Source organism: Bifidobacterium pseudolongum subsp. globosum, assembly GCF_004155535.1.
Taxonomy (GTDB): domain Bacteria; phylum Actinomycetota; class Actinomycetes; order Actinomycetales; family Bifidobacteriaceae; genus Bifidobacterium; species Bifidobacterium pseudolongum_C.
In genome coordinates this window covers 1-115,343 of sequence record NZ_RYUH01000004.1, presented here as the reverse complement: position 1 = coordinate 115,343, position 115,343 = coordinate 1, and the positions used below count along the sequence as shown (strand labels likewise).

The following is a 115,343-nucleotide window of genomic DNA, read 5'->3' as shown; positions in this document are numbered from 1 at the left end:
GGACCACCGCGAATTCCGCGGTGGCCGCCCCCTCGTCGTGCGCCCGGAGCCAGCGTCCAAGACGTTGCGCCATGTGCCGCACGGCACCGGCGCCGTTGGTGCCGCGCATCGCTAGGCGACACTCAGCGCCTTCTTGACGATGTTCGTCAAGAGCGTCTTGATGGTGTCTGATTTGAGCAATGCCACGAGTATGGCTGCAAAGCCGGTGGCCGCCACAAGCACCACAGCGTATTCGGCCGTGGCGGCGCCTTCCTCCGGCTCGGCGGCCAACGTGCGCCAGCGTGCGTCGAGCATGACGGCCGCGCGCTGCGCACGGGCCGCCCAATCCCCGACCCCGCCGACGAAGCTGTGGCGGGTTGCGAAGCCATCTCCATTGATGGCGGTGAGTTCGTTCATGATGCACTCCATTCCTCAAGGTGTTCTGTATTCGGTTGTATGGCGCCCCTGTTGCGGGGCGTGGGTCCACTGTGCGCCATGTGCGTCTGCGCGTCCAGCCCGACGGGGGCATGTGGTCGGACGGTCAGTTATCCACATTCCTTCAGCCCTGCACAAACGACATGATCGTCGGCACCACGGCGATGCACAGGAACGCCGGCAGAAAACATAGGCCCATCGGCAGCAGCAGCCGCACCGAAAGCGTGGAAGCCGCGCGCTCGATGCGCATGCGCTCGAGTGAGTCCAATTGTTCGGCGGCGGCGCGCAACCGCGGCACGGCCGCCGAGCCGTCTAGCCACGGCGAGCGCAGCGCGTCGTCGAGCGTGTGCAGCACGGCGGCCAGGCCGCGCGTGCCCGGCTCGTCCACGAGCGCGCTTGCCACACTCCAGGCGTCGTCCCACGGCACGCCCCGCTCGAGTGCACCGGCCACGGCGGCGAGAGCGTTGGCGCACGCGGGGCCGCAGCAGGTGCCCACGGTGCGCAGTGCGGCGGGAATCGATGCGCCTTGCTCAAGCGCCGCGATGACGAGCGCGATCACCAAGGTGCCCGAAGGCTCCCAGTCGTCATCACGGGGCGCGCCGGCGCGCACGTCCTGCAGCCGCACGGGCGGCGCGGGCAGCCACCATACGGCCGCCGCCGCGCAGCACGCGGCCACCACCATCCATGCCGGCCCCGTCAGCGCGATCATGGCGGTGCGCCGATCATCGCGAGCATCAGCCGATGCATCCACGTGGCGCCCACGGCATAGCAGACGGAGCCGAGCAGCAGGCAGCACACCCCCTGCACCGAACCGAACAGCACGCCGAGGGGATGCGCGCCGAGCAATTCACCCAACGCCACCGTGACGGCCGGAAGCCCCATGAGCATGCGCACCGTGGAGCGCGGCACGGCGAACGCGTTGCGCTTGAGGTCTTCGCGCAGCCGCAGACGCGCGTATGATTCACGCACCGCGTCGAAACAGCGCGCGGCCGGGCAACCGAGCCGGCGACTCACCCCATATGCCGCGCATATGCCGTGTGCGGCGGCGCGAATCTGCGCATCGGTCTCCTCCGCGAGCCTGTGCGCCTGCAGCAACACTGCTATTGCCTCGGCGTCGCAGTCGCCGTTGGCGTCCGTCACCGCTGCGTGCGCCACGAGCCCGTGCGGCAGTTCGCTGCACGGACTGGTCAGCGGCGAGGCGCGGGCACGGACGTGCAGTTGCGGCACCTCGAATTGACGGCACAGCGCCTCGAGCACGCCGGCACCGCCCTGCAACGAGGCGACGACGCCCGCGAGCGCCACGCTCACCCCCTGATTGCCCGAATCAGCGCGCGCTTCGTCGGCGCGCACACCCGGCGCATCGTGCGCATCCCGCAGCCGCGCGTGCGGCGCACGCATGCACAGCCATACAGCGGCGCCCACGCACAGCGCCGCCCACCACGCCAACCGGTTCATGCCCCGCCTCCAGCCCCGCGCGTCTTCCACTGCGCGACGAAATCACTCCACGCCTCACCGGCCACCGCATTGCCCGTGCCACTCCACTGCGCCACCACGCGCCCGCGCAGGCGGCCGTCCACGCATTGCACCATGCCGATCTGCGCGATGCGCCGGCATTGCGAGCCCCGTTCCAAGTGCAGCAGCACGTCGAACGCGCCGTCCGCCAGCATCGCCGTCGCGCGCGGTTCGAGCCCCGCAAGCAGACCCAAGGCGATGAGCCGGCCCGGCACACGCGCCACCGAATCCGCGTGCACCGTGGTGAACGACCCCCGGTGCCCCGAATTCAACGCCCGCAACAGATCAGCTACCTCTTCGCCGCGGCATTCACCGACCACCACACGGTCGGGCCGCATGCGCAGCGTCGCCTTGACAAGGTCGGGCAGCCCCACCGCGCCCTTGCCTTCGACGTTCGCCGCGCGCGCCACAAGCGACACCGTGTGCGCGTGCGGCACGGCGTGCAGTTCGCGCACCTCCTCGACCGTGACGATGCGCTCCTGGGGCGCACAACAGGCCAGCAGCGCCTTGAGCAGCGTCGTCTTGCCCACGCCGGTGCCGCCGGTGATGAGCACATTCGCGCGGCCCTGCACCAACAGCCGCAACAACGGCACCCACGGCGCGGGGCACATGCCCAACCGCGCCAGCACTTCCAAGTCGGGCGACACGCGGTCGGGGAAGCGGATCGAAATCGACGCGCCATGCGGCACAATCGGCGCGACGACCGCGTGCACGCGCGTGCCGTCCGGGGCGCTCGCGTCGGCGATCGGGCGTGATTCGTCGAGCCGGCAGCCCAGTTGGGCGCACAGCCGCACGGCGAAATCGCGCAGCACATGCGGGTCGTGCAACGGGATCGCGGTGTGCGCAAGCTGCATGCCGCGCCCGCAGTCGATCCACACCGTGCCGTCGCACGTCACCACCACATCGGTCACGGTGCCGTCGCGCGCGAACCGCTCGAGCGGGCCGAGCTGCAACGCCGTCGCAGACTGTGGCGCGGTTTGCTGCGCGAGTGTTGGCGCGGACCGCTGCGCGCCCGACCGCACAGCTGCTTGTGTGGATTCCTGTGCTCCCGCCGGCACCATATGCCAGCCATGTTCGGGTGTCATCGCGCCCGTGCGCTGTACCGCCGTGCGCGCCACTGCTGTATGTCCCATCGCCATCATCCACCTTTCGCACGCCTCAGTCACGCCGGCCGTCGAGCGCGCAGGCATGCTCCGCGATCGACGTCAGCTCATCGATGACCGCGCGGTTCCTGCGTGGCACCGCGCGCACGCCAATCCCTTCCAGCACGTCGCCGCACAGATGCCCGTCCGCGCGCAGCGTGCCAAGCACATCGCGCCCCAGATACGACGTGGCATCGTCGGGCATGACCATGCCGCGCTCGCGTATCGTGCCGCGCGGCTCGACGCCCACGACCGCCACGATCTGCCCCGGCACCGCCGCCATCGGGCGTACTTCCTGCCCAATGCCGGGTGGGGTGTGGCGCTGCTCCACACTGTTCAGACCGACCTGCTCCAGCCATTCGATGTGCATCTGCGCGCGGGCGAGCCCCAGCACCGAAAGTTCGACGAACACAATGTGCGAGGCCTCCACAAGCGTGGCGACCTGTTCGATCATCTCGCCGCGGCCGGCGTCCACGACAACCGCATCGTCTTCCTGCGCGAGCGCCTGCACCGCCGCCTGCACTTCCCACCAGTCCGGCGCCTCGCCCTGCCACGGATTGTGCGAAAGGACGGACACGCCCTTCCACTTCGGCAGCTTGCGCTGCAACGCGGGGCCGTTGAGCTGGCCGAGCGGCGCGTGCACGTCGTGCCACCGCACCCCGCGCTCATGCTCCAAGCCGAGCATCACGTCGAGGCCACCGCCGGCCACACGCAGGTCGGCATCGACGAGCGCAGTGGACGCATGGCGCTTGGCGAGCTGCTGCGCCAGGATCGCCGCCGTGAGCGTGGTGCCGATGCCGCCGCTCGCGGACGTGCATGTGATGACGTTGCGTCCGGCGACCGTCACGCACTCGCGCTCGGGCGCCGGATCGGCGAGCGCCTCATGCGCCGGCGCGACCGGCGCCCAGCGCACGCCCACACCCGAGCGGGATGCGGCGCGCGCGGGCTCCTGTTGGTGCGGCACGTAGAACCGCTGCGGTTCGAGCGTCGTGCGGCGACTGCCGGGCGATTGCGCGGTATCGCGGTGTGCGAACGGTGTCTGGATGTTGCCCAAGGGCATTACTGCTGTATTCATGGTTCGATTGAACGGCATGCGCGCAGTGCGGGCCAAACTGTGCTGGCCTATGTGGTCGGACGGTCGACTATCCACACTTATCCACATTGTCAGTTGTGTCATCGGCACCACCGACAATGTCGCCCACCGCCAGCTGTCTCATCTACACCATCGTTTGCCGTGCCGACGCGATCATGTGCGCCGCAGTGCGAACCCAGGGTGCCAACTGTGCCCCTTGTATCGCTACGGGTAGTGCTTCTTTTGCTACGGGTAGTGCTTTCCCAGATCGCCCCTCCCTACAAACCCCCATTTTCCAACGTTTGTAGCTGGGAATCAGGCGCGGAAGCACTACCCGTAGCACAAAGAACACTACCCGTAGCAGAGAAGGGGCTCTCCTGAGCGAATGCAGTGGTATAAGCACGTCGGATTGGTATAAGCACATCGGATTCGCCGTGCACGGCAGTGGAATGGTCATGGGTGTCGATGGTCAGACACCAACAGCCATATAGGTCACGATCGGCAACAGTTGGCGTCTAGCCCCTAGACACCAACAGCCATATAGATCACGATCGGCGACCGTTGGTGTCTAGCCCCAGACACCAACGGTCGCGCACAGCAACGCAGACAGCAGTTCGTGGCGGAGCATAGACACCAACAGTCATACGAGGTGGGACACCTATTGACTACCTTATTTCATTCGCATTATTTTACCGCTCAAGCACAAAAAAGGGAAGGCCCACGCTATTGTGGGCCTTCCCTACAAGTCCAACTGCGCAGAATCTCTGCACAACCTCATCGTTGCAACGGTAAGTCTTTCCAATACCCGCTCAACGTAATAATCTTGCTGATCATATACTTTTTGTGGGTCTGCTATTCAGTTGTTCTTGTACTTGCAATTATGCTCGCTATTCGCCATTCCGCAACTCGATTCAGCCAATGTTCACTAATTCTCCATTTTGTTCACTCAACTACCTAAACGCACATCGCAATGTGCCATTTTGCGCGCAGAACCTGCCCAAAATGTTCATTCAAACACGTTATGCGGCACTGCACGGCGTGTCGTACATACTGTTCCCGCCGCCGCACCAGATCACCCATCATGACATTCGGCTGGAGCCCACAGACAAACGCCATGATGCTGACACAATCCTCTGCACGGAGCAAAGAACCCTCACGATTGCACGATGCCCGCGCGAGATTCGCCCCCCCGAGCCCAGTCTCATAACCGATACAGTCGAATAAAACGCATACCATGAGCAGACAACAAGCCTTACACCGCCCTTACCCCATCAATAAAGAATCAACAAAGAGAAGAGAGCAGGAATGGGAAGATTCATCACGCCGATGGACAGCTCGCATCTGGATGAATCCGCGCGGTTTGTCGAAGACGTGTTCACGGATTCAGAGGGAAGGGAATCCGCGCATACCGTCCGACAGCTCGTTCTTGAAATTCGACGCAAACGGTTCTATCTGCCAGAACTGGAACTCATGATGCTGGACGAACTCGGCGGCATCATAGGCTATGCCATGTTCTCGAGGTTCCACCTGGAAGGGAAATATGAAGATGAACTGTTGCTGCTGGCGCCTGTCGCAGTAAAGACCGATCGCCAAAGACAGCATGTTTCCAAAGACATCATCGAATTCGGGTTCCGTAGGGCCGCGGAAATGGGCTTCAAAGCCGTTATCGTGGAGGGCGATCCGCGCAACTACAAGGCGCGGGGCTTCCGCACTTCCCATGACCTGGGAATCGTCGCAGGCAACACCGTTGCCCTGCCTTCCCCGGAATGCCTCATGGTGAAGGAACTGGCCGAAGGCGCATTGTGCCACATCAGCGGCGTTGTGGAGTATGCAGATTACCAGTACCTGACCTGAGCACAATGCCAGCCCACCGCCCCCTATACAACACCGCGGAACTTGAATAAAAAGCAAAGTTTTCGCCGTTTTCAGTGATTTTTCGGATTCAAGGCCCTAAAGTAGTGTGCATGACACAGATTTTTGACGCACCATCAAAGGCGATACTGCGCAGCCAGATTGCCGAGCACATCGCAGAGACCGACAAATCCGACAAGCGCGAGGCGCTCAATGGAGAGCAGCCGCTGCCGAAGGACCGCTTCTTCGACCGTGAGCTGAGCTGGCTCAAGTTCAACAAGCGTGTGCTCGAACTGGCGCAGGACGAAGACATCCCGATCATCGAGCGTGCCACGTTCGCCGCGATTTTCGCGAGCAACCTCGACGAGTTCTTCATGGTCCGCGTGGCCGGCCTCAAGCGCCGCATCGACACCGGTATCGCCGTCACGAGCCCGTCGGGCCTGAGCCCGCGCCAGCAGATGCGCGCGATCAGCGAGCAGGCCCACCGCCTGCAGGACGAGCACGCGCACTACGTGGTGGACCACATCCTGCCCGACCTGGCGAAGGAGAACATCAAGCTGTTGGGCTGGGACAAGCTGACGATCGCCGAGCAGGAGCGCCTCTCGAAGTACTTCCGCCAGCAGGTGTTCCCCGTGCTCACCCCGCTCGCCGTGGACCCCGCGCACCCCTTCCCGTACATCTCGGGCAACTCGATCAACCTGGCCGTACTCGTGGAGAACCCGGCTTCGGGCAAATCGCACTTCGCGCGCGTGAAGATCCCCGACAACATCAACCGCCTCGTGCCGGTCGACGACATGACCGAAGACGAGGCCGACGAGGTGCGCTACGGCTTCATCACGATGGAGAACCTCATCATCGCGCATCTGGAGTCGCTGTTCCCGGGCATGATCATCAAGGAGGCGCGCTCGTTCCGCGTGACGCGCAACGAGGACATCGAGGTCGAGGAGGACGACGCCGAGAACCTGCTCAACGCGATCGAGAAGGAGCTGCTGCGCCGCCGCTTCGGGCCGCCGATCCGCCTGGAGATCTCCGACGAGACCTCGCCGTTCCTCTCCCAGCTGCTCGCCGACCAGATGGGCGTGACGCCGGACGAGGTCTACCGCCTGCCCGCCCCGCTCGACGCGACCGTGCTGTTCGAGCTCGGCGGCATCGACCGGCCGGACCTCAAGTTCCGCCCGTTCGTACCGACGACAAACCGTCAGATCGCTCAAGTGGAGACGAGCCGCGCGCAGGACATCTTCGCGGCGATCCGCGAGCGCGACATCCTGCTGCACCACCCCTATGACTCGTTCTCCACCTCGGTGCAGGCGTTCCTCGCGCAGGCCGCGGCCGATCCGAAGGTGCTCGCGATCAAGCAGACGCTCTACCGCACGTCGAGCAATTCGCCGATCATCGACGCGCTCATCGACGCCGCGCACGCGGGCAAGCAGGTGCTCGCGCTCGTCGAGCTCAAGGCGCGCTTCGACGAGGACGCGAACATCGCGTGGGCGCGCAAGCTCGAGCGCGCGGGCGTGCACGTGGTCTACGGCATCGTGGGCCTCAAGACGCACTGCAAGCTCTCGCTCGTGGTGCGCCAAGAGGCGGACGGCCTCAAGCGCTACTGCCATGTGGGCACCGGCAATTACAACCCGAAGACCGCGCGCCAGTACACCGACCTCGGCCTGCTCACGTGCGACCCCGTGGTGGGCCAGGACATGACGCGCCTGTTCAATCAGCTGAGCGGCTACGCGCCGAAGTCGAGCTTCCACCGCCTGCTCGTCGCGCCGCGCACGGTCCGCTCCGGGCTGATTCAGCGCATCCGCCGCGAGGAGGACGCCGCACGCGCCGGCAAGGAAGCGTGGATCAAGATCAAGGTGAACTCGATCGTCGACGAGAAGACGATCGACGCGCTGTACCGCGCGAGCCAGGCCGGCGTGAAGATCGACATCGTCGAGCGCGGCATCTGCTCGCTCAAGCCGGGCGTGCCGGGCCTGTCCGAGAACATCCGCGTGCGCTCGATCCTCGGCCGGTTCCTTGAGCACAGCCGCATCTACGCGTTCGCGAATTCCGACGGCCCGCAGATCGGCGAAGGCCCGATCGCCGGCCCGGAGGTGTGGATTGGTTCCGCCGACCTGATGCACCGCAACCTCGACCGCCGCGTGGAGGCGCTTGTGCGCATCACCGCGCCCGAGCAGATCGACGAACTGATCAAGTACATCGACCTGCAGATGGCCGACACCACGTCGTCGTGGCACATGGAGCCCGACGGCACGTATGTGCGCCACTCGAAGGACGAGGAGGGCCGCCCGCTCGTGGACAGCCAGGAGTACCTGATCCGCAAACACCAGCGCAGGCCCAACCCGCACCGCTGATCCCACACCTCGCCGGGGCCGTCCGCACGCACGCGGGCGGCCCCGCGCGCATTCCCCGCACAAGCTCCTACAATGGGGAACCATGAGCAAACGCAGAATCGTCGAAGCGGCAGGTGGCATCCTTTATCGCACGCGTGAAGGCGCGCCGGATGGCGACATCGAAGTGTGCGTGGTGCACCGGCCCAAATACGACGATTGGAGTTGGCCGAAAGGCAAACTGGAACTCAACGAATCCCACCGCCATGCGGCCGTGCGCGAAATCGGCGAGGAGACCGGTTGCCATGTGGCGCTCGGCCCGTTCCTGGGCGAGGTGGAATACCCGCTCGCCGACGAAGGCCGCAAAAAACGCCATGCTGGCGCGCAAGGCAACCGCAACGGCAACACCGACACGCAGACCAAGCATGTAGTCTATTGGATGGCCACGGTGATCAGTGACACGCGGGCGCGCCGCATGGCCACCGCGTTCGGCCCCGTGCACCGCGCCGACGTGGGCGAGATCAGCGACATGCGTTGGCTCACGATCGCCGAGGCGCGCAAGCAACTCACCCATTCGACCGACAAAGACGTGCTCGCGTGGTTCGTGGACCGCCTGCAGGAGAACGCCCACCACGCGCGCGCCATCCTGCTCGTACGGCACGCCAAGGCCGAGCCGCGCAAACTGTGGAAAGGCACCGACCCCGCGCGCCCGATCACGCCGAAAGGCGCGGCGGCCGCCTACGCGCTCGACCGCGAACTCGCCTGCTACGCCCCCGCCAGACTCACCACATCCCCTTGGATTCGCTGCCAGCAAACCATGCAGATGCTCGCATGGCAGACTGGATTACCCGTGGAGCTCATCCCCGAGCTGACCGAAGACGCGTTCGCCGCCGATCCGGCCGCCGCGTGGGCCGCGTTCCGCGAGCAGATCGACCGTGCGCTCACCGGCGGCGCGACGACGGCGATCTGCATGCATCGCCCCGTCATCGGCGGCGTCTTCGAGCAGCTGCGCCCGCTGTGCTCGTGCAAATCCCTGACCAAACGGCTCATCGCCAAATCCCCGTACATGCCCACCGGCACCGCGCTCGCGCTGTTTGTGACGGGCGGCCCAGGGACTCCCCGCATCATCGACATCCAGAAAGTGGCACCGATTGTCTACTAACACACCGCAGTTCGGCAACGGCTCCGTGATCGCGAGCCGTACCTCGTTCACGCATACCGGGTCCCCGCGCCCGGCACGGCCCGGCCAGCTCGACCAGGCCATCGCCGAGAACATCGCGGGCGGCGTGGATCCAGAGCAACTGAGCGAAATGGGCCACGCCACGGCCTGGGCGTTGCTCAGCCACGTGCACAGGACCGACGACCCCGCCGTCGTCGAACGTACGCTCACACTCGTGGACCACGAAGGCGTGGACGTGATCGCGGAGCTATGGAGCCACGCCGAGCCCGATTCGCTACCGGGAGTGCTGTGGCGCCTGTACCTGCTGCGCACGTGGATGCGTCGCCAGCGCGACGCGATCGCGCGGCTGTGGCGCCTTGGCGAGCCGATCGCCACGTCCGCGAGCGCGATCGCCGGCGTCGACGCCGCACCGACCGAGGACGACATCGCGCGCACGGCGGATTCGATCCTCACCGGCGCGTTCCGTGGTGACTTCGCCGTGGCGCTCGAACGCGCCTCCACGTTCGTCGACGTCGTGGTGCTCGGCCTGCGCGTCGAGGCGAAGCGCATGACCGCGCGCGCCGCGGCGATGGCCGACGTCGACTCCCCCGTCGTCGGCACCACGGAAGAGATCCACACGCTGCGCGGGCAGGCGGCGCGCCTGCTGCACACCGCGGCGAATCTGCAGACGACCGCGAAGGACCTGCGTGCCGGCGCGCACCTGTGGCGCCGCGGCCAGCTGGAATAGCGGCGCGCGCTACACCGGCATGGTGGCCACGCGCGCGCAAGTCATGTACAATGTAAGACGCGTCGGGCCGTGCATAGCCCCGGGCTCCATTTTTTGCCGCTGCGAGCGGCCTTTGCGCCGACATGGCGCTTTCGCGGTCCGACGTTCTTTCCTAATCCTCGCCTTTCTCACTTCATCCGTTCCTGTGCGCGGGGCGCGTCACGCGATGTGCAGCTCCTCGTCGATGAAGCGCATGTATGGCTTCACATTCACCTCGTCACGATGGGCATGGTACCAGTCGTACGATTCGCGCAATCCTTCTTCAAGCGGCGTTAGCTCGGGCATGAGCTCGCATTGCGCGCGCACATCGAGCTCGTACTGGTAGTCGTAAAACGGAAAGAAGCTACGCTGTGGCACGTTGCGCACCGACACGCAGCGCAGTGGGTGGCCAGCCGCGCGGTAACACGCACCGACCCATTCGCGTACACTGACCGACTCGGGATTGCCCACATTGAACACATGCTGTTGCGGGCGCTGTGTGATGACCAGATCGATGAACCGACACAGGTCGCGCACATGGAAGAATTGCAGATGCATATCGCCGTCGCCAGGCAGGCAGAACGCGCGGTCGGCATCGGCGCAATCGAATACGAATGCCTCGCGGTACACGTTGTTCATCGGCCCGTACAGATACGGCGGCCGAATGATGTACGCGTTTGCAACCTGCTCGAGCAATGCGCGCTCCGCGGCGACTTTGCCATCGCTGTACGGGCCCCACACCTCGTGTGTCGAGCCCAACCCGAGACGGCCGTTCTCTACGAACGGCTGTAGGTTCGCCTTCGGATACACCGCGCTTGAACTGATCATCACGTATGCGTCAAACGTAGCCGATTCAAGTGCCCCCACCAGATCATCGATATCCTGTGCGTTGTATGCGGTCACGTCGATGACCGCGTCAAAACGCTCGCCGGACAGCGAGCTCCCCAACGCATGCCGGTCCGCCTCGATGATCGTGACGTTCTCCAACTGTTCCTTGGTATTGCGATTCAGGACCACGACGTCGTCGCCACGCGCGCCGAAATACGACGCGAAGTACTTGCTCACGAACACCGTTCCCCCCGTCACCAGAATCCTGCGTGCCACTTCGCCCCTTTCCTCCTCTGGATCCGAACCAAGGAACGAGCCTAGCAACGGGCCGCGGCCGGGAGCCGCCCCCTCCCACGATATGGAATTGCGTACATGATTGACCATTCGATTAAATCGATTTACCCGAGCGATTGGAAGGCACGAAAACGGGGATACGCGCAAGCCCCCTCGCGTTCCCGTGCCCCATCACAAAGCCATCGCCGCCGGAAAACCCGGCGGCGATGGCGAGATGTCAACGTTGCAGCCACTTGATGATGCGGCTGCGGCATCGGGCGGATGCCTTACTTGCTGCTTGCCCGCATGACGAAGAACGAGACGACGGCGACCACGATGATCGCCCCGATAAGCGAAGGAATGATGGCCATGCCCGCGAGCTGCGGCCCCCAATCGCCAAGCAGTGCCTCGCCGACGGCCGAGCCGACGAGTCCCGCGATGATGTTGCTGATCCAGCCCATTGCGCCGCTGCGGTTCGTGATGGCGCCTGCGATGGCGCCGATGATCGCTCCGACGATCAATACCCATATCCAATGCATGATTCTGTTCCTTCCAGAAAAGTCGCATATTGCCGATGGTGCAATTCTACGGGCCTTAGCCATGCCCCACCGACCATTTGCGCCCACAGGGCAGGAGTTGCGGCGGACTGCGCAATCCGCAGGCTTTTCGCATATCAATGTGCTATGCGGCCGCGCCCATGTGCGTCAACCGCTGAACAGCACGTGCCGCTTGACGCGCGGACTATGCTAGGAGATATGGAACTCCAAGTACTCAATCACCCGCTGGTCGAGCACAAGCTCACCGTACTGCGAGACAAAAACACCCCTTCCTCCACTTTCCGCGAGCTCGTCTCCGAGCTCGTGACGCTCGAAGCCTACGAGGCCACCCGCAACCTTGAGGTCGTGGACAAACCTATTGAGACGCCCGTGGCCCCCATGGTGGGCAAGACGATTGCCAAGCCGCGCCCGATCATCGTGCCGGTGCTGCGCGCCGGACTGGGCATGCTCGACGGCATGACCCGCATGATGCCGAGCGCGGAGGTCGGATTCCTGGGCATGAAGCGCGACGAAGAGCACCCTACCCAGCAGATCACCTACGCGAACCGCCTGCCCGACGACCTTTCGGGCCGCCAGTGCTTCCTGATCGACCCGATGCTCGCCACCGGCGGCACGCTTGTGGCCGCCACCCACTACCTGGCCGAGAAGGGCGCCAAGGACGTCACCGCGATCTGCATCATCGCCGCGCCCGAGGGCATCAAGTTCGTCGAGGAGAACATCGACCCGAGCATCACGTTCCGCGTCGTCGTCTGCGGCGTGGACGAAGGCCTCAACGACAAGAGCTACATCGTGCCGGGTCTGGGAGATGCCGGCGACCGCCTGTACGGCGTCATCGACTGACACACGCATCTTGGTGCACAGATCGGCTTTTCGCTGTTTGTGCCACTGTTTTCGCCGTTTTGGTCATGAATCCAGCCAAAAAATGACGAAAACAGCGAAAAGCCTGACGATAACGGCGAAAACAGTGGCACAAACAGCGAAAAGTCCCCAATGCAAAAGCGGGCCGTGGTGGTGAACACCGCGGCCCGCTCGCATTATGCGCGCATCAGTCTACAGCTGCATGTTCGCTGCCGGCAGTTCGCCCGGCACGAACGCCTCGAAGATGTAGCGGTCGAAGTACGGCATGCTCTGGCTCAGTTCGGCCGAGCTGCGCACGGTCCACGCCACGGCGAGCGCGCCCATCTTGCGCGTAAAGGCGAGCAGCTTGCTGCTGCCGTTGCGGTAGTCGTACGCCACAAAATCAGGGCGCGACATCCAGTTGAACGCGAGCTTGCCTGCGGCCCATGTCACGGCGTCGGCGCCGCCGAAGCGCACGTCTTCGGCGAGCTGGCCGCGGCACACGTCCGGATGGTTCGTCTTGTACCAGTTCATGGCGGCGGGGCTGAACGACTCCACCACATACAGGCCGCGGTACGCCTCGAGCAGATCCGCCGCGCGCGTCATGAATTCCTCGTCGCGCGTGCCCCACGAACGCGGGTTTTCGAATTTGAATTCGACGATGATCGGCACGCGGCCGTCCACCACGCGCAGCACGTCGCTGAGCAGCGGCACATGCTGGTAGTAGCCCTTCGGCGCGGTGGCCGGCGTGGTGACGGCGGACGGGTCATCGGCGCTCGCCCCCGGCATCAGCGGCGACTCATAGGCGCCCGGTGCGGCCGTGGGGAACAGCGGGATACGCACGAGCTCGTCGTACGTCAGGTCGGCCACGCGGCGCGGGTCTCCCGCAACGCGCAGCAGGTCGGGGTCGTGCAGCACCACGATCTGGTTGTCGAGCGTCATCTGCACGTCGAGTTCGATGCCGTAGCCGGCGGTCGCGGCGGCGGCGAACGCGGCGAGCGAATTCTCCGGCGCGATCGGGCCCGGCTCGTTTGGCGTGCCGTAGCCCGCCTGCATCGCCATGCGGCGGGCGAGCGCGATGTATTCGCCGCTTTCACCCGCGTACTGCTGGCTCAAGCCTGAGCCGGCATCGTGCAGGCCGCGGTGCGCGTATGGGATCTGCGGCAGCGTGGGCACGTAGTTCTTGCGCTTGTTGCCGAACGTGCGCGGCGCCATCGCCCACAATCCGGCACCTGCGGCGAGCGCCCCGCCGATCAGGATTTTCTGTACGGTCTTGGCCATGTTTCCTCCTTGGGAGTTCCACTACCCGAGCCTACTGCACGCCCGTGCCGTTGCTGTCAGCGAACGTGCGTCATTTGCGGGCGCGGCGCTTGGCTTGGCGCTTCTTCGAGTAGATGTCGAACACGATCCACATCGAGAGCACGAAGGCGGCCACGTAGCCCAGGAACCCCACGACCGGGATGCCAAAGATGATCGGTTTCATGCCGGCGTAATACACGATCGACGACCCGATGAACAGGCCGACGACGATGAGTGCCATCGTCAGGCGGTTGACCATGTCGGAAAGCTGGCGCATCGGCTCTTCCGACGAGACGAGCTCGAGGTTCATGCGCAGTTCGCCGCGCGTGAGCATGTGGAGCGCGGTGTTGGCCTCGCTCATCGATTTGAGCGCGCCATGCAGCGCCTCGTGGCCTTCCACGGCGAGCGTCTTGAGCTCGTCGGTCACCGCTTCCACGTTCGTCTTCGAGGCCGCGATGTGCTTCGAGATGATCTGGATCATGTTGACGTTCGGTATGAACTTGTCGAGCAGCCCTTCGAGCGTCACGAGCGCACGACCCACCGTGGTGACCGAACTGGGGATCTCGATGCCGTGGCGGCGCGCCATCTGTGTCAGCTGTGCCAAGAATGCGGCCAGGTCGAGGTCCGCCAGGTCCACGGTGCCGAATTCGTCGATGATGCCGTCCAGGTCGGCGAGCAACGACGGGTAGTCGGTGTGGTTGATCTCGGTGCCGGCGAAGCGCAGCAGCGCGTCGGCGAGTCCCGCCGAATCCTGCTTGGCCACCGCGAACAGCATCTGTTTGAGCGCCGCGCGCGTCGACACGTTGAGCCGGCCGGTCATGCCGAGGTCGAGCAGCACGATCTTGCCGCCGCGGATCTCGATGTTGCCCGGGTGCGGGTCGGCGTGGAAGAAGCCGGCGTCCAGGATCTGCGACGCGTAGTTGTCCACGAGCTTCGTGCCGATCTCCTTGAGCGAATAGCCGTCGTCGAGCAGTTCGCGCGTGTGCGCGATCGGAATGCCCTCGATGTATTCCATGACGACCACATGCTCGGTGCACAGGTCCACGTACGGCGTGGGGCAGTCCATGTAGGCATAGTGCTCGCAGAAGCGTTTGAATTCGCACAGGTTGCGCGCCTCGTTGAGGAAGTTCGTCTCTTCGTCGAAGGTGTCCCACAGCTCTTCCACCACGCCCTGGAAGTCCACCACCTGCGCGTTGTGCATGATCTTGGTGGCGCCGCGTGCGAGCGAACGCATGATCGACACGTCTTCGGCCATCGTCTCGCGCACGCCGGGCCGCTGCACCTTGACGGCCACGTCTTCGCCCGTGAGCAGCGTGGCGCGGTGCACCTGCGCGAGCGAGGCGGAACCGAGCGGCGTCGAATCGATCGTCGCGAAGATCTCGTTCACCGGCCGCTGGTATTCGTTTTCGAGCGTCTCGAGCACGATCGAATACGGCATGGGGTCGGCGTCGGCGCGCAGTTTCGCCAGTTCGTCGCAGAACGGCTGCGGCAGGATCTCGGAGCGCATCGAGAGGATCTGCCCCACTTTGACGAACGTGGGGCCGAGTGCCTCGAACATGAGGCGCATCTTGACCGGTGTGAGGCCTTTGAGCGCGTCGAACTGCACGGCGATCTTGCCGATCTGGTGCAGGCGCTTGACCTTGCTGCGGCGCGTCAGGTGGTATTCGCTCGAGAACGACTTCTTGCGCGCGCCGAACAGCCCGATCGTCTCGTCTTCGGCGTGCCGGTTGAGCGGCACATCCTCGGGCAGCGGCTGGCGGCGCGCCGGACCGCTGTGCTGCTGCTCACCCCGCCGCTCGTCGTCCTCCAATTGCAGGATCCGCTCCGCCTCGCGCGCCTCGGCCTGCGCGCGCAGCTGGGCGTCGCGCTCCCCGGCCGCATCGGGCGCGTCGGACGCCGCCTCTTGGTCCTGCAACGCGTCGTCAAGCGCGATGATCCGCGTGGTCTCACGGTCTTCGCGCGCGCGGCGTTCGCGCGCGGCATGCGCGGCCTGCTCATCCGCGCTGCGGCGCGCACGCGCGGCCTCCCGCTCGTCGCGGCGCAGTTCGCGCGCCTCGCTGCGGTCATCTGGATTGTGTTCGTTCATAGGCAAACCAAAACGCCGCCCGGATCATACCGGCTCGGGCGGCGCGTGTCATCGGGAGCTTGTGCACGTCATCGCACGCTCATCGGGGATTGGCTGCGGCGCGGGCCGCACAGAGCGCCGCGCCGGGACGGCTCACTTCGCGGAGCCGGCGTTCGCAGGGTCGACCGGGGTGCTGTCGGCGGGTGCTTCGGCGTCGGCCTCGTCATCGGGTTCGACGACGGACTTGACGGTCTGCTGCACCTGGTCCTTGATGCCGGCGGCGGCGTCACGCACGGTCTGCGTGGCTTCCTGCGCCTGCTCCTTGAGGCTTGCCGACTTTTCGTTGGCCTTGTGCGCGAGCTCGCTGTTGAGCTTCTTGCCCTGCTCGACGGTCAGTTCGCCGCGGGCCACCAGATTGTTGACGATCTCCTGGCCCTTCTCCGCGGTCGCGGCGAGCGCGCCGACGCCCGCGAGGAAGATCTTCCGCAGGCCTTCGCCGAAGTCAGGCATGTTAGTGTTGTTGGAAGTGTTGTTGTCGGTCATGATACCTCCCGGGTTCAAACGACTGTCATTGCCCACTCTACACGCTCACCACCGGCCGCCCGCGCACCGCGGCGCGGTTTCAGCGTGGGCGTACCTTGGCCACCGCCCGGGCGTGTTCGGCGAGCGCGTCGAGCCTCGCGAGCTCGTCGCGCATGTCGGCGTTCTGCTCGGGAGCGAACGTGCCGTAGCGGCGTTCGGCGGCCGCACGAATCAGGAAGTCGCTGATCGCGGGGTTCTTCGGCAGCAGCGACCCATGCATGTAGGTGCCGATCACATGGTTCACCACGGCGCCTTCGGTGTGGTCCTCGCCGTTGTTGCCGCAGCCGTCGGCGTCCACATGCCCTAGCGGCTGCACATGTTCGCGCAGGAACGTCTGCCCCGAATGGTTCTCGTAGCCCACGATGGTGCCGAATTGTTCGCTCGATTCGGTGAGGTTGCCGATCATGCGCACATCACGCCCCACCGTGTACGCGCCGATGATCGAGATGCCTTCGAGCTTCGAGCCGTCCACCGTCTCGAAGTATTCGCCGAACAGCTGGTAGAGGCCGCAGATCATGAGCATCGGCACGCCGTCCTGCGCGAGCGAGCGCAGCAGGTCGGCGCGGCGGAACAGGTCCTCGATGATCTTGCGCTGGCCGTTGTCCTGGCCGCCACCGCCCAGGATGATGTCGGCATGGTCGGGCCACGGGTCGTTCTGGTTGATGGCGTGGATGCGCGGCTCATAGCCGTAGAGCGCGAGCCGGCGCTCCACGGTGAGCACGTTGCCCGAATCACCGTAGATGTTCATGTCTTTGGGGTAGAGCGAGACAATGTCGATTTGCCGTGCCATCACGCACTCCTTTACTTGCCCACGCCGGCGTCCGCAACGTCGGCCATCGTGCCCAGGATCGAACGCACGGCGAGCATTGCCGTGTACGTGCAGTAGATGTGTTTGCGCGTGCCCGGGTCGATGCCCACGAACGCGCGCACCGCCTGCTCGAGGTCGGTGTTGACGCCGCGCGCCGCCACGCCGTCGTATTCGAGCCGCAGCGCCATGTCCCACGCGCGCACGCCCGACACGGCGTCGACGCCGGTGGCGTGCAGGCTCGTGAAATCGACGTCCCACAGCCAGCTCATGTCGCGGCCGTCGGCGTATTCGTCGTTGATGCAGATCATTGTGTTACAGCCGGCCGGCGGGAACGAGGCGAGCGCCAGCCGGAACCCCATCGGGTTCTTCACCAGCAGCAGTTCGACCGGCGAACCCTGCACGTCGATCACCTCGCCGCGTCCGAACGCCGGCGTGACCTGCGCGAGCGCGTCCACGAGCGCGTCGGTCGGGGCGCCGGCGAAGCGCTGGGCGCGCATCACGAAGCCGTCGCGGCGCTTGGCGGGCAGGCGCGCGGCGCGCTCGCGAATCGCCTGCGGGTTGCGTACGTTAGCCTGCACCGCGCGCACCACGGCGAGCGCGGCCGCCGCGTTATACAGGTTGTAGACGCCTTCGAGGCGCACCTCGGAGTCGTATTCCGTGCCGTCGATGAGCAGTTGCGCACGGTGGTCGCCCACGCCGGTGAGCATCACGTCGGCCACGGTACCCGCGGTCGGTTCGGCGGGCGCGGACGCCGGTGCGGCGTCACGCTCGAAGGTCGTGGCCATGTCGTCGTCGGTTGGGAAGAACCGGCGCAGGGCCTGCGAAAGGCCGAAGTGCACAGTGCGCGCACCGCTTGGCACGACCTGCGCGAGCGCGGCGATGCGCGGGTCCTCGCGGTTGAGCACCACCGTGCCGGTCGTGGCGGCGGCGACGCGCGACAGCAGGCGCGCGGTGTTGTCGATCTCGCCGAAGCGGTCGAGCTGGTCGCGCATCACGTTGAGCAGCAGCGCGTAGTCGGGGCGCACCTGCTCCACGAAATGCACGGCGTAGGCCTCGTCGAGTTCGAGCACGGCGATGTCGGCGTCGAGCGCGCCGCCCGCCGAGACCTCCTGCAACAGCGCGGAGACGACGCCGCGCGTGAAGTTGGAGCCGGTAGGATTCGTGAACACACGCAATCCCAACGATTCGAGCATCATCGAGACCATGCGCGTGGTGGTCGTCTTGCCGTTGGTGCCCGAGACAAGCACCACACCGAGCGGCAGCTGCGCGAGCGTGCGGCGCAGGAAGCCGGGATCCACGCGTTCCACGACCTTGCCGGGGAACGCGCTGCCCCCATGGTGCGTGATGCGCGAAGCCCAGCGCACGCCTTTGCCGATCGTGGGCGTAGCGAAGGCGTACCAGGGCGCGCGCGGCGCCGGTGTGCCGGTGGGTGCTTGCGTCATGTCAGACCCCCTGTTGCATATTCTGGGCCATGTCGCTGAAGCGCGAGTACTGGCCCTGGAACCCGAGTTGGAACGTTGCGGTGGGGCCGTTGCGGTGCTTCGCCATGATGATGTCCGCCTCGCCCGGCCTGTCATCTTTATCATAGGCGTCGGGGCGGTGCACCAGGAAGATCACGTCGGCGTCCTGCTCGATCGAGCCGGATTCGCGCAGGTCGGAGATCTGCGGCTTGCGGTCGTTGCGCATCTCGGAATTGCGGTTGAGCTGGCTCAACGCCACGACCGGCAGTTCGAGCTCTTTCGCGAGCAGCTTGAGCGCGCGCGAGAACTCGGAGACCTCCTGCTGGCGGCTTTCCACCTGCTTGCCCGAGCTCATGAGCTGCAGATAGTCGATCACCACGAGCTTGAGGCCCTGCGTCTGCTTGAGGCGGCGGCACTTGGCGCGGATCTCCATGAGGCTCATGTTCGGCGAATCGTCGATGTACAGCGGGGCGCTCTCGAGCTTGCCATAGAAGTCATTGAGCACGTTCCAGCGGCCGGGGTCGATGTCGTCGGGGTTGCGCATCGCGGCGAGCGGGATGTTCGTCTCTGCGGCGATGATGCGCTGCGCGAGCTCGATACGGCTCATCTCGAGGCTGAAGATCACGGTGGGCTCGTGATGCTTGAGCGCGGCCGAACGCGCGAAGTCCACGCCGAGCGTCGATTTGCCCATCGCGGGGCGGCCGGCCACCACCACCATCTGGCCGGGCTGCAGGCCCTTCGTCATCGCGTCGATCTCGCGGAAGCCGGTGGGGATGCCGGCTTCGATCTCGCCTTTCTGGATGCGGTCGATCTGATCGAGCGCCGTGTTCACGGCGTCGCGCAGCGGCACGTAGTCCTGATGCACCTTGCCTTCGCCCATCTCGTAGGCCTCGGCCTGCGCCAGGTTGATCACGTCCTGTGCCTGCGCGCCGCCGGCGTTGTAGCCGAGCTGCGTGATCTTGGTGCCGGTGGCGATCACGCGGCGCAGCAGCGCGCGCTGGTGCACGATTTCGGCGTAATACAGGGCGTTCGCGGCCGTCGGTACTTCGGATGCCAGGTCGTGCAGATAGTTCACGCCACCGATTTTCTGCAGGTCGCCGTGTTCGTCGAGCTTCGTGGCCACCGTCACGCTGTCCACGGGGTCGCCGGCGCTGAACATGGCCAGGATCGTCTCGTAGATCGTCTGGTGGTTCGGTTGGTAGAAGTCCTCGGGGTCGAGCGCCTGCGAGATCTCGCCGATCGCGTCCTTGCTCACGAGCATGCCGCCCAACGCGGCGCGCTCGGCGTCGTCGTCGTGCGGGGGCACGCGGTCGAACAGCGAGGCGTCGTTCATGTCGGTTTTCTGGAATCCTTCAGCCATAGCTCACGAGTATATCCACGGAACCGCACGGACGGAACCGCACGCCCCGCCCCCTCCCCGCTACGGGTAGTGCTCCATCTGCTACGGGTAGTGCTCGTTCAGTGCACCCCTGTCCATAAACCGCCATTTTCCAGCGCATATACTTGAAACCGGGCCGTGGAAGCACTGTAATGTGTCGAGACATAGTTGACGTATGTCTCGACACATGCTTTACATGTGGCCGGCGTGGCGGTTGATGTGTTGCCGGCGCTTGGTCGTCGTGTTGGTGGTTTTCCGCTGGTAGTGGTTGTTGGTGTCGAATGGCCGCTCGTGGATGATCTCGCCGGTCCCGGTGTCGATGACGGTCGCGTTGCCGTCGATGACCATGGTCTCCACTTGGATGCCGGCGTATTGGTTGCCGATGTAGAGCTGCCATGATCTGCCTAGGCAGTGGTAGTTGACCGTGCCGTTGCGGGTCACGGTGGAGCGTTCGGGGGCGGTGTTCAATCCCGGGTCGTGCATGGGGGCGCGCCGCGCCGTCGACCGGCGGGCGTGCCTGTTTTCCCTGAGCCTGCGGTTGACGTCGCATTCGCTCCGGGCCGTGGCCGCGGCCTGTGGGTCGGGGCCGGCCTTGTCGCGCGCCCGGTACGCCTCGATGGGGCTGATGCCGCGAAGCGAGGAGTGGCGTCGCCGGTTGTAGGCGTGGACGAACTCGTCGAGCTGGTCCTGCAGCCCGGCGAGGTCGCGGGCGCGGGGCCGGGCGTGGAGCCATTGCTTGAGGGTGCGGTGCCAGCGTTCGATCTTGCCCTGCGTGGTGGGGTGGCCGGGCCTGCCGTTCTTCTGGCGCACGCCGTGCTCGGCCAGGACGCGTTCGAACGCGCCCGGCCCCTTGGCGCCCACGATGAGCCTGCTGGTGTAGACGCCGCCGTTGTCGGTGAGCGTCGAGGCGGGGGTGCCGTGCCCGGCGCAGCATTCGAGGAACGTGCGCGCCACGAGCTCGCCGGTCACCGAGCCCGTGACGCGCGACAGGAGCACCATGCGCGAATGGTCGTCGAGCCAGGTGATGATCTGCGCGTCCGTGCCGTCGGCCAGCGGCCAGTGCGTGAAATCCGACTGCCACGTCTCGTTGGGCAGCTCGGCCTCGAACCTGACGTACGAGCTGCGCGGCCGTTTCCTGGGCTCGGCCTCGACCAGACCCATGTCCTGGAGGATGCGGTGGATCGTGGAGACGGACGGGGCGCGGCCCATCCGCTCCGCGAGCACGCCGTGGATGCTGCGCGCCCCGCAGTCCCAGCCCCCGGCGAGCAGGCGTTCGCGCACCTGCGCGATCAGGGCGCGCACCTCGCCGCTGGTGCGGTTGTGCACGCTGCGCGGCCTGCGCGAACGCGGCAGCAGTCCCGGCTCGCCCTGCTCGCCATGGCGCGCGCGCAGCCTGTGGATCCATTGGCGCGTCACGCCGTAGCGCTTCGCGACGCGCGTGACCGGTTCTCCGGCCCCGAGCGCGCGCATCATCGCCATGTTGCGGTCGAACACGCTGCGATCCCGGGCCGTGAGCAGATGACGCAGCACACACCCGTCCCGTACCCTCGGGTCGTCATGGCCACGGGACGGATCGGCTGGATTGATGTTGTTATGTTCCATGCAACCAACAACAAGACACCGGCGTCAACCATGCGCTGACAACACGTAAACCGCTACGCTGACAACACGTAAACTATGCGCTGACACAAGACAGGGCCGTGGAAGCACTACCCGTAGCAGATGGAGCACTACCCGTAGCTGAAGAGGGCGGCGAGGAGGGGGAGTCGGCGCACTTGGTGAGGGCCGCCGCGTTTCCCCCGTAGCATGACCCGCCTTCCACCAGCGTGGCGCGCCTACAATCGGAAGCCAGATTGATGGGAGGCCCCTATGGCAAGTATCGAAGCGATCACGCAGGAGATCATGGCCGACCCGGCCAACCGCGCCTACACCGAGCGCGACATCCCGCCGCTGTTCAGCGCGCCGACGACCGCGCGCATCAACATCGTGGGGCAGGCGCCGGGCGTGCGCGCGCAGGAGACGCGGCTGTTCTGGAACGACCCGAGCGGCGACCGCCTGCGCGAATGGATGGGCGTGGACCGCGACACGTTCTACCATTCGGGCATGTTCGCGATCCTGCCGATGGACTTCTATTTTCCGGGCAAGGGCAAATCGGGCGATCTGGCGCCACGGCGCGGGTTCGCCGAGAAGTGGCATCCGCGCATCCTGGCCGACCTGCCCCACATCCAATTGACGATCCTCGTGGGCCAGTACGCCACGCACCACTACCTGCACCTCAAGTCGTCGGTCAAACTCACTGACATCGTCGAGGATTACCGCAGCTATCTGCCCGAGTTCTTCCCGATCGTGCACCCTTCGCCGCGCAACGGCATCTGGCTCGGCGCGCACCCGTGGTTCGAGCGCGATGTGGTGCCCGCGCTGCAGCAACGGGTGCACAGCATCCTGCAGTGAGCGGTGGCGGGGGCGTAAGGACGCCGTGCATCAGGCGTTCCCCTACCGCCGGGCTCGCAATGCTCCCGATTCGCTGTTCCCGTCACTGTTTTCGCCGTTTTCGTCACTTTTTTGCTGGATTCATGACAAAAACAGCGAAAACAGTGACGGGAACGGCGAAAACAGCGGCGCTAGATGCCAGTCCAGCAGGCCACTGCATTTTGGCGGTGGGCAGAAAACCACGGTGATTCCACCCTGTGGATGAGGTTATCCACAAAATCGTGATTTATCCACATTCTGGGGATAACCATGTGGATTGCCGCTGATTTTATCCACATTCGGTGGATAAGTCTGTGGATGGCGTGGGGATACGGATGCATGGCCGCCGCTCCCCACCTTCCTGATTTGCCATACAGGCACATCTCTGCTACACCACCCACACCACTCACATGTGGTATTGCGCCACCGAGGCCATCGTCGTCACCAATTGGGCGCGCCACCGGCTCCACCCCACCTTGCCCGAGATCTGCTCTTCGGCTGTGGCACCCAACGAGCACATGTCGGCGCGCGTCAGGTCGAACAGCATGTCGAGCAGCGCCGGGTCGTGCTCCACGCGCCGCGCGAGCTCGCCGCCCGCCTCGGGGTCGTTCGGGTTGCGTGAGCTCGCGAACTCCGAAAGCGTCAGGTGTTCGCGTACAAGCAACGTGGCCCAATGCACGATCTGCTGGTCGAATCCCATGCGCGTGAGCACCGCGCGCGCATGCCGCGCCCCTTCGCAGGCGTGGTCGGCGACGCCCGGCCGTTTGCCGATGTCGTGCAGGATCCCCGCCAGCAAGAGCGCCGAGTACTGGTCGCTCGTGTAGTGCTCCGCGGTACGCGGCGCCACGCCGGCCGCCAGAAAATCGGGGCGCGTGTAGGTGAGCTGCGCCGTCACTTCGAGCATGTGCCGGTCGATGGTGAAGCGGTGCGCGGCGGATGCGCTCGGCCGGTTGCGGATCGCCTCCCATTCGGGCATCCAGCGGCTGGGGATCCCCACCACATCGAGCTCCTCCCATGTGCGCGCCAGTTGGCTGCCTGTGGCGAGCAGGCGCACGAACAGCGCGCGCGTCTCGTCCGTCCACTCCGTGTAGCTGATTGGCGCACGACGCAGATTGAGCAATGTGGACGTGTTGATCGAAAGGCCGCGTTCGGCCGCCGCGACCGCCGCGCGCAGCGGCAGCGCGCCGTCGGCCTGCACGTCGGCGCCCGGCGCCAGCACCACTTCGTGCTCGTGTTCGGCCACGCCCGCCGCGAGCACGTCGAAGGTCGGCGCCTCGCGTTTGCCGCCGGCGCGCGGATGGCGGATCTGGAAGAACGAGAAGCGCGGTTTGTCGTGCACGAGCGTGCGTTCGGCACGCGCGGCCGTGGCGTCGAGCGAGAACGCGACGGTGCGCCCGAGCCGCGCGAGCAATGTCTGCAGGTCGTCGATCGACTTCGCCTCGCGCGCGCCACTCGGCAATGTGGGGTCCGCGAGCCCGAGCATCGCGGCGACCGGCGCCTGATAGGGCGCGAGCAGCAGGTTCGTGTCTTTGCCGGCGGCCATGTGGATGCAATCGCGCACGTCGAGCAGATGCTCCACACTGGCGTCATACCGGCCGTGCGGGCGGTCCGCAAGCCACGACGCGGCGAGCGCGCCCAGCAGCACGGTGTCGCGCAGGCCGCCGCGGGACTCCTTGATGTCGGGCTGGTTCACATACGGCATCTGCCCGAACCGGTCGAGCCTCACGCGTGCGGAGTCGAGCAGCTCGGGCAGACGTTTGCGCGCGGCCTTGCGCCAGCGCTCCAGAATGGCGGTGGAGGTGCGCGTCACGAGCTCGGCGTCGCCGGCGACGGCGCGCACGTCGAGCCAGCCCATCGCCGCGGGCAGGTCGTGGTCGGTCACCGCTTCGCACTCCGCCACGGTGCGCACCGAATAATCCAGGTCGATCCCTGCATCCCAGATCGGGTACCACAGCTTGTTCGCGAGTTCGGCGAGCCGCGCATGGTCCAACGCGCGGCCGTCGCTGATCAGCACGAGGTCGAGGTCGGACGCCGGTCCGATCTGCCCGCGGGCGAGCGAGCCGACGGCGGCGAGCGCCACGCCGCGGCCCGGCACATCGAACGGCACGGCGCGCACGGCCTCGCTCCACAGCCGCGCGAGCGCGTCCATCGCGAGCGCGGTGCGCGCGGCGCGTTTGGCGGCCCCGTCGCGCAGCACGCCGTCCGCGTCGGGCGCGCTCAGTTCGAGCATGCGTGTTTTGAGGTCGCTGACTGCGCTGGGCATGATGGTCCTTTCCACGGTGTGCGAGTATGGAAAATCCCCGCGAGCTTGGAGCGCCACGCGGGGATTGTGGTTGCGCGCGGACGGGCGGAAGGGTTCAGGGACCGCACGCCCGCGCATGTCTGGGATGGCGGTCAGATGGCCGCGGAGCCGGTCTCGCCGGTGCGCACGCGGGCGACCATGTCGAGCGGCGCGACCCACACCTTGCCGTCGCCGATCGTGCCGGAGCCGGCGGATTTGATGATGACGTCGACGAGCGTTTCCGCATCGGCGTCGTCGCACAGCACTTCCACACGGATCTTGGGGATCAGGTCCACCGTGTATTCGGCGCCGCGGTAGATCTCGGTGTGGCCGCGCTGGCGGCCGTAGCCGTTGGCTTCCGAAACGGTCAGGCCGTGCACGCCGGCGGCCGCGAGGGCCTCCTTGACGTCGTCGAGCTTATGGGGCTGGATGATGGCGGTAATCAGTTTCATTTCAGTTCATCTCCCTGATGACGGAGCTGGCGGTGCCAGCGAAATCGTATGCACGTTCGCCCTGGTCGGCCAGATCGATGCCGCTGACTTCCTGCGCGGTAGTGACGCGCCAGCCGACGGTCTTCTCAAGCGCGAAGGCGATGATGGTGGTGATGACCGCGGAGAACGCGATGGCGATGACCGCGATGATGATCTGCACCACGAGCTGGCGCCAGTCGCCGCCGCAGAACAGGCCGGTGTCCTGCATGAAGAAGCCGAGGGCCACGGTGCCGATGAGGCCGCCCACACCGTGCACGCCCACCACGTCGAGCGAATCGTCGTAGCCGAGCTTGTACTTGAGCGAGCAGGCGAGGCACGTGCAGATGCCGGCGATCGCGCCGAGCACGATGGACCACAGCGGGGAGACGACATCGGCGGCCGGGGTGATCGCGACAAGGCCGGCGACGATGCCCGAAGCGGCGCCGATCGCGGTGTAGTGGCCGGTGCGGATCTTCTCGGTGAAGCCCCAGGCGAGCATTGCGGCGCCCGCGGCGAGCGAGGTGGAGACCCAGGCGTAGCCGGCGACGCCGTTCGCGGCGAACGCGGAGCCGGCGTTGAAGCCGAACCAGCCGAACCACAGCAGGAATGCGCCGAGCATGACGAACGGCACGTTGTGCGGGCGCATCGGCTCAGTGCCGAAGCCCTTGCGCTTGCCGATGATCAGGACGATGATCAGCGCGGCGACTGCGGCGTTGATATGGACGACGGTGCCGCCTGCGAAGTCGTGTGCGGCGGCGCCGATGGCCTGCGAGATCGCGCCATCCGCGGAGAGGATGCCGCCGTTCCACACCATGTGGGCCATGGGGGCGTAGTCGAAGGTGATCCACAGCGCCACGAAGATCATCCACGTGCTGTACTTGACGCGTTCGGCGATGGCGCCGCAGATAAGGGCCACGGTGATCATGGCGAACGCGGCCTGGAACGCCACATCCACACTTGCCGGGTAATTGTTGCTGTTCACGCCGACCGACGTGAACACGCCGTCCTGCGCCACCATCGTGTCGCGCAGCAGGAACCCTGTGGCAGGATCACCGAACACACCACCGATCGAATTGCCGGCGTATGCGATCGACCATCCCCACAGGCCCCAGATGATCATCGTGACGGACAGCGCGGCGGCTTCCATCATCAACATGTTGAGCACGGCCTTTGCACGGACCATGCCGCCGTAGAAAAGCGCCACACCTGGCGTCATCAGGAACACAAGACACGCAGAGGTCAAGATCCACGCGGTATTGCCGGAATCAAGCTGTCCCATACGGCCACCTCCCTATTATGTAGTCTTTCTTTCATTTCGCCCCTGCGGGCGACTCTCCAATGATGCAGCCCCCTGCGGGGCTCACATGCGTTATGGAACGCCCCGCGGATTTTGAACAAGTTACGGCGCATTACGAATGTGTAACCTGTTATACTTGTGCACCATGAAGATCTGATGAATCGCCATCCATCCATGTGCGCGTGCCGGCACCGCGGCCGGCACGATATTGTCATGCGCCGGATGGCGGTTCCTTGTTCCATGTCTGCGGCAACGACCAATCACCATCGCAATGGAAACGGAAGATCATCATGGCCACACGTCTCATCATCGTGGAAGGACTGCCCGGCACGGGCAAAAGCACGATCGCCAGCCTCATCGCGCGCGAACTGCGCGAGCGCGGACACACCGTGGTCTGCGTGGACGAAGGCGACCCGAACCACCCCGCGGACCTGCCCGATTACGACATTTTCCACGACTTCGCCGACGAACGCACGCATATCCTCGCACGCTGGAGGTCGTTCGTGGAGCACGCGGATCCGCATACCATCTATGTATTCAATTGCCTGCTGTTGCAGAATCCGATGTGCGAAACAATGATGCGGTTCGATATGGATGAAGCCGCATCACGCGCCTACATCGGGCAGATCGCACACATCATCCGCCCGCTGCACCCACTTGTCGTCTATCTGGACCGCCCCGACGTGCGGGCCACGGTCGACGCGGTCTTGGCCGAGCGTGGGGAAGGATGGCTCAACGCGGTGATCGACTACCACACATGCCAAGGCTATGGCGCACACCTTGCCCTTCACGGGTATGACGGCTACATCGCATGCCTTGCAGAGCGCAAACGCCGGGAAATGCGTATTCTCGAATCGCTGGATGTGGAGTCGTTCGTTGTGGGTCAGCATCTGACGGCGGAGGAATTCGGCACATTGTTCGCCTCTGCCGGATGGGCGGCGCCGGACCGCAATCAGATGGACACGGCCTTGCGTCATCGCACAGCCACGTTCGTGGTGCGGATCCACGGCAGGCCCATCGCGTGCCTTGGCCTCATCGGCGATCAAGCCATGCACTGGCTTGTGGCGGAGTTCATCGTGCGCCCGGAGTGGCAACACCGCCTCATCGGACAATGCCTGTACCGCTACGCCGAACAATATATGCTGAGCCTGGCGCGCCCAGGCTGGACATTGTGCATTGACGTACGCTCATCACCGCAGGCCATCGCATTCTATGAGAGGTGCGGGTTCACGCCGATGCCCTCGAATGGGAAGGGCCCTGGGCTGGAAAAACTGCTGTCCCGATAACGCGGTGGCGGTGTGGGTGGTCTTGGGCAGCGATTGTACCCAAGCCATCCACACCGCCACAGATGCAAGTGAATGGATTCGCGGTCAGCCGAGGATCCCGTCGACGAACGATTCGGGGTCGAACGGGGCCAGATCGTCGGGGCCTTCGCCCACGCCCACGAGCTTGACCGGCACGCCGAGTTCCTTCTGCACGGAAATCACGATGCCGCCCTTCGCGGAACCGTCGAGCTTCGTCAACACGACACCGGTGATGCCGATCGCCTCGGCGAACACCTTCGCCTGCGCCATGCCGTTCTGGCCGGTCGTGGCGTCGAGCACGAGCAGCACTTCGTCGACGGGCAGGTTCTTTTCGGTCACGCGGCGGATCTTGCCGAGCTCGTCCATCAGGTTCGCCTTGTTCTGCAGGCGGCCGGCGGTGTCGATGATCAGCACGTCCGCGCCGTCCTCCTTCGCCTTCGCGGCGGCTTCGAACGCGACCGAGGCCGGGTCGGCGCCCTCTTTGTCGGAGCGCACCACAGGCACGTCCACTTTCGCGCCCCACGTCTCGAGCTGGTCGGCGGCGGCGGCGCGGAATGTGTCGGCGGCGCCCAGCATCACGGTCTTGTCTTCCGAGACGAACAGGCGGGCGAGCTTGCCGGCGGTCGTGGTCTTGCCGGTGCCGTTCACACCGACCATGATGATGACGCTCGGCTTCTTGGTGCCCGGCTTCTCCGCCTCAAGGCTGCGGTCCACGTCGGTGCCCACAAGGGCGAGCAGTTCGCCGCGCAGCGCCTCACGCAACTGCGTGGGGTCGGTCTCGCCGGTCACGCGCGCGTCGGTGCGCAGTTGCTCCACAAGCTGTTCGGAAGCCTCGGCGCCCACATCGGCGAGCAGCAGCGTGTCTTCCACATCCTCCCAGTCGGTCTCCGACAGGTGGTCCTTCGCCAGGATGTTGAACAGCGCCTTGCCGAAGGGGTTGCTTGACTTCGACAGGCGTTCGCGCAGGCGCTGCAGGCGGCCCTTCTTGCCTTCCGGCTTCTCGACCGGAGGCACCGGTTCCTCGACGACGCCGGTCTCCTCGACCATCTCGGTCTCTTCAACCGGCGGCGCAAGCGCGTCCGTCGTCTGTTCGGCCAGGTCCTGCTTGGTCTCGGCCGGTTCGGGCACCGTGGGCTTCTGCGCCGCGCGTTCCGCGGCCAGACGCTCGTCGGCCTTCGCCTTCGCGGCCTCTTGTGATTGCTGTATGTTCTTCTTACGTGAGCGGTCCATCCAGATGCCGCCCACAATGAGCAGCACCGCGATGACCACAACGGCAATGATGCCGTACACCATGTTGGTATCCATGCCTCCCAGCCTAGACCATTGCGCGCACACCGCCATGGGGCCACCCGGGCGAGAGGGTGTGGAAGACTGGTGGGCATGGCCAATGCTTCGAGAATGTCTTCATACCAGCGGCGCGAACAGCTCATCCGCGTCGGGCGCGCGCTCTTCGCCGCCAAGGGCTTCGAGTCGGTCAGCGTCGAGGAGATCGCCGCGACCGCCAAAGTGAGCAAACCGATCGTCTACGAGCATTTCGGCGGCAAGGAGGGCCTGTATGCCGTGGTCGTCGACCGCGAGATGCGCGCGCTCAACGACATGCTCCTCGGCGCGCTGCGCGCCGACGACGTGCACCCGCGCCAGATCGTGGAGCGCACGACGCTCGCGCTGCTCACCTATATAGAGGAGAACGCCGAAGGATTCCAGGTGCTCGCGCGCGATTCGCCCACGACCGACCCGACGAGCTCGTTCTCGTCGCTGCTCGGCGACGTCTCCACGCGCGTGGGGCAGATCCTCGAGGAGTGGTTCAAACGGCAGAAACTGCCCGCGAAGAACGCGCCGTACTATGCGCAGATGCTCGTGGGCATGACCGTATATACAGGCCAGTATTGGGCCGACCGGCGCAAATTGAGCAAAGAGCAGCTCGCCGCGCTGATCGTGAACCTGGCGTGGAACGGCCTGAGCCGCATGGAAGCCAAGCCGGCCCTGCGGTTCGAAGGCGGCAAGGCCGGCAAGGCGCCCGCCCCCGAACCCGAACCGAGCGAGGAGCCCGCTACTTCGTCCAGTGATCAGACATCTTGAACGCGTTGTGCATCAGGTTGCTCGCCGTGTAGAGCACCTCGTTGAGCAGACGCTGCGTGCGCCCCTGCAGCCATTGCGCCATCTGGTTGTTCGCCTCGCCGAGCGCGAGCCGCACCGCCGCCATGCGCTCCGCGCCGTTGTCGCCTTCGAGCGCGTCGGCGTCGTCGGCGATCGACGCGTCGGTGTGCTTGATGAGCGCGTGGCCGTAGGTCTGCACGTCTTCGATGTACTGTTCGATCAGGTTCATCGTGCCGAACCAGTGCGCGTCGGCGATCACCGCGATGATGCGGTTCGTCCAGTACAGCGAATCGGTTGACGCGTCCACGCCCGGCGTATCGCGCAGGTACGCGGGCGTGTCCACGACGTTCGCATAGAACGGCGCCGGCGCGGTGAACGCGCCGCAGCCGTACGAGATCCACATGACCGACCGGTACGCCTGGGCGGCGTACGGGCGGATCTGCATGCACACCATGTGCCCCGTGCGGTTGATGCCGATCGGGCGGTAGGCGTGGCGTGTCACCGCCGTGCCCGTGGTGCCGTATGGATCGTACGGTGTGCCGTCGAAATGCGAGCCCAGCAGGAACGCCACGTCTTCGATTGTGATCTTGCGCTCCGGCTCACGGCACCACGGCATGTCCTGCGAGGCGGGCGTGTAGCGGGCCTGCGGCGAATCCCAGTCCTCGCTGGGATTGAGGTGGCGCTGCATGTACCACGCGCGCGGCGTGTTGTAGATCGCGTCCTTCGGCGTGGCCGTGCCGAACGCCGAGCGCGGGTCGAAGTGCGCGGGGCTGCCTTCGAAACTCGTCATGTCGCGGTCGAGGTGGTTCCCTTCGATGAATTCGCGCAGGTCGGCGCTGCACATGTTGTTGCGGCGCTCGCTGAACGCGTCGTCCAGGTCGAGCGAGTCGATGCCCAGCTGGTTGGGGATCGCCACGTAACAGTCGTCGGGCACACGGCGCGCGATCCAGTGGTGGCCGCCGATCGTCTCGACGTACCAGATTTCGTTGACGTCGCTGATGATGATGCCGTTCGACTCGTACGTGCCGACTTCCTCAAGCAGGCTGCCGAGGCGCTCCACGCCTTCGCGCGCGGTCGTGACATACGGCAGCACGATCGTGATGATGTCCTCTTCGCCGAACCCGCCCGGCGTCTCCTCCACATACCCCGGCTCACCCGGTTCGCCGGTGGCCGGCTTGAGCGCCACGAGCGGATCGGCCGCGAGCACGCGCGGATTGACGGCGATCGTCTCGGTGGCGCTCATCGCCACATTGTGTTCGTTGACGCCGGCCTCCGCGAGCACGCCGCGGTTCGGCACCACATTCGGCACGATGCTGTAGAGGCAGGGGTCGCCGGGCAGGTCGAGCTCCATGTGGCTGATCACGCTGCGGTAATGGCGCGGCTGGTCGGCCGGCGCCACGGCCACGAAATGCTTGGGGTCATAGGTGCCGCTGCCCGAATCGTCGTTGCGGGCGATGATGGTGGATCCGTCGTAACTGGCTGATTTGCCGACTAACAATGTGGTGCAAGACATAGGCACTACGTTAGCGCACCGGTCGCGGCGCCGGCGGCTGCCCGTACCCGATTTTGCGTTTTCGTGTGGTGGTTGTAGAATAGCGGGTTGTTGCCCCTCTAGCTCAACGGTTAGAGCAGCGTCCTTTTAAGTCGTGGGTTCAGGGTTCGAATCCCTGGGGGGGCACCGCCAAAGGCCCCGAACCGTTGCAATCACAGCGATTCAGGGCCTCACTCATATCACCACACATACGCATGACCGCACTGTTTGGGTGCACTTTGTGCGCACATTCAGCGATAAAAGCCCTATAGGCTCTCCAGCTCTCCCCACGCATCCCACTTTCCGCTGCATCCCGACCCTGAGAGGGAAAAGCCCGGTACAATACAGGAAAAGCCTAGGACTGACCTCCTAGAAAATCCCAAAGAATACCGCACCCCGCTTCTGGATGGCTGTCGGTGTCTAGTGGGCAGACGCATGCGGCTGCCATTTGTGCTTTGGGCGTCCGTCCGTGTCTAGAGGCCAGCTATATGCAGCCGTCTTCGGCTTCTTGGGTGGTCGTCTGTGTCTAGTGGCTAGACAGGAGCGGTCACCACCCATGCTTTGGATGACCGTCAGTGTCTAGAATCCAGCCGTGGGCGGCCACGGCGATGACGAAAACGGCGAATATATTGCCAATATGATCATCATCCCCGCCCAACACAGCATCCCTTTCCGCTACGGGTAGCGTCTCCTTACGTTACGGGTAGTGCACCCGCAGCCAGCCGCCAGATACAATCGTTGGAAAATGACGGTTCATAGGCGCAGCGACACCGAAAATACACTGCCCGTAGCAAAAAGCACACTACCCGTAAGGAAGGGGACACTACCCGTAGCGAAGGGGCACTGCCTGTAGCAAAATGGGCACTACCCGTAGCGAAATGGCGCACTCGTCAGGGACAATCGAGGATGGTCCGCCCCTCTGGCCAACGACGGTCATGGTGCCTGATGCCCCAAACGACTCAATTGTGGGGATTGTGTGTGCCCAGCGGGTTTTCAGTGATTCCGAAGTCGGTTCCATACACCTCTTCAGCCATGTCCAAACCTCAGCCGGTGTACTTAGGGGTACCGACGCGGGACATATACGTCGCCCGCAGTCTATCCGAAGGAACGAAAACCCTAAAGCTGGAGGATTCACCATGAACAACACCACGCACGACGACACTCCCGCCACCAACGCCGACCAGACCTCGGTGATGGCGGACGCACAGGAGACCGAGCGCATCACCGCGGCCACCGCCCCGCAGCAGCCTTCCATCTTCCCGATGCAGGCAACGCAGGGCATGCATCAGGGCGGCACCGGCACCTCGGCGGCACCCAGTGCCAGCCCCATGATGCACCACACCGGCACCGGCGTTCCGACCGGCCCCACTCCGCCGGTCGCCGCCATGCCGATGCCAGACGGCTCCCCCGCCGCACCGATGCACATCCGCGAGCACCTGAGCAACAAGATGATCGGCCTCGTCGTGGGCGTCAGCCTCGCCTGTGGTCTCGCCGCCGGCGTCGCGGGCACGGCGATCACGAACGCGATCAACGGCCACGGCGACCCGGGGCATTCGCGCATCGGCGCCCCGTATGCCTCATCCGAACTCGAGGAGACTCCGGACTTCGAGCAGATGCCCGACATGCAGCAGGGCGGCGAAACTGGCCGTTCGCGCAGCCGCCGCATGCCCATGCAGCAGCAGGGTCCGCAGGATCAGCAGGATGAGAACAGCTCCGACTCCAACAGCAAGTCGGGCGAATCCGATTCGGGCAAGTCGTCCACGGAGTCGAGCGATTGGCTCATGGAGTTCTTCGAGATTGCCTGACACCCGCCAATCAACTCAATCCAGTGCGATGATCCGGTCGCACCAATGGGCGGCGAGCTCGTCGTCGTGCGTGATGACGAGCACCGCGACCCCGCGGTCGGCGAGCGCGCGCAGCAGCGCGCCGACCTGCATCATATGCGCACGGTCGAGCCCGCTCGTCGGCTCGTCGAGCACCACGAACCGCTTGCACCCCATCAGCGCCACGGCGATCGCGAGCCGCTGTTTTTGCCCGCCGGAAAGGCTCATCGGGTGCCGGTCCGCCACGTCGAACAGGTCGAGTTCGGCCAGCAGCGCGTCGCATTGTGCGCGCGCGGCGGCGAGCTCATGTTCGCCGCCGCCGCGCTGCACGGTTTCGAGCATGACTTCGGCGCGCACGCTTTCGGCGAAGAGCTGGTAGTGCACGTCTTGCATCACCAGCGCCGCGGCGTGCGAGAGCGCCGACGTGTGCGCCGGTTCGCCGTCGAGTTCGATTGTGCCGGCGAGCGGCGCCTGCAGTCCGCACAGCGTGCGCGCGAAGGTGCTTTTGCCGGCGCCGTTATGCCCCATGATTCCCACGATCTGCCCGCCGTAGACATCGACGTCCGGAATGCGCCGACTGAATACCGCGCCACGCCCGCGCCGAAGCATCCCGCGCTTACGGTAGCCCACCTCGAGCCCGCGCGTGCTGAGCACCGGCGCGCCTCCCGCCGGGCACTCCAGGTGCGAGATGGCGGCGATCCGCGCGCGGTCCTCGCTCACATCGAGCACGCGCAATCCCCACGCCTCGCGCCGTGCGGCCGGCAGCGCCTCGAATTCGCGCGCGGTGTAGGTGCCGAGCAGTTCGCCGCCACCGAACACGCAGTAGCGGTCCACGAGGTCAGTGCACCACGCCAGCCGATGTTCGGCGATCACGATCGCCACGCCGTCCGCTTTCAGCGCGGCGATCATGCCGTGCAGGCGCGCCATCGACGCGGTGTCGAGGTTGCTCGTCGGCTCGTCGAGCACCATCACCGCCGGTTCGAGCACAGCCGCGGACGCCACGGCGAGCCGCTGCTGCTGGCCGCCGGACAGGTCGACGATGGCGCGGTCGAGCAGGTCGTCGATGCCGAAGCGCGCCGCCACCTGCCGCACGCGTTCGCGGATCCGCGGCGCCGGCATGCCGGCGTTCTCGCACGGGAATGCTAGCTCGTCGGTCGAACGGGCATGGAAATACTGGGTTTTGGGGTTCTGGAACACGCTGCCCACCACGCGCGCATATGACTCGAGCGGCGCACGGCCGGCCTCAAGGCCGCCGGTGCACGCGTGCCCGGTGAGCGTGCCGGTGAAATGTCCTGGCGCGAGCCCATTGATCAGGCGCGTGACGGTGGTTTTGCCGCAGCCGCTGGGCCCGACGAGCATCACGAGTTCACCCGCGCGCACGTGCAGCGTCACGTTGCGCAGGGCGGCGCCTTCGCCGCTGTATGCAAACGTGCAGTCGCGCACTTCGCACAATGCCGTACCGTCCACTCCCCCGTCCTTCCTCAACCGGTGACCGCGGCAACCGCGAGCGGCGCCAGACTCAGCGCCACGGCGAGCCAATCCACCGCGTGCATGCGCAGTTCGACCATGCTCGTCGGCTCGCCGGGCGCGCCCAGCCCACGCGCCAGACCCGCCACCGTCAGGTCGCGCGCCACGTTCGCCGCGTTCATCAACAGCGGCACCAATATGTATTCGAGCGAGCGCAGCGGCCTGCGCGCCAACGCCATGCCACCGCCGGTGAATCCGCGCAGGCGCAGGCTTTGGCGGATGAGCCGGTAATCATGGCGGATTGTGGGGAAGAACCGCATCACCACCACCACGGGGATCACGAGCGCGTCGGGCGCGCGCATGCGGCGCATCGCACACACCATGTCTCCCGGGCGTGTGGTGGCGAACATGGCCATGCCGGCGGTCAGGCACGGCATCATCATGCATACGCCCGCCGCCGTGGCGCCGGCGATGTGCAGCCAAGGCAGGCGGTCCACACCGAGCGCGCTCGCCCATCCCACCGCGCACAGCACGCCATAGACGGCGAGCATGCGCGCGCCGGCGGCCGCTTTGCCGCCGAACAGCAGCGGCAGCGAGAACAGCACGACCGCGAGCGATTGCGCGGCGGGGCCGGTGTGCAGGAACATGAGCACATTGGCCACGGCGAGCATGGCGAGTTTGGCGCGCGGGTCGAGGCGCAGCGAGCCGGTGTGGGCGCGGGCCGCGCGCACCGCGGTTTGCGTCATTGCGCGACCCCGGCCTTGGCGAAGTGGCGGCGCATCAGCGTGAGGCCGAAGATGCCGCCCGCGAGCGCGCCGATGACGATCGCGAGCATCGCGCCGGCAAACGTGGCCATGTTGACGTGGTCGAACAGGCTCGCGATATAGGCGGAATCCTTGCCTTTGCGCTCAAGGCTCGCGATGTAGGCGTCTTTCATGAGCCACACCGGCAGGATCGGGCCGGCGCACCCGAACGAGAACAGCACGTAGCCGCCGAGGAGCGCCGCCTTGTTGCGGTAGGCGCCGAGGCGCGCCACGAGGTCGCCGAGCAGTGGGAACACGATGCCGGTGACGAGCGATGTGGCGAAGTGCCCGGAGACGAACAGGAACAATCCCAGCACCACACCCATCGTGGTGATCGCGCCGAATGCGCGCACGCGCGCGTTGAGCAGCATGAACACGGGTCCTGCGAGCAGCGCGGCGAAGGCGGGCAGCAGCAGGTTGCCGGCCACGCCGAAGATGATGTTGCTGACGAGCGCGCACAGCGCCACAATCATGAAATACAGTGCGGAGAACACGCCGATGTTGATGTAGTCGGGCACGGCGAGGCGGCGTTTGGTGTCTTGCACGGTGGGCAGTGCGGACTGCTGGGTCATGCGTTGCGCTCCGTTTCGGTGGGGCAGCCCGGCGCGTGCTTGCTTGGTTTTGCGCGCCGCGAAAAGACCGTCATGCGGAAGACTGGCGTCTGCATGATGGACATGCGCTGCGTTGGTACGTGAATGATTCACAATCTATTGGCCGCAGATGCGCAAAACAAGAGTTTTGCGCAAAGAATCCCCATTAATTCCACAATGCGGACTGCGCTGTGGGAATCTGCGCCGTCGCAAAGGCCGGCATTGGCACCGGCGCGCACACGCTTTCGGCATAACGCTACATTACCCGTAGCGCTACGTAGAGCGTATCGTTTATGATTGCTCTACGGCACCATCCACCGCCCGGCAGAAGAGGAGACCCATGCGCAACATATGGTTTATTCTCAAGCGCGACCTCAAGCGTCTGCTGCGCGTGCCGACGGCGTGGGTCATCATCTTCGGCCTCACCTTCATCCCCGCGCTCTACGCATGGTTCAACATCGCCGGATTCTGGGACCCGTACGGCAACACCTCCGGCATCCGCGTGGCCGTGGCCAACGAAGACACAGGCACCGACAGCGCGCTGCTCGGCAAGATGAACCTGGGCGACCAGATCGTGGGCACCCTCAAGAAGAACCACCAGCTCGGATGGCAATTCATGACCAAAGCTGAGGCCATGGAGTGCGTCGAATCGGCGCACTGCTACGCCGCCATCGTGATCCCCGGCGACTTCAGCGAATCCATGGCCAACGTGCTCACCAGTTCCGGCACACGCCCGCAGATCGACTATTACGTCAACGAGAAGGCGAACGCCGTGGCCCCCAAGATCACCGGCGTCGGCGCCACAACCGTGGACCGACAGGTCAACAGCACCTTCGTCTCCACCGCCAGCAGCGTAATCAGCGGCATCGTCAACACAACCAACACGTCGATTAGCGACCAGGCAGACAGCTCCGTGAAGCAGGCGCTCGCGCAGATCACCAAAACCAAAGACAACCTGGGCAAGACGCGCACCATGATCGCCGACCTGCGCACCACGCTTTCCGGCACCAAAGCGAAAACAGACGAAGCCAGCAAGGCGCTCGACGGCGTCACCACCGCCGCCAACTCCGCCGGCACCGGACTGGCCACCGCCTCCAGCCTGCTCACGAAAACACAATCCGGGCTCAACGGCTTCACCGCAAGCGCCTCCGACCAGCTCGACAAAGGCAGCAGCCTGTTCCTGCAGGCGAGCGGCCAGGCCACAACCGACGCCACGCGCATCACCAACGGCATCCTCACCGCCAACGGCGCCGCCGGCACCGCGCTCAACAGCATGACGAGCGTCAACAACGACGTGGCGCAGATCATCGACGACCTCAAGAACCTGCCAGACAACCCGCTCACTGAAGACATCAGCCAGATCATCGACGCCTTGGCGAGCGAAAACCAGAAAACGGCGGCCACGCTCACCGCACTCACCCAGCTCAACGACTCCACGAAAACCGCGGCCACCAGCGCGCAAAGCACGATCGACCAGTTCTCGCAGACCAGCACAACCACGCTGAACGCGATCAGCGGCGCGCGCAACACGCTCAGCTCGAGCGCGCTGCCGCAGCTCAACGCCGGCCTCAGCGCGCTCGCCGGCACGAGCGGCACGCTCTCCGGCGGCCTGAGCGGCGAGAACGCGCTCGTCGACCAAAGCAAGATCGTGCTCGCCCAACTCGCGAGCATCTGCACCGACGCCGCCGATTCGATCAAAAGCACCGACGCGCTGCTGGGCACGTTCATCGGCAAACTCGACACCGTGGGCACCGACTTGGGCTCGCTCGCCAACGTGAACGTGCTCGACGAGCTCACCGGCAGCGGCGGCTCGCTCGACGCCCAGCGCATCGCGAACTTCATGCTGTCGCCGACCGTGCTCAAGACGCACACGCTCTACCCCGTGCACACCTACGGATCGGCGATGGCACCGCTGTTCACGAGCCTCGCGCTATGGGTGGGCGCGTTCATGCTCATGGTGCTCATCAAGCTCGAGGTGGACGACGAAGACCTCGAGGGCCGGCATGTCACAACGAACCAGACATACATGGCGCGCTGGCTGCTACTCGCACTGATCGCCGGGCTACAGGGGCTCGTGTGCTCTATCGGCGACCTCGTGATCGGCGTGCAGACCGTCAACGCGCCACTGTTCGTGTTCACCGCATGGTTCACCTCGCTCGTCTACGTGTCGATCGCATACGCGCTCTCCGCCACGTTCATGCACGTGGGCAAGGCGCTCGTCGTGGCCATGGTTATGCTGCAGATCCCCGGCGCCTCCGGCCTCTACCCGATCGAGATGATGCCACGCTTCTACCGCGCACTCTACCCGCTCTTCCCATTCACGTATTCGATCGACGCGTTCCGCGAGACGATCGGCGGATTCTACGACGGCCATTGGGTGAAGGTGATGCTCACGCTGCTGCTGTTCGCGGCCATATCGTTCGCGATCGGGCTGGGGCTGCGCCCGCTCATGTCGAACTTCAACCACCTGTTCGCGCGCGAAATCGAGGAATCGGACATGATTGTGGGCGAGCAGGTGTACACGCCGGTGCACCGCTTCAACCTCTCGCTCGCGATCCGCGTACTCGCCGACCAGGCCGGCTACCGCAGGCAAGTCGAGGAGCGCGCCCACAGATTCGCGCGCATCTACCCCAAGCTCATGCGCGGCGCGCTCGTGGCCGGGTTCGTGGTGCCGATCGCGCTGTTCGTCACGTTCTCGTTCACCGACGGCACCAAGCTCGTCGCGCTCGCCACATGGATCATCTGGATCCTGCTGATCATCACGTTCCTCATGGTCGTCGAGTCGATCCGCGACAGCCTGCGCCAGCAAGCCGAACTCGGCACGCTCAGCGAACAGTCGCTACGCGAACTGATCCTGCACCAGGGCTTGCTCAACGGCGGCCGCAAGCACCACGAAGGGAAGCACGCATCATGAGCATGATCGGCAAGATCTTCGTCAGCGACGTCAAACACATCACCAGCAACATCGTCTCGATCATCATCGTGATCGGCCTGACCGTGATCCCCGGCCTGTTCACCTGGTTCAACGTGGCCGCCTGCTGGGACCCCTTCGCCAACACCCGCAACCTGCAGTTCGCCATCGCGAACGAAGACGACGGGTACAAAGGCGACCTGCTGCCCGTGCGCGTCGACATCGGCAGCCAGGTGATCAACACACTGCGCGCCAATTCGCAGCTCGACTGGACCTTCACCAAAACCGCGCAGGACGCGATCGAAGGCACCAAATCCGGCAAATACTACGCGGCCGTGGTCATCCCCAAGGGCTTCAGCAAAACGATGATGACGTTCTTCACGAACGACGCGCAGCATGCCACGCTCGACTACTACAACAACGAGAAACTCAACGCGCTCGCCCCCAAGGTCACCGGGCAGGGCGCCGACGAAATCTCCGCGCAGATCAACGAGATGTTCGCCAAAACACTCACGAGCACCGCGCTCGACATCGCCTCGTCACTCATCGATTCGCTCAGCAAACCCGAAGCGCAAAGCCGGCTGAAGGATTTCAACGCGAACATCGGCGACTTGGCGAGCACACTCAACGAAAGCGCCACCACCTTGCGCGCGTACGGCGGCCTGACCGATTCCGCGCAGACCCTGCTCAGCAGTTCGCAGCAGCTCATCGGGCAGGCCGGCGACACCGCACAAGACGCCGCGGGCAAGATGGGCGACGCCAAAAAAGCGGTGAGTGACCTGACCGGCGCGCTCGACACCTCCGTGGCGGCGGTCGGCGACGCGCTCGACGCCAGTTCGAGCAGCCTCAAGGCGCTTTCCGGGCGCGTCGACACACTGTTCAGCAGCGTGGACGGCCAAGCCAACGCCGCCGTGGCCGCGATCAAGGACCAGTCCGGCAACATCGCAGCGGAAAGCAAGGCCTACGCCACCACGCGCGACCGCCTGCAGGCGCTCCTCGACGGTTCTTCATTGCCAGAGAACGGCGTGCTGCGCCGGCAGATCCAGTCGTTCATCAACCGGCTCGACGCCGTCGCGAAGACACTGGCGAACCTGGCGAGCACGCTCGATGCGGCCGCCGCCGACATCACCGACCATGTGGACGTCAACGGCGATACGCGCGCGTCGATCAAAGACCTCGCCGCGCAGGCCGGGGCTGCGATCAGCGGCATCAGCGGCGACTTCGACTCGACGATCAAGCCTGACCTCGCGCAGATGAACAGCTCGTTCACCAGCGCGGCGCAGCAGATCAACACGAGCGTGGGCACAGCGAAGGACGCGCTCGGCGACCTCGACAGCGCGGGCGAGAGTGCGAAAACACAGCTGACGAGCGTGCGCACACTGATCGACGATTCCGCGACCGACCTCGAAAACGCCAGCAAGAAACTCGCCGACTTCAACGGGCAGCTCAACAAGGCGCTGACCACCGGAGACATGGGGATGGTCAAGCAGGTGCTCAGCGGCAATTCCGCCACGCTCGCCACCACGCTTTCCGCGCCTGTGGAGCTGAAGACGAAGCGGCTGTTCCCGGTTGAGAACTTCGGCGCGGCGCTGACGCCGTTCTACACGTTCCTGCCGCTGTGGGTGGGCGCGCTGCTGCTTGTGGTCACACTCAAAACGAGTCTTTCGGCCAAGCGCCGCAAGGAACTGGGTGATCCGAAACCGTGGCAGGAGTTCCTGGGCCATTACGGCGTGTTCGCGTGCATCGCGCTCCTGCAGAGCACGTTCTCGTGCGCCGGCACGCTGCTGTTCCTGCGCGTGCAGTCGGTGCGCCCCATGCTGTTCATGCTCGCCGGCTGGTTCAGCTCGCTCGTGTATTCGTTCTTCACGTACACGCTCGTGGCGAGCTTCAGCAATGTGGGCAAGGCGATCGGCGTGCTCTTCCTGGTCATGCAGATCTCCGGTTCCGACGCGGCGTACCCGCTCGCGATCCTGCCGAAGTTCGTGGGTGACCTCAGCCCGTTCCTGCCGGTCACCTATTCGGTCACGGCGTTGCGCGGCGCGATAGCCGGCATCTACGAAAACGACTATTGGATCGCCATGGGCAAACTCGCGCTGTTCCTGGTGCCGATGCTGCTCATCGGACTGCTGCTGCGGCCAAGCCTGGGCAGATTCAACGCGTGGTACAGCGCCAAGGTAGAAAGCACGAAACTGGTCGGTTGACCGCGGCGAGGGGAGCGGATGGTGAAAGAGACAAAAGAGCGGCAGCGCGAACGCACCGACAGCAAGATCATGCGCGCCACGCTCGAGATCATGATCGCCCAAGGCATTGGCGCGGTCAACATCGAGTCCGTGGCACGGCGGTCGGGCGTGGCGAAGACCACGATCTACCGCCGGTATGCCAACACCGACGACCTGATCCGGCATCTCACGCTCAGCGTGGCGCCGTCGTTGGATTTCTCCGCGCTCGAGCCGTCACGCGAATCATTGTGCACTGTGCTGCGGCGCATCATCGACTGTTTCGACGAGGAGTTCGAGCTCAAGGCGATCGGCGTCGTGCTGTCGTCGGAAAACACCCATCTGCGCAGCATCGCACAGGGGGTGATCGAGCCGGCGGCGGAACGGTTCTACGATTTCCTGCGCCGGGGCATGGCCAGTGGCGCGTTCCGCGGCGGCCTCGACGCGCCGTTCCTGTTCCAGACCGTGCTCGGGTCCATGCTCGCATGCAAGGCGCTCAGCGCCTCATCCCCGGACTCGCACGCCGATTGGGCAGACAATATGGCGGCGCTGCTGTGGGCGTCGATTCGGCCCACGCAATAATTCACAGAATACTTTCAGGCTTCTCTACCGTTCTCTCAAGACAGCCGTGGTTATATTGAAGACATCAGCCGAACAGCTGACATAACTGAAACCTTCTTTCTTCTCTTTCCTCTCTCAAGAGACCCGGCCACTTCCCCCGGCCGGGTCTCTTTCGTTATGCAGCCAAACGGTTGGAGTCAGTATGTGCGGCCCTCACCGCCACGCTCCTGAACGCCATATGCTCCCTTATGATGGACGTCCCTGTCTGAGCTCAGACACAGACTACCGCCGATTGCGCCCTACATAGCTGTTGGTGTCTAAGCTCAGTCACGGAAGGTCGCCACAGCTGCCCAAGATGGACGTTGGTGTCTGAGGTCACCCATAAACGTCCATCAATCGCGTCCTACACAGCTGTTGGTGTCTGGCCATCGACACCAACAGCCGTGGCAGTGACCTAAACAGCGAATGCAACATGGGAATCCCCCTTCCGCTACGGATAAGTGCCTCCCCCTCCAGCCACCGACCCTCTCCTACTACGGGTAACGGAAGGAGCGGCGGCAACTTTTCTGCCAGAGCCACCACCGCTCCTTATCGATGTCAATAATCAGTTGTCGGCATCAGTTTATTCGTCAAGCGGTGCGGTCTGATTCAATCCCCACTCCTGCAACGTATTGCTGATAAGGTCAATCAGCTGCTCATCACGTTCCAGAATGTCGTCAACGCTCCATTCGGTATGTTGTTCGGCAATGCGTCGCGTAGCTGCGATGGCGCTCTTCTCGTATTCCCTCCTCTTCCTCGAGAAGAAACCGTTGCTCGCTTGAATGTTGAGCTTCTTCTCCAAAGCGGTCTTATTGCCTAGATGCTCAATACGTTCGCGGACCTCAGCATCGGCAAGCTCTGGGAAATTGGTGTTTTCCCATTTTTGGGGGAAGATATGCTCAATTTCCCACTTTTCAGGAATCAGCTCATGCTGGTCCGAATCCAGATAGGCCACAAGCTTGAGCAGCAGACGCACCAAGCGGAAATGCGGAGTGGGGAGCTCTTCCCGGAGCCGCTGAACATTCACCCTCTTGAAGTTGAAGCTCGGCGTCGGCGAATTGTTGATTTCTACATCGAGATTCATCACGGCTTGTTTGATGGCGTTTACCGTCGGGGTCAATGCGTATACGCCTACAAGTTCCGCGGTGAGACGATGCAGAAAATCAAGGAATTCTGATTCGAAATCAGGGTCATTTCGGTACTTGGTGTAATACATGAGGGTCGGATATTTCCAGTAATCATTCGGATACTCGCTCAAAATATCCAGCATCTGCAGAACGTCCTCATTCTGGGACCATGATTCACCGTCAATCGGCTCCTGCAAATTGACCACTTGCCACAGATTCAGAATCTCACGCAGGGCTTTCAAACTGGTCCCATTGTGGAGTTTGTCGAAATTGTTCGCCCCATAGTATGTACGCGCCGCGCTTGCGGTCGTTTTGCGGTCATTGTCCTTGGCGCGAAGCAGAAACATGTTGTGCACGAACAGAGTCTGCATATCCACTCCGACCCGCTTGGCGTCATCTTCGAGCTCTTTCCATGCGTCAATGAATCCCTTGCTGTCCGAGAACTCCTCGCTGCCAGAACCGGCAAATTTATACATCTGCGATTTGAAAATATCCGCATCCGACAGCGGCAAGCCACGATCATTCAACGTGTTGAAGATCCTCAGGGCAGTATCCTGAGAATCAGCGTCAATTGGCAGCACAATGACGTTCTGCAGCAGATTGACAACAAAGTTGAGGAACAGCAACGGCTTTTCTTGGCTGAACTCATCCAGTCGTTTTACAATCAGGTTGTAATTTTTGGCGTAGTTGTCATCGGCGCCTGGTGGGATCGACCCAGTTTCAAGAATCACGCCAAGCGTCTTGCTTCCTTCTTCGCTGATGGCCTGTGAATAGATGAGCGGCTGGTCACGGGACGGCACACCGGTAAGCGTTGGGGTAACCCAGAGCAGAGGGGTGATCATCTGCATCAAATTCTTGTCACGCCCCTGCGGGTCGTCCATATTCTCCAGTTTTTTGTACAGAGCACGCAGCAGCAGGAAAAGCGTGGTCAACCGCTGCTGACCGTCAATGACCTCACGTTCTTTGCCATTCCTGTAGGTAACGATGCTGCCAAGGAAATATTCAGAATCCGGATTGTCGGGATCCTCAATGGAATCTGTATACTCCATCAGATCGTCAAGCAATGTATCGACCTGATCGGCAGTCCAGGCATAAGGTCGCTGGTACTCCGGAATGAGGAATTTTCCAGTGGTTCCCCCAGAAAGCAAATCTCGAATGCTTTGCTTTGAAACATTGATGCTGGTTTCAGTAGCAGCCATTGTACCTTCCTTCCCCTGTGTGTTGTGCACCTTGTAGGAGCTCGTCATCGAGCGCCATTTCACAACGTTGACAACAATAGCATGAATTGGAATAACCGCAAAAGCACTACCCGTAACAAGAGAGATGCGGCGGGTTACACAACAACGCCTTCTGCACCTACGCCCTGCGGCGGCAATAGGGTACGCCGCAGCACGGGCACTGACAGCAGCGTCAGGTACGCGATCGAAAACAGGCAGCCGGCGAGCACGTCGCTCGCATAATGCACACCGAGATACACGCGCGTGAACATGATGGCCGGCACGATCGCACCCAACGCCACGATAAGCGTCCAAACAGCCGCGGTATGGCGCCGGTAGCGGTACAGCAGATAGATAAGGAACCCGTAGAAGGCGGTGGCTGCCATCGCATGCCCGGAGGGGAAGCTGAATCCGCGCTCCACGACCAAGTGCTGCACCGACGGACGCGGGCGTTGCACAATCGCCTTGATGACCTCGTTCAGCGCGGCCTCCACCGCCAGATTGAGCGCGATCGCCACGCCGATGCGCGCATGGTGGCGCACAGCCAGCACGATGAGCAGCACCACGGCGATTACAATGAGGCCCACCGCGCTCGCGAGCTGCGTGAACGCGCGGATCACGGGCGTGAGCCCCGGGTTGATCATGTGCGTGTGGATCCAGCCGTAGATGGCGGTGTCCATGGGCAGGATGTGGTACGTGTGCACGGCCACGCCGAGCGCGACGGCGCCGGCGAGGCACAGCACACCGAGGATCTGCCAGCCGAATCGTGAAAAGAAAGCATGCATAAGCGCCCACTGTACGCGCGGCGCGGCATGTCTGCGGGCAATGGGCATAATGGCGCACAGAGAGAGTCGAACATCAGTTCGATTGATTGACAAGGAGTGGATGATCCCATGCGTACGTGGAGGCGGTTCTACAGGCGGCACCGCATAGCGGTCACGGCGGCGGTGCTCGGGGTGGCGGCCCTTGCGCTGGTGGGCCGGGTGCCCCTGATGCCCGACGCCGACGCACTGTTCACACCTGTCAGTGGGGTGAGCACGCTCGTGGCGAGCCCGGTCGCCGGCGGTGCGCTGCTGTTCCGGCAGCGATCGCGCAAGGCGATCCGCTGGTATGCGCTCGCGATGCTTGTGGGAGCCACGGCGCCAATGCTGTATGGCTACTTCCACAACATCCTGCCGGATAGGCCGATGCCATCGACGGTGGGCGATGTGGTGGCCACGCTCTCCTCTTTCGCTCCGGCACTGCTGTTCGTGGGCGGGGCGCTGCTGGGTTATTGGCTCGCCCGCCGCCGTTGGTAGGGCAAAAGAAATGAGGCCCGGCCGAAGGGGTTCAAAAGCCGGGCCTCATAGAGAGGGAAGAAGAAGAGAAGATATTCAGTTTTCCACCAACCTTGCGGCCGGTGATTACATGGTACCCACCCCACTCTTGGCGTTCCTGTAAAACAACCTCAAAATCCTCTGTGAATCCGCGCGCCATGTTTCAGGCCCCATACACAACTGCATGCTCAATGCGAGTAAACCCTCCTTACGGGTTTTCACCCTTCCATTGCATAGAGCCCAGCTGGCTACCTTTCTGGATGCCGCACAAATCGACATTGGATCGCCTCAATCATATTTGCTTACGACGCGCATCAGTCACTATCTGCGAATGCTGATGCCATCGTAATGCACCCCGAATGCAGCGGCCACATAGCCCGGCACCGCGGTGCACGTGGCACATGCCACCGTAAGCCATGCAGGCGCGTCAATCGCGGATGTGGTCACAGTCAGCACATACGCCACCACACCCATCACCATGCATGCCACATACACCACTGTGCGCGCATGCATATGCGCCCTCGTTCCAAGGATGGGACTGGTAGCCGGTCGGCGCGTCATCTGCGTACTGCGCCACCCACAGACCGCAGTCATGCCGGCTTGCCACCGGAGCGACGGATGCCATAGCCGACTGCTGCACGTACACCAGAGGATGCACACCGGTTAGCCGGACATACCTAGACAGGAACCTATCCAGATACGCCGTATCACCCCATGCCGTATTGTCAGCAGCCTCCCAGTCCACAGCGGGCAGACCGTGATGCAGATAGCCGACCGTGTTCATTGCGAAGAACCGAGCCTCGGCTTCAGCACCGACTCCACGAATGTAGTGCATGTAGCCAAACAGTTTGCTGAGCGCAATGCATCGCTGGATCTTCGCGTCCGCACCCGTCCATACGCCACGCACGATCCCGTTGCCGGTGAACTCACCCGCACCCCACGTGGCCTGCACCACAAGGAAATCAAATGGTACCCGGTCAGGATCGAAATCCGCCTTCCAATTACTGATATCGATTCCCTGAATAATTTGTTCCTTTCATATTCATTCATATTCATGTCTTATCGCCGAGTAACGACCACGAATGCCTCCTGAGTAGTCGCATGTTATACTACTTCCAATTGATGAGCAGCAACCATGGGAGTAGATGATGGGTATGCGCCTCATCCACAACATTCATTTCCGAGATAAGTTAAAGCGCCTTCGCGCCGATCAATGGATTACGGGCATTCGGAAAGCACTTTGGTGGCTGGGATTGGGCACTCAAGCGGGATGCATCTATCTGGCATTGGCCCACGGCGATTGGCTGGGGAGAGCAAAGCAAACAACTTGGGCAGCTTTCACCGCAGTATTGATTGCAGGAATAGCGAGCTGGTTTCTATGTGCTATTGTGCGAATAATCGGCGTGTGGTTTCCAACGTCCGTCGATACCCGACAGAGTAATATAACTGATAAATCCAGTCAAATATTAGCCACCGTTGTTACCGTCCTTACTCTACCTGCGTCTTTTCTGCTCCTGCTCATGTCTTTAATCACCGTCTTGTAATATTCCATATGAAAGAGTCCAGCATCCGACCTCTATTGCTATCAGATACGGCGCAAAGCATATGAACACACTCAGCCCTCGGAATGGTAAGCAGCCGACGAACAACACAATCCGCCAAGTAGTTCGTATACTATTCCCTCAGCGCCTCCTACGCCAGCCCACGCCTATATTCTCCTGGATTTTTGGCGTATTGCTGTTATTAGATATACCGGTGCTACTTATCACAGGGCTCACTACTCTCACACTTGCCGAAGAAGCTGCGCCAGACGCTACCCCTGAGTGCCTTTTCTCCAATCTGTGCCCGGCAACCCCACAACAACGGTTACGGGACAACGCCATATTATATGGATCACTTGCGCTATGGTTCTTTTTCGTGCTGATCATACATCTCGCAGTAATCACCCTCATGGATGACGCATTGTCGCCAAAACGCCGCAAGGTAACTCTCTACACCATCAGTCCTTTCATCCCTCTTACATTGCTGGAAGTAGGGTACCTGCTGAATCAATGGATACATAATGCCTATGTCGCGGCGGCCTACTGCACATCAGTACTGGTTGCTGCACTATGGCCCGCTTATGTGTCCGTGCGCGTACGATGCCACCCGTACGCGCACAAAGGCATATCCTAACTTCATCCTCTTCGCCAATTAAGAGCAGCGGGGCGAACGAGGATATCGCTTTCTAAAACAAGAGCATTCCCACATGGACACTTATTACTTATCAGATGGGATTACCAATAAAAGCAGCATAGGCTTGCGCCAAAAGCCTCGCCTCAGGATCCGTTGGCATCCTATCCACATGAGCTGCACGGCAGAGGAGCTCCGTCGTAATCGGAAAATTGGTATCCCCAATATCGATAGCAACTACTGCTATACATTTATACATTCCCTTCTTTGCGCGTCTACCGAGCAATCAAGCTCAACCAGTAGGCAGCACTTGATGTTGCATCTTATGCGATATCCTCACAGCGGATGACGGATGCGAAAGAGACCATTGAACAGTCCCCTTTCGCATTCGCCATCCGTCATCCCATATTCCGACGCGCACATGTTTATCCCGTAGACAATGGGCGTACTATTGAAATCCAATAGTGGAATGTCATGACAAGGTAGGGGGCGACATGGCTGACGATTCTTCCGAACACACCAACAAACAACACGACGACAATCTCGATTTTTTCGACACCGGATTCACCAGTGAAGAAGCGGCGCCCACCGCACCTTCCCCACACCACCGCCGCAACATCGCGCTCGCCGTCATCGCGGCAGTGCTCGCCATCGCGGGGTTGCTCGCGGCGGTCACCATCCCGATCGTCAACGCGTCTCATCGCCGCCAGCAGGAGGAACATGCCGCAGCGCTCGCCGACTGCGAGTCCGCGCAACGCGAGTTCGGCACACTCAACACCACATACACGACGACGCTGTCGAACGCTTCCAAGCTCGCGCAAGGCGACGGCAAAACAATCAGCGAAGAGCACGCCACCGCGCTCGCAAGCAAGATCGAGCACATCGACGACACGCACGCCGTGTCTGCGCTCACGAAATCATCCTGCGAAACCACCCAAAGCACCAGCGGCCTCAATGAGCTCGCCCGCAGATTCGGCGCCGCGAGCACGAGCATGGTCAACCGCATGCGCGACGTGCAGACCGACGCCGACACGCTGCGCCGGCTCGTGGACGGCGCGCGCAACTCGGACCGGCGCGGCGAACTGCAAAAACAGCTCACTGTTGCGAAAGCCGCATACGAGCGTTCGGCGAACAAGGCGAGCGAGCATCTGCGCGGCGAGCTGAACGCGCAGATAGCCACCGCGAGCGCAATGCTCGAGCCGGGCTCCGCCGCCACGAATCCGCAGATCAACGACGCGCTCGGCGCACTCACCACCGCCACGGACGCGGTGGTCAACGCCATGCCGCTCGACTGCGAATTCGCCGCGTGCGTTGCGCTCACCTTCGACGACGGCCCGCACAAGCAGGTGACACCGCAGCTGCTGGCGGCGCTCCAGCAGTCGGATGCGCCGGCCACGTTCTTCGTGCAAGGTCAGTTCGTCTCCGGCAGCAACACACAGCTGCTCGCGACCATGGCCGCGCAGGGCAACGACGTCGGTTCGATGAGCTGGCGGCACAAGCAGCTGCATACACTCTCCCCCAGCGAACTCGGCAAGTGGTTCGCCGACACCGACGAGGTCATCGTGAGCGCCGGCGTGGTCAAGCCGACTTTGTTCCGGCCACCGGACGGCGCGTGGAGCGAAGCCGTGGCCGAAGCCGCGCGCGGCAACGGGCAATCGGTGATTCTGTGGAATGTGGATTCACACGACTGGGATCCCAAGACGAGTGCCGCGGACATCGCGCGCAATGTGCTCAATGGCGCGTCTTCCGGCGCGATCGTCGCATTGCATGACGGCAATGAGCGCACAGTGGAGGCGATTCCGCAGATCGTGAACGGACTGCGCGAGCGCGGATTCACACTTGTCACGGTCTCCCAGCTGCTGTCCGGCGAGCTCTCCCCGGGCACCGTGTTCTATGCGCGCGGCGACACCGCGCCCGCCAGCGCCGAACTCACGCAGTGATATGGGTATACATATTACCGAACTGCGCAAGCGCGGCAGAAGCTCGCGCCTCCGTGTGGCGACCGCGCTGATCTCACTTTGTTTGCTGTGTCTGGGTGCATGCGGCACGGAGACTGCCAGCAATCAAATCGCAAACGATGCGTGGAGCAGTGACGCCTCGACGCAACGATCGGCGTCATCGCTATCGGCCAGCATCCAATCCTTCCTGGAAGAGCCAATGGGAGACGCACAGCGCACTGCACTTGAACGGGCTTTGGACCATGACGGCAAAGTGAGCCGTACTGACTACATGGCCGCATGGAGCAACTATCGGCAGTGCATGGTGGATAAGGGCTACGACGCACCACCATTGCATATGGTGAACGGACTGGTCGTCGAATTGATGCACTTTGATTTCTCCGGCATGAGCGATCAGCAGCAAATGAAATTCCATCAGGACCAAAGTGCCTGTCTGGAACAGGAATCGCTTTATGTGGCAAGCGTCTATAGCGATTCCATCGTCAATCCGGAACTGTACGTGGATCTTGACGTGGCCATGGTCGATTGCCTGCGCCGGCATGATCTGGTACCTGTCGAATATACGGTGGCGCAATACCGCAAAGAAAGCAAACAATTCACAGACATGACCTTCGACGGTGAGAACCTCACCCAACAGCAGTCATATGAGCGGCGCCGCAAAGCGTATAGCTTTGATTTCAGTGACTCGCAGGTGCGTACATGCGTCGCCGGAGTGAACGCAAGCGCGATTGCCGACGAGTTGGAACCTTGGAAACCACTCTGATGATGAGATATGACCGTGATTCGCGTTGCCTCGTCACGATTTTTATGCTCTTCTGCATGTTGTGTGCAGGCGGCTGCGGCGCGGAATCGGCAAATAAGCAGCCCTCAGATGATGCATGGCTTTCGGGCGAATCGGGGGAACGGTCGGCGTCGTCGTTGCAGGCGAGCATCCAATCGGTGATGGACGAACCCATGGAGGATTCCCAGCGCGCCATGCTCAAGCGAGCGCTCAACCATGGCGGCAAGGTCAGCCATGCGGACTATCTGTCTGCCTGGAACAGTTACAAGCAATGCATGGTGCATAAAGGCTATACTGAACCGCCATTGCAGACGGTGAATGGCGTCGTGGTCAGCCTCGTACACTTCAATTTCTCTGGCGTCAGCGAAGAACAGCAGATGAAGTTCCACCATGATTTCGGTGCGTGCTTCGACCGCAATGTGATGTATGTGGAAAGCTCCTATCGTGACGACGTGGCGAATCCCGAACTGTACCGCGATCTCGACGTGGCGATGGTGGATTGCCTGCGCCGACATGAGCTTGTTCCTGTGGAATACACGGTCGCCCAGTACCGGAAGGAGTCAGATGCGTTCACGAATATGACTTTCGACGGCGAGCAGCTCACCCAACAGCAGGCATATGCCCGCCGGCGCAAGGCATACAGTTTCGATTTCGGCAATCCACAGGTGCGTACGTGCGTGGTGGGAATCAATCCGAATGCCATCGCCGACGAGATCGAAGAGTGGAAGCCGCTTGGCTGACATCCATAGTTTGCCACTGCTGTAGGCCAGCGGGACTCCACCTAACTCCGCTTAGGGGTGCCGCAGGTTTGTGCACATTGGATTTTGGCGAGCAAATGGGCAGTGGCCTCCTGCTGCGTCTGCTGCCTCAGGCGATGCAGTCTCACTGCGATGAACACCATGGCGGATTCTTTGCGCTTTTCTGCTTCGACGTGCACTCGTAATCGTTTGTTCCATGGGATATGCGGCAAAGTCAACGCCGCCGTATTTCCAGTGTGCATCAGCATAACCGAGGCATGTGCATTGTCAATAGTGGCCGACAGTTCGTAGAAATCCGGATGCGACTGCCGTATACGTTCATAAATCGCGTCGATGAGCCAACAGAGCATGCGCATATCATGTTCGCGCAGCACACCGGCTCCTTCTCCCCCCAGTGACAAGAGCCGACCGCCCGTCGATTCCCTGTTCAGACATCTGCTCATCGTGTGCATCAAGCATCGTACGAATGGATTGATGTTGCGCCTTCTCTTCATCGCTTTCCCCATATTCCGCCAGCAAAAGATCGACGATTCCCTTCACGTTATCCTCGGCATTATGAGTCTCCGCATGGATGCATCGGTTACGTTCTTTCCACATGGGATCAGCGATTGCAGACGCTATATCTGCTTCGACTTCGCATTGCTGCAGTAGCAGCTCCGCTGTCGTGAGCGAACCGGAGACCGCATCATGGAGATCCATGGCCATGGCGCGAATGCCGCTGCGCATTGCCTGCATCATCTGTTGTTGCCGATACGCACGTTCCACAAGATGACGCGCGATACTTCCTATAAGTGCGGCAACGGCAAACAATGCGATGAAGAGCACAACCGTAGAGGTATCTGATTGCGCATAGGAGCTGAATATGAGCCATATCCACTGGTATGCGCTCAATACAACAAGCGTGAGTCCTGCGCATATGTCGTTTGTCCAGTATGCGAGCAGTCCAAGCGCAGCAAGCTGTGCGTTCATGCCATAGTCACTGTATTGGGGGAATGCACAATCCCCTATCATCGAAAGCACCAAGATGAGCACAAGTGGGATCCAAGAGGGCTGTACCCAGTATGAGAGCCAAAACAGGGCAATCTGTACGGCGACAAGTACCACAAGCAACGGTGAGCGCTCAGGCAGCATCATTGTATGCCATGCCAATACGGCAGTGACGATTACGATGATGCACAGCGGACCGGCACCGCGGCGATTTCTGGAGTGCTGATCGGACCACGGCTTCAATCGAGGTTGAACATGTGCTGGAATCTTGTCCACTGCACCACCGCCTCCTGAATCGTCGTCACATTGAGCCTGGTAAGAATGTTATGCTTGTGCTTGCGCACGGTGGACGGGGCACAATGGAGTTGCTGCGCGATTCCGTTGGAGTCATAGCCGTCTGCAGCCAATTCAAGCACTTTGGCTTGTGTATCGGTGAGCACGCGCATAACTGAGTGACTCTTGCTGATACGCGCCACCGCCATTGCAGGCGATTCATACCCCGCACAAGGTTTGCCCTGCTGCAGATCTCGCAACGCTGCGACGGTTTGCGCAATGTTCGACTTTGGCAACAAACCTTGCATTCCAGCAGCAACAGCCGCATTATGATAATGATTCAGAGGCAATGACGTGATGCCAAGTATCGGCAGCATGCTGCCGGCGCGACGCAACCGCCATGCAATCGCCGGACCATCCACATCCCCCAGGTGCATATCGGTCAACAGTATGTCGATTGACCGCCGATGCTGCGAACAGTATTGGGTGGCATCCGTGCCGTTGGCGAAGGTTTCGACGATACGCAAATCCGGCATCGCTCGTGTGAGCAGGTATTCAAGTGGCTTGCGGGCAAGAACATCGTTTTCCACCAAGACAATGCGAATTCCGACACCGGCCGGCACACCCTTCGTTTGCTCTGTACCCATGTGTCATCCTGCCCCTTCCATACGTCAAATCATACCGATACCCGCATCCCCATGATTTGCATCTGTTCATAATCCACAGGAAATCAAGAAAATAGTACGAATATGCTTGTGCAACATCAATTATTTGGAATGTGTATACGCGCAGTGTGTATAGAAGCTTGCAACGACGCCAGTGGGAAGCCATGATGAATATGTGCACAACGATGCGCACTGATATTTGTTCGGGGTGGGAGGAGAAGAGTTCCATGTACAAGAAGCCTCGGGGATTAATGCGCATATGTGCGCTTGCCTTCGCCGTACTGGCGGTCGGTACATTCTCCGCATGCGGCGGGGGCAACCCAGACGCGACAAAAGAAGCATCCACTGCATCATCATCCATTGAGGGAATGGCGGAAAAGGTGGCTCCTTCCATCACCGCCAGAATCGAATTCCTACTTGACTCATCCACAGAGATGTCGGAGCAGCAGCAGGATATCCTGCGTCGCGCGCTGGACCATGACGGCGTCATCCCGCGAAGCGACTACGACGCCGCATGGAACCGCTACCAAGACTGCGTGGTGGCGAAAGGATACACCAAACCCGTAGTCGAGGAATTCGTTGATGGACTACGATCACCACTGTGGCATGCGACGTCGGAGGGCTGGTCTGAGGAGCAGCACGAGAAATTCATCGAGGACAACGGGAATTGCAAACAGTTGGAATACCTGTATGTCGATGAGATCTACCGCGCCAACCTAGGTAACCCGAACCAATACACCGACATGGACACCGCTGTCGTGGACTGCCTGCGCCGCAAGAACCTGGTCAGCAACCAATACACCCTCACACAATTCAAACAGGAAGACGCGCAATACAACGACGTGGCCACCAAGAACTTCACCACCGACCGATACGACGAGCGAGGCGAAGCCGCCTCGAAATTCAGCTTCGACCTCAACGACCCCGCCACCGTCACCTGCTTCATCGCCAACGGCAAGGACTACTACTTCAGGGAAGACACCTCACCCATCTGGAGCCCACTGAACACACCAACCCCATAACCACACAACACACCACACAGGAACGCGGCGTGCGGATCCAGAATCTCGCACGCCGCGCTCCTGCTGCAATCCACTACTGCGCCAGAGAGAACTGCGCGTTGTAGATGTCGGCGTAGAAGCCGCCGCGTTCAAGCAGCTCGTCATGTGTGCCGCGCTCCACGATGTCGCCGTCCTTCATGACGAGGATTATGTCGGCGTCCCGGATCGTGGAGAGGCGGTGCGCGATGACGAAACTCGTGCGCCCTTCGGTGAGCTTGTCCATCGCCGTCTGGATGAGTTCCTCGGTGCGCGTATCGACCGAACTCGTCGCCTCGTCGAGGATCAGGATCGGCGAATCCTGCACCATCGCGCGCGCGATCGTCAGCAGCTGCTTCTGCCCCTGCGACAGCGTCGCCGATTCGTCGAGCACGGTGTCGTAGCCTTCGGGCAGCGACATGATGTAGCGGTGCAATCCCACGGCCTTGCACGCCGCAACGACCTGCTCGTCGCTCACTCCTTCCTTCGCGTAGACGATGTTCTCGCGCACAGTGCCTTGGAACACCCACGTGTCCTGCAGCACCATCGAGAACTGGTCATGCACGTTCCAGCGCGGCACGTCCTTGGTGTCGATGCCGTCAATCGAAATCTTGCCGCCGTTGATCTCATAGAACCGCATCAGCAGGTTGACCATCGTCGTCTTGCCCGCGCCCGTCGGCCCGACGATCGCGACCTTCTGCCCCGGCTGCACGTCCGCGGAGAAATCATGGATGATCATGCGGTCGGCGTCATACCCGAACCTGACGTGCTCGAAACTCACGCGCCCCTCGACCGGCGTGATCTCGCCGTTATCGCCCATGCCGAGCAGTGGCTGCTTGGACGATTCGTCGGTGAGCTCCGGTTCGTTGAGGAACGTGAACACGCGCTCGGCGCCGGCCGCGCAGCGCTGCAGGTTCTGGAACGCCTGCGCGAACTGCGAAAGCGGCTGCGTGAAGAAGCGGATGTACAGCATGAACGCCACGATGACGCCGAATTCGATGCGCCCGCTCATCGCGAGCCACGCGCCGACGACGCACACGACGACATACCCGAGATTGCCTACGAGGTTCATCATCGGCATCATCAGGCCGGAAAGGAACTGGCTCTTCCACCCGGACTCGTAGAGGTCGTTGTTGTAGCGTTCGAACCGGCGGATCGCGTCGGCCTCGCCACCGAACGCCTTGACGACCATGTGCCCGCTGTACATCTCCTCGACGTGGCCGTTGACGTCACCGAGCGCCGCCTGCTGCTTGACAAAGTACCGCTGCGAGAACTTCATGACGACAAGCATCAGCACCATGCCCACGAGGCTCGCCACGATCGCGCACAACGCAAGCAGCCAGTTGTTCGCGAACATCATGATCAGCGCGCCGAAGAACAGCGTGACCGAGGTGATGAGCGAACCGAGCGACTGTCCGAGCGTCTGCCCCACGGCGTCCACGTCGTTCGTGATGCGGCTCATCACGTCGCCGTTGCTGTGCTCGTCGAAGTATTTGAGTGGCAGTTTGTTCATCTTCACGTCGATCGCAGCGCGCAGGCGTTGCGCCGTGCGCTGCGTGACAGTCGCCATCATCCAGCTCTGCACATACGAGCACAGCGCGTACGCCACATACAGCGCCACGAGCGTCCAGCCGATGCGCGTGACGGCGGCCATGTCGATGGCCCCCAGCACCGGCTTGCCGTTGATCATCGCGGGCAGACCCTTGGTGATCTCGTCGGTCATGTCGCCCAGATAATCCGGGCCGATGATCTGGCAGACAGTCCCGGCGACGCCCAGCACGAGCGCGACGATGATCGCCGGGATGTACTTGCGGCTGAACCGCATCAGGTCCTTGAGCGCGCCGCCAAGGTCATCCGCTGTTTCGGTGGGCGCGCCACCGCGCGGGCCGTGCGGCCCCATTCCTCCTGGCATAATTCATGTCCTTCCATACAAACGTCTGGTGTTTCGCACTGCGCGCTCACGCGCTGAGTTCCTCTTCGCTCAGCTGCGATTGCGCGATCTGCCGGTACACATCGCACGATTCGAGCAGTTCGCGGTGCGTGCCTTTGCCGACGAGCCTGCCGTCGTCGAGCACGAGGATGCAGTCCGCGTCCATGATCGTGCCGACGCGCTGCGCGACGATGATCTTCGTCGCGTTTTTCGCATACTCCTTGAGCGCGTCGCGCACCACGCGGTCGGTCTTGAAATCGAGCGCGGAGAATGAATCATCGAAAATGAGGATCTCCGGGTTGCGGTAGACGGCGCGCGCGATCGACAGGCGCTGCCGCTGGCCGCCTGAGACATTCGTGCCGCCCTGCGCGATCGCCGCATCGAAGGCCCCGTGCATCTTCTCGACGAACTCGGTCGCCTGCGCCACGTCGCACGCCTGCTCGACGCGGTTCTCCTCCTGCGCGGTGAGCGCACGGTTCTCGTCCGCCTTGAGCATCTCGCGCTCCGCCTTGCGGCCGCTCGCGCGCGACGCGTCGAGCATCGGCACGTCCTCCGGCTCGCCGGGGCGGTCGCCGTAACTGACGTTCGACTTGACCGTGCCTTTGAACAGGAACGACTGCTGCGGCACATAGCCGATCTTGTCGCGCAGGGCCTTGAGGTCGTAGTCGCGCACGTCCACGCCGTCGACGAGCACGGCGCCGGCGCTCGCGTCGTAGAAGCGCGGCACGAGGTTGATCAGTGACGATTTGCCCGAACCGGTCGACCCGATGATCGCCACGGTGTCGCCTTGGTCCGCCGTGAAACTGATGCCTTCGAGCATCGCCTCGCGCGAATCGGGGTAGGTGAAGCTCACATCGCGGAATTCGATGCGGCCGGCGAGCTCGAGGTCATCGCGGTAGTCGGCGGCGTCGGCGGCGGTGATCACGCCCTCCTGCTTCGCCTCGGCCACGGTGAGGCCGCGGCTGCGCGTGCCGGACGTGACGAGCGGTTCGGTGTTGATCACTTCCATCACACGGTGCGCGGAGACGTCGGCGCGCGGCCACAGCACAAAGACCATGCTCATCAGCAGGAAGCTCATGATCACCTGCACGGCGTAGCTCGAAAAGACGATCATGTTCGAAAACAGCGTGAGCTTCTCCGCGGCGCCGGCGTCTTCGATCAAGTAGGCGCCGATCCAGTAGATCGCAAGCGAAAGCCCGTTCATGATCGTGCTCATCAGCGGCATCATGACGCTCATCGCGCGGTTCGTGAACAGCTGCGTGTTCGTCAGCGCGGCGTTCGCGTCTTCGAACTTCGACTCTTGGTAATCCTGGGCGTTGTAGGCGCGCACCACGCGCATGCCGGTGAGGTTCTCGCGCGCCACGAGGTTGATGTCGTCGGTCAGGCGCTGCATCGCCTTGAACTTGGGCATCACGAGCGCCATGAGGATGCCGACTGCGCACAGCAGCACCACGACGGCGATGCCCGTGGTGAGCGTCCATTCGAATCCTTCGCCCGCGATCTTGCACACGGCCCACACGGCCATGATCGGCGATTTGATGAGCATCTGCAGGCCCATCGTGATGAACATCTGGATCTGCGTCACGTCGTTCGTGGAGCGCGTGATGAGGCTTGCCGTGGAGAAGCGGTGCATCTCGGACGGGCCGAATGATTCGACTTTGCGGAACTCGAGCGAGCGCAGGCGCTGGCCGAACGACGCGGCCACGCGCGCGGCGAAGTAGCCGGTGATGACGGCGCAGACGAGCGAGCCGAACGAGACGAGCAGCATCTTGCCGCCGGAGATCCAGATGTCGCGCATCTGGCTGCCCGGCGTCTCCACGAGCCGCGTGATCTCGGACATGTAGCTGGGCAGTTCGAGGTCGAAGTACACCTGCCCGACGATGGTGACGAGCGAGATGAGCAACTGCCCTATCTCCGTTTTGGAGAGGTATTTCATGATTCGTAGCATCAATGTTCCTTATGCGGTAGGACTGTGGTGAGGATGACGGGGTGGCTGGTTCAATCGTCGGCGGAGCCGTGAGTCCCGGCGGCGAATAGCGGGTGTCGCGACGGATCCATCGCGCACGCGCCGCCTTCGCGCGCCATCTCGAGCATCCGTTCATGCAGCCTGTGGCTGCGTGAGAAAGCCGCACGCACCTGCTCTTCGGTAGGCGCCGGCGCGTCCGGCTCGCAGATCGACAGATAGGTCATGAATTCGGAAAGCAGCGCAGTGAAATCGCGAGTCCGCGTTTCGCCCATCTGTGTGAAGACCCATGCGAGCCTGTCGATGAGCTCGTCGCCGTGTTCACGGAACACACGCCTTCCTTCGTCGGACAATGCGACAACGACGCTGCGGCGGTCGTCGGGGGCGGCGGTGCGCACAACCCAGCCTTTCCTGTCGAGACCGGACAGGATCGTGGAAATGCGACCGGATGTGGCGCCCATCGCCTCGGCGAGCTGGGAAGGCGTACGTGGACCTTGGAATGCAAGCTCGCGCAGCACGAACATCTCACCCTGCGCACCGCGTTCGAATGAGCGTGTCGCCTTCGAGCGTGACGCCCACATGGCGAACATCACCTCATGCACCGCTTCCAGCCGATAATCCATCATCACCCCCTATGACACGGAGCCCAATTTGTCTTGCACTGTAAATTACTTACAGTGCAAGACAAATTCTTGGCAAGCCAAATGGCTGTGCGCGGCTATCCCCTAGCCACGCACGACCATCACCATGCCTACACACGGCCGTACGCAGCTACCGACTAGCCACATACAACCGTCATTGTGCCCGAACATGGCAGTAGGCAGCTACCCACTAGCTACGCACAGCCGTCACTGCGTCAACATACGGCTGTAGGCAGCTACCCACTAGCCATATACAGCCGCAATCAGTGCAGCGCCTCGCGCAAACCGCGACTGCTATAGCGGTCGTGCAGCAGGCAATAGCCGCCGAACACTACAAGCCATGCGAGGCCCGCAACCGCCGGGCCGCGCGTGTCCGGACCGATGAACAGCGTGCCGTACACGAACACGAAAAACGCGATGGTGAGCGGATTGAGCACGCGGTACGCCGGCATGAGGAAGCCCTCGCGCATGAACTGGGGCGAATTGCGGTAGCGGTAGTGCGCCACCATCGTGAGGATGTAGATGAAGATGAACACCGCAGAAGCCGCCGAGGAGAACAACACAAACGCCCCGGAGACGCCTGGCAGCGCGGAAAGCGCCGGCGAGAGGAGCACGAGCGCGCCTGAGACGATGATCGCGCGCGCCGGCACCTTCGTTTTCGACACGACGCCCAGCTTGCCCAACACCGGCGAGTGGGATTCCTCGCCAATCTGGAACAAATGGCGCCCCGCGGAATAGAGCAGCGAGTTGAGCGACGACGCCGCAGCGGTGAGCACCACAAAGAACACGACGGCCGCGGCCCAATGCAGGCCCGCGAACTCGAACACCATGATGAACGGCGACGAGAACTGGTTCCCGCCGTCATCGGACATGAAGTTGCGCCACGGCACGATCGCCATGATCGCGAGCAGCGCGCCCACATAGAACACGAGCACACGCATGATGATGCCGTTGATCGCCTTCGGCAGCACCTTGCGTGGGTTCTTTGTCTCGGAGACGGTCACGCCCACGAATTCAATCATCGTGTACGAGAAGAAGACCATCTGGAAGCTCATGAGTAACTGCGTCCAGCCGTTCGGCGCGAGCGAGAAGCCGTCGAAGATATGCGACAGCGAGGCCTGCCCCGCTGGGTACACGTGGTCGGAGCCAGGCAGCGTCGTGGCACCGTATCTATAGCCGGCCACCACCATGATGATCGAGGTGACGATGAGCGCGAGGATCAGGAAGATCTTGATCATCGAGAACCAGAACTCGGTTTCACCGAACAGCTTCACCGCGATCAGATTCACACTCACCAACGCAACGAGGAACAACAGCTCGATGAGCCATTGCCATGACTTCAGGTCGAATCCGAGCGTGGCGAAGAACGTCACACAGTACTGCCCCACCGCGGAAAGCTCGGTCATGCCGGTCAGGATCAGCACGAGCCAATACGTCCACAGCGCGAATTTGCCCGCACCGTTGCCCAAGTACATGCGGATGAAGTTGATGAACGTGTGCTGGCTCGGGTCGCGGTACATCAGTTCGCCGATCGCGCGCATCATGAGGAACATGAAGCCGCCCACCAAGATGTAGACGAGCACGATGTTCGGGCCGTCGAGCGCGATCGACTTGCCCGAGCCCAGGAACAGGCCGGTGCCGATCGCGCCACCGATCGCGATGAACTGCACGTGCCGGTTCGTCAGGCCGCGCTCCATCGCATTGCTCTCGTCGAGCGTCTCAAGGGAGGCGTTCACTTCCGCCTCACGCGTTGGTGTAGAGGTGTGTGGTGTGTGTTGTACGTCTGCCATAATATGACCGACTGTAACAGCCGACCATTGCGATTCATTTCACTATATGAGTATTTTTGTTCATATTGTCTAGTTAGCAACCGCCGCTATTCCACCGCCTTGAGCGAGCCCACCGGGTCGATCCGGTCGAGTACGGGATTGACGAACAGCCGCACAAGAAACGCAAACGCGAGCGTCGCGACAACGGTGATGGCATAGCTCCACCACGCGATGTGCACTTCGAAATACAATCCGGGCATATTGAGCACGCCGGTGAGCAGCCCCGCGACCCAACGGCCCAATGGCAAGCCGATGATGACGCCCATCACCGTGAGCGTCATCATCTCGCGGTTCACATAATGGTGTACCTCGTTGTCATAGAACCCGAGCACCTTGAGTGTGGCCATTTCGCGCATGCGTTCGGACACGTTCGTGTGCGCGAGCGTGAACAGCACGACGAGCGCAAGGCTTCCCGCGAGCAGCACGATCAGTCCTACGACCGCGCCCATCAGATTGAACTTGAAATGTTCAGCCTGGTAGGCGGTCGAGCTGGCGGTCAGCACAATCGCATCGTCTTCGAGCTGGTCCACATACTTGATCTGCTCGTCACTGCCGCCCTTGAGCTTCGCGTAAACGGCGTTCCATGTGATCGCCGGCTGTTCGTTCGCCGCCTCCCCGAGCCGGGCCGCCGGGAAGAGCCGGTGGTAGAGGTCTTCGGAAATGAAGGTCTCCGCACCGATGAGACTGCGCGTGACGGCCGCGACCTTGACGCGGTGCGGCTGCGTGCCCTCACCGCGCAGATCTACCTCGTCCCCGGCTTTCACATCAAGCGATTGCGCGGCCGACTGCGTGACGATGATGCCGCCGTCGCCGAGCGCGACCGGCTGCGTATGGCCACCGCCGTGCACCCAGCCAAAGATTGAACTACTGCGGGCCGGCTCCAGCCGGAACATCGTATTGAGCTCGCCCAGCTGTGTCTGCGGAATGATCGTCAGTTGCACGGACGTGCTGCTGCCTTCGCCGTTCGTGATCTCGCCGCTTTCGATGCGCGTCTCCATGATGGCGGTCGCCTTGCCGTCCTGCACGAGTTTGCTGCGCAGTTCGTCTTCATCGCCGTCGGCCGCCATCGCGAACATGTCGTACTGATCGACGCCGCGGTACTGGTTCGGGCCGAGCGCCGCCACCGTGTCGTTGATCGCGAGGCCGCACAAGATGAGCGCGGCGCAGCCGGCCACACCGCCGACGGTCATGATGAGGCGCGATTTGAAGCGGAAGATGTTGCGCGCCGTCACTTTGTTGAGGAAGCTCATGCGCTTCCACACCGGGCGGATGTGTTCAAGCAGGATGCGCGACCCCGCCTTCGGCGCTTTGGGCCGCATGAGTGTGGCCGGCATCTGCCGCATGTCGCGAATCGACGCGAACAACGCCGCCCCGAGCACACCGACGACAAAGAGCAGGATGCCCAGAGACCCGTAGAGCCAGTCGTATTCCAGCGTGAGGTCGGGAATCGCGTACAGGCCGCGGATCACCACAAGCAGGAACGCCGGAATCCCCAGGAATCCTATGAGCAACCCCAACCCACCGCCGATGAGGCACGCGAGCAACGCGAAGAGCGCGTACCGCAACGTGATCGTCACACGCCCATACCCCAAGCCCAGATATGTGCCGATGAGCCCACGGTCCTCTTCGACGAGGCGGCTCATCGTCGTCAGACTCATCATGACGGCCACAACGAGGAACACGATCGGGAACGCGTTGCCAAGCGATTGGATCGAGCTGATGTCTGATTTGAGCGAACTGAAGCCGCTCAACGCCGTGCGCGACTGCACATACCAGCGCGGCGCGATGTCATCGACCGTCTGCTGCTCCTTCGCGAACCGGGCATCGATCTCCTGTTTCTTTGTATTGAGCTGCTGTTGCGCCTCCTTGAGCTGCGCGTCGGCCTGCGCCCATTGGCGTTGCGCGCTTGCAAGCGGTTCGGGCATCGCCATTCCGACGGGCACTTGCGCGGCCTGCGCGTCGAGTGCCTTGAGCTGCTCGTCGAGTTGGCTGCGCTGTGCATCGAGCTGTGCCTGCGCAGTCTGGATGTCGGCGTACGCCTGTTCCTTCGCGCGCGTCAGTTCGTCCTGCGCACGCTTCTGCAACGCGTCACGCCGCGCCTCCTCACGCTTCGTCTGCACGTCGCGTTCAATGCGCGAAACCGTCGACGACACGAGCGAGTCGTAATCGTCGCTGAACGCGTCTTTGTTCTGTGTATCTGCGAGCCGCATGACGACCGCACCATACACGTCCCCGTCCGCGCCGAAGGTCTTTTCAAGCGAACCCGGCGCGACGTAGCACGTGTAGTCGTTCGCGACCACCGAACGGAATGCGGATCCCGAATACCCTTCCGGATTCGACAGATCGGATGGGTCAGTCACGATGCCGACAATCGTGAGCGCGTGCGTGCCGTCGCGCTCATCACCGCCGGACGCAGCGGTCACATCGATCGTGTCCCCGATACGGTGGTGCGTATCGTGCGCGAACTGTTCGGTCACGGCGACCTCGCCCGGTGCGTCGGGAAGACGCCCCTCACGCACATACGGCACGTCGATTGCATCTTTCGCGCCGTCCGCGGGTTCGCGGAGCGTCGCGTTGAGACGATGGCCGTCCTCGCCATCGATCGTCACACGCTCGATATGCACACCGACGGCATCGTCGACGCCATCAATGCCACGCAACGCATCGACATCGTCATCGGTCAACCCCATCGTCGACACGACCTCCACATCGTGCAGCCCCTGCTGCTCGTAGAACCGGTTCGCGGCGAGGAACGTGTCGCGGCAGCCCGCGTAGATGCCGGTGAGCACGGCCACGCCGAGCATCGAGATGATCATGATCGAAAGGAACGGCTTCCACGCGCGCAGCCACGACCTCCACGTGTCCAACAGGAACGCCGAACCCAGCGCCTTGTGCCTTGTCATGTCAGCCACCTCACCATTCGATGTCGCTGATCGGCGTCGGGTGTTCGTTGATCTCCTGGCTGATGACCTTGCCGGAACGGAAGCGGATGATCTTGTGCGCCATCGGCGCAAGCGCGGAGTTGTGCGTGATGATCAGTACGGTCATATGCTCGTCGTGGCAGATGTCCTGCAGCAGCTGCAGCACCTCCTTGCCCGTCTCGTAGTCGAGCGCGCCGGTCGGCTCGTCGCACAGCAGCAGTTTCGGTTTCTTCGCCACCGCGCGCGCGATTGAGACGCGCTGCTGCTCGCCACCGGACAGCTGCGCGGGGAAATTGTCGAGCCGGTCTCCCAAGCCCACTTTGTCGAGCGTCTGCTCAGGGTCGAAATGGTCCGCGCAGATCTGCGACGCGAGTTCGACGTTCTCGAGCGCCGTGAGATTGGGGATCAGATTGTAGAACTGGAAGACGAAGCCGATGTCGTTGCGGCGGTAGGTGATCAGGTCGTGGTGGTTGAGGTCGGTGATGTCACGGCCGCCCACCACCACGGTGCCGCTCGTCGCGGTGTCCATGCCGCCCAGAATGTTGAGCGCGGTCGTCTTGCCCGCGCCGGACTGGCCCAGGATCACGCTCAGCTCGCCTTCGTCAGCGGTGAAGCTCGCGCCGTCGAGCGCGCGGATCGCGGAATCTCCCGCCGGATATTCCTTGACCACGTCATTGAATTCGATGTATACCATCGCCCCGCTCCTTCCGCACCGTTGCACAACCCAGTATCGTCGAGTTTCAGCGGCGAAACGCCGATTTTTCCGCAATACGCCACGGTCGGGAACGCGCAGACGCGCCTGCCGTCTGCCGCACGCCGCACAAATCACAAATACCGGCCGTATTTGCGATTTGTGCGGCGACATCTCCGGCGAATCCGCACACACATCATCTCGAATGTCATATCGTGATTGACCATGTGCGAATATATGCGCAAAAACGGTTCTCCTGTGCACTTTTGCGCGCTTTACGCAGGCTCGGAAAAATCCTCACACCGCCTCTGGCGCACAAATCGAAAATAGGGTCGGCATAATCGATTTGTGCGGCACAGAATGACGAAAACAGCGAATACAAGCAGGCGGTGCAAGCACGTCAGCCGTACCACGGGCGCACTCAGCGCCCCGCCCGCTGCGTGAGCGCATACGCGGCGAACAGCACAGCAAGCCAGATCACGCCAGCGACGAGCGCGATGCGGTAGCTCGGCGAGAAACACATCAGTACGGCCACGAGCGCGAGGAACGCGATGATCACGTACGGCATCCAGCGCCAGCCCGGCAGTTTGAACTGGATCTTCGCGAGCGCCTCGTCGCCGCGCAGGCCGCGCAGTTCGCCCGGCCCGTCGCCCGCCGCCACACGCTTGCGGAACAGCATCTCGGTGATCATGATCATCGTCCAGTTGATGATCGCGGCAATCGTCGCGATCGACATCAGGTAGTTGAACGCGAACTGCGGCCACAGGAACACCACAATCACCGCGACCACGGTGACGGCGGCGCTCGTGAGCACGGCGGCCACCGGCACACCGCGCTTGTTCACACGGCCCAGATACGCCGGCGCATTGCCCTGGCGCGCGAGCGAGAACAGCATGCGCGAGTTCGAGTACAGCGCGGAATTGTAGACGCTCATGACAGCCGTGAGGCACACGAAGTTGAGGATGCCGGCGGCCACCGGCACTCCGACCGAGTCGAAGATCTGCACGAAGGGGCTCATCTTGCCGTCGATGCGGTCCCACGGAACGACGGCCATGATGATGCCGAGCGCGGCCACATAGAACACGAGGATGCGCCAGATGATGCCGTTCGTGGCCTTCGGGATCGTCCTGCGCGGGTCTTCCACTTCGCCCGCCGTGACGCCGATGAGTTCGGTGCCGCCGAAGCTGAACATGACCACGACGAGCGCCATGAGCAGGCCGGTCCAGTGCCCGTCTGACGTGCGGGAGAGCGCGCCGTGCGGGAAGAATCCGCCGTCCACGGTGAACCAGTTGGCGAACGACGCGCGCACACCGGAATCGGTCGGCAGGTTCGCGACGATTACGGCGATGCCGCCCGCGATCATCGCGATGACAGCCACGATCTTGATCAGTGCGAACCAGAATTCGAATTCACCGAATTCACTCACGCCGAACAGATTGAGGATCGTGATGAGCACGAGGAAGAACGCGGCCGACGCCCACTGCGGAATGTTCGGGAACCAGTAGTTCACGAACGACCCGACCACGGCGAGCTCGACCATCGAGACGAGCACATAGTTGAACCAGTAGTTCCACCCCGAGATGAACCCGGCGCGCTTCGACCAGTACCGCGACGCGTAGTAGCTGAACGCGCCCGCCTTGGGGTCCTCGACGCTCATCTCGCTCAGCGCGCGCACGATCATGAAGATCGCGGCTCCGCCGATGAGATATGCCAGCAGAATTGACGGCCCGGCGAGCGCGATCGACTCGCTCGAGCCGTAGAACAGGCCCGTGCCGATCGCGCCGCCGAGCGCGATGAGCTGGATATGCCTGTTTTTCAATGATTTGCGCAGCTGTTGCTGCTCGCTCACTTCGGGTGTGGAGGCCATGGTCGTCCTTTTGCATCGCAATGACGCGGACCTGCATGACCCGCGGCATAAGAATGGAGCCGTACGTGCGCACGGCCGCCGTTCATTCTATGAACATGTTGTTACGGTTAGGCGCGCAGCGGATATCCCCGCGGCACGCGCATGGATCATGGCAAAAAAGGTCGAGGATTCCCCGAGTCCAGCGGGTTGAATGGGACATGTCGAAAGGAGATGACGCATGAAGGACGAACGGACGGCGGCGGTCCAGCGGATGCAGGACCACATCGAGCGACATCTGTACGAGCGGATCACGATGGCGGATCTGGCGAGCGCGGCGCTGTTCTCACCGTGGTACTCATACCGCCTGTTTCGCGAGCTGACCGGCCTCACGCCGGCTGCGTACGCGCGGCGGCTGCGGCTGAGCCGTTCGGCGGTGGAGCTCAAACGCGGCGACCGCACGATCACCGACGTGGCATTCGCGTACGGATTCGGCAGTGTGGACGGATATGTGCGCGCGTTCTTCCGCGAATTCGGCCGCACGCCGGGCGATTTCGCGCGCTCCCCCACGCCCATCATGCTGTTCCATCCTTACGGCGTCCAACATCAGCAACCACGAAAGGAACCGATCGACATGGACACCATGCAGTATGTATGCGTTACGCCCATCCACAAGCCGCGCCGCAAGGCAATCATCAAACGCGGCAGAACCGCAGCCGATTACTGGGCCTACTGCGAGGAGGTGGGCTGCGACGTCTGGGGTACCCTGCTGAGCATGGACTCGCTGTGCGGCGAGCCGGTCTGCCTGTGGCTGCCGACGGCGTACCGCACACCCGGAACATCCACCTATGTGCAGGGCGTCGAAGTGGGCATCTATTACGACGGGCCCGTCCCCGAGGGATTCGACGTCATCGAACTGCCCGAGGCGGACTATCTCATGTTCCAGGGCCAGCCGTTCGCCGAACGGGACTTCGGGCAGGCCATCCAGTTCGTACAGGGCGCGGCGGACCGGTACGATCCGGCCGTCCTCGGCTACGAGTGGAGCACGCGATCACCGCGCATCCAGCTCGAACCCAAGGGTGAGCGCGGGTATATCGAATTCCGCCCCGTGCGCGCGAAGTAAACGGCGGGGTGGTCAATCCCACTCCGCGCGCAGTGCAACCGGCGCGCCGCCCATCATGGAGATTTCGCAAGCATATGGGCGGCGCGTTGTCCACACGCGCATCTGCAGCGTAGAATTCGACTGTTCCCACCCCTATATTTACTTTGTGCATAGAAGAAGAAAGTCATGACATCCACTTGGCGTACCCTTGCCGCCTCGCTGTCCGCGGGCGCGCTGCTTCTCACCGTCTTCGGCTGCTCGTCAGTCGATTCCACCTCCAGCCCCAGCGCGCAGCCTTCCACAACGAGTTCACCTTCTGTCACCACCACGCCGGAGCCGTCGCAGACCGCGGAAGAGCAGCAGTCCACCACGGACATGATCGGACAGGCGCCGGAGGGTGCGCAGGACAACGCGCTCACTGTGCTCAACACACTTGAGGTGAAGGGCCGCGCACCGAAGACCGGGTACAGCCGCGACCAGTTCGGCGCGGCGTGGGCCGATGTGGACCGCAACGGTTGCGACACACGCAACGACATCCTCAACCGCGACCTGACCGGCAAGACATACAAGGCGAACACGCACGACTGCGTTGTGGCGAGCGGCGTGCTGCAGGACCCCTACACCGGCACACGCATCGACTTCGTGCGTGGCCAAGACACGAGCACCGCCGTGCAGATCGACCATGTGGTGGCGCTTTCCGACGCATGGCAGAAGGGTGCGCAACAACTCACCGAAGACGAGCGCAGGAGTCTGGCGAACGATCCATACAACCTGCTCGCGGTGGACGGGCCCTCGAACCAGCGCAAATCGGACGGAGATGCGGCCACATGGCTCCCCGCGAACACCGGATTCCGTTGCGAGTACGTGGCACGGCAGATCGGCGTCAAGCAGAAGTACCGCCTGTGGGTCACACAGGCCGAACATGACGCGATGGCGAATGTGCTCGCCACCTGCCCCGCGCAGACCATCCCCACGGACGGAGGTGTGGCCACAACCGTGCAGCCCGAACAGCAGCCGGCGCAGACGGTGGAACCGCAGCCGACCCAGGAAGCGCCGGAACCGCAACCCACGCAGGAAGCACAGCCCGCCCCGCAGCCTGTGCAGCAGGATACGACCGTGTATTACAAGAACTGCGCCGCCGTGCGCGCCGCCGGCAAGGCCCCGCTGCACCAAGGGGAACCGGGCTACAGCTCGAAGCTCGACCGCGACGGCGACGGCATCGCCTGCGAGTGACCGTATCTCGCTTACGCGAGTGCCCTAATCGGCCTAGGGGCGAGTATAGGGCCTGCGGCTCGTTGAAATCGCAAGGTGCTCAGGGCGCCATACTTGCTGGTGGAAGGTTTTGGGCACCCTCGTAAGCGAGATACGGCACCCCATGCCGAAACAGTGGTCCGCGGGCGATCATGCGACCGCTCGCGGACCACTGAGGAAAGAAAAGGAAAGAGATAAGAATCAGAAGTTCAGCGAGACATGCACCTCCTCGGTTCCGGGTGCCGCAATCGGCACGGTGGTTCCGCTGACGGGCTTGCCGTCCACGGTCAGGGAAGCCTTGCCGGTGCGCTGCGCGTCGATCACATAGCGCACGCCGCGCCATTCGCGCTCGATGTGCAGCTTGGTGAACCGCGCAGGCAGATGCGGTTCGAGGCGCAGGCCGTCGAATGTGGGCTGCACACCCAGCAGATGCTGCGAGACGTCCACGAAGGTCCATGCGGCGGTGCCGGTGAGCCACGAGTTCTTGCCTTCGCCCGGCGTCGACGCCTCTGGGCCGGCCACCATCTGGCAGTAGACGTATGGCTCGGTGCGGTGCACTTCGGAATACTGCTCCACATACGCGGGGCATGTGCGCGTGTACACGTTGAACGCTTCGTCGTCGTTGCCGATTGTGGCGTTGGCGATCGAGATCCACGGGTTGTTGTGGCAGAAGATGCCGCCGTTCTCCTTGTACCCGCGCGGATACGACGAGATCTCGCCGAGCTCGATGCGGTACGTGGAGTACGCCGGCGCCAGGATCGCCGTGCCCCAGCGGCACGTGAGCAGGTCCTTGGTGGATTGCAGCGCCTGCGCGGCCTTGCCGTCATCGGTGCCGATGCCGGCCATGACGCACATGCCCTGTGGCTCGATGTAGATCTTGCCTTCGCTGTCTTCGTTGGTGCCGACCGGGTTGCCATTGGCGTCGTACGCGCGGCGGAACCACGCGCCGTCCCAGCCTGCGGTGAGCGTGGCCTCGCGCACTTCGCCGACCGCCTTGCGCACCGCCGCGGCCTCTGCCTGCACATCGGCCGCGTCCATGCCGCACGCCTCGCCGAACCGCTCGAGGATCTGCGCATACTGCTCGCCATACAGCACGAACATGCCGGCGATGAATACAGATTCAGCGATGCCGGTGTCGTTGTTTTCGACGGTCTGGAAGCTTTCGCCCGGCATGGACGAGAAGCAGTTGAGGTTGAGGCAGTCGTTCCAGTCGGCGCGCCCGATGAGCGGCAGGCCGTGCGGGCCGCGGTGCGCCATCGTGAAGTGCACCGAACGGCGCAGATGCTCGAACAGCGGCTGTTCCGAGCCTTCCTGATTGTCGAACTGCGTGGGTTCGCGCAGGATCGAGTCGTCGCCGGTCTCGTTCAGGTAGGCGAACACGCCGGCCACGAGCCACAGCGGGTCGTCGTTGAAGCCGCCGCCGATGTCCGCGTTGCCTTTCTTGGTGAGCGGCTGGTACTGGTGCCATGCGGAGCCGTCGGGCAGCTGCGTGGCCGCGATGTCGAGGATGCGGCTGCGCGCACGCCCGGGGATCATGTGCACAAAGCCGAGCAGGTCCTGGTTCGAATCACGGAAGCCCATGCCACGGCCCATGCCAGACTCGTAGTACGAGGCGGAGCGCGAAAGGTTGAATGTGACCATGCACTGGTACTGGTTCCAGATGTTGACCATGCGGTCGAGCTTGCCGTCGCCCGTGGAGACCTGGAAGCGGCCAAGCAGCTCATCCCACGACGCGGCGAGCTCGTCAAGCGCCGCAAGCACTTTCTCGCTCGTGTTGAACCGCGCGAACAGCTCGTGTGCCGGCTGTTTGTTGATGATGCCGACCTTGGCCGGATCGTTCGGTTCCTCCCACTTCTGGTCATCCGGCACTTCGATGTACCCGAGCATGAACACGAGCATGCGCTCCTCGCCCGGCTGCAGGGTGAGGCGCACGCGCTCGGCCGCGATCGGGTACCAGCCGTGCGCCACCGAGTCGCGCATGCGGCCTTCGGCAATCGCCTGTGGGCTGTCCCAGCCGTTGAACTGGCCGAGGAACTCATCGCGGCTCGTGTCGAACCCGACCGTCGGCTCGTTCACCGAGAAGAACGCGTAGTGGTTGCGGCGCTCCTTGAACTCGGTCTTGTGGTAGACGATGGTGTTGGTGGCAGTCTGTTCGATTTCGACTTCGCCGGTAGACAGGTTGCGCTGGAAATTGCTCGCGTCGTCCACCGCGTTCCACAGGCACCATTCCACGCAGCCGGTCACGTCCACGGTCACGGCCTCGCCGGTGTTGTTCCTGACCGAAAGGTGGTTGATTTCGGCGGCCGTGTGCAGCGGCACGAATGCGGTGAGCGTGGCTTCGATGCCCTGGTAATCGGTATGGAACGTGGTGTAGCCAATGCCGTGGCGGCATTCATACGAATCGAGCGGCGTTTTGGCCGGCAGGAACGTGGGCGACCATGTGGCCACCGGCGTGGCGTCTTCCCCACTGCCGCTCATGAGGCTCAGGTAGTAGTTGCGCGCGCCGTTGTCGCCGGGCACGCCGTTGTAACGGTAGCGTGTGATGCGGCGCAGTTTGGCGTCTTTGTAGAACGAATAACCGCCGCCCGTGTTGGAGATGAGCGAGAAGAAGTCCTCGTTGCCCAGATAGTTGATCCACGGCAGGGGCGTGGCAGGAGTCTCAATGACGTATTCCCTCGCCTCATCATCAAAGTGGCCAAATTGCACAATGTGCCCTTTCCTGCGGTTTTCCGGCGCATGATTCAGGTGTGCTCCTCCCACACGCAACCGCAATGTTGCCCACAGCGGACCTTCCGTGGTCCGCCCAGTGAATCCCACGCTGACTATTTAATTCAACGACAAAACTATTATACGCAGGCAGGCGTGCGCGCAAGTCGGCGTGTCGCATTATTGATAAGTCTATCAATAAACATGTCGTATATATGCGGAGAGGCCGCCAAGCATGTACTTGGAGGCCTCCCGTTTCAGGCTCAGGGGCGGGAAAAATCAGGCGGCTGCGCCGTCTTCCTCCACCTACTTCTTCGTGGCCGGGGCGATCGAAAGCGCCGGGTCACGCAGCGGGATCATCATCGCCTGCGTGGCGTGGTAGAGGTCGGACTTGCCCGGCCACACCGTGTCGATCGGCTTGTTGGTGCGGTCGAGCTGGTGGAACCACGACCCGTTCACACGGTCCATCAGATACGTGTCGATGTACTCGAGGAACGTGGCGTACCAATCCGCATATTCCTGCTTGCCGGTCACATGGAACAGCGTGGCGGCCGTGTTCACGCCTTCGGCGAGCGTCCAGTGCATGCGGTCGTGCACAACCGGCTTGCCTTCCCAGTCAGTCGTGTAGACGATGCCCGGGGCGCCGTCGGCGTCCCACGCGTCTTCGACCGCGCGGTTGAACAGATGCTCGGCGGCGTCGAGGTACTTGCGCCCGTCGCCGTCCAGCACACCGCTCTTGCCATACACCGAAAGCGCATACTGTGTGATCAGCCGCGCCCACTCGATGCCGTGGCCCGGCGTGGCGCCGTACGGCTTGAACTGGTCGTCCGGCTTGTCGGCGTTGAACTCGAGCAGCGGCTTCCAGTCGGAGTCGAAATGCTCGGGGATGCGCCAGTCGTTTTCTTCGGCCCACGTGAGCACATGGCCGATGATCCGGCCGGCGCGCTCACGCCAGCTTTCGTCGCCGGTCACGTCGGCCACGGCGAGGCAGGCCTCGACCGAGTGCATGTTCGCGTTGAGGCCGCGGTAGGTATCGAGCTCGGTGAACTCGGTGTTCCATGTGTCGACGCTCAGGCCGATCTCGTCGTCCCAGAAGCGCGTCAGGTACACATGCTGCGCCTGGTCGAGCAGCTCGCGCGCGCCCGGGCGGCCCGCGAGCAGCGCAGACGACGCCGCGAGCAGCACGAACGCGTGCGCGTACGCCTGCTTGCTGGGCATGTGGCAGATGCGCGGGGTGATTTCCGCGTACCAGCCATCGTTCTCGTCGTCGTGCAGCGCGCCGAGCAGACCGCGCACGCCGTCGTCGACGAGCTCGGCCGCGCCGTCCACGCCCATCAGCGTGGCGAGCGCATAGACGTGCGTCATGCGGCAGGTGATCCACGTGGCGCGGTTGCGGTCCGCCCACGGGGTGCCGTCGTCGCCGAGCCAATACGAACTGCCGTCGACCGCCGGGAAACGCCGGCCGAACGCGATGAGGTTGTCTCGCGAAAGGTCGAGGAACCGCTTGTTTTCCGGCGTGCCGATCCGGTACTTGGGGTCTTGCGAATGCTTGGGGGTGTTCACCGCCATGACTTCCTTCCTGTGTCGTCGTTGACTGTCTGATTCAGAGCGTATCACTGAAGCGCTTAAGCCGCAAGTTTACAACACCTGCATGTCGAGTACAATCGCCTGCATGGGCCACAATGGCGGCAACTGGAGGCCCACCTGCCCAAGCAGCGCGCCACTCACCACGAATCCTTCGTCACTGCGCGCGGCGGCGATCCACTGCGGGGTGTTCCATCCCCAGCGCGATTCGCCGATCTCCTCGCGCAGCCGCACGCGGTACGTGCGGGAGGCGTCAAGCCCGGCCGGGCGCAGGCGCTCGGTCACCACGTCGCGCAGGTTCGTGACGGTCGCCACGACCCACACCGCCCGCGAAGCGTCATCGGCCACGACCCCGCGCGCACGCAGCGCCGGGTCGTGGAAGTCCGCGTGGTGCACCTCGCCGGCGTGCAGCAGGCCGCGCAATTCCTTGACGAGCGTCACGAACGCTGTAATCTGCGCAATCTCGTCGTCGGTGCACTCCAGGATGTTCCACTCGAACCCGGAGCAGCCTTCAAGCGACATCGCGGCGCGGTAGCTCAAGTCGGTCGCGCGCCACGTGGAATGCGCGGGGCTCGGGCCGATGTGCGCGCCGATCATCTCGGGCGGCACCACGAGCTCGGTGGTGCGCTGGATGTCCACGCGGTCGCGCGGGTCGTTCGAATCGGACGCCCAGATGCGGTCGGCGTGCTGCAGGATCCCTGCGTCGGTGCGGCCGCCGCCCGAAGCGCAGCTTTCGATCTCGAGCCCCGGGAACTCCGCCTTGAGGTCGTCGAACAGCCGGTAGGTGGCCTCGGTCTGCGCGTGCAGGCCGTAATGGCCGTCGTGCACCGGCTCGGTCACGTCGCGGTTGTGGTCCCACTTGATGTAGTCGATGCCCAGTTCGCGGATCAGGTCGGCCATCTGCCCGCGCACATGGCGGTAGGCGTCGGGGTTGGCCAGGTCGAGCACATACTGCGTGCGGTATGAGATGTCCTCGCGGCACGGCACGGCCTCGGGCGCGGCGAGGATCCAGTCTGGGTGCTCGCGCGCGCAATCGGAGTCGAGGTTGATCATCTCCGGCTCGAACCACAGGCCGAACTGCATGCCCAGCCCGTGCACATGCTCGGCGAGCCCGTCGAGCCCGTTGGGCCACACCTCGGGGTCGACGATCCAGTCGCCGAGGCCCTTCGTGTCGTCGCGGCGCAGGTGGAACCAGCCGTCGTCGAGCACAAAGCGCTCCACGCCCACCTTCGCGGCCAAATCGGCGAGCGCGATGAGCGTGGCCTCGTCGTGGTCGAAATACACCGCCTCCCATGTATTGAGCGTCACCGGCCGGTCGCCGCGCACGTGGTTCGGCAGCGAGCGCAGCCAGCGGTGGAAGCGCGCGGCCATGCCGTCGAGGCCGTGGTCGGACCACGAGAAGCACACCTGCGGTGTGGCGTAGTCGGAGCCGGGCAGCAGTTGGATCTCGCCGGGGCCCAGCAGCTCGCCCGCACCGAGCAGCGGCTCGTGCTGCGGCAGGTTGTCGAGCCGGTAGGTCTGGTTGCCGCTCCACGCCAGATGGCACGCCCAGACCTCGCCGGAGTCGAACAGCGGTTCGCCGTCGCTCGCGATGAACAGCCACGGGCTTTCATGGCTCGTCTTGCCATGGCGGCAGTCGCGCGTCACGGAACCGCGCGGCAGCGGGCCGGTCTGCGGCTGTTTTTCGAGCGGCCAGCGGCCGGTGAACTGCGTCAGGTGGTCGGCGCGGCGCGGGATCGGCAGCACGGAGTCGAGCCAATTCACGGTGAGCGGCTCCTCATGCTCCATGTCGATGTTGGTGATGCGCTCGTCCATGAGCACCAGGCCGCCTTCGGCGAGGCTCAGCCGCACGTCGAGTTCCACACGGTTGACGGCGTCTTTGGCGTGCACGAGCAGCTCATGGCCACCGTGCGCCACCTGCGTTTCGACCGTGGTCCAGCGCACGAACACCGGCGCGGTGCCGCGGTATGCCTCGAGCCCGGGGCGCCCGGCGAAGGCCTCGGCGCCCTGCGGCAGCAGTGACGGCCGCAGCGCCGCGTCCGGCTTTTCGGCGGGCGGCGTGACCTTGAGCGTCATCGCGTCGAGCGCGGAAAGCTCGCCCTCGGCGTCAGACACGCCGAAATCGCGGCCCCAGTATTCCACTTGCGGCATTTCATTTTCCGGCGTCTTAAGCACGACGGCCACGCCGTCGCGGCGCAGCACCACATGATTCCCGTTATCGAACATCGTTGTCTCCTACCATGGTGGGTTCACCAGTCAGTGTAGTTCGCGCGCGCAGCGGCGGTGCGGCACGCGTGAAGGGTTGACTTTTCCGTGCAATCAGTATAAATTAAGCGTTTAAGCAATGCAAACGGAACATCGTGTCCTGTGCGTTTCGCGGCACCGGGGCCGCAGTAAGGAGGACGCCATGGCGAACACCGACCGGCTCACTGACTCGCAACGCGAGGCGATCGACACGCTCACCGCCGCCCCACAATACGCCGGCGCGTCGAAGTTGCGCATTTTCATGCAACTGCCCGCCAAACACAAGGCCGCGTATTTCCGCGAGCACTTCCTCGTGCCGTGCATCGCGGCCGTGATCGCAATCGCACTGTGCACGTTCGTGATTGTACGCATCGTCTCGCCGCACGAACGGCCCGCGCTGTATGCGGCGGTCGTCGACAGCTCGCTGCCATTGGGCGAGGCCGCCAAACTCGAACAATCCACCGAGCACGAGCTCGGCGCCGACGTGATCGTGGACGACTATTTCGACACGACGAAAGACGGCATCTCCAAGCTGCAGACCATGATCTCGAGCGAGCAGATCGACGTGGTGATCGCACCGCCGACCGTGTTCAAGGAACTCGCTTCCTACGGCTATTTCAGCAATCTGCACGAGGCGCTCCCGGCCGCCGAATACGGCCAGCTGCACGCGTACACACAGGATTTCCGCGGATTCGACGATTCGCAGCTCGCCGACGACGTGGATGATTCCGGCTCAGGCAAGGGCGCCGCCGAACCTTACGGCCTCAAGCTCGACGACGCGAAACACTGGCACGAGTTCGCAGGAGGCGATGCGGCGCTCATCGGCGTCGTCGCCAACACGAAGCAGGGCGGCAACGCCCGGCGTTTCATCGAGTACCTGTACCAGTGACCGCCCGCGCAACGGCATACCGACACAACCGAGTCAACTGAACCAGAAAGAGGCAACACCATGAGTTCCAGCCTGTTCCGTCAAGACAACCTGTTCAACGTCGTCATGGGCCGCATCGGCGACCTCGCCATGCTCTCGGTGGCGTGGACGGTCTTCTCGATCCCCGTCTTCACGATCGGCGCGTCCACGTCCGCCGCATGCGAGGTGGCGCGTGAGATTGTGGAAGACACCGATGAAGGCGTGTTCCGCGCGTTCTGGCGCGCGTTCAAACGCCGCTTCGGCACGAACTGCCTGTTCACGTTGCTGTACGCCGTGGTGTTCGGGCTCGGCGCGTTCGACCTGTGGTGGATTTCGCGCCAGTCGGGCGATTCCGCGTCGATCTTCTACGGCGTCACCGTCACGGTGTTCGTGATCGTGGCCATGCTGCTCGCGTTCGTGCTGCCGCTGTCCGGCCGCAGCAAGCTCACCGCGCGCGAGCAGATCGCGCAATCCGCACGCCTCGCGCTGATGAAGCCGCTCGTCGCACTGCTCATCGTGGCGCTTGCGGCATTGCCGATCGCGCTGATGGCGCTTGTGCCCGGTGCGATCATGTGGGTGCCGCTGCTGTGGGTGATCCTCGGCTTTGGCGTCTCATTCTGGGTGGCGATGTTCGCGACGTGCAAGGCCTTCGCGCTCAAGCCTGCTGACCATCAGGTGCAGGACCAGTAGATTCACGCACTTTCAGCACATACGGCGGTTCTTCGACCACGCCCACGTCCTCGCCGTCGATGAGCTTGAGCATCAGTGAGGCGGCCATGTGACCCGAGCGTACGATGTCGCGGTTGAGCGCGGTGATGCCCGGATGCGCCGCCTCGCACATGAACGAATCGTCCCACGACATGATCGACAGATCTTCCGGCACCCGCACACCCTGGATGGCGGCCACGCCTTCGCCGGCGAGCGCCATCACATCGTTGTCGTAGATGATCGCGGTGGGGCGTGGGTTCACGCTGAGCAGGCGGCGTGTGGCCCCCGCACCGGAGGCCGGCGTGTAGTCGGTGTGCAGGCAGCGGTAGCGGATGCCGAGTTCGGTCGTGGCCTCCGAGAACGCGGCGTCGCGGATATATGAATGCCCGAGCTCCTCAGGGCCGGCCACGCGTGCGATGCTGCGGTGCCCCAAGTCGTACAGGTGCCGCACGGCGAGCCCCACGGCCGCCGCGTCGTCGCTGGCGAGCGTGGGCAGGCCGGCGGTCAGCGAGGCGTCGGCCACGGCGAGCACCGGCATCTGCGGGTTCTGCTTCATCGTCTCGATGCGGTCGTCGCCGATCTCCAGATTGAGCAACAGCATGGCGTCCACGTTGCTCGTGGCGATCCAGTCCTCGATGATCGCGTCTTCGTCGTCATGGTCCATCGACATGCGTACAAGCAGCGAATAGTCTTTGCGTTCGAGTTCGGCGCCGAGGCCGGAGATCAGGCTCATCATGTATGGCTCGACCGCGAGCAGCTGCGGGTCGTAGCCCAGGACCAGGCCGATGCGCCGCGTCTTCGACTGCGCGAGCGACTGGGCCGCGCCGTTCGGCTTCCACCCCAGTTCGCGGGCGACTTCGAGCACTTTGGCGCGCGTCGCCTCGGACACGCCCGGCTTGCCGTTGAGCGCGTACGAGACAGCGCTGCTGGACACCCCTGAAGCTTTCGCCACATCGAAAATAGTCACCTTCGACTTTTGCGCTGCCATGCTCCGCTCCTCATCTTCGTCTCCACGCCGAATGGTCGGACTGTTCATGTTCAGGTGACTGAGCACCCGGTTGCTTAACTAACTTAAGTCATATGCTGTACGTTTGAGCTGTACGAATGAATCGCTTAACACCATCGTACGCCGGCACCATGCATGCACGCTGCGAGCCGAACGCGGCATGCATGGGCAAAGTGGGCAAAAGGCCCGGCGGCTGCCACAACCGCCGGACCCCTGCACTCACCGCTTGAGGTCGTTCGCCGTGCGCAGCACGTTCGCCGCGGCGAAATCGGCCGGGTCGCCGGTGTGGTCGGTCGCGATGTGCAGGGTCACCGTCTCACCTGGCAGCAGGCTGACCATGCCTTCTTCGACCCGTGCGCCGGGATCCACCTTGTCGACCATGCAGAACAGGTCGCGCACATACCCGCGCGCGGTGACGGTCAGCTCCACGCCGTCCGCGGTGCGCTCGGCAGTGGCGCTGAACGCGTCCACCGGTGCGGCGAGCCGCTGGTCGATGATCTCCGCACCGTTGAGGATGACGCGCGGGAACGCGCTGTCGGATGGCGTGGCCACGATGAGCTCGTTCGCCGGATCGCCGAATGTCGCGACGGCCTCGTCGAGCGGGAAGCCGCGATGGCCGGGCGCGCCGATCGTCACGCCGTCGATCCGCTGCGTGGCGAGCACATCGCCGGCGAGCGTACGGCGCTCCACGGTCCATGAGCCGGTCCACGGCTCACGGGTGTCGTTCAACACAATCAGCTCGAGGTGGTCGGTTCCGGTCTTGACGCCTTCCCAGCTGTGGGTCTCGCGGTATTCCTCGCTTGTGCGCGGCTGGATCGCGGCCAGACGCGGCGCGAAGAAGTCACGCGACGCGTACCAGACCGGCTTGCGGTGGCCGTTGAAGTCGACCGCCGCCCACGAGACGACCGGCCAGTCGTCATTGAGCTGCCAGATGAGCGCGCCGGCGTTCACCGGTTCGAGCGAGCGCATGTGCTCCACACCGAAGCGCATCGCCTGTGCCTGCTGCAACTGGCACGCCCAGTGCCAATCCTCGATGTCCGCCCAATCGTCGGCGGGGATGAGCCAGCTGTGTTCGCCGTCCTTCGGCGTGCCATTCACCACACCGCCGAAGCTCACGTCGTTGAGGTTGCCCGGCGTGATGTGCCCGCGCATGCCGCGCGCGAGCTTGTAGTTGCCGCCGGAGGCCTTCTGGTGCACGAGCATCTGGTCGCCGAAGGGCTCGAGCTTCTCGTCATGCACGACTCCGACGAGCGTGCTCCACGCGGGCGGCGCCTGATATCCGAATTCGTCGGCGAAGCGCGGCGTGTAGTCGGCGTACACGGTGTAGTCGGCGCGGTTCCACGCGTCCCAGATATGCATGGTGCCGTCGGTGTCCCAGTTCGCGTTGGTGAAGCGCGTGAAGCTCATCGGCGAGCTCGGCAGGTACACGTGCGTCGGGTCCAGATCGGCGAGCAGTTGCGGGAAGAGCTCGGAGTAGTAGTAGTCGCCCCACGGCTTTTCGCCGTAGCCGTAGTCGTTCGGCTTGCGGTCGTCGTCGCGCAGGGCCTGCTTGTAGCCGCCCCATTCGGCGTATGCGACGTAGTTCTCGTTCGAGCCGTTCCACACAATCAGGCTCGGGTGCGGGCTCAGGCGGATGATCTGCTCGCGGGCCTCGGCCTCCACCTCTTCCTTCGTCTCGGCGTCTTCCGGGTACGCGGCGCACGCGAGCATGAAGTCATGCCACACCATGATGCCGTGCTCGTCGCACAGGTCGTAGAACACGTCGTCTTCGTAGATGCCGCCGCCCCAGATGCGCACCATGTTCGCGTTGGCCTCCGCCAGGTCGCGGATGCCGCGCTCGTAATCGCGCTTCGAGATGCGCGAGATGAAGGCGTCGTCGGGAATCCAGTTGTAGCCGTGCGCGTGCACCGGCACGTCGTTCACGTAGATCTGGAACGGGCGGCCCACCTCGTCGGCGCACGTGTCGACATGCGTGGTGCGGAAGCCGATGCGGCCGTCCCATTCGGCCTGCAGGTCGGCGCCGGCCTTGACCGAGACCGCGTAGAGCGGCTGGTCGCCGTAGCCGACAGGCCACCAGAGCTTCGCTTCGGGCACGGCGATCGTGATCGTCGTCTCGTTGCGGCCCTGGTCCACGGAACCGTCGGCTTCGAGCATCGTGCCGTAGCCTTCGAGCGTCACGTGCACGGGCACGGGCGTCTGCTGGCCGTGCGCGTCCATCGGGCTCATGATGCGGCCCTTGCCGGCGCGCTCCACCATCACGTGCACGTTGAGGATGCCGGTGCCGTCCGCCGAGACGTCGACGAGCGGACGCACCTCGGCGAGGCGCACGCCCGACCACGAGTCGATGCCGATTTCGCGCCAGATGCCGGCGTTCGCCACATCGATGCCCCAGTCCCAACCGAAGGTGTAGCTCGGCTTGCGGATCTGGTTGAACGCGTGGTGCTCGGTGTGCGGGTAGTAGCCGCGGCGCTGCTCGGCCTGGTCGGAATAGCGCACGGGGGACATGAACGTGATGGTCAGTTCGTTCGCGCCGTCATGGAGCAGGCTGTTGATGTCGAAGCGGTAGCTGCGGTGGCAGTTCTCGGTCTGCGCCACCGGGTCGCCGTTGAGCTCAATCGTGGCCACGGTGTCGAGGCCGTACGCCACCAGGTCGTGGCGGTCCGCGCCGTCGTCATGCCAATCGAAGCGGCACGTGAAGCGCCAGTCGACGTCGCCGATCCACTGCTGCTTGGTCTCGTTGTCACCGTCGAACGGGTCGTCGATCAGGCCGGCGTTGAGCAGGTCGAGCGCGGCCTCGCCCGGCACCGTCGCGGAGATGCCCTCGGTGAGCCGGTCGCGCAGCTCGGCCGGAGCGACTTCCGGGTTCATCGCGGTGAGCGTCCAGCCGCTGTGCAGCGGGGCGAAAGTGGATGGGGTGTGGGTCATGGTGTCCTCCTTGTTGGGGTCTGCGCGGGCCTCTACGTCGCGGTGCGGCGGACCAGATGAATGGGGAATGGGTGGAGCCACGCCGACCATCATTCGATCGGCGCAGCTCCTGATGGTGAGGAAGGGGAAAGGAACGTGTTGTTGCTGTGTGCGGATTACTCCTTGACCGCGCCTGCGGCGACGCCGTTGTAGATCTGCTTCTGGAAGATCAGGAAGAGGATCAGGGCGGGCAACAGCGTCACGATCACGCCGGCGCAGATCAGGTTGTATTTGCTGCCTTGCGGGCCGGTGAAGGCGTAGAGCGAGATGGCGACCGTGCCGAGTTTCTGCTTGTCTTGCAGGTACAGGTTCGCGGCATAGTACTCGTTGTAGATGCCGACGCCCTTGAGGATCAGCGCGGTCACAATCGCCGGCTTGAGCAGCGGGAGCAGGATGCGCCCGTAAATCGTGAAATAGCTGGCGCCGTCGATCATCGCCGCCTCATCAAGTGATATGGGCAGGTTCTCGAAGTATTGGATGAAGATGTAGATCGAGATGACATCCGTGCCCATCGACATGATGATGTAGCCCCACAGGGAGTTGATCATGCCGAGCGAGCCCATGATCTTGTAGACCGCCACCTGCATCGCGATGCCGGGGAGCAGTGCCGCGATCGTGAACGCGCCGCGGATGAACGCGTTGCCGGGGAACTGGAAGCGGCTGAGCACATAGGCGAGCTGGGTGCCGATGATCGTGGTCATGAAGCAGACGCACACCAGCACGATGAAGCTGTTGCGGAACGCCACGGCCATGTTCGACAGCTTGAACGCCTCAGCGTAGTTGCTGAAGTTGAACCAGTTGTGCGGCATGGCCATCACATTGCCGGTCTTGTACTCCGCGTCCGTCTTCGCAGCCGTCCACACGCATGAGACGAGGGGAAGCAGGATGCAGAACGTGATGAAGACGAGGCTGAAGTACTTAAGGAAGACGAGGATCCCACGGCGCACGTGGTACAGCGGGCTGACCTTCTTCACCTGGGTTTCCATGGCGATTCCTTTCTCTGGTTCGCTGTGCATGGGGGTCATGTTGTTGCTGGCGTTGACGGTTGCGCTGCTCATGATTCCACCGCCGTTTCCGTCTTGGCGCTCGAACCGTTCTTGAAGAGCGGGGCGGCGCCGACCGCGACCTTGTTCTGCTGGCGCATGGCCTTCTTGCGGGCCTTTTCGACCTTCTGGGCGTGCTTGCGTGCCTTGGCGGTGCCGTCGTCCGCGTCACGGAACAGGTAGTTCATGATGATCTTCTGCAGAAGCGCGCAGATCATGATGATCACGAGCAGCACCACGGCCATTGCGGAGGCGAGGCCGACCTTCTGGTCGGAGTGCGCGATCTTGTCCATCTGCACGAAGAAGGTGCCGGTGCCGTTGGCGCCCGAGGTGATGACGTACGGGGCCTCGAACGCGGAGAGCGAACCGGTGATCGAGAGGATGATGTTGAGCACGAGGATCGTCTGGATGCCCGGCAGGATGATGTGCTTGAACTGCTGCCACTTGTTGGCGCCGTCGATCTCCGCAGCCTCGTAGAGCGAGCCGTCGATCGACATGATCGCGCCGATGAAGAGGATCATCGTCTGGCCCAGGTACCTCCACACCGAGGACGCCACGAGCGACCAGTTGTTCACCTTCTGGTCACGCAGCCAGTACGGCAGGTTGTCGAGGCTGAACCCGCACCACTGGAGCACCGAGTCGAGCACGTAGCCGCGGGTGTAGAAGAACTTGAAGATGAAGCCGATGGCGATGCCGTTGATCAGGTAGGGGAAGAATATGGCGCCCTTGAAGAAGCTGCCGCCCTTGACCTTGAAGGCGAGCACGGTGGCCAGGTAGAGCGCGAGGGCCACCTGGATCAGCGCGCCGACCATGTAGTACAGCGAGAGCTTGAGCGTGGCGAGCAGGTCCGGGCGGGTGAAGATGTCGGTGTAGTTCTTGAATCCGATGAACTTCGGTGTGCCGATGTACTTCATCTTGTAGAAGCTGTACCCGCACATCTGGAAGAACGGCAGGTACGTGAACACAACGAGCAAGGCAATGGGGAGCGCGCAGAAGAGGACGATGATGCCGATCTTCTTCCAATCGCGGGGCTGCTTGTTGAACGGAACCGCCTCGGCGGTGCTCACAGCCGGTTGTGAGGTAGTCATGATGGTCTCTGTTCCTTCCTTATCCAACCGCGAATGCTGTAGGTTCGCGGCCCCGCTGGGGATTCAACCGTGAATCCGAAGCGGGTACCCACCTCAGGCTTCTCTGCCTGCCTGTGATAAGTGATGTCACATAATATATCGCCGTGATTCCAGTTTGTCAAGCGCTTAAGTTGCGTCGTGTCGCGCGCGTAAACCGCACAATTCCAACGATTGTCGCTATTCATTGACTTGGTCCAACATACTGGGTCCAACTTAATTTCGATCCCCTGGCGTGAGGTGCGCCTTATGCACATTCCAGGCACCTCCCCTTCCACGACCTAATAACGCTTGAAAAATGGCCGCTTCTAGCCGTTTTCCGCATCGCACACCCCTTTCCTCCCCCCGCACCGCAATACTTAAGCGCATAATGTACAGCCGCCGTATGACGCCAATCCACGGCATTTCGCCCGATCGCACACATATACGAACGGTGCCGGCCCCTCGTGCGAGGGGCCGGCACCGTGCTAGAGGAAAGGAGGTGAGATGGAGGACTTGCTTGCGCCAGGGCGTAACTGGCGCGTCAGATCAGCTTTCGGACTCGACAGCGGCGCCCCACTTCTCGTCCCATTCGCCCATGATCTGGTCGATGGTCTTGGACTTGTTGGCGGCGTCGGTCACGATGTCCTGGATCTTCTTGCCGTTGCCGTTGTTGATGCCGAGCTCGGAGTCGGAGTTGATGTCCGCGAAGAGGTCCTCTTCGCCTTCCTTCGCCGGGTCGTCGACGATCAGTTCGACGTCCTTGAAGTGCTCGTAGGTGTCCGGCAGCGAGTCATCGCTCTTGACGATCGGGATGCCGCCTTCGTTCTTGGCGTAGCCCGACTTCTCGGTCATCCACTTGACGAAGATCATCGCGGCCTGCTGGCGGTCCGCGTCGGAGTTCTTGTTGATGCCCATCGAGTAGTTGCCGGCCATCGTGGCGTACTGCTTGCCGCCAACGGTGATCGGGAACGGCATGTACTGCACGTCATCCGGGTGGTCGCCGGCCTGCTTCATCTGCGGCACGGCCCAGGCGCCAAGCACCATCGTGGCGATCTCGCCGTTGTTGATGCGGCCCTTCGAGGATTCCCAGTCAGTCGTGGAGTAGTCCTCTTCGGTGTAGCCATTGGCCACCGCGTCGTACAGCGTCTTGTAGACGGCGTACGGGTGGGTGTCGGGGGCCTTGTCGTCCTTCTTGAACGGGGTCTTGTCGTGCGGCATGACCTGGTTCATGAACTTCGGGTCGCCGGTCGCGTTGCCGCCGATGTAGGCGTCCCATGCGCCCATGGCCCAAGCCTCGGCGAAGTTGGTGTACAGCGGGATGGCCTTGGTGTTCTCCTTGACCTTCTTGAGCGCGGCCTGGAACTCCTCGGGGGTCTTCGGCAGTTCGGTGACGCCGGCGTCCTTGAACACCTTGACATTGTAGACGACGCCGGAGGTCTGGCCGTCGGTGGCGATGCCGTAGGTCTGGCCGTCGTATGCCTTCTCGTTGGCTAGCTTGATCTCCTTGTCCATGTCTTCGGTGGCGCCGTAGGAGACGAAGTAGTTCGAGAATTCGGAGCGGTCGACCGCCGGGATCATCATGACATCCCACGAATCATTGTTCGCCTGCAGGCGGGTGAGCGCGGAATCGGCGTAGTTCGAATCGGTCTGCACCTTGACCTTGATGCCCGGGTACATCTCGTTGAAGTCCTTCATGTAGGACTCCCAGTTCTTGCCCGGGTACGAGGCGAGGCCCATGTCGGTACGGCCGTTGAAGAACGTGATCTCGGCCTTGAGATCCTTTCCGGTCTCGCCGAGCTTGATCTCCAGGTACGTGACGCCGGACTTGTTGTTGGAGTCAGCGGAGCCGTTGCCGCCGCATGCCGCCACACTGATCAGACATGCCGCCGCAATGCCGGCCGCCGCAATCTTCTTGACGTTCATTCTGTTATCCTTCCTTAGCTTCCGGGCTTCGTCGCCGAATCCCCGCTCAACTGTGAGCCGTGATCACCTCCAGGCTTCTCTGCCTGCCTGAGATGAACGATGGAATCAATATATCCGACTTCTTACAATTTGTCAAGCGCTTAAGTAGTTCCGTCGTGTCTAGGCGTGGTCAGCACAGCTCAAATGCTATGCAAGCGTTATCATCAATACAACCGATTTCCCAATGTTTGCAACGATTATCACTTGCAGACACCGCATCGACCACCTTCCCCTACCGTCAACTCCGCCTTCACGTTGTAGCCAAAAAAGCATTAAGCGCTTCACGCATTCGGCGTGTCTCAATGTGCCGCCGATGCACAGCGCACCTGTCCACTTCATATATAGAGGACCACGAAGATGGGCGTATAGGAACCAAGCGTGTCGTCTATCCTGCCAGCACCATGTTGTGGCAGCAAGCGCACCGGCCTGCCCGCATTGGGGACGCCCATTGACATGCGTGCTTTTCCTTGGCGAGGCGCATCTGTCTGAAAAATCGGTGCCGCACCGTGATTTCGGACAGTTACGAGGAGCATCTGTCTGAAAAATCGGTACCCTTCCGTTTTTTCGGACAGGTACAGACGGTTGTCATCCTCAGCGGCCCCGGATATGACTTTCGTCGGGGGGCGCTCAGAGGTTCGTCGCCCAGCAGCGCAGATCGCATGACTGCCACGTATGCGCATCCCGTGGGTTCGACGACATGCCAACCATACATGGCCATGTCATGCCAGCCGCACATGGCCATGTATGGGCGCACCGGGCATGGCACGCCGGTGCGCCCACTGCCACAACGTGTTCCCGACAGGATGAACAACACGTTTTAGTTCCTCTATGCCCGAAGATGCCCCAGACACAACAACGGCTGTTTCCAGCGAAAAGCCGGAAACAGCCGTTTGAGGGTTACGAGTGCGCTTCAGCGCGCGCTATGGTCGGCGATGAAGCGGCGGTACCACTCGAAGCTGTCTTTCTTGATGCGCTCCTGCGACTCGTAGTCCACGTAGGTCAGGCCGAAGCGCTTGCTGTAGCCGAAGGCCCATTCGAAGTTGTCCATCAGCGACCACGCGAAGTATCCACGCACATCGGTGCCCTCCTCGATCGCGCGGTACACCGCCTCAAGGTGTCGGCGCAGATAGTCGATGCGGTCGTTGTCGTGCACCATCTTCACGCCGTCAGGGCCCACTTCCACCTTGTCGGGGCACGCCATGCCGTTCTCGGTCACCACAAGCGGCATGCCCGGGTAGTTGTCGTTGAGCCGCACAAGCGTCTCATACAGCGCGTCCGGGTCGATGTTCCACCCCATCTCGGTGTGCGGGCCGGGCGTCGGCAGCCAGTCGACGTCGCTCGCGCCGGGCGTCGTGGACGCCCCGGTGCTCTGCGGAAACTGTGGCCGGTCGCTCATCTTGACGAGGTTCGTCGAGTAGTAGTTGAGGCCGAGCACATCAATCGGCTGGTTGATCAGCGCGAGGTCGCCGTCGCGGATGAAGTCCCAGTCGCAGATGCCCTTCGTGATCGCGAAGAGCTCCTGCGGGTAGCGCCCGCGCAGCATCGGGTCGAGGAACGCGCGGTTCGCGATCAGGTCGAGGCGGTGCACGGCGTCCGCGTCGCCACGGCAGACCTGCAGATTGCACGTGACGGAGAGTTCGGGCTTGCCGCCCGCCTCGGCGCGCACGGCCTGGCACATGAGGCCATGCGCGAGGTTGATGTGGTGCACCGTGCAGAACGCGAGCGGGCCTGCGCCCAGGCCCGGCGCCTGCTCGGTGCCGCCGTAGCTCAGGTACGTGGCGCACCACGGCTCGTTGAGCGTCGTGTACGTGTGCACGCGGTCGCCCAGGCACTTGGCCACAATGCCGGCGTAATCGGCGATTTTGTACGCCGTCTCGCGCTCGAGCCAGCCGCCCTCACGGCCGTCTTCCGACGCCATGTACTGCGGCAGGTCCCAGTGGTAGAGCGTCACGATAGGCGCGATGCCGTATTCGAGCAGGCGGTCGACGATCCTGCTGTAGAAATCGAGGCCTTCCTGGTTCGGCTTGCCGTCCGGCGTGGGGATGACGCGCGGGATGCCGATCGAGAAGCGGTAGGCGTTCACACCCAGGTCGCGCAGCAGCTTGAGGTCGTCTTCCCAACGATGGTAGAAATCGTCGGCCACATCGCCGCTGTCGCCGTTCAACGTGTGGCCGGTGTGCGAGAACGTGTCCCAGATCGACGGCGTACGGCCACCCTCCGCCGCCGCGCCTTCGATCTGATACGCCGCGGTGGCCGTGCCGAACATGAATCCCTTGGGGAAGATCATCGTCATTGCCGATTCCTTTCTAGTTGGCGCCGCATGCGGTTATGTCCGTGCAGCTGGGGTGAGTGTGCGATAGCCCGGCAACCATTGCCTGCGCTTGCCTTGTTGAAGAGATTATCAACAAACCACAACTATTCCAAATACTGTAGCGCTTCAGCATGTCGCGCCGGACGGCTTCGCTATCATCGATACCGGTGGACACACGTACGGTTATCGCCGATAATCGACAGTGCCCGGCACGCGCGAAACCCGCGCGCACAGCCACACACAAAGGAGTGTCATGCAGTTCATCTCCGCCTCAGACGAGTCATTGCGCACACAAGGCCGCATCACAGCCACCGCAGACGGCGGCCAGCTGTGGGTCTACCCGTACACGCAGGCCCGCTTCCGATTCACCGGCCGCACGCTCGCCGTGCGCCTGCGCAACCATTGGAATTACGGCGATATTCGCCTCGGCGTGATCATCGACAACACACAGTACAGTGTGCGCATCCCCAGCCCCGCCGAGCCGGACATGCCCGCGAACTGCACCGAAAACCCCGAAACCGGCATGCTCACGCTCACAATCGCCGACCATCTGCCGCTGATCGAGCACGAAGCCGCGGTTTTCAAACGCCAGGACGGCGGCATGCACTATCTGGAATTCGCCGGCGTGCTTGTGGATGGTGACGCGCGCGTCAGTGCGCCCGCGCAGGCGCCGAGCGAGCGCCGCATCGAGATCTACGGCGATTCGGTGAGCTGCGGCGAGCGCAACGAGGCCGTGCTGTACACGGGCAAGGCCGACCCGGACGTGGACCTGTCGGGCTACAGCAACTCGTGGTATTCATACGGCGCGATCGCCGCCCGCAAGCTCGGCGCGGACCTGCGCATCATCGCGCAGGGCGGCGCACCGCTGCTCGACGGCATCGGCTGGTTCAACGCGCCTGACTACATCGGCATGGAGAGCATCTGGAACCGCGCGGCGTACAATCCCGCAATCAGCGAGCCGATCATGTGGGATTTCCACGACTACGACCCGCACGTCGTCGTCATCGCGCTCGGACAGAACGATTCGCACCCCGACGACTTCATGGCGCGCGACTACACCGGCGAGACCGCGTCGCATTGGCGCGCGCGGTATGCCGACTTCATCCACGCACTGCGCGCGCAATACCCCGACGCGCACATCGTGTGCACCACGACGGTGCTTGAGCATGACGCGAATTGGGACCGTGCGATTGACGAAGTGGTGGCGGAGTGCAACGACCCGCAGGTCACGCATTTCGCGTATTCGCGCGCGGGGACGGGCACGCCCGGCCACCCGCGCATCGCCGAAGACGAGGAGATGGCGCGCGAACTGTGCGCATATTTCGAGTCGTTCGGCGCGGAGCTGTGGGAGCGGTGACGCGCGCGTAAGCGTTGAAATTACTGAGATTAAGGGAGCGGAGGAGCAACAGCATGGTCACAGTGACGGGAATCGCGCCGGGGGCGAGCGGGGTCACGGACGGCGGGGCGCGCGCGAGCGGCGCGGCGGACCGCACACGCAACGGCTCGCTGCGTGTGGCCGCCGTGTTCAGCGACCATATGGTGCTGCAGCGCGAGACGCCGGCCGCCGTGTTCGGCACGGCGCCGGCCGGCGGGCGTGTGGTGGTCGACCTGATGGATGACCAAGGTGTGACCGTCGCGCAGACGATGGCCGTGGCGCAGGCATACGGCGAGCACGAGACCGAGGCTCCGTGGCTCGCGATCCTTCCCGCACTGCCGGCAAACGGACCATACACGCTGCGTGTTTCACATGAAACAAACCGGCTGGAGTTCGCGGATGTGATGATCGGCGAGGTCTGGCTTGCCGGCGGCCAAAGCAATATGGAGCTCGAGTTGCACACGAGCGAACACGGTGCCGAGGAAATCGCCGCGGCGAATGACCCACTCCTGCGCTTCTACAACACGCCCAAGGCCGGGCGCGTCGACGAGTCGGCCGAGGCGGCATCCGGCTGGGAGCCTGCGCTCGCGCCGCAAGTCGCCGGCATGTCCGCCATCGCCTACCATTTCGGGGCGCGGTTGCGCGCACAGCTTGGCGCGGATGTGGCCGTCGGCATCATCGACTGCTACATCGGCGGCACATCGATCACCAGCTGGATGAGCCGTGCCACACTGATCGGCTCCGACGCCGGCCGCCCCTACGTCGAGCGGTACGAGGCGGCCATCGCCGGCAAAACCGAGGAACAGATGCGCGCCGAGGCGGACGAGTGGCAGACGGTGTTCGACCAGTGGAACAACAACGTGGCGGCGATGAAAGAAGCCCATCCCGGCATCACCCAGCCGCAGATCGACGCGGAAATCGGCCCATGCCCGTGGCCGCCGCCGGTCACGACGTTCTCCGAGCGCCGGGTGAGCGCGCCGTACGAGGCGATGGTGCGCCGCGTGGCGCCGTACACATTGCGCGGATTCCTCTGGTACCAGGGCGAGGAAGACGAGGCGCAGTGCGAATCGTACCGTGAGCTGCTCGGCCTGCTCATCGAGGAATGGCGCACGTTGTGGAATCTGGCCGGGTATGCGGAGCCGGCGGTCGGGTATCAGGCCGACGCCGGGGCGAATGCGCTGCCGTTCATCGTGGTGCAGCTACCGCAGTGGATCGACGGGCAGGTGGCCGCGCGCGGCGAGGACCCGCGCCACTGGCCCATCATCCGCGCGGCGCAGCTCGACGCGAGCGAGACGCTCGACGACGTGCTGCTCGTGTGCACGATGGACTGCGGCGAGTTCGACAACATCCACCCGCTCGACAAGACGACCGTCGGCACGCGCATCGCGGACATGGCGTTGCGCGGGGTGTACGGGCGTGCGGATATCGAAGCGGAAAGCCCACGCGTGGCGGGCGTTGCGCCGGCGGTGGGCGGCGCGCTCGACGTGACGTTCACCAACGCGCGCGGCCTGCACTGGCGCGGCACGACGCCCGACACCATGCGCGCGGCGGCCGGCGAGAGCGGCGCGCGCGGTGCCGGCGAATCCGGGTTCGAAGTCGCCGGCGCGGATGGTGTGTATACGGACGCGGGCGCGCGGATCCTGCCCGGCGGCGGCGAGCGCGTGACGGTGCGCGTCGAGGCGCCGCAGGTCGACTCCCCCACCGCCGTGCGGTATGCGTGGAAGAGCTGGGGGCCAGCGCCGCTGTTCAACGGCGCCGAACTGCCGGCGCTGCCGTACGCGGAGTAGTGCGCGGCTTAGCGGCTAGGCCTGCTGGGCAAGATATGTCTCGACGATGCTGGTGATCGGCGCATAATGCTCGATGACGGCAGCCCGGTAGCCATCCAGATCGCCATCCATCGCGGTGACGGCCATGTCACGGTGCGCCTGCGCGCTACGTACAAGGTCGTCACTCACCGAAAGGTCGAGTTGCGGCAAGATCGCCATGTGCACGAGCCACATGCTGTTCGCCAGCTGCGACAGCACCTGGTTACCGGCCGAGCGCAGCAGGATCGAATGGAATTCGATGTCGTCATCCATGAACTGCTGGCCTTGGCGAGCCGCCTCCATCATGCGGTCCGTGAGCTCAAGCAGGCGAGGTTGGTCAGTGCCGCGCATCGCCGCGCACACGGCCCCCGCTGCGCCGAGGTCGAGGATGCGCCGCACTTCGATCACGTCAAGCAGGTTCGAAAGATCGTTTTTGCCGTCTGTCATCGCACGGAAGCTCAGTGTTTCCACAAGCGGTTCGAGCGACATGTCGCCCACGAACATGCCTTTGCCATGCGCCACCGAAACGATGCGCAACGCCTCAAGCTTGCGGATCGCCTCACGCACCGATGAGCGTGACACCCCAAGCTCGTCGCACAATGTCGCTTCGTTGGGCAGCGGCTCTCCCGACTTGAGCCCTTTGCGGATGATATACGATTTGATGGCGTCCATGGCCACCTCGCATCGGCTCGATGCCTGGGCGACCGCCGCGCGCTGTGCTGTCTGTGCGGTATCGACCGGAGCGCCAATCGATACGATACGAGACTGAATATCGTCGATAGTCATCGTCATTGCAATCCCTGCCTACGTCGTATGTCGTTTGGTGCAGCTTCACCTTCGCAGTCGCCATCCCATACAATCCCTGTAGCGATTCAGCGACTCTTGTCAGACATCATATCACATGTATGTTGTCTGACCTCGACTCTTCTTTCAGCGTACATTGATATTCGAAGTGCATAATAATGCTCAAGGTCATCTGTTGTCTGATGAATTTTGAATGGTTCACATCACCGAAGGAGGAGCGATGGCCAGTCCACACTACATTGTCGGCGCCTACGCCTCACTGCCGGCCGACCGCGACGAACAATCCCTGTATTATGCGTTGCTTGGCGAGCAAGTGTGGATCGATGGGGCGGAACTGCCATACCCCGGCGATCTTGCCGACCCTGCAACGCGTGGTGTTCTCGCGCGGAACATCCCGGAACATTGGAAGCACAACACAGTCACACTCATCCCGGGAACAATGCAACGCGTGGGCGCCGATGCCGACTTCGGCTTGGCGAGCCCCGACCCCGACGGACGCAGGGCGGCGCTTGCATTCGCGCGTCACGCCCATGATGCGATTGCGGATTTCGCGGATTCCCGCGGATCCAACGATGTGGCTTATCTTGAAATCCACTCAGCCCCCACCTCGCGCGCGGACGCCGCGGCGATGCGGCAATCCGTGGAGGAACTGCTCACATGGGACTGGTGTGGCACAGCACTGGTGATTGAACATTGCGACGCCTGTGTCAAAGGACAACCACCGGAAAAGGGTTTCCTTCCCCTTGACGAAGAGATCAACGTGTGCGATTCGACCGGAATCGGGTTGACGATCAATTGGGGCCGCAGCTGCTTGGAAGCGCGCGATCCGGCCGCCCCTGAAGCGCATGTGCGCAAGGCCGCGGCCGCCGGCGTGCTCACAGGGCTCATGTTCTCCGGAGCTTCCGGCCAAGCAACCGAATTCGGAGGCGTCTGGGCGGACGGCCATCTGCCCATGTGGCCCGATGAGCCGGCGTCGCTTATGAACGCCGAGCGCATAGCCTCCTGCGTGCAATGCGCGCTGGAGTGTCCCACGCTTGCCTATCTTGGCGCGAAAGTCTGCGTACCCGCCTCGGACTCCCTGCCCGCCCGCATGGACCGGCTGGCGCGCATCCGCGAAGCGAGCGATCTGGAACGCTTCGGCGTGATGGGGAGGGCGGTGTGATGGCCAGCGACATGCATATCCTCGCCTTTGACCTGGGCGGCACGAAAATCGCGTCCGGCATGGTCACGTTCGCCGCCGACGGCACGCGTGCCGACGGCGCGCCGCAAATCACCTCGGTGCCCACGAACGCCACCGAAGGCGGCCCGGCGGTGCTGCAGCGGCTTGTGGACCTTGCCTCAAGCCAGCTTGCGGAACTGGGGGCGGTCGACGCCATCGGCGTCGGCTCGGCGGGCGTGGTGGACAGCGCACAGGGCATAATCGTGTCGTCGACCGACCTCATTCCCGGCTGGAACGGCCAACGCCTTGCCGACGCGCTGCACAAGGTGCAGGCGGCGCCCGTGACCGTCGTGAACGACGTCGTGGCCCACGGTTTGGGCGAAGCGCACTATGGGGCAGGCGTCGGCTACTCCCGCGTGCTTTCCGTGGGCGTAGGCACCGGCATTGGCGGCGCGCTCATCGTGGACGGTCAGCCGGTTTTCGGCGCACACGACGTGGCGGGCCACATCGGGCACGTCATGCACCCCCTCGGGCGCGGCGTGCCATGTTCCTGCGGCACGGCCTGCGGCCACATCGAGCCGGTGGCCTCCGGCACCGGACTGGCCACACTGTATGCCATGCGGTGCGGGGACGCCACAACGACCATCGCGAACGGACGTGACGTGTGCGAACTGGCCGAAGCCGGCGAACCGCTTGCGATCAGCGTGCTCACCGAAGCGGGCCGCGCGCTCGGCGAAGCATTGGGCGGCGCCGCAAATCTGATCGACCCCGACGTCATCGTCGTCTCAGGATCCGTCACGAACGCCGGGGCAGTGTGGTGGAAGGCGTTGCGCGCCGGATTCGAAGACAGCGCACTACAACTCACCCGCATAATCCCGCTCGTCGAAGGCGTGCTCGGCGGCAATGCGCCACTCATCGGCGCGGCCGTAGCCGCTCGCCAACACCTGCACAATCATCACTAGGAGGAACCCATGCACCATATCATCGAACAACTCAAAGGCGGCCTCATCGTGAGCTGCCAGGCTTACCCCGGCGAACCGATGCGCCACCCGGAGACCATGGCCCAAATGGCAATGGCGGCGGAAATCGGCGGCGCGCGCGGCATCCGCTGTCAGGGATTGGCCGACATCGCAGCGATCAAAGGCCAAGTGAAAGTGCCCGTGATCGGCATTTGGAAAGAAGGCGACGAAGGCGTCTACATCACGCCCACATTGCGCCACGCCCGTTGCTGTGCCAATGCGGGAGCGGACATCGTCGCGCTCGACGCCACGCGCCGCCCGCGCCCCGACGGCCGCACCTACGCTGAGACCGTGGCCGCACTGCACGACGACGGCGTCATCGTCATGGCCGACTGCGGCAGTCTCGCGGACGCTCGCCAGGCGGTCGACGCGGGGACGGACATCATCTCCACGACACTCGCCGGCTACATGGGGGAACGCGCGAAAACCGATGGCCCCGACCTCGAATTGCTCAGCGCCATGGTGCAGGAATTCCCCGATGTGCCGGTGATCTGCGAAGGCCGCATCCACACGCCCGCCCAGTTGGGTGAGGTCATGGAGCTCGGCGCCTGGGCGGCCGTTGTGGGCACGGCGATCACCCACCCGACCTCGATCACTGGCTGGTTCCGCGACGCCCTGCCCTCGCCAGACGCGCAATAGCGCACAGGGCCCAAAGGAGGAACGATGAACCTGCTGCACATTCCCATGGGCGAAGCGAATGCCGCGCTCGATTGCTATCTGCTCGACAATTCGTCCGAAATTGACGCGCACCGCACACGCCCATGCATCATCGTCGTGCCCGGAGGCGGCTATCTGGAGACATCCGACCGTGAAGCGGAACCCATCGCGGTCCGCATGCTCGCCTATGGGTACCAAACGTGCGTGCTGCGCTACTCGACCTATCCGGCCCACTACCCCACCGCCCTGCTTGAGTTGGCGCAAGCGATGGCCACCATACGCGCAAACGCCGAAGACTGGCATATCGACCCTGACCAGCTGTTCGTGGCGGGATTTTCCGCCGGAGGCCATTTAACCGCCAGTCTGGGCGCCAGTTGGAGCACGGAAATGCCCGAACAGTACGGCTTCGATGCCGGGCAGATCCGGCCCAACGGGCTCCTGCTCGGATACCCGGTGATTTCCTCCGGCGAGTTCGCGCACCGCCCGAGTTTCGACCGACTGCTCGGCGACCGCAGCACCGACCGCAACGCACTCGCCCATGTGTCGATCGAGACGCGCGTCACCCCTGATTTTCCACCGACGTTCCTGTTCCACACCCTCACCGATTCCACCGTTCCCATAGAGAACAGCCTGCTGCTCATCGCCGCGCTCCGGCGCGCGGGCGTGAGTGTCGAGGCGCATCTGTTCCCGTCAGGCAGGCATGGGGTGAGTCTGGGGACCGTGGAATCCATGTACGCCGATGGCTCCGGCGTGGAGGAATGCGTGCAGGCCTGGCCCGAGCTGTTCCGGCGATGGCTCGACAGTCGCACGCAGGAGGCGCAGGCGCTGTAACCCCACGAAACCGGCAGTAACGCCAACGTAATACGGAACGACGGGCCTGAGAATCGCAGAGATTCCAAGGGAAAACCGCAGTGATGGAAAGTTTCGGCTTGAAATCCTGCGGTTTTTCCTATATGTCATGTGGATGAGAGGTGATTTTCCGCAGAGCGCTGAATTGCAATCAGATGTCTGATGTCTTACGATTTAATCAGCTTCGAAACACCTCGTTTCATCAAAGCATTGCGAGTTACCACTCCAAGCAGGTATAACCCTCCAAGCAGTAAGGACAGCAATGAAAAGAACAAGGCTATTGACGAAGGCCACGGCGGTCGCCGTGATCTCGACCTTCGCGTTGAGTGGCTGCGGCAACACACAGAACGCCACCGGCCCCTCGGTTCCAGACACCATCACGGCGGAAGTGGCATACGCCAGCCGAGACTTCAACCCCAACTCAACATCGAGCGCAATGACCATGGCCGCCAACTGGTACGTCGTCGAACCGCTCTACGCATTCAACTACTCCGACTATTCGATGTACAACGCGCTCGCCAAGGGTGAGCCGGTCAAGGTTTCCGACACCGAATACACCGTATCGTTGCGCGATGGCGCGAAGTTCTCCGACGGGAAACCGGTCACGGCGAATGATGTGGTGAAATCATACGAGCGCTCCAACAAAGAGGGCGGCCTGTACTCCCCCATGATCAGCTTCATCGATTCCGTTGAAGCGAAAAACGACCAGGAAGTCACGTTCAACCTCAAATACCCATTCCCCGCGTTCAAGGAACGCCTCGCACTCATCAAGGTCGCGCCGGCATCGATGAGCAATGACGAGCTCACTGCGCAGCCCATCGGCTCCGGCCCGTGGAAGTACGCCAACATCACCGATCAAAAGGTCACGTTCGTGAAGAACGACCTCTACAACGGCGATTACCCGGCACAGTGCAAGAACATGGTCTGGAATGTCGCAGTCGACGACACGGCGCGCGTCACCGCAATGCAGACCGGTAAAGTCGATGTCATGGAGCTCGTGCCCACCCTCGCGTTCGACGTGCTGCAGAAGAAGGCCGAGCTCAAGACGGTGCAATCGTTCAACGCCCCGTACATCATGTTCAACACGAAGCAGAAGCCCTTCGACGATCCGCGTGTGCGTCAGGCCGTGTTCTATGCGATCGACGCCAAGCAACTGATCGACAACCAGATGGCCGGCCAAGCCACACCCACCACAAGCTACCTGATCGAAGAATACCCCGCATACCACAAGGCGTCCACAGTGTTCGAACACAATGTGGGCAAAGCCAAGCAACTGCTCAAGGAAGCCGGCGTCCAAACACCCATCAAGTTCACGCTGTACTCCACCGATCAATCGTGGATCACGCAACTCGCTCCGCAGATCAAGAACAACCTGGCCGAAATCGGCATGGACGTGGACCTGCAGTCGATGGCCTCGTCCGCCCTCTACCCGAATATCACCGATCGCGATGACGCCGACTTCTCCATGGCACTCGTCGCAGGCGACCCCTCGGTGTTCGGCAATGACGCCGACCTGCTGATGAACTGGTTCTACGGCGACAACACCTGGACCCATCAGCGCACGTTCTGGTATGGCTCCGACGGCTACAAGCAGCTCCACGAACTCATGGACAAGGCCATCGCCGCCCCAAGCGACAACGAACGGCAGGATTACTGGGGCCAGTGCTTCGACCTGCTGTCCGAACAGGTTCCGATCTACCCGCTCTTCCACCGCAAGACCACCACCGCCTTCAAAAAAGGCGTCTTCTCCAAGACCGAAGCCATCGGCACCACCGGCCTTGACCTGCTGCAAGCCAAACTCAACCACTGACCGCAACCCCTGGTCCATTCACATCCAAGGAGCATCTCATGAACAATCTCCTGCGAATCCTGGGCAAGCGCATCATCGCCCTCCCATTCATGGCCTTCGGCGTCACCTTGCTCGTCTTCTTCCTGATGTCGTTCTCCAAGTACGATCCGGCCGTCGCCGCACTCGGCGAAAGCGCCACCCCACAGGCCTTGGAAGCCTTCCGCCACGAAATGGGCTACGACCGCCCGTGGTGGCAGCAATTCTGGTCATACATCGGCGGCATGTTCCAAGGCAAGCTTGGCGTGTACGGCGTGAACAAGGACTCGGTTGCCGAGCGCATCGCCACCTCGTTCCCGTTGACCCTCCAGCTCACGTTCATCGGTCTGGCCATCGCCTTGGTGATTTCCGTGGTGTTCGGTGTGCTGGCTGCCCTCTACCGCGACACGTGGGTCGACCAGGCGATTCGCGTCATCTCGATCATCGAGATCGCCACCCCATGCTTCTGGCTCGGCGTGCTGCTCATCTACTTCCTGCAGATCAAGCTCGACTGGCTCCCCGGCGCAGGCGACCTTGTACCGTTCACGCAGAACCCCGGAGAGTATATGCGCCGCATGGCCATGCCGTGCTTCGCCCTGGCGATGCCGGTGGCAGGTTCGATGACCCGCATCATCCGCACATCGATGGTTGAGGAGCTCGACAAGGACTATGTGCGCACCGCTTTGGGCGCCGGCATCCCGAAACCCGTCGTCATCGCCCGCAATGTGCTGCGCAATGCGCTCATCACCCCGGTCACCGTGCTCGGCATGAAGATCGGTTACCTCATGGGCGGCGCCATCGTCATCGAGGTCATCTTCGCACTCCCAGGCATGGGCACCGCGATGTTCGACGGCATCAACAACAACCAGCCGATGCTCGTGCAAGGTGTCGTGCTTGTTGTGGCCCTCGCCTTCATCATCATCAACATCGTCGTTGATCTGCTCTATGTCCTTATCAACCCACGAATCAGGAATGTGTGATCACCATGTTGTTCAGCAAGACCCTCTCCGCAAAGAACGTCGACAAAGCCAATGGCAAACTGGTGCTCAAGCGCTGGCCCAAGATGTCAATCGGCACCAAGATCTCCGTCATCTTCATCCTCGCGCTCATCGTATGTGCGGTGTTCGCCCCGCTCATTGCCCCACATGACCCCAGCGAGATCACACTCAACTACCGCACTCCCTCGGGTGACCATCCATTCGGCACCGACAATCTGGGGCGCGACGTGCTCTCCCGGGTGCTCTACGGCGCGCGATACTCGCTCGTCATCGGCCTATCGTCCATCGCCTTCGCGTTGATCGCCGGCGCGCTGATCGGCGCAGTGGCCGCCGTGTCACGCACATGGATCTCTGAAGTGATCATGCGCTGCATCGACATCATCATGTCCATCCCGGGCATCGCGCTGGCCGCCGTGTTCGTGTCGATCCTGGGACAGTCGATGATCGGCATCGTCATCTCGATCGGCATCCTCTACGTGCCGCAGATCGCACGCATCGTCCGCGCCAATATCATCAGCGAATACGGCAAGGATTATGTGCGCGCCGGCATTGTGAGCGGCGCACGCGCCCCGTGGCTGCTCATCAAGCACGTCACGCGCAACATCGCCGCCCCGGTCATGGTGTTCACCACGCTTTCGGTGGCCGACGCGATTGTGTTCGAGGCTTCGCTCTCATTCATCAACGCCGGCATTCCCGAGCCCACGCCCACCTGGGGCAACATCCTCTCCTCCGCGAAGGAAGGAGTCATCTACGGGTTCTGGTGGCAGGCGCTCTTCCCGGGTCTGGCGATCATGCTCACCGTGCTGTGCCTCAACATCCTGTCCGAAGGCATCACCGATGCGATGGTGGCGGCCCCGACCGCCCCAATCGAGCAGAACGAGAACGAGAAGGACCTCAAGCGCGAAGAGGACCGCATCCTCGTGGATCCGGTGGCCGCCTATGCCGCCCAGGCCGAAACGCTCGAGGCCTCGCTCATGGCCCTCAAGGAGGCCGAGGCGAAGCGCACCGACCGTCTGACCCCACACAGCACCGCCGAGCCGGTCATCGAGGTGAAGGACCTGTGCATCAAGTTCCCGCGCCACGGCGATGTGAACGTGGTGGACCACCTGAACTTCGCGGTGCGCCCCGGCGAAACGATGGGCCTTGTGGGCGAATCCGGCTGCGGCAAGTCGATCACCTCGCTTGCGATCATGGGCCTGCTGGACCCGAAGGCGCAAATCAGTGGTGAGATCCTGTTTGAAGGCGAGAACATCGTCGGCATCAGCCAAAAGCGGTACAACGCCTTGCGCGGCCACGAGATCGCCATGATCTACCAGGACGCGCTCTCCTCGCTCAACCCGTCGATGCTCATCAAGGCGCAGATGAAGCAGCTCATCTCCCGCGGCGGCACCCGCACGGCCGAGGAACTCCTTGAGCTCGTGGGCCTTGACCCGCAGCGTGTGCTCGAATCGTACCCGCACGAGCTCTCCGGTGGCCAGCGCCAGCGCGTGCTGATCGCGATGGCCCTCACACGCGACCCGAAGCTCATCATCGCGGACGAACCGACGACCGCACTCGACGTGACGGTGCAGAAGCAGGTGATCGACCTGCTCAACGACCTGCGTGAAAAGCTCGGTTTCGCCATGATCTTCGTGAGCCATGACCTTGCGCTCGTGGCCAAGGTCGCCCACTCGATCACGGTCATGTACGCGGGACAGGTAGTCGAGCAAGGGTCCACAACCGAGATCCTCACCGACCCCCACCACGAGTACACGCGCGGCCTGCTGGGGTCCGTCACCTCAATCGAAGCCGGCTCCGGACGCCTGCACCAAGTGCCCGGCACCGTGCCCAGCCCCGCCGACTTCCCCAAGGGCGACCGCTTCGCACCGCGCTCGTCACACCCGACCCGCAGTCTGGACGTGCGCCCTGTGATGAAGCAAGTGCCCGGCACCCTGCATTACTACGCAGTGCACCCTGATGACCTCGACAAAGACGACGGCATTGATCGAACCTACCCCGAAGTCGACGACTCCATCGAGGAGACCTTGGACGGTTACGATGCGCTCGTCGACAGCGAACAGGTGATCGCCCGTGCCGCCGCTAAATTCCAGGCATCCGCAACACCGACCCCAACACCCACGGAGCCCAAGCCGGTTCGTGCCACCACCAAGGAGGAAGCACGATGAACACCCCAGTCACCCCCATCATCGAGCTCAAAGACGTCGAAGTCGAATTCAAGACCCGCGCCGGTTCCATCTTCCGCCCGAAGAAGGTCAAGGCCGTGGACCATGTGAGTCTGAAGCTCATGCCTGGCCGCACAATCGGCATCGTTGGCGAATCCGGCTGCGGCAAGTCCACTACCGCGAATGTGATGTGCGGATTGCAGACCGTCACTTCCGGCCACGTGATGTTCAAAGGGCAGGATGTGACCCACCGCAACGCCAAGGACCGCATGCGCATCGGCCGCGTCGTCTCCGTCGTGTTCCAGGACCCGGCGACCGCACTCAATGCCCGTATGAGCGTGCAGGATCAGCTCATGGACCCGCTCATCGTGCACAGCTTGGGCAATAAAGAAGAACGCATTCGCCGCGCCTATGAGCTCATCGACATGGTGGGCCTGCCGAAATCCGCGCTCAACGCCCTTCCCGGTCAGCTTTCCGGCGGACAGAGGCAACGCGTGGCCATCGCCCGAGCGCTTTCGCTCAAGCCCGACGCGATCATCGCCGACGAACCCACATCCGCTCTGGACGTCTCGGTCCGCGCTCAGATCCTGAACCTGCTTTCCGACCTCAAGAAGGAGCTCGGCCTCTCGATGGTCTTCATCAGCCACGACATCCAAACCGTGCGATATGTCTCCGACGAGATCATCGTGATGAACCACGGCACAATCGTGGAACATGGGGAGGCAAAGCAAGTGCTGAACAATCCGCAGGACCCCTATACGCGCCTTCTGCTCGGCGCAGCGCCATCGCTGCTGCATCCGACAGCGGCGGAATGCGCACCGATAGCCTGACCGACCACAATCCGCAATCCATCTATCCATTTGTGTTTCGCATATGCCCATCGCCGGCATGCATCAAAACAAGGAGAATATCATGAACCAGCAGTTCCGTGGCGTCATCCCGCCGGTCGTCACACCGCTCACCGCCGATCAGAAGCTCGATCGCGAGAGCTTCACACGTTCCATCAACCGTCTCATCGACGCAGGCGTCGACGGGCTCTTCTTCCTCGGTTCGTCGGGCGAGGTCGCGTTCAGCACCGACGAACGGCGTCGGGAAATCATCGAAACAGCGATTGCCGCTGTGGACCACCGCGTGCCGGTGCTTGTGGGATGCATCGACACCGAGACGAACCGCGTGATCGAGCATGCGAAAGTCGCGCAGGAACTGGGCGCCGACGCGATTGTGGCGACAGCGCCGTTCTATGCGCTCGGCGGCCTGCCCGAAATCGAGCGTCACTTCCGCCTGATCCACGAAGCCGTTGATTTGCCGTTGTTCGCCTACGACATCCCCGTGTGCGTGCACGTGAAGCTTCCGGGGGACCTGCTCATCAAGCTCGGGCTCGACGGCGTGCTCGCCGGCGTCAAGGATTCGTCGAACGACGATGTGGCGTTCAGGTTCCTGTGTGACGACAACCGCAAGGCCGGCCACCCGCTCACCGTGCTCACCGGCCAAGAGGTGGTCGTCGACGGCGCCTACATGGCCGGGGCGGACGGCAGCGTGCCGGGCTTGGGCAACGTGGAGTGCACGGGGTATGTGCGCATGTGGAAGGCCGCCGAAGCCGGCGATTGGAAGACGGTGCGCGAGGAGCAAGACAAGCTGGCCGCGCTTATGCGCATTGTCACCGTGACGAACGGCGTTTCGGGCTTCGGCGCCGGTGTGGGCGCGTTCAAGACGGCAATGGCACTGCTCGGGGTCTTCGACACGAACCAGATGCCGAACCCGGTCGCCCCACTGCAAGGCGCGAACGTCGAGGCAATCGATGCCGTGCTGCGTGAATGCGGACTTACGCCCGTGCGCACGCCCGAGGAAGTCACGCTCTCCACACAGTGAGCGCACAGTACCGCCAACCACAAGAACACAGGAGAGTAATGCAACATGGCTGAAGTCATTATTGTGAACAACGAAGAGGCCGCGGGGCGCATCTACGCGCAGTGCGTGGCGGATCTGATCCACTCCAAACCCGACTGCGTGCTGGGATTGGCTACTGGTTCGAGCCCGTTGGCCGCCTATCAGGCCTTGGCGCACGAGGTGAAGAACGACCATCTCGATGTGTCTCACGTGCGTGGATTTGCGCTTGATGAGTACGCGGGGCTCGACCCGAGCCATCCGCAGTCATACCGTTCCACCATCACGCGCACGGTAGTGGAACCACTGGGACTCACGCCCGACTTGGTGCATGTGCCCAATGGGGCCCTCAGCACGATCCGTGAGGCAGGGTACGAATACGACCGCATGATCAAGGCGGCGGGCGGCGTCGACGTGCAGATCCTCGGCATCGGCACCGACGGGCACATCGGATTCAACGAACCAGGCTCATCGCTCGCGTCGGGCACGCGCATCAAAACACTCACCCAGCAGACACGCGAAGACAACGCCCGCTTCTTCGACAACGACATCGACCAAGTGCCCACACACTGCATCACGCAGGGCATCGGCACGATCATGAAAGCACGGCACCTGGTACTGCTCGCGTTCGGCAGCGGCAAAGCCGAGGCCATCGCCGAAACCGTGGAAGGCGGTGTCTCGGCGTTCTGCCCGGCGAGCGCATTGCAATTGCATCCACACGCGACCGTGATCGTCGACGAGAAGGCCGCATCGAAACTGCGCAACAAGGACTACTACCGCTACGCCTACGAACACAAGCCGGCGTGGCAGGGCATCTGAACCGCCAACAATCCAAGCAAGAGGTCATCATGAACGCGAACCACGTCGCCACCGCACAGTCAGTCACGAATTCCCTTATGCGAGAGCCGCAGCCGTTTGCCATACGCAATGCGCGTGTGGTCGATGCGCGCGGTGTACGGGAACATGGATGGGTGGTGGCGGACGGCGAGACCATCGCGGCGACCGGCACGTCCACCGACGAATTGGCGTCGGCGTGCGCCCGCTTTGGCGTCGATGAGCACGGCATCATCGACGCCAAGGGGCGCAACCTGACTCCCGGATATCTCGATACCCACGCCCACGGCGGTTGGGGCGTCGCGTTCGATGATGGCGCGGAGGCAATCAGCATCGCGCGCGCCTGCCACATGGCCCACGGCACGACGCGTCAGATATTGAGCCTCATCACCAATCCACTCGATGTGATGGCCCGGAACATCCGTGTGGTGCGGGAGTCGATGGACACACGCCCCGACATTCTGGGATCGCATCTAGAGGGGCCATTCTTGGCACTGGCACGCAAGGGCGCGCACGACCCGAATTGTCTATGCGACCCAGTGCCGGAATCCGTGCGCACACTGCTCGATGCGGCCGATGGGTCGATGCGGCAGATCACCATCGCGCCCGAACGGCCCCATGGCATGGAAGCCATCCGCATGCTCCGTGCCTCGGGCGTGGTGCCCGCCATCGGCCATTGTGACGCCGACTACGCCACAGCATGCAAGGCCATCGATGCCGGCGCCGGCTTGATGACGCATATGTTCAACGCGATGAACGGCCTCCATCACCGCGAACCTGGTCCGATCCCCGCGGTTGTGGAAGACCGCCGCGTCACCATCGAACTCATCGCCGATGGGTTCCATGTGCAGGATCCCATGCTGCGGCTCGCCTTTGAACTGGCGCCTCACCGCATCGCGCTCGTCACCGACGCCATGGCCGCCACCGATTGCCCCGATGGCCATTACAAACTGGGCGCGCTGGACGTCAATGTGGTGGACGGCCACGCGCGACTCGTCAGCAACAACGCCATCGCCGGATCCACACTCGTGCTTGAAGAGGCTGTGGCACATGCCATCAACCGCTTGGGCATCAGCCCTCAGGACGCGGTTGAAGCGGCCACGCTCGCTCCGGCGAAAGCCTTTGGATTCCATATGCCCAATCCCATTACGAAGGACCCGCTTGGGTTGGTCGCCCCCGGATTCGCCGCCGACCTGCTGTTGTCCAATCCCCAGACCTGGCACGTCGAGCGCGTGTGGTGTGCCGGGCGAATCATGCCGTCCTGACGCCTCATATCTAGCCGCTATGCAGCAGGCCGCCTGTCGACCCGCAGCAGCCACACGCCGAACGGGACCGTCAGCACACCACCCAGCACGAAAATCACGCGCACGTCGATCACATCAGCGAGCGGACCGAACACGAGCATGCCGAGAGGCGTGCCGAAACCGGAGAACGTGGTGAGCAGACCGAACACACGCCCGCGCATGTCGGGCGTGCTCTCCTGCTGCAGCAGCGTGAACGTCGGCGACGAACCGAGCGATGTGCACAATCCCACAAGAAAATCGACGCACAGATACACGAGCAGCGTTGGCGACAGCCCGAGCCCGGCGGTGCACACGCCCATGCCGATGAACGCACACGCGAGCAGCACCATGTTGTTGCGGAAGACGTGCGCGCCGAACGCGGCAAGCAGCGCGCCGCCGACGACCATGCCGATGCTCCACGCCATCTCGTTCGCCGCGAGCTTGTCTGCCGCGGTCGATAGCACGGTGAAGCCGAGGTCGAGCCGCTGGCCGTTGAATCCGCGGTTCATCAGAATCAACGTGAGGTTCATCGGCGCGATGTTGATGAAGCAGACGAACGCATACGCGATGAGCACACTGCGGATGCGCGGATAACGCCACGCATGCCGCAGGCCGGTGCGCATGTCGGCGAACACGGAGACGGCGGGCGTGGTGCCCGATTCGCCTTCGCGCGCCACGCGGATCAGCGCGACGAACGCGATGCCCACCACTGCCGTCGTCACATCGACGTACAGGATCGCCCATAGCGGCATGATGTTGATGAACACGGCGGCGATCGCGGGCGCGGCAATCATATTGACCGACTGGATCGTGCCGTTGATCGAGTTCACCCGCAGCAGTTTCTCCTCCGGCGTGATCTGCGGAATGAACGACTGCACGGCCGGCGTCTGCACGCCCGCACCGGCCGAACGAACCGCAAGCACGACGAAGAACAGCGCGAGCCCGGCGGCACCGCGCGCGATCGAGACAGACAGTACCACGGTGACAACGGCGATGAGCGCGTCGGGCAGGATGATGAGCGCCTTTTTGTTCCAGCGGTCCGCCCACGCGCCACCGAACAGCGAGACGACGGCCTGCGGCACGCATGCGCAGAGCATCGCGACCGTCATCGTGACGCCCGAGTCGGTCTGCATGACGAGATACCAGAAAACCGCGTACTGCACGATGCTCGACCCGACGAGCGAGAGCGCTTGGCCGGCGAGCAGCAGTGCGACGCGCATGTGCCAAGACTGCAAGTAGGGATGGTGTGTCATGATGGCTCACTTTCTCAGTGAAGCGGCCGTCTGCGCGCATGCGGGCGACGTCCGAGATTACGGACGCTGCATAAAAAACGAAGTGATGGCATGCCGCGGCAGATGTCAGCCGACCGGCTGCGCCGCATATGGTTTGTTGATTTGGTCGTCCGGATCACCGGACCACGGAAGGCAGAGGATGCGCATCAACGCGCGCAGGGAATATCCGCTGCAACCTTCGCCATCATGGCTCTTCCACACATGGAGCACCAATATAGCAGCTTCTGTGGCACTTGCCAAAACAGGGCGCTGTTATACTTGTTATAGTTGTTATAATTTTTGTACCGTAACGCTGCAGGAGCGGTGATTTTCCATACCCAACCCGTTCAAACCGACAGCCGGCAGCGAACCACCGGTACTCGTGGGCCGCAAACAGTACATCGAAGATTTCCAGTTCGCCATCGAAGACGGCTCCGGAGCCCCTGGGCGCCTTTCCTTCATCACGGGTGCGCGTGGTGTGGGGAAGACCGTCATGCTCAATGCCCTGAGCGATGTGGCGAGGAGTCTGCAATGGAACGTGGTGAACGCCACAGCCGAAGGCGATTTTGTCCCGGAGATCATCAAACTGCTGCAGCCCAAGCAGAACACTCACGTTGTTTCCTATACCCTGCCTTCCGTCGCGCTCGAATCCCCACTGCCCGGCATACAAACGAACATCGGTCTCGGTGGAGTGCAGATCGAGCGGAATCAGGGATCGACCGACCTCAGGCAGGCCATCGGCCGCGTTTTGGATGCCATGGACGAATCACAACAAGGTGTGCTCATCACCTTGGATGAGGTGGGCGAAGGCACGCCGCTCCCCCAATTGCGTTCATTCGCCATGGCAATCCAACATCTGATTGAAGAGAAGCGCAACATCGCGGTGATCTTTGCAGGCGTGCCCCACATGGTGGATGATGTGGTGAACGACAGCGTGCTGACATTCCCTAGGCGTGCTGAACGGTACCAGTTGCAAGACGTACCCATCGAAGATGTGCGGGAAGCATTCGAAACGACACTGTCTGCCGGCGGCAAAAACGCCAGCTATGACGTTCTGAACGCGCTGGCCCGAGCAACCCACGGCTACCCGTTCATGATCCAACTTGTAGGGTATTGGGCCTGGCGGCAATCAGTGGTGAACGGCCATGAGGATTTCATTTCGATGGAAGACTGCGAATCAGGCATTGCCAAACGACTCGGGAAAACACCGCAGTATGCCAACGTGTATCGCGACCGACTGATTCGCGAGGATTACATCACCGCCACCGACTACGGCAAAGTGGATTTCAAGATGCCCTATCTGCGCGAATTCCTGCAATCCCATGCCGCGATGTACCAGATGTCACGCAATATCGAGGATTCCGGCAGGACCCTCAACTAGCTCCCAAGAAAGACGAAAGTCACGCATCATCCGCCTCTACGTGACAAATCTCAGAGACTTTCAGACGAAACTCGTCCTCAAAACCGCTGAGCACGATGAACCTCAAGTATTCCCAAACGGTTCTCATAACCGAACTCGCCGTGCATGACAGACTTCTGCATTGCTTGCATTGTTTCAGAAAAAACCACTGCCCAACCCGTAGCGCCAAAGGTCGAACTACGCATACCTCCCAACACAAAGGTGGGGTGCACAACGGTTGTTGTGCACCCCCACCTTGAAACCTAAGTCAGGCTACCCGGCCGGTTGGGGCCGGGCCACAATCACTCAGCGTCCTGGACCTGGGCGCGGGCGATCTTGCCGGTGAAGGAGTTGGCCTCATCGGCGTCCTTCGCGGCTTCGTTGTTCCAGGAGAACATCGCGCGGAGCTTCGGGCCGACTTCCTCGATACGGACGTTCGAGTACTCTTCCTGAAGCTGCTTGAACTTCGGGGCGCCAGCGGCCTGGTCGTCCATGAACTCCTGGGCGAAGGAGCCGTCCTGGATGCGCTGCAGGTGGTACTGCATGCGCTCGCGGGCGTGCTCGTCGATCACGGTGTTGACATAATCGCCGTACTGGGCGGTGTCGGAGCAGCTCCAACGATCCTTGTTCAGGCCGCCTTCGTTCATGAGGTCCACGATCATCTTGAGCTCGTGGCAGACCTCGAAGTAGGCGATCTCCGGCTGGTAGCCGGCGTCGGTGAGGACCTCGAAGCCCATCTCGACGAGCTTGTTGACGCCACCGAGGAGCACGTTCTGCTCACCGAAGAGATCGGTCTCGGTCTCCTCCTTGAAGGTGGTCTTGATGGCGCCGGCGCGCAGGGCACCGATGGCCTTGGCGTACGCGAGGGCCAGATCCCAGCCGTCGCCACGCGGATCCTGCTCAACGGCGGTCACGACCGGGACGCCGCGGCCGGCCGCATACTCGCGGCGGACGATGTGGCCCGGGCCCTTCGGGGCGACCATGAAGACCGGGTGGTCCTCGGACGGCTTGATGTAGCCGTAGTGGATGTTGAAGCCGTGGGCGAAGGCCAGGGCGGCGCCTTCCTTGATGTTCGGCTCGATGTCGTTCTCCCAGATGCCCTTCTGATACTGGTCAGGAGCCAGGATCATGATCACATCGGCCTCGGCAGCGGCTTCCGGAACGCTCTTGACTTCCAGCCCCTGCTCCTTGGCGAATTCCACGGACTTCGAGTTCGGGCGCAGGCCGACAACGACGTCCACACCGGAGTCACGCAGGTTGAGCGCGTGCGCGTGGCCCTGCGAGCCGTAACCGATGATCGCGACCTTCTTGCCATCGAGAACCGAAAGATCGCCGTCGTCTTCGTACCAGATCTGTGCTGCCATGTTTGGCACTCCTTTGTTTGTTTTCTGCAGCGCGGGCATCTTAGCCTGCCGCGATGCTTGTGTGTATTGGTCTGTTACATGAACCGCGCCCCGTGGTTCGGAACGGCGATTCGTGTACGCGAGTTTCCCACTGTGTTGGAGCTTTTGCCTCCAAAACTGAATCCTCATATTACTGAAATATCCAAGCGCTTCGGCCCCGAGTCCATCTTTTGGATACCCCCGGCGCTTTCTTTTCGAGATGCACACATTTCCTTGTGAAAAATGGCGCACACCCGGCTCCGTTTGTCTTACATCAGCAAGATGTCATGTCCACATGGTGGACGCTTACCCTGCGGTTCATGACGCCGCAACGCACCTCCTCCCCATCACTTGCACATACCGAACGCATGGAGCGGATCACTGCATGTAATCCACGTCCCTCGTCTCATGGCACGTCAGGATCGCCACAAGGCAGCACAGCGCCATGACACCCAGATAGAGGCCGACCGAGCCGACACCCCAATGCGACGAGAGCCAGGTGGCGACCGACGGCACGAACGCCGCGCCCACGATCGCCGCGAGGTTGTAGCCGATGCCGGAGCCGGTGTAGCGCACGTTGACGCTGAACAGTTCCGGCAGCAGCGCCCCGATCGGCCCGAACGCGATGCCCATGAGCGCGAAGCCGATACACAGGAACAGCATCGCGGCGGCGGTGTTGTGCACGCCGACGACATTGCGGTTCATCAGCAATGGGAACACTGCGGCGAAGACGAGCAGCGCGACCGACGAACCGATAATCACGCGCCGGCGGCCCAGCCGGTCCGCGAAGACGCACGAGAGCACGATGAACACCGCGAACACACATACGGAGACCATGAGCATCGTCATGTACTCCTTGGTGGAGAAGCCGAGTCCGCCGCCGCCCTGTGCGTCGCTTTTCGTGGCCCATGCGAGCGACCATGTGGCGAGCGTGTAGAACAGCGTGTAGGTGACGGCCACGAGGAACGTGGCCTGCAGCACCTGCCGCCAGCTCGTGCGGAACACCTCGACGGCCGGCGCCTTGACGACACGCTGGCCCTGCTGCGCGGCCCGGAACGCGGGCGTCTCCTCCATGTGCACACGCACAAGCAGACCGACGACCACGAGCAGAGACGACAACAGGAACGGCACGCGCCACCCCCACGCGAGCATCGCCGCGTCGTCATTGAACATCTCGAGCAGCACGTATGTGCCGTTGCACAGGAAGAATCCGATCGGCGCGCCCAGCTCCGGGAACGAGCCGTACAGCGCGCGCTTGTCCGCCGGCGCGTTTTCGGTCGCGACGAGCGCCGCGCCCGACCATTCACCGCCAAGGCCGATACCCTGCACGAAGCGGCACACGCACAGCGCGAGCACGGCCCACACGCCCCACGCGTCGTAACCGGGCAGGCAGCCGATGAGGAACGTCGCGACGCCCATCGTCATGAGCGAGACGACGAGCGTCGCCTTGCGCCCGATCGAATCGCCGAAATGCCCGAAGATGAGCGAACCGACCGGCCGCGCGAGGAACGCGACGGCGAAGGTGACGAGCGAGAGCAGCAGCGCGACGGTCGGGTTCGTGGTGTCGGAGAAGAACACGTGCGGGAAATAGTTCGCCGCGGCGGTGCCGTACGCGTAGAAATCGTAGAATTCAATCGTCGTGCCCACCATGGATGCGGCGATGATCGTGCCCACCGACGAGCGTGCTGCGCGCGACGCCGGCCGGGCGAATGTGGCTGCGGCGGATTCCGCCTCTGTTTCGACTGCGGTCATGAAAAACCTCCTGGTAGTGTGCCTGCGTTCATGGATTGGGGCACAAACGCAAAAACCCCGCACACATGGCGGGGTCCGAGGTAGTTCACGATCCATCCCCGCCACCATCGGCGGGGCTGTGTTCGGATATACGAATCAGCTCGCCGATGGCGAGATAATAATTCGTACAATCTGCAGTCGTGCATTACCGGCCATGACGAGCCTCCTTTCGTGTATCCTGCGTGGTCATCACGTTGGCACCGAACCTACGCCGAGCCACCCTGCATCATCCTCGTTTATCCACATAGCGAGACAACTTCATCTGCAATACGGGCGGCTCGGCGGTCAGGCAGTCACATCATCCCCGCTTGCGTGACGAGGCAATCGCCACAGCCGCACATACCCCAGCGAGCGCGAACGCGACCGCCGCCCACAGGAAGACGCTCGAGAACGTGGCCGCATAGGCGAAAACGAATCCGCCGGCCGCAACGCCGAGCAGACGCCCGAGCGTCGCACTCGAGTTGAACACGGCGAGGTAGCCGGCCGTGCGGTCGAGCTGCGGCACCGAGGAGATGGCGATAGCTTGCAGTGAGTCATCAATCATGTGCACGGCAAATCCGCCGACGCCCGCAAACACATACAATCCGATGGTGGTATAGCTGACGAGCGGTACGACCGCCGCCACGATGGACAGCACAACGCCCAAGCCGAGCACGAGATAATCGTTGTCTGTTGACGAACGGATGAGGTCGGCGACACCTTCACCCAGAAGCGCCATCGCGCACGCCAGCAGACCCATGAGCGCAACCATGACCATGGTGGCGCGCACATCGAGACCAGCGTCGGCGCCGCGCAAATAGCGTACGACGAACCAAACGAACGCGATGTCAAGCACAGCACCAGCCGATGCGAACAAGCGCGTGAAGCAGATCATGCGCCATGTGCGCGTCGGGTGCGGCACGCGCAGCGTCACGAGCAGATCGTCGTTCGTCATCGGCCTGGCGCGCGAATAGACCGTCGACGATTCGCGCGGTATGACGAACAGGCCCACAATGCCCGCAATGAGCAGGCCGATTGCGCACAGATCCATGCCCGCGGCCGGATTATGCGCCATGAGCACGCCGAGCCAGATGCCGCACACGAGGCCCGCGAGCAGGCCGATCGTGCGCCACCGGCCCACGGCGTCGCGGAATTTGTCGGGGACGCGCTCGCCGAGCGACGCGTGCAGTGAACACAGCGTGGCGGCGATGCCGATCTGCATGATCGCCCAGACGATGCCGACGGCGACCGGCGCATGGCACGCGCCCAGCGAGAACGCGAAGATGACGGAGAGGATCGTGCCGCCGGCGAACCACGGCGCGCGCCTGCCGAATGGCGTGCGCGTGTGGTCGGACAGCGGCAGGAAGAAGATCGTGGCGACGAATGAGCACAGGATGCCCACACCGAGCACCCAGGCGAGCCCGATGGCACCACCCACCGGGCCGCTCAGCGCGTCGAGCTCCTGCGGAACAAGCGTGATGTTAAGCGCGGCGAGCGCGAACGCAAGGAAGAACGCCGTGCACGCGAAGCCGATCTTCATGCGCAGGATCTGGGGTTTTGTGGGGCGGTCGCCGTTGGCGTCCACCATCGGGTCGCGCATGTCGAGGAACGCGGACTCGAGGTCTGGCACAGGCTCGTCCGCACCACCGACGGGCGCGGTGACACCCATCGCGGCGGCCTGCACTTCCGGCTGGTCGGCTGCGGCGGGCGGCGTCTTCGGCTTCTGGCGCACGGCCAAGCGCGCGACGGCCCGTTTGTCTTCGGCGGTGAGCGCCTTGTCCAGATCGGGGCGGTCGTCGATGCCCGGACGCACGTAGTCGGAGTTCGGGAACGGGCGCGGCGCAGGGCGCTCGGGCTCGTTTGGGTTCTGTTGCGGTGACTGATCGTTCATACAGACAACGATAGCCGCACTGTACGGTGCGCGCAGCCGTTGCCGCCCACCGCGCATTGTGTATGGGACAGGAATGGGGAACTCCCCCATTCTGCTGAGTTCATCGCCGGTATGATCATCGTGTCTGTTTTTGTTACGGGTAGTACTTCCCTCGCTACGGGTAGTGCTTTTCCGGTCTACCTGCCCCTAAAAACCGCTATGTTCCAACGATTATATGTGGCCTTTATCCGAAAAAGCACTACCCGTAGCAGAAAGGGCACTACCCGTAGCGAAGAGGTACCCCCGTAGAGAGGAAGGCATCGGGGAGCTAGCCGAATCACATGCCGGCCCCACCCCGGCAATCACTTGACGTTGCGGATGCGCATGATGAGTGCGGCGGCGATGAGCACGATGACGATCGCGACGACGAACACCCATGCATAGGCCGCAGTAGGAGTGCCGGATGAATGCATCACGAACTTCGCGACCGAGACGACGATCGACGTCATCATCGTGCCGATGACCGTGGAAAGCGTGTTCGCGAGGTTGAGGATGCCCAGATCCTTGCCCGCCTCCTTCGGATTGGGCAGCACGGCCACGTTGAGCGCCTGGTCGATCGCGTTGTAGACGCCGTACCCGAGGCCCGCGATCGCCGCGAACAGATACATGCCCATCGGCGAGCGGAACAGCAGCGGCATGGCGGCACCGACGGCGAACAGGCAGCTCGCGAGCGCGATCGGCAGCTTGCGCCGGCCGATGCGGTCGGTGATCGGCCCGGCCGTGACGGCGGCGATGAGCGAGACGACGAGCGTGATGACACCCATCGTCGCGATGATCGCGGCGGCCTTGTCGGTCGCCTTTGGATCGCCCGCATAGATGTAGTCCTGTGCGATGTACAGCTGGTACGTCGTGATCATCCAGTAGCCGCCCATCATCAGCGTGCGGCCCACGAGCGCGTAATAGAAGTCGGGCGCGTTGCGCGGCGGGCGGAAGTTGCGCAGAATGCTGCGCGCACTGAGCGCCTCGCCCTGCTCTTCGAATTTGCTCGAGCGTTCGCGCGGCCACACGACCACGACGAAGATACCGACGAGCGCGAAGATGCCGAAGCCCATCATCCACGCCTGGAATATGCCGGCGTTGCCGCGGGTGAGGAACGCGGCGCCGACGACCGAGCCGAGCGTCTGGCCGACGGCGATGCCCGCGCCGTAGAACCCGGAGATCGTGCCGCGGACTTTGTCGGGCACGCGGTCGGACATCACGGCGACGTATGGCGCAAGCATCATGTTGTAGCCCATCTGCGCGAGGCACCACAGCGTCACGATGAGCGCTTCCGAGCGCGCGAACGCGATCGCGCCGATGCTCAGGCCGGTGATGAGCCCGCCGAGCACGATCCACGGCGTGCGCTTGCCGAAGCGCGAGCGCGTCTGGTCGGAGAGCGTGCCGAAGACGATGTTCGCGACGAGCGCGACGAACGCGCCGATCGAATTGACGAGGCCGAGCATGAACACCTTGCTGCCGGCGTCGAGCTGCTCGAACACGCGCGGCAGGATGACCGTGCTCAGCGCGACCCACGGGATCGCGCATGCGACGGCAGATACGGTGAAGCCGATGCCGAGGCGCACGATCTCCGTCTTCGTCGGCCGGTGGCCGTCCGCGGAGACCATCGGGTCGCGCATGTCCATGAACGCGGAAGCCTCGTCGGGTACCGCGGTGTCGACGGCGGCGAGTGCGGCCATGCCGGAGCCGGCGGCCTGCGAATCGGTCGCGAGTTTCGTGCCCTGCACCTGCTCGTCGTCCACGGTGCTTTCGGCGGCACGCTTCTTCGGCATCGGCGCGGTCAGACGCGCGATGTTCTCCTTGTCTTCCCGACTCAACGCTTTGTCGAAGTCGGGCCGGTCGTCGATGCCCGGACGGATGTACCCGTTGGAACCCGGCTTGCCGCCGGCGCCTTGTTCGTCAACCATGATCTGCTCTTTTCTGGCTCATCGCTGGAATTGCTGGAATGCTGCGGCGTTCAGTCCATGTGCACCACAGGCGGATTCGCGATCAGATCGTCGCTCGTGTGCTCGCCGGCGGCGTCTGCCCACGCGAGCGCGGCCACGGGCTGCGTGTTGTCTGCGCCCATGCCCTGCGACGGCGTGAAGCTCAGGGTGGCGGATGTCACCCCACCGTTCCACGTGAAACGCATCGTCTCGCCGTCGACGGCGTAGTCGAAGTCGCCGTTGAACGCAGGCAGCTCATTGCGGAACTTCGCAAGCATGTTGAGCGCGCGCACCACGGGGCGCCCGAGGTTCGCGTCGATCTCCGCGGTCGTGTAGTAGTGGCGGTTGATGTCGCGGCCGACGTTGGTGCGCTTGAGCAGCTCCATGTCGTTGACGCCGGCGAGCGCGCCGACGTAGTACACCTGCGGCACGCCGGGGAGGAAGAACTGCACGGCGCGCGCGGCGATGTAGTGCTGGTCGTTGCAGCCGAGCGCGGAATAATACGTGGAATTCACCTGGTACAGGTCGAGGTTCGATGCGGCAGCGCCGGTCGCGGCCTTCGACTCGCCGTGCGTGTTCTTCGCGATCGTCTCGACCATGTTGTCCACGTCCTCGTCGGGAACAAGGCCCTTGAGCGAGCGGTCGAGCTGGTCGGAGCCGATGTCGATGACACCGATGCCGTCGTGCGCGTCCAGCACAGTGACGGCGTTGTTCGGGCGGATCTCGGTCCAGTGCGCGAGCGCGTCCACACGGCCGGTGAACAGCGAATGCAGCAGCAGCGGGGGCAGCGCGAAGTCGTAGACGCGGTCCACCTTCGCGGCGATCTCCACCTGCTTCTTGTAGTACGAGTGCACCTCGATGAGGATCTCGAGCCCGCGCTTGGCGGCCTCCTCGCGCAAACGGGAGATCAGCGCGAAGGTCTTGGGGGTCATGAAGCAGCTCGTGCCGGCCTCTTTCGCGCCGTAGCCCACGGCGTCAAGGCGGATGTACTTGACGTGCGATGCGCCCATCTGGTCGAAGATCGACATCAGATACGCCCAGCCTTCGGCGGAGTCGGTGTCGATGTCCACCTGCTGCGGCGTGAACGTGACCCACACCAGACGCGTCTTGCCAGCGAAGGTGTAGTGGGTGAACGGCAGGCCCGGACGCGGGCGGTAGATCCCGGCGAGCTCCTCTTCGGTCGCGCCGTCCGGGAACACCGAGCTCATCGTCAGGAACATCGGGTAATACTCGGATTCCTCGCCACGCTTGAGCACGTCCTGGAACTGGCGCGACTGCCAGCTCATGTGGTTGACGATCGCATCGACCATGATGTCGTGCGTCTTGGAAAGTTCGGCGATGTCATCCCAGTCGCCGAGGCGCGGGTCCACGTTCGTGTGGTCGATGGGGTCGAAGCCGGCGTCGGCGCCGTCGAACGGCGTGAAGAACGGCAGGATATGCACGCCTTCGTATACACCGGCGAAACGTGTGCGCAGGATGTCGGTCAGGGATGCGAGATTGCCATCGCCCAGTCGGTCCGCATAGGTGATGAGCTGCACTTTGTTCTTCACGAGTTCCTCCTCGTCGAGTCGGTTATGGTCGATCAATCACGCCGTTGGGATCAAACGGTCCGGTAGCCCGGGAGCTGGTTCAGCACAGATGCGCTTGCATTCGGTGAGCTGCATACGCACCGTATCGAACCGGTTCGATAACGATTATCAGGGTTATACGCCAAAAGATGTGTCTCTAATCTGAGCTGAAGCCTTCTGCCGATTGGCGTGTCGGGGTGTTCATGATGTGTCCGGTCATTATGGCGCCTGGCCATTTCGTGTGTCCGAAATGAT

At 63.0% G+C, this 115,343-nt stretch carries 90 protein-coding genes and 1 tRNA gene (1 of these 91 running past the window's edge); 38 read left to right on the top strand and 53 right to left on the bottom strand.

Annotated features, from left to right (window positions below; genetic code table 11):
* The 6 genes from PG2093B_RS01035 to PG2093B_RS01010 all read right to left on the bottom strand — a co-directional run.
* On the bottom strand, window positions 1-73 hold the 5' end (the start) of the coding sequence (locus PG2093B_RS01035) for a TadE family protein (RefSeq protein WP_129896765.1). Its footprint begins 293 nt before the window's first position; 73 of the gene's 366 nt are visible here — the first part of the coding sequence; its start codon is at window positions 71-73; the stop codon falls past the left edge of the window.
* Window positions 74-111: 38 nt separating this feature from the next.
* The gene (locus PG2093B_RS01030) at window positions 112-396 is read right to left on the bottom strand and encodes a DUF4244 domain-containing protein (RefSeq protein WP_129896764.1); all 285 of its coding nucleotides are present in this window, start codon (window positions 394-396) and stop codon (window positions 112-114) included.
* Between the two features lie 142 nt (window positions 397-538).
* The gene (locus tag PG2093B_RS01025) at window positions 539-1,123 is read right to left on the bottom strand and encodes a type II secretion system F family protein (protein ID WP_129896763.1); all 585 of its coding nucleotides are present in this window, start codon (window positions 1,121-1,123) and stop codon (window positions 539-541) included.
* Window positions 1,120-1,869, bottom strand: coding sequence for a type II secretion system F family protein (locus PG2093B_RS01020; protein WP_129896762.1), 750 nt, complete (start codon window positions 1,867-1,869; stop codon window positions 1,120-1,122). The genes PG2093B_RS01025 and PG2093B_RS01020 overlap by 4 nt, the downstream gene beginning before the upstream one ends.
* Complete coding sequence (locus tag PG2093B_RS01015; RefSeq protein ID WP_431520200.1) at window positions 1,866-3,059, bottom strand: CpaF family protein; 1,194 nt, start codon at window positions 3,057-3,059, stop codon at window positions 1,866-1,868. Before PG2093B_RS01015 ends, PG2093B_RS01020 begins: the two co-directional genes overlap by 4 nt.
* 25 nt (window positions 3,060-3,084) lie before the next feature.
* The gene (locus tag PG2093B_RS01010) at window positions 3,085-4,143 is read right to left on the bottom strand and encodes an AAA family ATPase (RefSeq protein WP_242502763.1); all 1,059 of its coding nucleotides are present in this window, start codon (window positions 4,141-4,143) and stop codon (window positions 3,085-3,087) included.
* A 1,302-nt stretch (window positions 4,144-5,445) separates the two neighbouring features.
* Here PG2093B_RS01010 and PG2093B_RS01000 point away from each other — a divergent pair.
* The 4 genes from PG2093B_RS01000 (at window position 5,446) to PG2093B_RS00985 (ending at window position 10,225) form a co-directional block, all read left to right on the top strand.
* Window positions 5,446-5,994 (top strand): GNAT family N-acetyltransferase, encoded by a 549-nt coding sequence (locus PG2093B_RS01000; RefSeq protein ID WP_129896761.1) that lies wholly within the window; start codon window positions 5,446-5,448, stop codon window positions 5,992-5,994.
* Window positions 5,995-6,104: 110 nt separating this feature from the next.
* Entirely contained in the window at window positions 6,105-8,342 is a 2,238-nt protein-coding gene (locus PG2093B_RS00995) for an RNA degradosome polyphosphate kinase (RefSeq protein WP_129896760.1), read from the top strand.
* A gap of 82 nt (window positions 8,343-8,424) precedes the next feature.
* Entirely contained in the window at window positions 8,425-9,480 is a 1,056-nt protein-coding gene (locus PG2093B_RS00990; protein ID WP_129896759.1) for an NUDIX hydrolase, read from the top strand.
* A complete protein-coding gene (locus tag PG2093B_RS00985; RefSeq protein WP_129896758.1) occupies window positions 9,470-10,225 on the top strand; it encodes a hypothetical protein in 756 nt (251 codons plus the stop codon). Before PG2093B_RS00990 ends, PG2093B_RS00985 begins: the two co-directional genes overlap by 11 nt.
* Window positions 10,226-10,423: 198 nt before the next feature.
* On the opposite strand, the gene PG2093B_RS00980 is transcribed toward PG2093B_RS00985, so the two are convergent.
* Window positions 10,424-11,347, bottom strand: coding sequence for an NAD-dependent epimerase/dehydratase family protein (locus tag PG2093B_RS00980; RefSeq protein WP_207214988.1), 924 nt, complete (start codon window positions 11,345-11,347; stop codon window positions 10,424-10,426).
* A 284-nt stretch (window positions 11,348-11,631) separates the two neighbouring features.
* The gene (locus PG2093B_RS00975) at window positions 11,632-11,883 is read right to left on the bottom strand and encodes a GlsB/YeaQ/YmgE family stress response membrane protein (RefSeq protein WP_129896756.1); all 252 of its coding nucleotides are present in this window, start codon (window positions 11,881-11,883) and stop codon (window positions 11,632-11,634) included.
* Between the two features lie 216 nt (window positions 11,884-12,099).
* On the opposite strand from PG2093B_RS00975, the gene upp reads away from it, so the two are divergent.
* The gene (gene upp, locus PG2093B_RS00970) at window positions 12,100-12,741 is read left to right on the top strand and encodes a uracil phosphoribosyltransferase (protein ID WP_129896755.1); all 642 of its coding nucleotides are present in this window, start codon (window positions 12,100-12,102) and stop codon (window positions 12,739-12,741) included.
* Between the two features lie 210 nt (window positions 12,742-12,951).
* Here upp and PG2093B_RS00965 read toward each other — a convergent pair whose 3' ends face one another.
* The 7 genes from PG2093B_RS00965 to PG2093B_RS00935 form a co-directional block, all read right to left on the bottom strand.
* Window positions 12,952-14,019 (bottom strand): glycerophosphodiester phosphodiesterase family protein, encoded by a 1,068-nt coding sequence (locus tag PG2093B_RS00965; protein WP_129896754.1) that lies wholly within the window; start codon window positions 14,017-14,019, stop codon window positions 12,952-12,954.
* A 70-nt stretch (window positions 14,020-14,089) separates the two neighbouring features.
* Window positions 14,090-16,123, bottom strand: coding sequence for an ABC1 kinase family protein (locus PG2093B_RS00960; protein ID WP_129896753.1), 2,034 nt, complete (start codon window positions 16,121-16,123; stop codon window positions 14,090-14,092).
* 132 nt (window positions 16,124-16,255) lie between these two features.
* Window positions 16,256-16,612: a phasin family protein gene (locus PG2093B_RS00955; RefSeq protein WP_431520202.1), complete on the bottom strand. Its 357-nt coding sequence runs from the start codon at window positions 16,610-16,612 to the stop codon at window positions 16,256-16,258.
* Window positions 16,613-16,724: 112 nt separating this feature from the next.
* Window positions 16,725-17,474 carry a type 1 glutamine amidotransferase gene (locus PG2093B_RS00950; protein ID WP_129896751.1) on the bottom strand — a complete coding sequence of 250 codons (750 nt, stop codon included), beginning with the start codon at window positions 17,472-17,474 and terminating at the stop codon, window positions 16,725-16,727.
* Between the two features lie 11 nt (window positions 17,475-17,485).
* Window positions 17,486-18,934 (bottom strand): Mur ligase family protein, encoded by a 1,449-nt coding sequence (locus tag PG2093B_RS00945; protein WP_129896750.1) that lies wholly within the window; start codon window positions 18,932-18,934, stop codon window positions 17,486-17,488.
* Between the two features lies 1 nt (window position 18,935).
* Entirely contained in the window at window positions 18,936-20,312 is a 1,377-nt protein-coding gene (gene dnaB / locus PG2093B_RS00940; protein WP_129896749.1) for a replicative DNA helicase, read from the bottom strand.
* A 210-nt stretch (window positions 20,313-20,522) separates the two neighbouring features.
* Complete coding sequence (locus tag PG2093B_RS00935) at window positions 20,523-21,932, bottom strand: IS481 family transposase (protein WP_129896748.1); 1,410 nt, start codon at window positions 21,930-21,932, stop codon at window positions 20,523-20,525.
* Between the two features lie 267 nt (window positions 21,933-22,199).
* Here PG2093B_RS00935 and PG2093B_RS00930 point away from each other — a divergent pair, with 267 nt between their 5' ends.
* Window positions 22,200-22,781, top strand: coding sequence for a uracil-DNA glycosylase family protein (locus tag PG2093B_RS00930; protein WP_129896747.1), 582 nt, complete (start codon window positions 22,200-22,202; stop codon window positions 22,779-22,781).
* A 424-nt stretch (window positions 22,782-23,205) separates the two neighbouring features.
* On the opposite strand, the gene PG2093B_RS00925 is transcribed toward PG2093B_RS00930, so the two are convergent.
* From PG2093B_RS00925 to PG2093B_RS00915, 3 genes are all read right to left on the bottom strand, one after another.
* Window positions 23,206-25,062, bottom strand: a complete 1,857-nt coding sequence (locus PG2093B_RS00925) for a nucleotidyltransferase domain-containing protein (protein ID WP_129896746.1) — start codon at window positions 25,060-25,062, stop codon at window positions 23,206-23,208.
* A gap of 131 nt (window positions 25,063-25,193) precedes the next feature.
* The gene (locus PG2093B_RS00920; protein WP_022858139.1) at window positions 25,194-25,532 is read right to left on the bottom strand and encodes a P-II family nitrogen regulator; all 339 of its coding nucleotides are present in this window, start codon (window positions 25,530-25,532) and stop codon (window positions 25,194-25,196) included.
* A gap of 1 nt (window position 25,533) precedes the next feature.
* Complete coding sequence (locus tag PG2093B_RS00915) at window positions 25,534-26,829, bottom strand: ammonium transporter (RefSeq protein WP_129896745.1); 1,296 nt, start codon at window positions 26,827-26,829, stop codon at window positions 25,534-25,536.
* Between the two features lie 308 nt (window positions 26,830-27,137).
* Here PG2093B_RS00915 and PG2093B_RS00910 point away from each other — a divergent pair, with 308 nt between their 5' ends.
* Window positions 27,138-28,133 carry a GNAT family N-acetyltransferase gene (locus tag PG2093B_RS00910; protein ID WP_129896744.1) on the top strand — a complete coding sequence of 332 codons (996 nt, stop codon included), beginning with the start codon at window positions 27,138-27,140 and terminating at the stop codon, window positions 28,131-28,133.
* A gap of 84 nt (window positions 28,134-28,217) precedes the next feature.
* Here the strand turns inward: PG2093B_RS00910 and ftsY are convergent, their stop codons facing one another.
* Window positions 28,218-29,456 (bottom strand): signal recognition particle-docking protein FtsY, encoded by a 1,239-nt coding sequence (gene ftsY, locus PG2093B_RS00905; protein WP_129896743.1) that lies wholly within the window; start codon window positions 29,454-29,456, stop codon window positions 28,218-28,220.
* Window positions 29,457-29,549: 93 nt separating this feature from the next.
* Between ftsY and PG2093B_RS00900 the strand changes: the two genes are divergently transcribed.
* Window positions 29,550-30,230, top strand: coding sequence for a TetR/AcrR family transcriptional regulator (locus PG2093B_RS00900; protein WP_165369664.1), 681 nt, complete (start codon window positions 29,550-29,552; stop codon window positions 30,228-30,230).
* On the opposite strand, the gene PG2093B_RS00895 is transcribed toward PG2093B_RS00900, so the two are convergent.
* Window positions 30,202-31,761 carry a C69 family dipeptidase gene (locus tag PG2093B_RS00895; RefSeq protein ID WP_129896741.1) on the bottom strand — a complete coding sequence of 520 codons (1,560 nt, stop codon included), beginning with the start codon at window positions 31,759-31,761 and terminating at the stop codon, window positions 30,202-30,204. The two genes, PG2093B_RS00900 and PG2093B_RS00895, sit on opposite strands and share 29 nt — an antisense overlap.
* 92 nt (window positions 31,762-31,853) lie before the next feature.
* Between PG2093B_RS00895 and PG2093B_RS00890 the strand changes: the two genes are divergently transcribed.
* Window positions 31,854-31,926, top strand: a tRNA-Lys gene (locus PG2093B_RS00890).
* A 989-nt stretch (window positions 31,927-32,915) separates the two neighbouring features.
* Window positions 32,916-33,584 carry a hypothetical protein gene (locus PG2093B_RS00885; RefSeq protein WP_129896740.1) on the top strand — a complete coding sequence of 223 codons (669 nt, stop codon included), beginning with the start codon at window positions 32,916-32,918 and terminating at the stop codon, window positions 33,582-33,584.
* Between the two features lie 15 nt (window positions 33,585-33,599).
* Here PG2093B_RS00885 and PG2093B_RS00880 read toward each other — a convergent pair whose 3' ends face one another.
* Genes PG2093B_RS00880 through PG2093B_RS00870 form a run of 3 tightly spaced genes read right to left on the bottom strand, consistent with a single transcriptional unit; the run spans window position 33,600 to window position 36,444 of the window.
* On the bottom strand, window positions 33,600-35,069 hold the full coding sequence (locus tag PG2093B_RS00880; RefSeq protein WP_129896739.1) for an ABC transporter ATP-binding protein: 1,470 nt from the start codon (window positions 35,067-35,069) through the stop codon (window positions 33,600-33,602).
* A gap of 14 nt (window positions 35,070-35,083) precedes the next feature.
* A complete protein-coding gene (locus tag PG2093B_RS00875; protein WP_129896738.1) occupies window positions 35,084-35,815 on the bottom strand; it encodes an energy-coupling factor transporter transmembrane component T family protein in 732 nt (243 codons plus the stop codon).
* Complete coding sequence (locus PG2093B_RS00870; protein ID WP_129896737.1) at window positions 35,812-36,444, bottom strand: MptD family putative ECF transporter S component; 633 nt, start codon at window positions 36,442-36,444, stop codon at window positions 35,812-35,814. The genes PG2093B_RS00875 and PG2093B_RS00870 overlap by 4 nt, the downstream gene beginning before the upstream one ends.
* Before the next feature lie 358 nt (window positions 36,445-36,802).
* Here PG2093B_RS00870 and PG2093B_RS00865 point away from each other — a divergent pair, with 358 nt between their 5' ends.
* Genes PG2093B_RS00865 through PG2093B_RS08920 form a run of 3 tightly spaced genes read left to right on the top strand, consistent with a single transcriptional unit; the run spans window position 36,803 to window position 42,171 of the window.
* Window positions 36,803-39,376, top strand: a complete 2,574-nt coding sequence (locus PG2093B_RS00865; protein ID WP_129896736.1) for a YhgE/Pip domain-containing protein — start codon at window positions 36,803-36,805, stop codon at window positions 39,374-39,376.
* Window positions 39,373-41,574, top strand: a complete 2,202-nt coding sequence (locus PG2093B_RS00860) for a YhgE/Pip domain-containing protein (RefSeq protein ID WP_165369663.1) — start codon at window positions 39,373-39,375, stop codon at window positions 41,572-41,574. Before PG2093B_RS00865 ends, PG2093B_RS00860 begins: the two co-directional genes overlap by 4 nt.
* 18 nt (window positions 41,575-41,592) lie before the next feature.
* Window positions 41,593-42,171, top strand: a complete 579-nt coding sequence (locus tag PG2093B_RS08920; protein ID WP_165369662.1) for a TetR/AcrR family transcriptional regulator — start codon at window positions 41,593-41,595, stop codon at window positions 42,169-42,171.
* 601 nt (window positions 42,172-42,772) lie between these two features.
* On the opposite strand, the gene PG2093B_RS00855 is transcribed toward PG2093B_RS08920, so the two are convergent.
* Window positions 42,773-44,515, bottom strand: a complete 1,743-nt coding sequence (locus tag PG2093B_RS00855) for a DUF262 domain-containing protein (protein WP_165369661.1) — start codon at window positions 44,513-44,515, stop codon at window positions 42,773-42,775.
* Between the two features lie 134 nt (window positions 44,516-44,649).
* Window positions 44,650-45,318, bottom strand: a complete 669-nt coding sequence (locus PG2093B_RS00850) for a phosphatase PAP2 family protein (RefSeq protein WP_129896734.1) — start codon at window positions 45,316-45,318, stop codon at window positions 44,650-44,652.
* 108 nt (window positions 45,319-45,426) lie between these two features.
* Here PG2093B_RS00850 and PG2093B_RS00845 point away from each other — a divergent pair, with 108 nt between their 5' ends.
* Window positions 45,427-45,831, top strand: a complete 405-nt coding sequence (locus PG2093B_RS00845; RefSeq protein WP_129896733.1) for a hypothetical protein — start codon at window positions 45,427-45,429, stop codon at window positions 45,829-45,831.
* 339 nt (window positions 45,832-46,170) lie between these two features.
* Here PG2093B_RS00845 and PG2093B_RS00840 read toward each other — a convergent pair whose 3' ends face one another.
* Window positions 46,171-46,362 carry a hypothetical protein gene (locus PG2093B_RS00840; RefSeq protein WP_129896732.1) on the bottom strand — a complete coding sequence of 64 codons (192 nt, stop codon included), beginning with the start codon at window positions 46,360-46,362 and terminating at the stop codon, window positions 46,171-46,173.
* Entirely contained in the window at window positions 46,277-46,684 is a 408-nt protein-coding gene (locus tag PG2093B_RS09115; RefSeq protein WP_431520201.1) for a GH25 family lysozyme, read from the bottom strand. Before PG2093B_RS09115 ends, PG2093B_RS00840 begins: the two co-directional genes overlap by 86 nt.
* On the opposite strand from PG2093B_RS09115, the gene PG2093B_RS09035 reads away from it, so the two are divergent.
* The 5 genes from PG2093B_RS09035 (at window position 46,610) to PG2093B_RS00815 (ending at window position 51,500) form a co-directional block, all read left to right on the top strand.
* On the top strand, window positions 46,610-46,942 hold the full coding sequence (locus PG2093B_RS09035; RefSeq protein ID WP_242502762.1) for a hypothetical protein: 333 nt from the start codon (window positions 46,610-46,612) through the stop codon (window positions 46,940-46,942). The two genes, PG2093B_RS09115 and PG2093B_RS09035, sit on opposite strands and share 75 nt — an antisense overlap.
* Before the next feature lie 52 nt (window positions 46,943-46,994).
* Complete coding sequence (locus PG2093B_RS00830) at window positions 46,995-47,393, top strand: hypothetical protein (RefSeq protein ID WP_129896731.1); 399 nt, start codon at window positions 46,995-46,997, stop codon at window positions 47,391-47,393.
* Between the two features lie 1,122 nt (window positions 47,394-48,515).
* Window positions 48,516-49,961 (top strand): polysaccharide deacetylase family protein, encoded by a 1,446-nt coding sequence (locus PG2093B_RS00825; protein WP_129896730.1) that lies wholly within the window; start codon window positions 48,516-48,518, stop codon window positions 49,959-49,961.
* Window position 49,962: 1 nt separating this feature from the next.
* The gene (locus PG2093B_RS00820; RefSeq protein WP_129896729.1) at window positions 49,963-50,742 is read left to right on the top strand and encodes a hypothetical protein; all 780 of its coding nucleotides are present in this window, start codon (window positions 49,963-49,965) and stop codon (window positions 50,740-50,742) included.
* Window positions 50,742-51,500 carry a hypothetical protein gene (locus tag PG2093B_RS00815; protein WP_129896728.1) on the top strand — a complete coding sequence of 253 codons (759 nt, stop codon included), beginning with the start codon at window positions 50,742-50,744 and terminating at the stop codon, window positions 51,498-51,500. Before PG2093B_RS00820 ends, PG2093B_RS00815 begins: the two co-directional genes overlap by 1 nt.
* Before the next feature lie 41 nt (window positions 51,501-51,541).
* Here PG2093B_RS00815 and PG2093B_RS00810 read toward each other — a convergent pair whose 3' ends face one another.
* Genes PG2093B_RS00810 through PG2093B_RS00800 form a run of 3 tightly spaced genes read right to left on the bottom strand, consistent with a single transcriptional unit; the run spans window position 51,542 to window position 53,425 of the window.
* Complete coding sequence (locus tag PG2093B_RS00810; RefSeq protein WP_129896727.1) at window positions 51,542-51,892, bottom strand: hypothetical protein; 351 nt, start codon at window positions 51,890-51,892, stop codon at window positions 51,542-51,544.
* Complete coding sequence (locus PG2093B_RS00805) at window positions 51,876-52,781, bottom strand: hypothetical protein (RefSeq protein ID WP_129896726.1); 906 nt, start codon at window positions 52,779-52,781, stop codon at window positions 51,876-51,878. The genes PG2093B_RS00810 and PG2093B_RS00805 overlap by 17 nt, the downstream gene beginning before the upstream one ends.
* On the bottom strand, window positions 52,745-53,425 hold the full coding sequence (locus tag PG2093B_RS00800; protein WP_129896725.1) for a response regulator transcription factor: 681 nt from the start codon (window positions 53,423-53,425) through the stop codon (window positions 52,745-52,747). The genes PG2093B_RS00805 and PG2093B_RS00800 overlap by 37 nt, the downstream gene beginning before the upstream one ends.
* Window positions 53,426-53,877: 452 nt before the next feature.
* Here PG2093B_RS00800 and PG2093B_RS00795 point away from each other — a divergent pair, with 452 nt between their 5' ends.
* Window positions 53,878-54,465, top strand: coding sequence for a hypothetical protein (locus PG2093B_RS00795; RefSeq protein WP_129896724.1), 588 nt, complete (start codon window positions 53,878-53,880; stop codon window positions 54,463-54,465).
* A 73-nt stretch (window positions 54,466-54,538) separates the two neighbouring features.
* Here the strand turns inward: PG2093B_RS00795 and PG2093B_RS00790 are convergent, their stop codons facing one another.
* The 7 genes from PG2093B_RS00790 to PG2093B_RS00760 form a co-directional block, all read right to left on the bottom strand.
* A complete protein-coding gene (locus tag PG2093B_RS00790) occupies window positions 54,539-56,392 on the bottom strand; it encodes an ABC transporter ATP-binding protein (RefSeq protein WP_129896723.1) in 1,854 nt (617 codons plus the stop codon).
* A gap of 46 nt (window positions 56,393-56,438) precedes the next feature.
* Entirely contained in the window at window positions 56,439-58,358 is a 1,920-nt protein-coding gene (locus PG2093B_RS00785) for an ABC transporter ATP-binding protein (RefSeq protein ID WP_129896722.1), read from the bottom strand.
* 50 nt (window positions 58,359-58,408) lie between these two features.
* Window positions 58,409-58,996 carry a MarR family winged helix-turn-helix transcriptional regulator gene (locus tag PG2093B_RS00780; RefSeq protein WP_129896839.1) on the bottom strand — a complete coding sequence of 196 codons (588 nt, stop codon included), beginning with the start codon at window positions 58,994-58,996 and terminating at the stop codon, window positions 58,409-58,411.
* A gap of 281 nt (window positions 58,997-59,277) precedes the next feature.
* Window positions 59,278-60,804, bottom strand: coding sequence for an amino acid permease (locus tag PG2093B_RS00775; protein ID WP_129896721.1), 1,527 nt, complete (start codon window positions 60,802-60,804; stop codon window positions 59,278-59,280).
* 86 nt (window positions 60,805-60,890) lie between these two features.
* Window positions 60,891-63,746 carry an ABC transporter permease gene (locus PG2093B_RS00770; RefSeq protein ID WP_129896720.1) on the bottom strand — a complete coding sequence of 952 codons (2,856 nt, stop codon included), beginning with the start codon at window positions 63,744-63,746 and terminating at the stop codon, window positions 60,891-60,893.
* Window positions 63,747-63,756: 10 nt separating this feature from the next.
* Window positions 63,757-64,458, bottom strand: a complete 702-nt coding sequence (locus PG2093B_RS00765; RefSeq protein WP_129896719.1) for an ABC transporter ATP-binding protein — start codon at window positions 64,456-64,458, stop codon at window positions 63,757-63,759.
* A 418-nt stretch (window positions 64,459-64,876) separates the two neighbouring features.
* Window positions 64,877-66,322: an amino acid permease gene (locus PG2093B_RS00760; RefSeq protein ID WP_129896718.1), complete on the bottom strand. Its 1,446-nt coding sequence runs from the start codon at window positions 66,320-66,322 to the stop codon at window positions 64,877-64,879.
* A 217-nt stretch (window positions 66,323-66,539) separates the two neighbouring features.
* On the opposite strand from PG2093B_RS00760, the gene PG2093B_RS00755 reads away from it, so the two are divergent.
* Complete coding sequence (locus PG2093B_RS00755; RefSeq protein WP_129896717.1) at window positions 66,540-67,421, top strand: helix-turn-helix domain-containing protein; 882 nt, start codon at window positions 66,540-66,542, stop codon at window positions 67,419-67,421.
* Between the two features lie 354 nt (window positions 67,422-67,775).
* Window positions 67,776-68,633: a GmrSD restriction endonuclease domain-containing protein gene (locus PG2093B_RS00750; protein WP_242502770.1), complete on the top strand. Its 858-nt coding sequence runs from the start codon at window positions 67,776-67,778 to the stop codon at window positions 68,631-68,633.
* A 219-nt stretch (window positions 68,634-68,852) separates the two neighbouring features.
* On the opposite strand, the gene PG2093B_RS00745 is transcribed toward PG2093B_RS00750, so the two are convergent.
* From PG2093B_RS00745 to PG2093B_RS00735, 3 genes are all read right to left on the bottom strand, one after another.
* Complete coding sequence (locus PG2093B_RS00745) at window positions 68,853-71,357, bottom strand: GH36-type glycosyl hydrolase domain-containing protein (protein ID WP_129896715.1); 2,505 nt, start codon at window positions 71,355-71,357, stop codon at window positions 68,853-68,855.
* A 306-nt stretch (window positions 71,358-71,663) separates the two neighbouring features.
* Window positions 71,664-72,926, bottom strand: a complete 1,263-nt coding sequence (locus tag PG2093B_RS00740) for an AGE family epimerase/isomerase (protein WP_129896714.1) — start codon at window positions 72,924-72,926, stop codon at window positions 71,664-71,666.
* Window positions 72,927-72,995: 69 nt separating this feature from the next.
* Window positions 72,996-75,167: an alpha-galactosidase gene (locus PG2093B_RS00735; protein ID WP_129896713.1), complete on the bottom strand. Its 2,172-nt coding sequence runs from the start codon at window positions 75,165-75,167 to the stop codon at window positions 72,996-72,998.
* 181 nt (window positions 75,168-75,348) lie between these two features.
* On the opposite strand from PG2093B_RS00735, the gene PG2093B_RS00730 reads away from it, so the two are divergent.
* Both PG2093B_RS00730 and PG2093B_RS00725 read left to right on the top strand, forming a co-directional pair.
* Window positions 75,349-76,074, top strand: a complete 726-nt coding sequence (locus tag PG2093B_RS00730; protein ID WP_129896712.1) for a hypothetical protein — start codon at window positions 75,349-75,351, stop codon at window positions 76,072-76,074.
* 60 nt (window positions 76,075-76,134) lie between these two features.
* Entirely contained in the window at window positions 76,135-76,782 is a 648-nt protein-coding gene (locus PG2093B_RS00725; RefSeq protein WP_129896711.1) for a YesL family protein, read from the top strand.
* Here the strand turns inward: PG2093B_RS00725 and PG2093B_RS00720 are convergent.
* The 6 genes from PG2093B_RS00720 to PG2093B_RS00695 all read right to left on the bottom strand — a co-directional run bounded on the left by PG2093B_RS00720 (window position 76,748) and on the right by PG2093B_RS00695 (window position 87,174).
* Window positions 76,748-77,788 carry a LacI family DNA-binding transcriptional regulator gene (locus PG2093B_RS00720; RefSeq protein ID WP_129896710.1) on the bottom strand — a complete coding sequence of 347 codons (1,041 nt, stop codon included), beginning with the start codon at window positions 77,786-77,788 and terminating at the stop codon, window positions 76,748-76,750. The two genes, PG2093B_RS00725 and PG2093B_RS00720, sit on opposite strands and share 35 nt — an antisense overlap.
* A 237-nt stretch (window positions 77,789-78,025) precedes the next feature.
* Window positions 78,026-80,731 carry a glycoside hydrolase family 2 protein gene (locus tag PG2093B_RS00715; protein WP_129896709.1) on the bottom strand — a complete coding sequence of 902 codons (2,706 nt, stop codon included), beginning with the start codon at window positions 80,729-80,731 and terminating at the stop codon, window positions 78,026-78,028.
* Window positions 80,732-80,886: 155 nt separating this feature from the next.
* A complete protein-coding gene (locus PG2093B_RS00710; protein WP_242502761.1) occupies window positions 80,887-81,828 on the bottom strand; it encodes a carbohydrate ABC transporter permease in 942 nt (313 codons plus the stop codon).
* The gene (locus PG2093B_RS00705) at window positions 81,825-82,901 is read right to left on the bottom strand and encodes a carbohydrate ABC transporter permease (RefSeq protein ID WP_129896708.1); all 1,077 of its coding nucleotides are present in this window, start codon (window positions 82,899-82,901) and stop codon (window positions 81,825-81,827) included. The genes PG2093B_RS00710 and PG2093B_RS00705 overlap by 4 nt, the downstream gene beginning before the upstream one ends.
* A gap of 564 nt (window positions 82,902-83,465) precedes the next feature.
* Window positions 83,466-84,842, bottom strand: coding sequence for an ABC transporter substrate-binding protein (locus PG2093B_RS00700; protein ID WP_129896707.1), 1,377 nt, complete (start codon window positions 84,840-84,842; stop codon window positions 83,466-83,468).
* 949 nt (window positions 84,843-85,791) lie between these two features.
* Window positions 85,792-87,174, bottom strand: a complete 1,383-nt coding sequence (locus tag PG2093B_RS00695) for a GH1 family beta-glucosidase (RefSeq protein ID WP_129896706.1) — start codon at window positions 87,172-87,174, stop codon at window positions 85,792-85,794.
* A 271-nt stretch (window positions 87,175-87,445) separates the two neighbouring features.
* Here PG2093B_RS00695 and PG2093B_RS00690 point away from each other — a divergent pair, with 271 nt between their 5' ends.
* Both PG2093B_RS00690 and PG2093B_RS00685 read left to right on the top strand, forming a co-directional pair.
* Window positions 87,446-88,549 carry a GDSL-type esterase/lipase family protein gene (locus PG2093B_RS00690; protein WP_129896705.1) on the top strand — a complete coding sequence of 368 codons (1,104 nt, stop codon included), beginning with the start codon at window positions 87,446-87,448 and terminating at the stop codon, window positions 88,547-88,549.
* 53 nt (window positions 88,550-88,602) lie between these two features.
* A complete protein-coding gene (locus tag PG2093B_RS00685; RefSeq protein ID WP_129896704.1) occupies window positions 88,603-90,354 on the top strand; it encodes a sialate O-acetylesterase in 1,752 nt (583 codons plus the stop codon).
* Between the two features lie 15 nt (window positions 90,355-90,369).
* On the opposite strand, the gene PG2093B_RS00680 is transcribed toward PG2093B_RS00685, so the two are convergent.
* Window positions 90,370-91,158, bottom strand: coding sequence for a FadR/GntR family transcriptional regulator (locus PG2093B_RS00680; RefSeq protein ID WP_242502760.1), 789 nt, complete (start codon window positions 91,156-91,158; stop codon window positions 90,370-90,372).
* 238 nt (window positions 91,159-91,396) lie between these two features.
* Between PG2093B_RS00680 and PG2093B_RS00675 the strand changes: the two genes are divergently transcribed.
* The 11 genes from PG2093B_RS00675 to nagA all read left to right on the top strand — a co-directional run bounded on the left by PG2093B_RS00675 (window position 91,397) and on the right by nagA (window position 103,828).
* Window positions 91,397-92,338, top strand: coding sequence for a DUF4862 family protein (locus tag PG2093B_RS00675; RefSeq protein ID WP_129896702.1), 942 nt, complete (start codon window positions 91,397-91,399; stop codon window positions 92,336-92,338).
* A complete protein-coding gene (locus tag PG2093B_RS00670; protein ID WP_129896701.1) occupies window positions 92,338-93,297 on the top strand; it encodes an ROK family protein in 960 nt (319 codons plus the stop codon). Before PG2093B_RS00675 ends, PG2093B_RS00670 begins: the two co-directional genes overlap by 1 nt.
* A 9-nt stretch (window positions 93,298-93,306) precedes the next feature.
* Entirely contained in the window at window positions 93,307-93,993 is a 687-nt protein-coding gene (locus tag PG2093B_RS00665; RefSeq protein WP_129896700.1) for an N-acetylmannosamine-6-phosphate 2-epimerase, read from the top strand.
* A 24-nt stretch (window positions 93,994-94,017) separates the two neighbouring features.
* Window positions 94,018-94,842 (top strand): alpha/beta hydrolase, encoded by an 825-nt coding sequence (locus PG2093B_RS00660; protein ID WP_129896699.1) that lies wholly within the window; start codon window positions 94,018-94,020, stop codon window positions 94,840-94,842.
* Window positions 94,843-95,122: 280 nt separating this feature from the next.
* Window positions 95,123-96,670 carry an ABC transporter substrate-binding protein gene (locus PG2093B_RS00655; RefSeq protein ID WP_129896698.1) on the top strand — a complete coding sequence of 516 codons (1,548 nt, stop codon included), beginning with the start codon at window positions 95,123-95,125 and terminating at the stop codon, window positions 96,668-96,670.
* A 38-nt stretch (window positions 96,671-96,708) separates the two neighbouring features.
* The gene (locus tag PG2093B_RS00650) at window positions 96,709-97,665 is read left to right on the top strand and encodes an ABC transporter permease (RefSeq protein ID WP_101398183.1); all 957 of its coding nucleotides are present in this window, start codon (window positions 96,709-96,711) and stop codon (window positions 97,663-97,665) included.
* 5 nt (window positions 97,666-97,670) lie between these two features.
* Window positions 97,671-99,848, top strand: coding sequence for a dipeptide/oligopeptide/nickel ABC transporter permease/ATP-binding protein (locus PG2093B_RS00645; protein ID WP_242502759.1), 2,178 nt, complete (start codon window positions 97,671-97,673; stop codon window positions 99,846-99,848).
* Window positions 99,845-100,675, top strand: coding sequence for an ABC transporter ATP-binding protein (locus tag PG2093B_RS00640; RefSeq protein ID WP_101398182.1), 831 nt, complete (start codon window positions 99,845-99,847; stop codon window positions 100,673-100,675). Before PG2093B_RS00645 ends, PG2093B_RS00640 begins: the two co-directional genes overlap by 4 nt.
* An 82-nt stretch (window positions 100,676-100,757) precedes the next feature.
* The gene (locus PG2093B_RS00635) at window positions 100,758-101,714 is read left to right on the top strand and encodes a dihydrodipicolinate synthase family protein (protein ID WP_129896697.1); all 957 of its coding nucleotides are present in this window, start codon (window positions 100,758-100,760) and stop codon (window positions 101,712-101,714) included.
* Window positions 101,715-101,759: 45 nt separating this feature from the next.
* Window positions 101,760-102,548, top strand: a complete 789-nt coding sequence (gene nagB / locus PG2093B_RS00630) for a glucosamine-6-phosphate deaminase (RefSeq protein WP_129896696.1) — start codon at window positions 101,760-101,762, stop codon at window positions 102,546-102,548.
* Window positions 102,549-102,577: 29 nt separating this feature from the next.
* Window positions 102,578-103,828 carry an N-acetylglucosamine-6-phosphate deacetylase gene (gene nagA / locus PG2093B_RS00625; protein ID WP_129896837.1) on the top strand — a complete coding sequence of 417 codons (1,251 nt, stop codon included), beginning with the start codon at window positions 102,578-102,580 and terminating at the stop codon, window positions 103,826-103,828.
* A 17-nt stretch (window positions 103,829-103,845) separates the two neighbouring features.
* Here nagA and PG2093B_RS00620 read toward each other — a convergent pair whose 3' ends face one another.
* Window positions 103,846-105,099, bottom strand: coding sequence for an MFS transporter (locus tag PG2093B_RS00620; protein WP_129896695.1), 1,254 nt, complete (start codon window positions 105,097-105,099; stop codon window positions 103,846-103,848).
* A gap of 400 nt (window positions 105,100-105,499) precedes the next feature.
* Between PG2093B_RS00620 and PG2093B_RS00615 the strand changes: the two genes are divergently transcribed.
* Complete coding sequence (locus PG2093B_RS00615; protein WP_165369659.1) at window positions 105,500-106,498, top strand: ATP-binding protein; 999 nt, start codon at window positions 105,500-105,502, stop codon at window positions 106,496-106,498.
* A gap of 320 nt (window positions 106,499-106,818) precedes the next feature.
* Here PG2093B_RS00615 and ilvC read toward each other — a convergent pair whose 3' ends face one another.
* From ilvC to gtfA, 5 genes are all read right to left on the bottom strand, one after another.
* Window positions 106,819-107,919: a ketol-acid reductoisomerase gene (gene ilvC / locus PG2093B_RS00610; RefSeq protein ID WP_129896693.1), complete on the bottom strand. Its 1,101-nt coding sequence runs from the start codon at window positions 107,917-107,919 to the stop codon at window positions 106,819-106,821.
* Between the two features lie 357 nt (window positions 107,920-108,276).
* Window positions 108,277-109,650, bottom strand: coding sequence for an MFS transporter (locus tag PG2093B_RS00605; protein WP_242502758.1), 1,374 nt, complete (start codon window positions 109,648-109,650; stop codon window positions 108,277-108,279).
* A gap of 337 nt (window positions 109,651-109,987) precedes the next feature.
* A complete protein-coding gene (locus PG2093B_RS00600; RefSeq protein ID WP_129896692.1) occupies window positions 109,988-111,559 on the bottom strand; it encodes an MFS transporter in 1,572 nt (523 codons plus the stop codon).
* A gap of 341 nt (window positions 111,560-111,900) precedes the next feature.
* A complete protein-coding gene (locus tag PG2093B_RS00595) occupies window positions 111,901-113,502 on the bottom strand; it encodes an MFS transporter (RefSeq protein ID WP_129896691.1) in 1,602 nt (533 codons plus the stop codon).
* A gap of 50 nt (window positions 113,503-113,552) precedes the next feature.
* The gene (gtfA, locus tag PG2093B_RS00590) at window positions 113,553-115,070 is read right to left on the bottom strand and encodes a sucrose phosphorylase (RefSeq protein ID WP_129896835.1); all 1,518 of its coding nucleotides are present in this window, start codon (window positions 115,068-115,070) and stop codon (window positions 113,553-113,555) included.
* Window positions 115,071-115,343: the final 273 nt, after the last annotated feature.

Excerpts from the sequence above, each read along its gene's own strand:
- PG2093B_RS01030 (WP_129896764.1), bottom strand. The coding sequence starts at position 396 with ATGAACGAACTCACCGCCATCAATGGAGATGGCTTCGCAACCCGCCAC.
- PG2093B_RS01025 (WP_129896763.1), bottom strand. The coding sequence starts at position 1,123 with ATGATCGCGCTGACGGGGCCGGCATGGATGGTGGTGGCCGCGTGCTGC.
- PG2093B_RS01020 (WP_129896762.1), bottom strand. The coding sequence starts at position 1,869 with ATGAACCGGTTGGCGTGGTGGGCGGCGCTGTGCGTGGGCGCCGCTGTA.
- PG2093B_RS01015 (WP_431520200.1), bottom strand. The coding sequence starts at position 3,059 with ATGGGACATACAGCAGTGGCGCGCACGGCGGTACAGCGCACGGGCGCG.
- PG2093B_RS01010 (WP_242502763.1), bottom strand. The coding sequence starts at position 4,143 with ATGAATACAGCAGTAATGCCCTTGGGCAACATCCAGACACCGTTCGCA.
- PG2093B_RS01000 (WP_129896761.1), top strand. The coding sequence starts at position 5,446 with ATGGGAAGATTCATCACGCCGATGGACAGCTCGCATCTGGATGAATCC.
- PG2093B_RS00995 (WP_129896760.1), top strand. The coding sequence starts at position 6,105 with ATGACACAGATTTTTGACGCACCATCAAAGGCGATACTGCGCAGCCAG.
- PG2093B_RS00990 (WP_129896759.1), top strand. The coding sequence starts at position 8,425 with ATGAGCAAACGCAGAATCGTCGAAGCGGCAGGTGGCATCCTTTATCGC.
- PG2093B_RS00975 (WP_129896756.1), bottom strand. The coding sequence starts at position 11,883 with ATGCATTGGATATGGGTATTGATCGTCGGAGCGATCATCGGCGCCATC.
- upp (WP_129896755.1), top strand. The coding sequence starts at position 12,100 with ATGGAACTCCAAGTACTCAATCACCCGCTGGTCGAGCACAAGCTCACC.
- PG2093B_RS00965 (WP_129896754.1), bottom strand. The coding sequence starts at position 14,019 with ATGGCCAAGACCGTACAGAAAATCCTGATCGGCGGGGCGCTCGCCGCA.
- PG2093B_RS00960 (WP_129896753.1), bottom strand. The coding sequence starts at position 16,123 with ATGAACGAACACAATCCAGATGACCGCAGCGAGGCGCGCGAACTGCGC.
- PG2093B_RS00955 (WP_431520202.1), bottom strand. The coding sequence starts at position 16,612 with ATGCCTGACTTCGGCGAAGGCCTGCGGAAGATCTTCCTCGCGGGCGTC.
- PG2093B_RS00950 (WP_129896751.1), bottom strand. The coding sequence starts at position 17,474 with ATGGCACGGCAAATCGACATTGTCTCGCTCTACCCCAAAGACATGAAC.
- PG2093B_RS00945 (WP_129896750.1), bottom strand. The coding sequence starts at position 18,934 with ATGACGCAAGCACCCACCGGCACACCGGCGCCGCGCGCGCCCTGGTAC.
- dnaB (WP_129896749.1), bottom strand. The coding sequence starts at position 20,312 with ATGGCTGAAGGATTCCAGAAAACCGACATGAACGACGCCTCGCTGTTC.
- PG2093B_RS00935 (WP_129896748.1), bottom strand. The coding sequence starts at position 21,932 with ATGGAACATAACAACATCAATCCAGCCGATCCGTCCCGTGGCCATGAC.
- PG2093B_RS00930 (WP_129896747.1), top strand. The coding sequence starts at position 22,200 with ATGGCAAGTATCGAAGCGATCACGCAGGAGATCATGGCCGACCCGGCC.
- PG2093B_RS00925 (WP_129896746.1), bottom strand. The coding sequence starts at position 25,062 with ATGCCCAGCGCAGTCAGCGACCTCAAAACACGCATGCTCGAACTGAGC.
- PG2093B_RS00920 (WP_022858139.1), bottom strand. The coding sequence starts at position 25,532 with ATGAAACTGATTACCGCCATCATCCAGCCCCATAAGCTCGACGACGTC.
- PG2093B_RS00915 (WP_129896745.1), bottom strand. The coding sequence starts at position 26,829 with ATGGGACAGCTTGATTCCGGCAATACCGCGTGGATCTTGACCTCTGCG.
- PG2093B_RS00910 (WP_129896744.1), top strand. The coding sequence starts at position 27,138 with ATGGCCACACGTCTCATCATCGTGGAAGGACTGCCCGGCACGGGCAAA.
- ftsY (WP_129896743.1), bottom strand. The coding sequence starts at position 29,456 with ATGGATACCAACATGGTGTACGGCATCATTGCCGTTGTGGTCATCGCG.
- PG2093B_RS00900 (WP_165369664.1), top strand. The coding sequence starts at position 29,550 with ATGTCTTCATACCAGCGGCGCGAACAGCTCATCCGCGTCGGGCGCGCG.
- PG2093B_RS00895 (WP_129896741.1), bottom strand. The coding sequence starts at position 31,761 with ATGTCTTGCACCACATTGTTAGTCGGCAAATCAGCCAGTTACGACGGA.
- PG2093B_RS00885 (WP_129896740.1), top strand. The coding sequence starts at position 32,916 with ATGAACAACACCACGCACGACGACACTCCCGCCACCAACGCCGACCAG.
- PG2093B_RS00875 (WP_129896738.1), bottom strand. The coding sequence starts at position 35,815 with ATGACGCAAACCGCGGTGCGCGCGGCCCGCGCCCACACCGGCTCGCTG.
- PG2093B_RS00870 (WP_129896737.1), bottom strand. The coding sequence starts at position 36,444 with ATGACCCAGCAGTCCGCACTGCCCACCGTGCAAGACACCAAACGCCGC.
- PG2093B_RS00865 (WP_129896736.1), top strand. The coding sequence starts at position 36,803 with ATGCGCAACATATGGTTTATTCTCAAGCGCGACCTCAAGCGTCTGCTG.
- PG2093B_RS00860 (WP_165369663.1), top strand. The coding sequence starts at position 39,373 with ATGAGCATGATCGGCAAGATCTTCGTCAGCGACGTCAAACACATCACC.
- PG2093B_RS08920 (WP_165369662.1), top strand. The coding sequence starts at position 41,593 with ATGGTGAAAGAGACAAAAGAGCGGCAGCGCGAACGCACCGACAGCAAG.
- PG2093B_RS00855 (WP_165369661.1), bottom strand. The coding sequence starts at position 44,515 with ATGGCTGCTACTGAAACCAGCATCAATGTTTCAAAGCAAAGCATTCGA.
- PG2093B_RS00850 (WP_129896734.1), bottom strand. The coding sequence starts at position 45,318 with ATGCATGCTTTCTTTTCACGATTCGGCTGGCAGATCCTCGGTGTGCTG.
- PG2093B_RS00845 (WP_129896733.1), top strand. The coding sequence starts at position 45,427 with ATGCGTACGTGGAGGCGGTTCTACAGGCGGCACCGCATAGCGGTCACG.
- PG2093B_RS00840 (WP_129896732.1), bottom strand. The coding sequence starts at position 46,362 with ATGCATGCGCGCACAGTGGTGTATGTGGCATGCATGGTGATGGGTGTG.
- PG2093B_RS09035 (WP_242502762.1), top strand. The coding sequence starts at position 46,610 with ATGCAGATAGCCGACCGTGTTCATTGCGAAGAACCGAGCCTCGGCTTC.
- PG2093B_RS09115 (WP_431520201.1), bottom strand. The coding sequence starts at position 46,684 with ATGCACTACATTCGTGGAGTCGGTGCTGAAGCCGAGGCTCGGTTCTTC.
- PG2093B_RS00830 (WP_129896731.1), top strand. The coding sequence starts at position 46,995 with ATGATGGGTATGCGCCTCATCCACAACATTCATTTCCGAGATAAGTTA.
- PG2093B_RS00825 (WP_129896730.1), top strand. The coding sequence starts at position 48,516 with ATGGCTGACGATTCTTCCGAACACACCAACAAACAACACGACGACAAT.
- PG2093B_RS00820 (WP_129896729.1), top strand. The coding sequence starts at position 49,963 with ATGGGTATACATATTACCGAACTGCGCAAGCGCGGCAGAAGCTCGCGC.
- PG2093B_RS00815 (WP_129896728.1), top strand. The coding sequence starts at position 50,742 with ATGATGAGATATGACCGTGATTCGCGTTGCCTCGTCACGATTTTTATG.
- PG2093B_RS00800 (WP_129896725.1), bottom strand. The coding sequence starts at position 53,425 with ATGGGTACAGAGCAAACGAAGGGTGTGCCGGCCGGTGTCGGAATTCGC.
- PG2093B_RS00795 (WP_129896724.1), top strand. The coding sequence starts at position 53,878 with ATGTCGGAGCAGCAGCAGGATATCCTGCGTCGCGCGCTGGACCATGAC.
- PG2093B_RS00790 (WP_129896723.1), bottom strand. The coding sequence starts at position 56,392 with ATGCCAGGAGGAATGGGGCCGCACGGCCCGCGCGGTGGCGCGCCCACC.
- PG2093B_RS00785 (WP_129896722.1), bottom strand. The coding sequence starts at position 58,358 with ATGCTACGAATCATGAAATACCTCTCCAAAACGGAGATAGGGCAGTTG.
- PG2093B_RS00780 (WP_129896839.1), bottom strand. The coding sequence starts at position 58,996 with ATGGATTATCGGCTGGAAGCGGTGCATGAGGTGATGTTCGCCATGTGG.
- PG2093B_RS00775 (WP_129896721.1), bottom strand. The coding sequence starts at position 60,804 with ATGGCAGACGTACAACACACACCACACACCTCTACACCAACGCGTGAG.
- PG2093B_RS00770 (WP_129896720.1), bottom strand. The coding sequence starts at position 63,746 with ATGACAAGGCACAAGGCGCTGGGTTCGGCGTTCCTGTTGGACACGTGG.
- PG2093B_RS00765 (WP_129896719.1), bottom strand. The coding sequence starts at position 64,458 with ATGGTATACATCGAATTCAATGACGTGGTCAAGGAATATCCGGCGGGA.
- PG2093B_RS00760 (WP_129896718.1), bottom strand. The coding sequence starts at position 66,322 with ATGGCCTCCACACCCGAAGTGAGCGAGCAGCAACAGCTGCGCAAATCA.
- PG2093B_RS00755 (WP_129896717.1), top strand. The coding sequence starts at position 66,540 with ATGAAGGACGAACGGACGGCGGCGGTCCAGCGGATGCAGGACCACATC.
- PG2093B_RS00750 (WP_242502770.1), top strand. The coding sequence starts at position 67,776 with ATGATCGGACAGGCGCCGGAGGGTGCGCAGGACAACGCGCTCACTGTG.
- PG2093B_RS00740 (WP_129896714.1), bottom strand. The coding sequence starts at position 72,926 with ATGGCGGTGAACACCCCCAAGCATTCGCAAGACCCCAAGTACCGGATC.
- PG2093B_RS00735 (WP_129896713.1), bottom strand. The coding sequence starts at position 75,167 with ATGTTCGATAACGGGAATCATGTGGTGCTGCGCCGCGACGGCGTGGCC.
- PG2093B_RS00730 (WP_129896712.1), top strand. The coding sequence starts at position 75,349 with ATGGCGAACACCGACCGGCTCACTGACTCGCAACGCGAGGCGATCGAC.
- PG2093B_RS00725 (WP_129896711.1), top strand. The coding sequence starts at position 76,135 with ATGAGTTCCAGCCTGTTCCGTCAAGACAACCTGTTCAACGTCGTCATG.
- PG2093B_RS00720 (WP_129896710.1), bottom strand. The coding sequence starts at position 77,788 with ATGGCAGCGCAAAAGTCGAAGGTGACTATTTTCGATGTGGCGAAAGCT.
- PG2093B_RS00715 (WP_129896709.1), bottom strand. The coding sequence starts at position 80,731 with ATGACCCACACCCCATCCACTTTCGCCCCGCTGCACAGCGGCTGGACG.
- PG2093B_RS00710 (WP_242502761.1), bottom strand. The coding sequence starts at position 81,828 with ATGAGCAGCGCAACCGTCAACGCCAGCAACAACATGACCCCCATGCAC.
- PG2093B_RS00705 (WP_129896708.1), bottom strand. The coding sequence starts at position 82,901 with ATGACTACCTCACAACCGGCTGTGAGCACCGCCGAGGCGGTTCCGTTC.
- PG2093B_RS00700 (WP_129896707.1), bottom strand. The coding sequence starts at position 84,842 with ATGAACGTCAAGAAGATTGCGGCGGCCGGCATTGCGGCGGCATGTCTG.
- PG2093B_RS00695 (WP_129896706.1), bottom strand. The coding sequence starts at position 87,174 with ATGACGATGATCTTCCCCAAGGGATTCATGTTCGGCACGGCCACCGCG.
- PG2093B_RS00690 (WP_129896705.1), top strand. The coding sequence starts at position 87,446 with ATGCAGTTCATCTCCGCCTCAGACGAGTCATTGCGCACACAAGGCCGC.
- PG2093B_RS00685 (WP_129896704.1), top strand. The coding sequence starts at position 88,603 with ATGGTCACAGTGACGGGAATCGCGCCGGGGGCGAGCGGGGTCACGGAC.
- PG2093B_RS00680 (WP_242502760.1), bottom strand. The coding sequence starts at position 91,158 with ATGACTATCGACGATATTCAGTCTCGTATCGTATCGATTGGCGCTCCG.
- PG2093B_RS00675 (WP_129896702.1), top strand. The coding sequence starts at position 91,397 with ATGGCCAGTCCACACTACATTGTCGGCGCCTACGCCTCACTGCCGGCC.
- PG2093B_RS00670 (WP_129896701.1), top strand. The coding sequence starts at position 92,338 with ATGGCCAGCGACATGCATATCCTCGCCTTTGACCTGGGCGGCACGAAA.
- PG2093B_RS00665 (WP_129896700.1), top strand. The coding sequence starts at position 93,307 with ATGCACCATATCATCGAACAACTCAAAGGCGGCCTCATCGTGAGCTGC.
- PG2093B_RS00660 (WP_129896699.1), top strand. The coding sequence starts at position 94,018 with ATGAACCTGCTGCACATTCCCATGGGCGAAGCGAATGCCGCGCTCGAT.
- PG2093B_RS00655 (WP_129896698.1), top strand. The coding sequence starts at position 95,123 with ATGAAAAGAACAAGGCTATTGACGAAGGCCACGGCGGTCGCCGTGATC.
- PG2093B_RS00650 (WP_101398183.1), top strand. The coding sequence starts at position 96,709 with ATGAACAATCTCCTGCGAATCCTGGGCAAGCGCATCATCGCCCTCCCA.
- PG2093B_RS00645 (WP_242502759.1), top strand. The coding sequence starts at position 97,671 with ATGTTGTTCAGCAAGACCCTCTCCGCAAAGAACGTCGACAAAGCCAAT.
- PG2093B_RS00640 (WP_101398182.1), top strand. The coding sequence starts at position 99,845 with ATGAACACCCCAGTCACCCCCATCATCGAGCTCAAAGACGTCGAAGTC.
- PG2093B_RS00635 (WP_129896697.1), top strand. The coding sequence starts at position 100,758 with ATGAACCAGCAGTTCCGTGGCGTCATCCCGCCGGTCGTCACACCGCTC.
- nagB (WP_129896696.1), top strand. The coding sequence starts at position 101,760 with ATGGCTGAAGTCATTATTGTGAACAACGAAGAGGCCGCGGGGCGCATC.
- nagA (WP_129896837.1), top strand. The coding sequence starts at position 102,578 with ATGAACGCGAACCACGTCGCCACCGCACAGTCAGTCACGAATTCCCTT.
- PG2093B_RS00620 (WP_129896695.1), bottom strand. The coding sequence starts at position 105,099 with ATGACACACCATCCCTACTTGCAGTCTTGGCACATGCGCGTCGCACTG.
- ilvC (WP_129896693.1), bottom strand. The coding sequence starts at position 107,919 with ATGCCCGCGCTGCAGAAAACAAACAAAGGAGTGCCAAACATGGCAGCA.
- PG2093B_RS00605 (WP_242502758.1), bottom strand. The coding sequence starts at position 109,650 with ATGACCGCAGTCGAAACAGAGGCGGAATCCGCCGCAGCCACATTCGCC.
- PG2093B_RS00600 (WP_129896692.1), bottom strand. The coding sequence starts at position 111,559 with ATGAACGATCAGTCACCGCAACAGAACCCAAACGAGCCCGAGCGCCCT.
- PG2093B_RS00595 (WP_129896691.1), bottom strand. The coding sequence starts at position 113,502 with ATGGTTGACGAACAAGGCGCCGGCGGCAAGCCGGGTTCCAACGGGTAC.